Origin of the sequence: Streptomyces sp. NRRL F-5122 (assembly GCF_001507435.1) — a bacterium.
In the GTDB taxonomy this organism is placed as follows: Bacteria; Actinomycetota; Actinomycetes; order Streptomycetales; family Streptomycetaceae; genus Streptomyces; species Streptomyces lannensis.
In genome coordinates, this window is the sequence record NZ_LMWH01000150.1 from 1 (window position 1) to 115,343 (window position 115,343).

The window sequence follows — 115,343 nt, forward strand, 5'->3', positions numbered from 1 at the left end:
CTGGTAAGCGCAGGCGGTACGAGACGAAAGGCCGTGAAAAAATGAGCGGTTCGGGAACTGCGGACACTGCTGGGTCGTCGCCGACGGGAGACGCGGCCGCGCCCGGACCGCCGCCCGTGCACACCGCCGGGGTGCTTCCCTCGGACACCTCGCAGGACGTTCGGGCGCGGGCGGCCGGTCCGGGCCGCCAGGTCGCCGTTCTGCCCGTGGGCAGTTTCGAACAGCACGGCCCCTACCTTCCCCTGGCCACCGACACGCTGGTGGCCTGCGCGATCGCCCGCGAGATCGCCGCAGCGCATCCGGTTCACCTCCTTCCTCCGGTGACGATCTCCTGCTCCCACGAACACGCGGCCTGGCCGGGAACCGTGAGCATCTCCTCCGTCACTCTCCACGCGGTGGTGCGGGACATCGCCGAATCGCTCCGTCGCTCGGGCGTCGAGGCCCTGGTACTGGTCAACGGCCACGGCGGGAACTACGTCCTCGGCAATGTCGTCCAGGAATCCGTGGGCAGCGGTGCGCGGATGGCGCTTTTCCCGGCCCCGGAGGACTGGGACGAGGCCCGGGATCGGGCCGGTGTGCGCACTTCGCTGCTCAGCGACATGCATGCCGGGGAAATCGAGACCTCCATTCTTCTGCACTGCCATCCCGAATTGGTCAGACCCGGTTACGAGTCCACCGATTTCATCGCCGACGACCGTAGGCATCTGCTTACCCTCGGTATGTCGGCCTATACCGAGTCCGGCGTCATCGGGCGCCCTTCACTCGCCTCGGCGGACAAGGGAAAGCAGTTGCTCGCCGCCCTCACCGACTCCTTCGGGGCGTATTTCTCCCTGGTCGCCTCGGACGAGGCTGACGGCGGCGCTCCGGATCCGGCCGACTCCGCCCCGGGGCACGCCTCCTGACGCTCGATCAGCAGCTCCGCCCGCGACGCGGGAGGCGAACGAGGGTAGGGGAAGTACGGCACGGGGGCACGGAGCGCGTGGGGGGTACGCTCCGTGCCGCCCGTCCCCGTCCCCGCCGCGGGTGCCTCTTCCCCACCCGCGGCGGAAGCGTGCGAGCCGCCGTCTGCATGCTCACCACTCGTGGGGACGACGGGCTCGCCGGCCGGCGCCGCGGTCCGCCCGCTGCCGTCGGCGGGCTCCGGTGCCGTCCCGGTCCGGGGGCTCCGCAGGCCCGCGTACGACCGGGCGAGCAGCACCGGGACACCCGGCAGGCTCGCGACGAAGCTGAGGACGCCGTACACCACAGCGACCGTCAGACCCGTCTCCGCACCCAGCCCGGCCGCACCGAAGGCCCAGGCCGTGACACCCTCCCGAGGGCCCCAGCCACCGACGTTCAGCGGAAGCCCCATGGCGATGAGCGCGAGCAGGGCCAGGGGCAGCAGCGTGACCGGGGACGCCTGCGATCCGGCGACCCGCGCCGCCACCCAGAACATCAGCAGATGACCGGCCAGCACGACGACGGACGAGGTCAGGACGGCCGGCCAACTACCGCGCGCCAGCAGGGCGTTCCGTGCCTCGCCGAGGGCGGCGCCGAGCGCGCGGCGCCGCCGTGGGGGGCGGGGCGCCCGGCCCATCCGTACGGCCGCCACGACCGCAAGGGCGCCGACGGCGGCGAGTACGAGCAGGCCCGCGAGATGGCGGGCCTGGACGAGCACCGGCGAGGGCAGCGTCAGCAGGACCGGCACACCGACGGCAACAAGCGCCACCTGTCCCGCGGTCCGCTCCAGGACGACGGCGCGGACGCCGCGTCCGACGTCACCGGCACTCTGCCCGTGCCGCACGGCGCGGTGCACGTCCCCGAGCACACCGCCCGGGAGCGCCGCGTTGAGGAACAGCGCGCGGTAGTAGTCGGCGACGGCTGCGCCGAGCGGCAGCCGGATGTCGAGCGCCCGGGCGACACGGCACCAGCGCCAGGCGCTGAACACGGTTGTGAGCACGCCGATCCCGAGCCCGGCGAGCAGCGTGGGGCCGTCGATGCGCCGCAGCCCGTCGAGGAACACCCCGGTACCGAGCCGCCACAGCAGCACACCGAGGATGACGGCCCCGGCGACCGTGCCCAGCTGCGCGCGCAGAGCCCGGAGCACGCCACGGCGCGCGAGCGGCGCCACGTCCGTCGCCGGGTCCGCGACGGGTACGCGCGACGGGGTCGGGGCGAAGGCGGGCGTCGCGCCCCGCGCCTTTCCGGGCCCGGACGTCGCAGGGTGGACATCCGCGGGCAGAACCGCGGTGACCGCGGCCGGTTGTGCCCCCTCCGCCGCCTCCACCGGGGCGATGGTCCGCGGCGTCATCCCGCACCTCCCGTGGGCCGCGGCAGGACGAGCATGTCGCTGTGGTGCACCGTCACGCGCAGTTCGCCCGCCGCGGCCGCGGTCGACCGGTCCCGCAGATACGTATCGGCACGGGCCTCGAGGTCCGGCCGCTGCTCCACGGCGGCGCCGACCCAGCCGCGCAGCCACTCCTGCGTCAGTTCCGACTGCCCGGCACCGAGCCGCCAGGGGCTCGGCCGTGTCAGCACACTCGCGCCCAGCCGCTCGAAGACCTCACGGGCCACCTCGACCGCGTCGGGGCCGAGCAGGTCGCCGCGGCGCTGGTGCGCGTTGAACGCGTCGCCGATCTCCCGGTCCATCGGGTGCCCGGGGGTGAGTTCCACGCTGCCGACGACGGACAGGGTCAGCAGCGCCGGGCAGCCGGCACGCACGACGGCGGCGGCGAGTGTGTCGATCTCCTCGGCGGTGAGGACGTCGAGCAGCGCGGAGGCCGTCACCAGCGAGGCGCCGGTGAGGGCGTCGGGAGTGAGCCGCCCGATGTCACCGCGCTGCGTGGTGACGGTCACCCGGCTGCCGTCGGCGGCCGCCCGGGGTGCGCCCACCGTGGCGAAGTGGAGGAGGTAGGGGTCGCGGTCGTGCAGGACCCAGTGCTGGGCGCCGTCGATGCGCGGGGCCAGCCAGCGGCCCATCGATCCGGTACCGCAGCCCAGGTCGTGCACCACCAGAGCGGTGGAGCGCCCGGGCCGGTTCGCGAGCCGGATCCGCAGGGGATCCAGCAGATCATGGGCGCGCGCCGCGGCGTCGGCCGGCTCGCGCAACTGGAGCCACTGCGGGGCGTATCGGGGCACCGCGGACTCGTCCGGGCCGCCGGGCGCGGGGGCGGCGGGCACGGGTTCGGTCCGCGGGACGCCGAAGGACGCCGAGGGCATCTGGGGACCGCTGGGAGTCGTGCTCATGGTCATGCCGCCCTCCGGGGCTCGCGGGGCAGCCGCGCGAGCACGCCCGCGAGGCTGCGGGCGGTGGTGGCCCAGCCGTCCAGCGCCGCGCGGCGGCCGCGCGCCGCGGCCTTGAGCCGCCGCCGCACGTCCGCCTCGCCGAACCAGCCGCGCAGTTCCGCGGCGAGCGCCGCGGGGTCCTCCGGCGGTACGAGAATGCCGGGCACTCCCCCGTCGGGAGCGCGCCCGACCGCTTCGGGCAGGCCCCCGACGTCGGTCGCGAGGACCGGGATACCGCGGGCGAGCGCCTCGGTGACCGCCATGCCGTACGTCTCGGCGTACGAGGTGAGGACCATCAGGTCGGCGGCGGCGTAGCTGGCGTCGAGTTCGGCCCCGGCCTGAGGGCCCGCCAGGTGCAGCCGGTCACCGAGGCCGTGCTCGTCGATGAGGGCGCGCAGGCGTGCCACGTACTCGGGGTCGTGGCCGAGTCCGCCGACCAGGGAGCAGGTCCACGGCAGGTCGGTGACCGTGGCGAGCGCCTCGATCAGCCGGTGCTGCCCCTTGCGCGGGGTGACGGCGGCCACGCACAGCAGTCGGGAGACGCCGTCGGTGCCGGGTGCGAGGGGCGCGATGTCGGCGCCGGGGGCGGCGACATGGACGCGCTCGGGGGCGAGCCCGTGATGCGCGACGAGCCGGCGCACGGCCCAGTCGCTCGTGGCGACGACGGCGGGTACGGCACGCAGGGTGGCGCGTTCCTGGGCGTCCAGTTCGGCGGCGGTCCGCGGGTCGAGGCCCGTCTCGTCGCCGAGCGGCAGGTGCACCAGGACGGCCATGCGCAGGCGTTCGGTCTGCGGCACCACGATCTCGGGGACGCCGCAGGCGACCAGGCCGTCGAGCAGGACGACGGCACCGTCGGGCAGTTGCCGCAGCTTACGGGCCAGCTCCTCCCGGGCGGCCGCGTCCGGGCGGGGCCACGAGCCCTCGACGGCGTGCTGGGTGACCCGCCAGCCGAAGCCGGGCAGGTCGAGGCGGATCCGGCGGTCGTAGGCGTTGCCGCCGCTCGGAGCGGCCGGGTCGTCCACGCCGCCCGGCACGACGAAGTGCACACTGCGCAGTGACATGGGGATGATGTCCGCGTTCCTCAGGGCCGCGTTCTGCACGGGAACGTAGCTCAGCCGGGGCTGGGAGGCCGGGCCGGACGCGCCTGGGGACGTCTGGTCGAGGGTCGTGTCGGTCACAGGTCACGCTCGTAACTCGCCCAGGCGATGTGCGACTCGTGCAGGGTGACGGTGATGCGCGCGATGTCACGGGCGCTCTCGCCCAGCGCGCCCTTGTGGACGCGCTCGGCGAGGCGGTCGGCGATCACCTTGGCCAGGAACTCCGTCGAGGTGTTGGTGTGGGCGAAGTCCGGCTCGTTGTCGAGATTGCGGTAGTTGAGCTCGCTCACCACGGCACCGAGTTCCTGCGTGGCCAGTCCGATGTCGACGACGATGTTGTCGTCGTCCAGCTCGGCGCGACGGAAAGCGGCGTCCACGAGGAACGTCGCCCCGTGCAGGCGCTGCGCGGGGCCGAAGACCTCGCCGCGGAAGCTGTGGGCGATCATCAGGTGATCGCGGACGGTGATGCTGAACAACGGACGACCCTCCAGGTGCGGTGCGTCTGATCCCCTGCCGGGGCATGCCGTGTAATACGGCTGACCCCTGCACGTTGTTCAGGTGCTCGTTCTCCTTGTTTCGAAGTTCCTCGGGGCTTCGTCGGGTGTTTGCGCCGAGTCCGGGCAACTCGGACGACCGCGCTCAGGCTGCGGTGTACCGAACTCGATGGCACAACCCTTCGAGCTCACCACGTGTGAGGCGGGACAGCACCTCGGGGAGGTCGTCGAAGGCGGACTCACCGGTGATGAGCGCGTCAAACGCGGGTTCGGCAAGCAGCTCGAGGGCGAGGGCGAGCCGGTCGCCGTAACCGCGTCCGGCACGGGCCCGCGGTGAGACGGTGCCGACCTGGCTGCTGCGGACGGTGAGACGGCGCGAGTGGAAGGCCTCGCCCAGTGGCAGGGTGACACGCCGGTCGCCGTACCAGCTCAGCTCGATCACGGTGCCTTCGGGCGCGAGCAGTTCCAGGGAGCGTACGAGGCCCTGTTCGCTCGCGCTCGCGTGCACGACGAGGTCGCACTCCCCGAGGGCGTCCTCGGGCAGGGCGAAGTCGACGCCGAGCGCCCGGGCCGTGTCGGCGCGCCGGGGATCGGCGTCGACGAGCTGGACGCGGACGCCGGGGTGCCGGCTGAGCAGGGCGGCGACCGAGCACCCGACCATGCCACCGCCGACCACCGCGATGCGGTCCCCGATCTGGGGGCCGGCGTCCCACACGGCGTTGACCGCGGTCTCGACGGTGCCGGCGAGGATGGCACGGCCGGCCGGCACGGTGTCGGGCACGACGGTGACCGCCGAGGCCGGGACGACGTACCGGCTCTGATGCGGGTACAGGCAGAACACGGTGCGCCCGGCCAGCTCGGCCGGCCCGTGCTCCACCCGTCCGACACTCAGATACCCGTACTTCACGGGTGCGGGGAAGTCGCCCTCCTGGAAGGGCGCGCGCATCACGGCGTGCTGGCTCTCGGGGACGCCACCGCGGAAGACGAGGGTCTCGGTGCCGCGGCTGACACCCGAGTACAGCGCGCGCACGAGCACTTCGCCGTCACCGGGCTTCGGCAGCTCCACGTCCCGCACCTCCCCGAGCCCCGGCGAGCGCAGCCAGAAGGCGCGAGCTGTGAGGTCCATGTGCGTTCTCCTGAACGATCGGCCGATTCTCCACGTACGCAGCTACGAGAAGTCGCGCACAACGTACGCGCGAAGATCGAATCTGTCACATGGCCGGAGGGTGAGCGGTGGCCCTGAACCACACATACGACGCGAGGCTGTTGCAGCAGGAGACGACCGTGGGAGCGGGCGTGCAGGTGCTGTTGCTGGCCCTGCTGGGCACGGCGATCGGCCTGGGTCCGGCCGGATGGCTGACGGGCCTGGCCTTCGCGCTCGCCACCTGGGCCGTTCTCACGCGTGCCGTGCTGCGATCCCGGCTGCGCTCCTTCGGGCCTGCCAACCGGGTGACGCTCGGCAGGTCCATATTGGTCGGCGGCGTCACGGCGCTGGTCGCGGACTCGTTCGAGAGTTCGCCGCCGGTGACGGTCTTCGTGGGACTGACGGCGGTGGCGCTCATCCTGGACGGTGTGGACGGCAAGGTCGCCCGCCGTACGGGAACCTCCTCCGCGCTCGGCGCCCGCTTCGACATGGAGGTCGACGCGTTCCTGATCCTCGTGCTGAGCGTGTATGTGTCGATGTCGCTCGGGCCGTGGGTGCTGCTGATCGGCGGGATGCGGTACGCGTTCGTGGCGGCGGCCCGGGCGCTGCCGTGGCTGAACGGAGAGCTGCCGTCGAGCATGGCGCGCAAGACGGTCGCGGCGCTCCAGGGGATCGCCCTGCTGGTGGCCGCCTCGTCCCTGCTGCCCGACGTGGCGAACGTCGCCGTCGTCGCCGTCGCACTGGCGTCCCTGGTCTGGTCCTTCGGGCGTGACGTGCTGTGGCTGTGGAGCGTGCGGGACCTGGGGCTCGGCGCGGAGCCGCCCGCCCGTGAGGAGACGCTGAAGCCGGTCGCGGAGCTGGTCGGAAGCTGAGCGGCGCCGCACCCGGCCCGCACGGACCGCGGGCCGACCCGGTGCCGCCCTGTGGGTGCCCGGCGCTGAACGCGCTCCCCTACCGGGCCGGACGCCCGTGATCCAGCCGGCTCACTCGGGCCACGTTCTCGCGGTCGACGCCGTCCTGGCTCGGCTCGGCACCGAACCAGGCGTCGAGGATCTCCTTCAGCAGCGGCCCGGATGTCAGACGCAGGCTCAGCGCCAGCACATTGGCGTCGTTCCAGCGGCGCGCTCCGTCCGCCGTGTAGGCGTCGGTGCACAGGGCCGCGCGCACTCCCGGCACCTTGTTCGCGGCGATCGACGCTCCGGTGCCGGTCCAGCAGCACACGACCGCCTGGTCCGACCTGCCGTCGGCGACCTCGCGGGCAGCGGCCTGCGAGCACGCCGCCCACTGGGGGTCGTCGCCGGGGCGCAACGCGCCGTGGGTGAGCACCTCGTGCCCGCGCTCACGCAGTTCCGCGACGAGGCCGCGCGCCACGGGCTCGTCCATGTCCGAGGAAACCGAGATCCGCATGCTGCGGAGGTTACCCGCTCTTCATGAGCACGCCGCAGGGCCTTCGAGGACGGGCCCCGAGGGTGAAAGCCCCTGCGCCTCGAAGGCCCGACCGGGGCCTTCGCGGGAAGGACCTCATTGCCACCGGGCTGTGCGCCACCCCGATACCGAACGGCTGGAGGCAGGTCATCAGCGCCTTCCGGGGTTGCCGGACGGCTTGCCCTCGAGACCGGCGCTTCCGCGGCGGGGGCCTCGCGCCCTCAAACCGCGGCGAGCTCCCGCACCCCCGTGGATGCGGGAGCTCGCATGTCCGCCGGTACGGGACCGGCTGTGGGCGTCGCTCCGGGTGCCGGCGTCAGCTGGCGCGCAGCGGAGCCAGCGCCGAGCTCCAGGCGATGACCTGGTCGAGGGTCGTGACCAGGGTGTCGCGCTGGACGTCGAGCGGCTTGAAGGTGCTGAAGTTCTCGAAGTCGGTGAACATCGAGAGGGCGACCTGGCTGCGCACGTCGGCCATCTGCAGCTCACCGGCGATGCCACGCAGGTGCTCCACCGCGCGGGTGCCGCCGTTGCCGCCGTAGCTCACGAAGCCGACCGCCTTGTTGTTCCACTCGGCGTAGAGGAAGTCGAGGGCGTTCTTCAGCGCGCCGGGCACGGAGCGGTTGTACTCGGGGGTGACGATCACGAAGCCGTCGAGGGACGCGATCTTCTCGGCCCAGGCGTGGGTGTGCGGCTGGGCGTACTGGCCCATCGAGGGCGGGTAGGCCTCGTCGAGCAGGGGCAGCTTGTAGTCGACCAGGTCGACCAGCTCGAATTCGGCGTCGGCGCGCTGGGCGGCGATCTCGTGTACCCAGCGGGCGACGGCCTCTCCGTTGCGGCCCGGGCGAGTGCTGCCGAGGATGATGCCGATCTTGGTCATGGTCGTACCTCTGCGTTTCCTGAATGCGAACATTTCATTGCCTCGTCAAGTAAAAACTTGCAGAGTCAAGTAGATGCAGGACATTCTTGACTTGTCAAGGAGATAGAATCGGCGGTATGCCGTCCAAGGAACGCCGTCTGCCGCCCCTCAGCCCGACCGAGGAGGAGTTCGTGCGTGAGCTGGGCCGGGTGATGATGGCGCTGCCGCGGGTGGTCGACACCGACATGGCTCGCGACGCCGGGATCGCCCTGTCCGAGTACACGACCCTCATGCATCTGTCCGAGGCCCCGGGCAGGCACCTGCGGATGAGTGAACTCGCCGCGGCGTGCAACCTCTCGCTCAGCGGGATGACCCGAGTGGTGAACCGCCTCGAGAAGCAGGGCCTGATCCAGCGCGCCAGGTGCGACGAGGACGGGCGCGGCTGGAACGCGGTCCTGACCGACTCGGGACTGGAACGGCTCGAGAAGGCGTGGCCGACCCACCTGGCCAGCGTGCGACAGCACATCCTGGACCATCTCGGCGGCTACGACCTCGCCCACCTCACGTCCGCGCTGCGCCGCATCGCCACCGCCTCCGAACCGCCCTGCGACCCCGAGGCCTGATCCGCGCGGCACCGCACCCGCCGCCCGGCGCACCGGGTGTCATCACGGCCGAAGGGGTACTCGGGCCGCGGAAGGCGGGTGCGACCGCTTCGCGGCGGTCGGCGGAAGGGAGCCGGACGTGGGCGGCGGCGATCGGCTGCGGGAGTACCGCGGCAAACGGGACTTCGGCAGGACGGGCGAGCCGCGGGGCAAGGACTCCTCTCCCGGCGAGGAACCCCGCTTCGTGGTGCAGATCCACGACGCGAGCACCCTGCACTTCGACTTCCGGCTCCAGGTCGGCGACGTACTGAAGTCCTGGTCCGTGCCCAAGGGTCCGTCCGGCGACCCCGGCGACAAACGGCTCGCCGTACCCACCGAGGACCACCCGCTGGAGTACGAGGACTTCGAGGGCGTCATCCCGCGTGGCGAGTACGGCGGCGGCACCGTGATCGTCTGGGACCTGGGCACCTACCGGCCACTGAGCCATGACCGCCGCGGCCGGCCCGTCCCCTTCGAGGAGGCTCTCGGACACGGGCACGCGACGTTCCGGCTGAACGGGACCAAGCTCCACGGCGACTACGCCCTCACCCGCTTCCGCAGCGGACGGGGAAGTGACGGCGAGGAGGCCTGGCTGCTTGTGAAGACCGGGCACGCCCGGGCCGGGGGGCACGGTACGCCCGATCCCCACCGCGCCCGCTCGGTGCGCACCGGACGCACCCTCGCCCAGGTCGCCGGGCACGGCGGCGGGCGGTGAGCCGTCCCGCGCAGACTCTCCTGGACACGCTGCCCGCAGGGGAACGCCGCCTCCTGGACGCGGCGCGACCCGGGGTGGAACTCGCGGCGGGGCCCATGCTCGCCACACTGAGCGACCGGCGGGACTTCTCCGACGGCACCGAGTGGAACCCCGAGCGGAAGCTGGACGGCGTCCGTGCGCTGTTGGTGCGTGAGGCCGGCCGGGTCGTACTGCTGTCCCGATCGGGCGCCGTCTGAAGGACACCTGTCCGGAGATCGTCGAGGAACTCGCCGCCCAGGAGTGCGCGGACTTCACCGCCGACGGCGAGATCGTCGCGTTCTCGGGCGGCCGCACCGACTTCTCCCGGCTCCAGCAGCGCATGGGCTGACCCGGCGCCGGGACATCGAGGCGAGCGGGGCCGGCTCCGCTACGCGGGCAAGGTCGGCACCGGATTCGACCGGCACACCCTGCTCCGCCTCCGCGCTTCGCTCGACGCACCGGCCGCCACCGCCTCGCCCGTCGCCGATCCGGTGCGCGAGCGGAACACGCCGTGGGTGCGGCCCGAACTGGTCGCGCAGATCGGGTTCACGGAGTGGACCAAGGACGGCATGCTGCGCCATCCGCGCTACCTGGGACTGCGGGACGACAAGAGTGCGAGCGAGGTCGTCCGCGAACACCCCGTGCGGCACGTGCCCGCGTGACGGGCGGCGCCGCGCCGGGGGTCCGGACGGGCGCTCCACACGGTTGCGAGAGTATGGGCCCAACGCCACCGCCAAGGGTGCCGGCAGCGCGTGCCGAGAAAGGTCCGCCCCTCAGGGGCCCTCAAGAAATACCGGTGATCCATGCTCAACGACCGCATCGTCGAGGTCGGCTCCGATGTGTACCTGGTGCCGGGGAGCAGTACCAACTGGGTGATCGTCAAGGACGGCGACACCGCCACCCTCGTGGACACCGGCTACCCCAGGGACCGGGAACGTCTCCTCGCGTCGCTCGCCGCGGTGGGTGTCGCCCCGCAGGCCGTGACGGCGGTGCTCGTCACCCATGCGCACAACGACCACTTGGGCGCGGCCGAGTACCTGCGCCGCACGCACGGGACACCCGTCCTGATGGACCGGGCGGAACTGCCCCACGCCCGGCGGGAGTTCCTGCACCAGGTCTCGGTCGGCCAGGTCCTGGCCAACGGCTGGCGCCCGGGCGTCCTTCCCTGGGCCGTCCACGCCCTTCGCGCGGGCGGTACGGAGCACATCCCCGTCGTCGAGCCGCAGGCGTTCCCGACCGAGGGCAGGCTGGACCTGCCCGGCCGTCCGCTTCCGGTCCTCACCCCGGGGCACACCGACGGGCACTGCGCCTACCACCTGCCCGACGCCGGCATCCTGATCACGGGTGACGCCCTGGTCAGCGGTCATCCGACGTCCCGCCGGCGCGGCGCACAACTGCTCCCCCGGATGTTCCACCGCGACCGGACGCGTGCCCTCGACTCCCTGACCGTTCTCGAAGAACTCGAGGCCGACGTTCTCCTCCCCGGCCACGGCCCGGTGCTGCGCAGCACCGTCGCAGTCGCCGTGGAGCATGCGCGCGAACTGGCCGCCTAGGGCCTGTGCCGACCCTGCGCGTCGGATCGGGCCGCGGCGTCAGGTGCCGTGCGCCGCAAGGCGGAGGGTCGCCCTCGTACCGGGCGTGCCCGACAACGCGGCGAGGTGCGGTGCCAGACGTCGCGCGTCCGGCGGGAATCGTCACAAGGGTCCTGGCCGGAACCGCCGGCGTGGCGGGCCGGACGCGCCCCCGGGGCCGCGGGGCGGACGCCGCCCCTCGTCGTCCCTGCCCGGGCCCCCGGCCCCTCCCAGGGCCGGGGTCCTGCGGCCGGTGCGTCGTGGGACGCACCGGCCGGACGCGCTCCGCCGGCCCTCCATGACGGCGGGCATCTCAGCGCCGCGCACCTCGCACGGCGGCCTCGGGCCGCGCCCCGGCCTGGACACCCGACGCCCGAGGCGCTCCCGTCGCCCGCCCCGTTCGCCGGGCCGGGACGAGGAGTGCGGCCAGCGCGGCGGCGAGGCAGAGCAGGGCCAGCAGGCCGAAGCCGTGCGTGTAGCCGGAGGCGTAGGGCAGGCCCGAAGGCTGCAGCCGGCCCGTGACCAGGACGCTGGTGACCGCGGCGCCTATGGAGCCGCCGATCGTCCGGATGTTGGCGTTCATCCCGGTCGCCGCGCCGGTCTGCTCGGCCGGGACGCTGCCGACGATCAGGTTGGCCATCGAGGCGAAGGCCAGTCCGATCCCGAAGCCGAACACGCCCGAGACGAGGGCCACCTGCCACTGCTCGTCGTGCCAGAAGGTGAGTATGGCGCAGGCGACCGCCCCGAAGGCAGCACCGCCGGTGAGCAGCACCTTGGCTCCCACCACCGGCTCCAGACGGCCGGTGAGAACACCCGAGAGGAACATGGCGACCAGCATCGGCAGCATCAGCAGCCCGGAAGCGGTGACGGACGCGCCGAAGCCGTAACCCGCCGCGCGGGGCGTCTGCACGAAACCCGGCAGGAAGGACCAGATCGAGTACATTCCCGCGCCGAACAGCAGGGCGGCGGTGTTGGTGGTCCACACGGCCGGCAGCCGCATCACCTTCAGGTCGATCAGCGGGGAACGGGAGCGGGCCTCGGCCAGCAGCCACAGCGCGAAGAACACCACCCCGGCGACGAACAGACCGATCACCCGGGCCGAGCCCCAGCCCCACTGGGTCGCCTGGCTGAGCGGCAGCAGCAGGGCCACCAGCCACGCCGAGAGCAGCACGGCCCCCAGCCAGTTGACCCGGCCCTCGGCCCGGCGGGGCGACTCGGGGACGTAGCGGAACGCGATCAGCGTGGTGATCGCGACGACCAGGACCGGGATCCAGAACAGCCAGCGGTAGTCGAGTGCGGACACGATGGGACCGGCCGCCACGATGCCGACGCCGCCACCGGCGGCGATCACCGCGGACAGGTTGCTGATGCTGCCGCTCACCTGCGACGGGGCGAACTCGTCCCGGATGATGCCGAAGGAGAGCGGGAACAGCGCGCCACCGGCGCCCTGGATCGCGCGGGCGATGATCAGCACGCCGATGTTCGGTGCGAGCGCGGCGAGAACACAGCCGGCCAGCACGGTGAGCAGGACGGCGACGAGGGTGCGCTTCCTTCCGACGAGGTCGCCCACCCGGCCGAGGATCGGTGTGAAGACCGAGGCGGACAGCAGGTAGGCGGTCATCACCCAGGTCGCGGTGGACTGTGAGGTGTGCAGCGCGTGCTGGACGGTCGGCAGGGCCGGCGCGATCAGTGACTGCAGCATGGAGAACACGCCTGCACCGGTCGCTAGGACCGCGAAGGTGAGGCGGGTGGACTTGCGGGGCATCGAGAGCCTCTCCGAACAGGGTGCGGCCGACGTCGCCCGGCCGCGGTCGTACGGACGCGTGCGCGCTGCGGACAGCACGGAGCACGCCGACGGCCACGGAGGGACCGGTCGCGAAGCTGGCTGGTGGACGGGCGGCGCGGACCGCGGGCCCGTCTCGGGGGAAAGGGGGTACGAGGCCGTCGACGGCGCGTGTGGCCCCACGCGTCCATGACGGGCACACCCCGACTGCTAAAGTGGAGGTACGCCTCCACTGTAGCGGAGGCGAACCTCCGCTTCAACCTCAGTTCCGGCCAGGGAGGCAGCAGTGACGGTTCAGCCGTTCCCCGTCAGCCAGTTGGTCGCGTCCCAGCGCCCGCACCGGAAGGACGCCGCCCGCAATTACGACGCGCTGATCGCCGCCGCGCGCGAGATCTTCGCGGAGAACGGCGCGGACGCCTCTCTGGAGGACATCGCCCGCCGGGCCGGGGTCGGCATCGGCACCCTCTACCGGAACTTCCCGACCCGCCGCCATCTCTTCGAGAGCGTGTACGCGGACGAGGTGAACGACCTGTGCCGGGTGGCCCGGGACGTCGCGGAGCTGGATCCGTGGGAGGCACTCACCTCCTGGCTGCGCCGCTTCGTGGACTACACGGTGACCAAGCGGGCCATCCGGCAGGCGATGGACGACGAGTCGGAGATCTTCCTGGCCTGCCGGGAGTCCATGTACCAGGCGGGCGGCCCGCTGTTCGAGCGGGCGCAGAAGGCCGGCCGGGCCCGTACCGACATCAGCCTCGACGACCTGCTGCGCATGGTCGCCGGGATCACGGCGACCAACTTCCTGGACGACGCCCAGCGGGACCGGGTGCTGAACGTGGCCCTGGACGGGGTGCGGGCCGACGGCTGACCCGGGGCCGCACCCGGCCGCCGCACCCGCGGGCCGGCCTGCCCCCTATTGGTTCCAGCTCTCGTCGTAGGGGTCCTTCGGAGTCGGCACCGGCCGAGCGGCGGTGACGTCGATGAAGGGGATGATCCCCCCGTTGACCGGGTCCTCGGCGCGCTTGCCGGTGTAGGTGCCGGTGACCTCGAGCCAGGAGTCGGGCTGCAGCACGGGCGGCAGCTTTCCGGACAGTCCGATCTTCACCGGCTGGGCGTCGGCCGCACAGCAGTTGAGGGCCATGCGGACCAGGTAGGGCGTGCCGCCGCGGTCGAGGGCGACGAACCCCGTGACCTCGACGGTGCGTCCGCCCAGGGAACGCCCGTGCCCGTACGCCGCGCGGCCCGCGTAGTCCACCAGGCTGAGGCTCACGGGATCACCGGACGGCAGGGCCGGATAGGCGAGCGGCGGCTGGAGGGCCGTGCCGCTGCGCAGGGCGCTGTAGGAGCCGAGCGCGGGCGGCGCGACCAGGATGAGGGCGAACAGGGGCAGCACCAGAAGCCAGGAGATCCGGGGCTCGCGATGGCCGTGGCCCCGGTCGTCGTCGTGCCCGTCGTGCCCGTCCTGAACGTCGCCGTGCCCGGCGTCGGCCGACCCGGTCTCCGCACGTCGCCGGGTGTCCCGCGCCCTGCGCAGTTCGTACCAGGCGGTGGCCGCGGCCGCCACGATCAGGACGGCGCCGGCCGCGAGCAGCAGCGGCTGAAGCCCGGCCTTGACGTAACGCAGGTACAGGCTGGTGGTGCCGGCGTGCAGCATCGCCCCGCCGACCAGGAACAGGACGGCCGCCTGTGCCTGGCGGTTCACAGCAGCACCGCCCCGACCAGGACCGACATCAGGATCGCCAGCACGAAGGTGGCGGGGGCGAAGCGCAGCGCGAACGAGCGGCCGAAGGTGCCGGCCTGCATCGCGAACAGCTTCAGGTCGATCATCGGTCCGACCACCAGGAACGCCAGCCGTGCGGTGAGCGAGAACTGCGACAGCGACGCGGCGACGAACGCGTCCGCCTCCGAGCAGATCGACAGCAGCACGGCGAGCACCGAGAGCGCGAGGACGGCCACCGCCGGGTTGCCGGCCGCCGTACGCAGCCAGCTCTCCGGGGCGACGGCCTTGAGGGTGGCCGCGGCCATGGCGCCCACGACCAGGAAGCCTCCGGCGTGCATCACGTCATGGCGTACCGACCCCCAGAACGCCGCACCCTTGCCGTCGCCCTCGTAGGAGGCGCGCGCCGGCGGCCGCAGCCAGTCCGTGCGGCCGAGTCGCTGCCACAGCCATCCCATGGCACACGCGACGAGCAGGCTCGCCACGAAGCGGCCGAGCACCATCTCCGGGTTGCGCGGAAACGCGACGGCCGTGGCGGTCAGCACGATCGGGTTGATCGCGGGCGCGGACAGCAGGAAGGCGAGCGCCGCCGAGGGCGCCACACCCCGGCGCACCAGAGCCCCGGCGACCGGCACCGAGGCACATTCGCAGCCGGGCAGGACCGCCCCGGCGACCCCCGCGACGGGTACCGCGAGGCCGGGCCGCTCGGGCAGGGCCCGGGCGAAGAACGAGGGCGGGACGAACACCGCGAGGGCCGCCGACAACAGGACACCGAGCACGAGGAAGGGCAGTGCCTGTACCACCACCGCGAGGAACACGGTCATCCAGCTCTGCATCACCGGCGCGGACAGCGCCCGCCGGATCGGGCCCTGTCCGACGACCAGCAGGAGCAGCAGCAGTACCAGGCCGTGGGTGGAGGTGAACTGCCAACCCTGCTGCGGAGGCTCCTCGCCGCGGTGCCGGCCGACCGGCGCCGGGGGTGCTTTGACGATCGTCACGGGCGGGTACCTCCGGGAGGAGCGGGCGGCGCGGGGGCTTCCCCCTCCCCTGCTGTACGCGGTCCCGGGCGCCGCGTCTCACCGCGGGCCCGGGACTTTGCCGCTCGATGACCCTCCGCCTACCCGGTCAGGAACCCTTCCCGTGCGCCGCTCGCGGCTGCCCCTGGGCGTCACGCCGGTGGCGCCGCCCGAGAGGCGGCAGGCTCGGCACCGTCAGGAAGCCCTCGGCCCGGGCGCTGGCGATCCCGATGCGCGGGATGTCGCCGCTCTTCTCGAACAGCAGGAAGCGCGGCTCCCACACGGGGCGGTACTTGGCGTTCGCGCGGTAGAGGGACTCGATCTGCCACCAGCGGGAGAAGAAGGTCAGCACCGAGCGCCACAACCGCAGCACGGGACCCGCGCCCAGGCGGGAGCCGCGTTCGAACACCGCTCGGAACATGGCGAAGTTGAGCGAGACCCGCTCGAGGCCTAGTTCCCGGGCGCGCAGCAGAAGCTCGATGACCATGAACTCCATCAGGCCGTTCTCGCACTGGCGGTCGCGCCGCATCAGGTCGAGGGAGAGGCCGCGTTCCCCCCAGGGCACAAAGCTGAGCAGGGCCCGGGGCCGTCCCTCGCTGTCGCGGCACTCGAGCATCACGCAGCCCTCGTCGGCGGGGTCGCCGAGGCGGCCGAGCGCCATGGAGAAGCCGCGCTCGCCGCCTCCCTCCCGCCAGTGGTCGGCCTTCTCGATGAGCAGGGCCATCTCGGCCTCGGGGATGTCGCCGTGGCGGCGGATCCGCACCGTGTATCCGGCCCGGCCCACACGGTTGTGTGCCTGGCGCACGACCCGCATCGCGCGTCCCTCCAGGCTGAAGTCGGCGACCTCCACGATGGCCTCGTCACCGAGTTCGAGCGCGTCCAGGCCGTGCCGGGCGTAGATCGTCCCGGCCTCCTCCCCCGCGCCCATCACGGCGGGGGTCCATGCGTGCCGGCGGGCCTCCTCCAGCCACTCGTCGATGGCCCCGGGCCATGCCTCGGGGTCGCCGATCGGGTCACCGGAGGCCAGGGTGACGCCGCCGACGACACGGTAGGTGATGGCGGCCTTTCCGCTCGGGGACCAGATGACGGCCTTGTCACGGCGCAGCGCGAAGTACCCGAGGGAGTCGCGTTCGCCGTGCCGGGCGAGGAGGGCCCGCAGCCGCCGCTCGTCCTGCTCGCCGAGCAGTTCCCGGCCGCGGGGGGCGCGGAAGCAGGCGTACAGGACGAGGAGGAAGGTGGCTGCCATCAGGACGTTGATGATGATGTCCACCCAACGCGGCGCGTCCACGGCGTCGATGCGGTCGGCGAGCGGGCCGACGCTGACCCCGCGCAGCAGCGTGTACGCGATCTTGTCGGTCGGTGAGGCGCCGGGCACCTTGTTGGTGGCGTCCACCAACAAGGTGCCGATGCCTGCGCTGACCAGGACGCCGCAGGCGCCCACGACGAGGGCGAGCTTGGGATTGGAGCGGTCGCCCACGGCCCGGAACTCCTTGCGGCCGAGCAGCAGGGCCGCCACGAACACGCCGGTGAGCAACGTCGAGATCCAGTTGAAGACGTGCTGCCGATAGGCATCCTGGGTCAGGGCGAGGACGTAGAGCGCGAACAGCGGACCGGCCAGCAGCATGTTGAAGATCCATGCGGCGCGCTTGCGGCGCCGCATGACCACGGCGAGGAACAGCGCGAGGGCGGCGGACACCAGTCCGGCGGTGGCCAGGTACGGGGTGAAGAACCGGCCGACGTTGTGTTCGTGCACCTCTTCACGGAAGGGCAGTGAGAGAACCGCCACGATGTTCAGCACGGCCTGCAGCCTCAGGTACCAGACCGTGGCGGCGGCGGCCCCGGGGCGCAGCCGGGCGCGCAGGGGCGTTCGTTCCCCCTCCGAACCCCGGTGGTGCAGGGCCTGCTGCCGGGGGATCAGTGTCGATTGGTGTGCGGGCACCGCGATGACTCACCTTGACGGGGGCCGGTGCGACCGGCGGGGACGGAAGAGGACACATGTGCGGGGACGGTCTGCCCTCGGCCGGCCGTCTCGGACATCACTTCGACCCTACATGCCGTAGGGGTGGTCGTGACCCCGCCCACGGTAGGAGTCAGGCAAGAACGGCCGCTCCGGCCGGGACCGGCCCACGCAGCACCCCGGCACCGTCACTGGGCTCTCTCCTCCGCACCCACTGCGCGCTCCCGGTCCACGGGCCCGCCGTCCGCGTGCCGCGCCTCGACGCGATCGCCTCCCGCACCCCGGCCATCGGCGTGCCCGGGATCGAGCTGCCCCAGCAGGAACGGGACCACTCCCCGCTCCAGCACGGCATGCTCCCAGTCCGCGCGGGCCGCGCGCACCTCTGGATCGCCGTCCGAGCGACCGTCCCCGCCCTGTCCGCAGCGGCCCCGCGACCGGGTCGCCAGGATCCATGCGAGGTCCCCCAGAGCCGCACCCGCCGTCACGGCGGCGGCGATCACCCCGGCCATCACCAGGCCGTCGCCGATGTGAGGGCGTACGGCGAAGGCGCGCAGGCCGAACCCGCACAGCAGGAACACACCGGTGGCAGCGGCCCCGAGACTGGGCACCAGTACCGCCAGCACGGGGAGCAACCCACCTCTGGACCGGCCGCCCTCGCCCGGCCCCCGTCCGCCACGGGCGAGGACGGCGGCCCGCAGCGCGAGATAACGGGCGTACTCCTCGGGTGCGGCGGCGGCGAGCCGGTCGCACGCCTGAAGTGCCCGCACCCGCAGCGCCGCGCGTGACGGACCCGCGCCCCCGGCGTCGATCGCGTGCGCGACCAGCGGAAGGTCGAGGGCCCGATCCACCAGCCGTTCGTAGATCGGACCGTCGGTTGGTGACGGCTCGTCGGACTCCTGCACGGATCCCCCGATCGGTGACTGGGTGCCGGCCGATGCCGACCGGCGGACGGACGGGCCAAACCCTACAACATGTAGGACAACCGTCAGGGGGAATGCGGCGACACGGGGCACGGCGCGCACACACGTCCAGTGCGATCACCCGCTCATTGATCACCGCCGGACAGGGCACCGAGGCCGGTACAGGCCAGTTTGCCGTCCACCTCGGCACACGCCTCCACACCTTCGGGTGATGCAGCGGCCAACATGGGACTCGCCGTGCCGCCGGAGCCGTCGCCCGGGTACGCCGCGGACAGCACGTCGCGCCCCGAGCGCACGGAGATCACGCGGTCCGCCGACTTCCTGGCTACGACCTCGGCCCAGGCCGTTCCGCAGGACGGCGAGTACTCGAGCCGTACCGCGTAGGAGGCGGCCCGGACGGTGCTCTTGGTCTGAGCGTCCCGGTCACAGGCGGCGACATCGGGCAACTGGCCCTGGCAGGAGCTGCCCCGGCACCGATGGGAGGCCGCCACCGACCGTCCGCCCGGCGCCCCGGAGCGGTGGGAGGTCACCAGGGTGACGGCCACGGCGGCGATGGTGACGATCAGGGCGAGCGCCGACAGCGGCAGCCGCCGCAGGCGGACGCGGCGCGACGGGGCGGGCCCGGTGCGCAAGGGCGCGTCAACCGCCGGCGGAGCGTCGGACGCCTCCCACAGGCTCAGAACGGGCGCGGGGTCGACGCCCGCGAGCCGCGCCAGCGCCTCCACCGCCGAACGCGGGGGCCGCTGGGCACCGTTGAGATAACGGTGCCAGGCCGATTTGCTGTACGGGGTACGCGCGGCCAGGGCCGCGAGGCTGAGACCGGTGCTCTCCTTCAGATCGCGCAGCTCCGTCACGAACGGTCCGCCCATCGGTGCGAGCGGGGTGGCCGCGGGCCCATGGGGCGCCTCCGTCCGTGCTGCGCCTGCCTTCACGGTCTCGATCCTTGGGACTGTCGCATGACCTTTCCCTCAACGCCGATTCCACTTTGGGCGGTTCGCCCATGTTGTGGAGATGTGTTCCCTTGTTTGAGGGTCCGTCACACATCGGGAGCGGTATGAGGAGGGTGAGCCGACGGGACCGGGACGCACCGACGGCCCGCCCGGACACACGGAGGTGTCCGGGCAGGCCGCTGTTCTGGAGGGGGTGAGGGTAGGGCTTCAGCACCAGCGCACGGCACTCCGCGGGCGGACGTAGTGGGCGGAGACGTATCCCCTGTTGCCCGCGAGCCTGTACCAGCGCCGGTTCCCGAAGACGTAGGAGCCGTGCTTCTTGCAGACCAGCAACACCCGGCCCTGGGCCCGGCGGTGGCTGATCACGCGGTAGCCGAGTCCGGGGCCGGAGCGGACGTTCAGCGACCTGTGCTGTGTGGCGACCCGGCCCACGACCCGACGGGCACGGTGGTGGTACGCCGCCCCCGTGACGTGGTGGACGCGGCGCGTGTGCCGGACGTAGTGGTGGTGGTGCCGCGTGAACCGGTGCGCGCGGTGACGGACGGGAGTGTGCCGGGCGGGGACCGGGAGCAGCGTGTGCGGGCGGTGCGGGACCGTCGCGACGACCGATGCCGGGCCGGCGTGGTCGCCCTCGGCGGCAACGGCCGCCGTGGGCACGAGCGCGAACATCGCGACCGCGGCCACCAGGCCGCCCTGCAGTGTCCGACGAATCATGGAAACCTCCGTACTGACAGTGCCGATCACGAGGCGTGATCTCACGTCGCCCAGCGTTTCCGCGCCGACGCCCGGGAATTCCGTTCCATCGTTCCAGGGACGCGGGGAACGTCCCGTGGGACGGGACGGGCGCCGTGACCTGCGGACGCCCGTCCCGTGCGGCGCGGGACACCGGGGTGCCCGGACGGCTCCCGCCCGCTCGGGGCGGGGCCGTCGCCGGGGCCCTACCGAAGCGCCGTCCCGTCGGACGCCGCCCCCGGGGCCCGGACATGACCGGCCGGCCGGGCGGTGAAGGACCCGCGGCCCTGGGTTCGGCTGCGCAACCGGGTCGCGTAGCCGAACAGTTCGGCCAGCGGCACGGTGGCGGTGACCACCGTGCCGCCGGACCGCGCCGTGGAACCCGTGACCCGGCCACGGCGTGCCGCCAGATCGCCCAGCACCCCGCCGACGGCGTCGTCGGGCACGGTCACCGTGACCTCGGCCACGGGCTCCAGCAGGAGCATCGCGCACGCCCGCAGCGCCGCCCGCAGGCCGAGCCGCCCGGCCGTGCGGAACGCCGTCTCCGAGGAGTCCTTCGGATGGATCGCGCCGTCGGTCAGCACGACGCGCAGCCCGGTCACCTGATGACCGCCGAGCGGCCCCTCGGCCAGGGCGTCCCGGCAACCGGCCTCCACGGCCCGTACGTACTCCTGCGGCACCCGGCCGCCGACGACGGCCGAGCGGAACACGAAACCGGTCGCGGCGTCACCGTCGCCCTCGGGCGGCAACGGCTCCACGTCGAGGACGACATGGGCGAACTGACCCGCACCGCCGTCCTGTTTGACGTGCCGGTACACCAGCCCGGTGACGCCGCGGGCCACGGTCTCCCGGTACGTCACCCGCGGCCGGCCGACGGCGAGGTCGAGGCCGTGGTCGCGGCGGATCTTCTCCACCGCCACCTCCAGGTGAAGTTCACCCATGCCGGACAGCACCGTCTGACCGGTCTCCGGGTCGGCCCGCAGAGCCAGTGAGGGGTCCTCCTCGACCAGTCGCGCCAGTGCCGGACCCAGCCTGCCGGCGTCGGCGCTCCTGCGGGCCTCGAGTGCGACCGAGACCACCGGTTCGGCGACCGTGGGCGCTTCGAGGACGAGCGGTGCCCCCGGTGCGCACAGCGTCGATCCGGGACGGGCCGCCTTCGGCCCGACCACCGCGACGATGTCCCCGGCCACGGCCAGCTCCAGTTCCGTGTGGCGGTCGGCCCGCATCCGCAGGATCCGGGCGACGCGCTCGGTACGCCCGGCTCCCGCGTCCAGCACCGTCTCCCCCTTCCTCAACGTGCCCGAATAGACACGCAGATACGTCAGCCGGCCCGTCGCGCCCGCCTGCACCTTGAACGCCAGCGCCGCGAACGGCGCCGCCGGATCGGCCGCCCGCTCCTGCTCCGCACCGTCCGCGGTACCGCGCACCGCGGGCACGTCCAGGGGCGAGGGCAGATAGGCCACGACGGCGTCCAGCAGCGGCTCGACACCGCGGTTGCGGTAGGCGGAGCCGCACAGCACCACCAGGCCGTCGCCCGTGCGCGTGAGGTCGCGCAGCGCACGGGAGAGCGTCCGCTCGCCGAGCGCCGACGCGGCGCAGAACTCCTCCAGCGCCGAGGGGTGCAGTTCGGCCACGGCCTCCTCCAGCAGTCTGCGACGCCGCAGCGCCTCCTCACGCAGGGTGTTCGGTACCGGCCCCTCCTCGGCCGAGTCGATACCGTCCGCCCAGATCAGCGACCGCATGCGCAGCAGGTCCACCACACCGGTGAAGTCCCCCTCCGCGCCGATCGGCATCTGCACCACCAGCGGGGTGGGATGCAGCCGCCGTCGGATCGACTCCACCGCCGTGTCGAGATCGGCACCCGCACGATCCAGCTTGTTGACGAAGGCGATCCGCGGCACCCCGTGGTGGTCGGCCTGCCGCCACACCGACTCGCTCTGCGGCTCGACGCCCGCGACCGCGTCGAACACCGCGATCGCTCCGTCCAGGACGCGCAGCGAACGCTCGACCTCGTCGGCGAAGTCGACATGGCCCGGGGTGTCGATCAGGTTGATCCGGTGGCCGTCCCAGGCACAACTGGCCGCCGCGGCGAAGATGGTGATCCCACGATCGCGCTCCTGGGGGTCGAAGTCGGTGACGGTCGTGCCGTCATGGACCTCCCCGCGTTTGTGGGTGGTCCCGGTGACATACAGGATCCGCTCGGTGACGGTGGTCTTGCCGGCGTCGACGTGGGCCAGGATGCCCAGATTGCGAACGGCGGTGAGCGGACTGGTGAGATGACGGTGCAGGTCGGTACGCACGGCCCGTGGCCTTTCAGGGTAATTCCGAACAGGGCGGCGCGATTCCCGGGCGAACGGCCCCGCGCGGAAGCGGTTCGAGACGCGACGGCCCCGCCCGGCACGGCGTGCTCGGGCAGAGGGGCGTCGGACGTCAGCCGTTCGTCACGGGCATCCGGTGCCGGCCGCGCAGCCGGCACCGGACCTTCCGGGACACCAGAATCACCTCGGACCGCGACGGGGGGACGACGACGGTGGTGCGCTCACGCACGGCCGGCTCCCCTCACTCGTCACGAGACGCGCCGCACAGACATGGCGGCGCGCGATGTGTGACGAGTGTAGGAAGCGGGCCGGGAGGCAGGCACCGGATTTTCTTCCCGGCCCGAAGGCAGGAGACAGCCCGCGCGGTCCCCGAACTGCCCGCCTGCGGCCGGCCCGTGGTCCGTCACCGGGCCGCGGGCTGTGCGCGCAGGTCGAAGACGTGCCCCGGCGTGGCGATCCTCGTGACGGCTTCGCCGAACAGCGTGCTGGGCTCCTGACCGTCATGGTCGACATCGGTGTTGAGCAGGATCACGAGCGTCGCCCGCGCCGACGGGAGGTACACCGTCAGGGACTCGTAGCCCGGCAGGGATCCGTTGTGCCCGAGCCAGCCCCGTACGTTGAAGATGCCGAGTCCGTACCCCGCGCCGCGGATCGCGGTCGGGGGAGTGGTCAGACGCTGTTTCTGCAGGGCGGGGCTGATCAGCGGGCCGCCGTTCGGGAGCGTGCCCGTGGCCACCGTGCGCGCCCACACGCTCAGATCGTGCAGATCGGAGATCATCGCTCCGGCCGCCCAGCCCCAGGAGGGGTTCCAGTCGGTCGCGTCCTCGGTCTTCCCGCTCGCGGTCTGGTCCGTGTACCCCTGCGCATGCTGGGCCGGGAACGCCGCGTCGGACGGGAACGACGTGTGGTCCAGCCCGGCCGGGGCGAGGACGTTCTTCTCGATGAAGTCCCCGAGCCGCTCACCGCTGACCTTCTCGACGACCAGACCGAGCAGGACGAGGTTGGTGTTGCAGTAGTCGAACTTCTCCCCCGGCGAGAACTGCACGGGGTGCCCGAAGGAGTAGTCCAGCAGCTGCCGCGGTGTGAAGGAACGCCGCGGATCGGACGTCAGTGCCCGGTAGAAGCCGTCGTCCTCGGAGTAGTTGAACAGCCCGCTGCGCATCCCGGCCAGGTCGCGCAGGGTGATCCTGTCCCCGTTCGGCACGCCGTCGACGTACTTCCAGATGGGATCGTCCAGGCCGGCCCTGCCCAGGTCGACGAGCTGGAGCAGGGCCGTCACGGTGAACGTCTTGGTCTCACTGCCGATCCGCATGTCGAGGTTCCGGGACATCCGCTTCCCGTCGGCCTTGTCCGCGACCCCGAACGACCGCACGTATTTGCCCCTGTCGGCCATCCACAGCCCCACGGTCACCCCCGGCACATCCGCCTCCCGCATGACCCGGCGCACGGCCGCGTCGAGTTGCCGCCGCACGTCGGGGGTGAGTCCCCGTACGTCCTGAGTGGCCAACGGCGAGGCGTCGGGCGGTAGGTGCGGCAGGGCGACGGTGACGGCGTTGGTGTCCGGCTCCGGCATACCGAACGTGGCCGCGGCGACGAGCGGCAGCAGGAGCGTCCCTGCCGTGGCGACCGTCGCGGCCGCCCTGCGCAGCCGTCCACGCGAATGCGTCATGGGCTGACTCCAACCGGGCCGCGGAGCACGGCCTGCCGTAGGTCACGACCCCCGAGGTTCGAAGTCAGCATATGTCGGGTGGCGGCGTGGCCCGCGGCGAGTTCCGCCAGGTGGGGGACGCGGCGGAAAGCGGTCGTGAGGGCAGGACGGGCAGGGCGGGCCGCCTCGTGTGCCGAGCCGGGCGGATTCCGCGGTGCGACCGGCCTGGTGTGGCCGGGCGCTCCTGTCGCCCGGCATGATGGTGCCGCTCACGCCAGGCACCGCCGGGCATCCCGGTCCCGTGGACGCCGGTGCCGTCTACAGGAGGTTCACGCTTGTCACGCCAGGTACTGACGGTCGGCCACGAGCGGCCGGGCAGCTATCGGACGATCGGTGAGGCCCTGGCGAGGGCGCGCAGCGGAGCCGTCATCAGCGTTTTCCCCGGTACCTACGCGGAGAACCTGACGATCACCACCCCGGTCACCATCGTCGCCGAACAGTCTCGCGGCACGGTCGAGATAGCCCCCCGCAGGGGCAGCGCGGTGGTGCTGAAGGCGGACGCCGTGATGCTCACCGACCTCGTGATCCGGGGCCGGGACGACGAACTGCCGGTCATCGACGTCCCGCGCGGACAGGTCGCGATGGACGGCTGCGAGGTCAGCGGCACCGCCTGGGCCGCGCTGCTGGTCCGGGGCAGCGGCTCGCTGGCCCTGCGGGACTGCCGGATCAGCAATCCGGGGGGCGCCGGGGTCGTCGCGACCTCGGCCGTGGACAGCTCCATCGAATCCTGCACCATCGAACACCTCGGCACATCCGGCGTGGTGATCGGCGAGAACGGCCGGATCACCGTGCGCGGCTGCACCATCCGTGACGCCCGCGGCAACGGCGTGCTCGCCAATGGCGAGGCCCAGGGCTCCGTCGAGGAGTGCGACATCTCCTCCACCGACAAGCCGGCCATCGCGCTGGAGGACCGCAGCACCACCCGGGTGCTGCGCACGGTCGTCCACGACACGAGCACCGGCGTACACCTGACCAGCCAATCCCGTACGACGCTCGACGACGTGCGGGTCACCGGCACCTCCGGACCCGGCGTGGTGCTGGGCGGCGGTACCGACCCGCTGCTGCGCCGCTGCCGCACGGCCCGCACCAAGAGCCACGGGCTGCTGGTCACCGAGCGTTCGCGGGGCACCTTCGAGGACTGCTGGCTGGACGCGGCGCAGGCGCCGGCGCTGCGGGTGACGGGATCGGCCTCCCCCGTCCTGGTCGGGCTGACGATCCGCGACTGCGCGGAGACGGCCGTGCTGCTGGAGGAGGACTCGGCGGCCGAATTGGACCGGATGGAGATCCTCGACGCGGCCGGGGCGGGTGTCTCCATACGCACCGGAGCCAATCCGCTGCTGCGCCGCGCCCGCATCAGCGCGCCGGGCGGCCACGGCGTCGAGGTCGTGAAGGACGGCCGGGGCCGGCTCGAGGACTGCGAGATCGAACGGCCGGGCGGCGCGGGCATCAGGTCCGAGGACGACGGCAACGTCTACGTCGGTGGCGGCAGCGTCGATTCGCCGTCCGCGGGCGGTCTGTCGATCGGCCCCGGCGGCATCATGACCGTCCGGGACTGCGAGGTCCGTGCGCCCGCCGAGGCGGGGATCATCGTGCAGGAGGACGGGGAGGTCACCGCCACCCGGGTGAAGGTGAGCGGGAGCACCGGTCACGGCGTCCTCGTCGCCGACGGGGGGCGGGCCTCGTTCAACGCCTGCGAGGTGGCCGCGAGCGCCAAGGACGGTTACCGGATCGAGAGCACTTCACCGGTGTCCGTCGTCAACTGCACCGCCCGCGACAACGCCGGAGGCGGCCTGGTCCAGGCCAGGCCCGGAGACCGGCTCGCCGTCGAGGGGCTGACCAGCAGCGGGAACGGCAAGCGGGACGCCTGGGGGCTCGGTGACGCCGAGGGCACCGACCCGGCGTCCGGCGGCGACGGCGACGCGGGGCTCACCCGCGAGGACGGGCCGCTGGCGGCGCTCGACGGCCTCATCGGTCTGGAGAACGTCAAGCACCAGGTCCGCACGCTCGTCAATCTCACCCAGCTCGCCCAGCGCCGGGCCCGGCTCGGCATGTCCGCGCCGCCGATGAGCCGCCACCTCGTCTTCGCCGGCCCGCCCGGCACCGGTAAGACGACCGTCGCACGCCTGTACGGCACCATCCTCGCCGAACTGGGCGCACTGCGCTCGGGACATCTGGTCGAGGTCTCCCGTGCCGATCTGGTCGCCCAGATCGTGGGCGGCACCGCGATCAAGACCACCGAGACCTTCACCAAGGCGCTCGGCGGTGTGCTCTTCATCGACGAGGCCTACACCCTGTTGTCCGACGGACGCAGTTCGGGCGCCGACTTCGGCCGGGAGGCCGTGGACACGCTGCTGAAGCTGATGGAGGACCACCGCGAGGACATCGTCGTGGTGGCGGCGGGGTACTCCGCCGAGATGGAGGCGTTCCTCGCCTCCAACCCCGGTCTTGCGTCGCGTTTCTCGCGCACCGTCGAGTTCGAGAACTACGCGGTGCCGGAGCTGGTGGCGATCGTGGAGAGCATGTGCGCCCGCCACCAGTACGAGCTGGACGACACCGCGCGCAAGGCGCTCGCCCTGCACTTCGAGCGCATGCCGAAGGACGCCACGTTCGGCAACGGCCGGGCGGCCCGGCAGGTGTTCGAGGAGATGGTGGACCGGCAGGCGTTCCGGCTGGCGTCGCTGTCGGACGTCGGCGAACGGGACCTGACGCTGCTCGTGGCGGAGGACCTCGGTGAGGAGGTCGCCGCGGCCGTGTCGGGCGAGTCCGCGGCGGGGCAGGAGAGCGACCCGCTGGCCCGGCTGGGCGACCTCGTGGGCCTGGCCGCGGTCAAGCGGGACGTCACCGACCTGGTCAACCTGCTGTCCACCGCGCGCCAGCGCGAGGCCGCGGGGCTTCCGGTGCCGCGCATCAGCCACCACCTGGTCTTCACCGGGCCGCCCGGCACGGGCAAGACCACCGTCGCACGGCTCTACGGCGAACTCCTCGTCTCCCTCGGCGTACTGCCGCGCGGACAGCTGGTGGAGGTGTCCCGTGCGGACCTGGTGGGCCGGTACGTCGGTCACACCGCGCAGCTCACCCGCGAGGTCTTCGAACGCGCCCTGGGCGGTGTGCTGTTCGTCGACGAGGCCTACACCCTGACGCCCTCGGGGCCGTCCGCGGGCTCCGACTTCGGGCGGGAGGCGGTGGACACGCTGCTCAAGCTCATGGAGGACCACCGCGACGAGGTCGTGGTGATCGTCGCCGGCTACACGGAGGAGATGGAGCGCTTCCTGTCCTCCAACCCCGGTCTGTCGTCCCGCTTCTCGCGGCGGGTGGAGTTCCCGGACTACTCCTCGGACGAGCTGGTGACCATCGTGCGCCAGCACGCCACCTCGGCGGGATACGAATGCGGGCCGGGTGCGGGCCAGGTGCTGCGCAAGTACTTCGACTCGCTGCCGCGTGACCGCTCGTTCGGCAACGCGCGGCTCGCCCGCCAGGTCCTGGAGAGCATGATGACCCGTCAGGCCGGCAGGCTGAGCACGATGGCGGCGCCGGGCATCGAGGACCTGCGTCTGCTGGTGCCCGGTGACGTGCCCTGGCAGGAGCCCGTCGTGTGACGGACGGTGTCCGGCTGCGGTGCCGGGCCGTCGTGGGCCCGGCACCGTCGGCCCGGTACGTCCCGACCCGTCACCTCCGTCCGCCGAACTCCCATTCGTAGACCTCGATGCCGGCGTAGTGCTCCGGGGTGAGGACGGCACGTGCCGTGTCCGGGTCCGGGGCCCGGAGCAGCACCGCCGTGCCCAGCCAGGTGGCGGCGTCGTCGGACAGCAGAGGACCGTACGCGATCAGCCCGTCCCGGTCGGAGGGTACGTCGAGATCGGCGGCCGGACCCGAGCCAAGACCGAGCACCAGGTAGCGGTTGCCGCCGGTGCGCCCACCGGGGTAGTCCCACATGGTGCGCCCCAGCAGGTTGCGCCACCGGCGCAACAGCACGTCCCGGTACACACCGGCCTGGTGGTTGGGCTCGTCGAAGGCGAACGCACGCGCGGCCGCGGGATCGGGCAGGTCCACGATGTGCACGCTCCCGGTGGGCGTCTCACCGTCGTCGGCGAAGGTGGGGCCGCGAGCGATCAACTGGGCCGCGAACCGGTCCATGTAGGACCAGTGCTCTCCCAGCAGCTCGTCGCGCAGCGCGACGGAGCCGGGCCGGTCGCGGTGGTAGCAGAAGAACTCCATGCGCACAGCCTGTCCCGACCCGCCGAGCGGTCACAACCCGTTCCGCACGCGCCCTTCCCGGGCCTTCTCCCCGCGGGCAGGCACGTGACACGCCGGGCGGCGAAGGGCGGTTCAGCCCGTCCTGCGGCCCACGCCCCCGTAGAAGCCGATCGCCTCGGAACCTGCCGGCGGCGGGCTGTCCGGGCGCCAGAACGGGATCTGGGCCAGGCCCGGCTCGAGCAGGTCGAAACCGGCGAAGATCCGCTCGACCTCGACGCGGGACCTCAGGTTCAGGGTGGCGGTGGCCCTGTTGTAGACCGACTGCGCCTTGCTGCGATCGGCGAAGTCGCCCGTGGCGTGGGAAAGCACCAGGAAACTTCCGGCCGGGAGTGCGTCGCGCAGGGTGGCGACGATCTGCGCGGGGTTCTCGGCGTCTGTGATGAAGTGCAGTACGGCCCCGAGAAGCAGGGCGACGGGCTGGTCGAAGTCGATGACCCGGCGGACCTCGGGGTGGCCCACGAGGGCCAGGGGGGCGCGCAGGTCGGCGAGCACGATCCCGGTCGTCCCCGAGCGGCTGAGCAGCGCGTCTCCCTGTGCCTTCACGATGGGATCGTTGTCGACGTAGACGACGCGCACGTCCGGTGCCGGCCGCAGGGCGATCTCGTGGACATCGGGTGAGGTGGGCAGTCCGCACCCGATGTCGAGGATCTGGCGGACCCCTGTTCCGATCACATGGCGGACGGCGCGCTGCAGGAAGGAGCGGTTGGCCCGCAGGCCGGCCCGGACCTCGGGTGCGGCGGCGACGAGTGCCTCGCCTGCCTGCCGGTCCACTTCGAAGTGGTCCTTGCCTCCCAGCAGATAGTCGTAGATCCGCGCGGGGTGCGCCCTGCTCGTGTCGATCTCGTCCGTGCGCAAGCCGTCCTGTCCCACACCGCGCTCCTCTCGACGGCCCCACGGCCCCGCCCGTGTACGGCCGACGACAGTTTTCCACATCAACTCCCGCTTGCACGAGCGCAGTTGGGTCGTGGTGAATGAGGGAACGGCGCGGCGATCCGCCGGGTGCCGAGCAGCAGCGGCCTATGAGGGGTGCGCGAAGCCGGGGGCTTCCACGACACGCTCTAGTATGCGTGCCATGCGTCGCCTCCCCCGCTCCCTGCGAGCGCTGATACCGCTGGTCCTCACAACGGTGACGGCACTGGGGCCGACGTCCCCCGTGGCCTTCGCGGCGGGCACCACCGTACGGCTGCCGGTGCTGAAGTCACGGCTCGCCGACGGCGCCGCCTGCGCGGGTGCGTCGAGCGCGGTGGCCTCCGCGGTGCCGTGGGAACAGCACTCCCTGGGCCTGTCCGGCGTCCGGCAGTGGGGAAGCGGTGCGGGCGTGACGGTCGCGGTCGTCGACACCGGGGTCTCGCAGCAGGCGCCGACCCTGAAGGGCCGTGTCACGGCGGTCGGCGGCGCGGGCGTGGACTGCGTGGGGCACGGCAGTTTCGTCGCCGGGATCATCGCCTCCGCCCCGGCGAAGGGTGTGCGTTTCGCGGGGGTGGCCCAGGGGGCACGCGTCCTCGGGGTCCGGGGCACGGACGAGCACGGTGTCGCCACCGCCGCCGGTGTGGCGGCGGGCATCCGTGCCGCGGTGGACGCCGGGGCCCGGATCGTCGAGGTGTCCCCCGCCCTGGTGCAGGGCTCCGACGCCCTGACCTCGGCCGTGCGTCATGCCGCGGACCGGGACGTCCTGATCGTGGCCGCCGCGGTGCCCGACGCGCCCACGACCGCCACCTCGTCCTCCGCACCGCCGCCCCAGGACTACTGGCCGGCCGCTCAGCAGGGCGTGCTGTCCGTGCTCGACGTCGACGTCGCCGGCAAGCGCCCCGACGGGGCCTACACCCCTCGCTCCGCCGACCTCGCCGCGCCGGGCGACGGAGTCGTGGGCCCCGGCCCCAAGGGGACGGGACACTTCATCGGCTCCGGTGCGTCGCTCGCCGCGGCCTACGTCGCCGGTACGGCGGCGATCGTCCGTGCCGCTCATCCCGACCTCACGGCGGCACAGGTCGCCCGGCAGTTGACAACCACGGCCTATCCGGCGGACGTGCCGCGCCTCGACCCCTACGCGGCCCTCACCTCCGTGCGGGAGGCGGCCGCCGGGGCCGCACGGGCCCGGCCGGCCCCGCCGGTCCGTCTCCACTCCGATGGGGCCGGTGAGCGTGCTACCCGCCGTGCCGTCGTGCTCGCGGCGGCGGGCGCGGGAGTGGTCCTGCTGGTCGTCTGGGCCTCGGTCATCATTCCGCGCGGTCGGGCCCGCAACTGGCGCCCGGCCCGCCGCTGACCCCACCCCGACCCCGGACCGCGCGGCACGCCCACAACCGTGAGCGGCCCGGCGAACCGTGCGCTTCCGCCCCCGGCGGCTCGCGCAGGACTGGTTCCTACGGGCCGCACGGACCGTGGCGGCCATTCCCGCCGCCGAACCCCGACCGGCACCCGGCCCGCGACAGCCCGCCGCCCCGACGCAACCCCCGGCAAACCCACCGCCCCTGAGCAGCCCGGCCCACCGTGGAAGCGTCCCGCGGCAGGCCGCCCCGTGCGGCGGACAGCCGGTGTCCGCGGTCGAGGGCCCCGACGGCCGTGGCCGTTCGGGACCCTCGGGGTCACTCCCCCACGAGCGCCGTCTGGATCAGGGTCGGCTTGCGGCGGGTGATGTGCTGCGCTCGGCCCGGCGGCAGGTTGCGCGGCTTGATGGTGCCGAAGACATAGCCCTCCGACGGCGGGCAGGACATCAGCAGCCCGGGGGTGTTGACCTCGTCGAGCCGGCGCAGCAGCTGATCGTTGAGGCCTCGGCCCGCGCCCGTGGCCGAGCGGACGACCACCAGGTGGAGCCCCACCTCGTGGCCCAGGGCCAGATGGTCGAAGAGCGGCGCGAAGGGATGGTCGAAGGCGTTGCTGCCGCCGACCATGTCGTAGTCGTCGACGAGGACGAACAGTCGCGGGCCCGTCCACCAGTCCGCCTGCCGCATCCGGGCCGGGGTGATGTCGGGACCGGGCAGCCGCGTCTTGATGGCCCGCGCCGAACCGCCCACCAGCTCGCGCAGACCGTCGACCGAGACGGCATGGCCGAGGCGGTACTCCTCCGGCACCGCCTCGACCAGCTCGCGCCGGTAGTCCACGACCAGAATGCGGGCCTCGGCCGGGGTGTAGCGGGCCGTGATGGATTCGGCGACCACCCGCAGCAGGTTGGTCTTGCCGCTCTCGGTGTCACCGATGGCCATCAGGTGCGGGGTACGGCTGAAGTCGTGCCACACCGGGGACAGCGTCTCCTCGTCGAGGCCGAGCGGGATCCGCAGCCCCTCCACCACCTCCGGCGTCGGCAGTTCGGCGACCGGGAGCCGGTGCGGCAGCATCCGCACCGGCGGGGCGGCGGGCCCTTGCCACGCCTTGGCCACGCTCTCCACGAGCTGGGCCACCCCGTCGGTGAGGTCCTCGGCGCTGTCCTTGCCGTCGATGCGCGGCAGGGCGGACAGGAAGTGCAGCTTCGTGTCGGTCGTCAGACCGCGGCCCGGTGTGCGCGGCACGGTGGCGGCCTTGCGTACGTCGACCACCGAGTCCATCGTGTCGCCGAGCCGCAGTTCGAGCCGGGTGGCGATCTGGTCGCGCACCTGGGCGGACAGCTCCATCCAGCGGGCTGCGGCGACGACCAGGTGGATGCCGTAGTTCAGGCCGCGCGCGGCGATCTGGTTGAGGGTGGGGACGAGGGTGTCGAAGTCCTGGCGGACCGTGGACCAGCCGTCCACCACGAGGAAGACGTCACCGTGCGGTTCGTCGGGGAACTCGCCGGCCGCCCGGCGCCTGCGGTAGGTCGCCATCGAGTCGATGTTGTGGTCGAGGAAGAACTGCTCGCGATGGTTGAGCACCGCGGTGACCTCGGCCACCGTGCGGGTGATCCGTTCGCTGTCCAACCGGGCCGCGACCCCGCCGACATGCGGCAGTCCGCCGAGCGCGGAGAGCGTTCCGCCACCGAAGTCGAGGCAGTAGAACTGCACCTCGAGCGGGGTGTGGGTGAGCGCGAGAGCGGCGATCAGCGTACGCAGCACGGTCGACTTGCCGCTCTGCGAGCCACCTGCCACGCCGATGTGGCCGCCGCTGCCCGCGAGGTCCACGACGAGCGGGTCGCGTCGCTGCTCGAACGGCATGTCCACCAAGCCGACCGGTACCCGCAGCCGCCCGGTCCCCGGCCACCGCTGCGAGGTCAGTCCGCGATCGGCGTCCGGGGCGAGGCCGGGCAGCAGCGCGCCCAGGGTGGGCGGCAGGTCCAGCGGCGGCAGCCACACCTCATGGGCCGGAGGCCCGGAGGCACGCAGCCGGTCCAGTGCGACCGACAGCAGCGAGGGGCCGCTCTCGTCGGCCTCGTCAGCCGAGGGTTCCGGATCGGGCAGTTGGGCGGGGGTGCGCGGAACGACCCATCCCGCCGTCCACGGCACCACCTGACTGGCCACCCGCGCCTGCGCGGCGGCGCCCCGCCTGCGGCGATAGGCCCCGGAGACATAGGCGGCCCGGAAACGGGTGAGCGCCTCGACACCACTCTTCAGGAAGCCCGAGCCGGGCTGCGAGGGCAGCTGGTAGGCGTCCGGCACACCGAGCACACCACGGCTCTCCATGGCCGAGAAGGTGCGCAGGCCGATGCGGTACGACAGATGGCTCTCCAGCTGGTGCATGCGCCCTTCGTCCAGGCGCTGCGAGGCCAGCAGCAGATGCACTCCGAGGGACCGTCCGAGACGGCCGATCATGACGAACAGGTCCATGAACTCGCGGTGCGCGGCGAGTAGTTCGCTGAACTCGTCGACGACCACGAACAGGCTCGGCAGCGGGTCGAGAGCGGCCCCGGCCGCCCGCGCCTTCTCGTACTCCAGCGCCGAGGTGTAGTTGCCCGCCGCCCGCAGCAGCTCCTGACGGCGTATCAGCTCACCGTGCAGAGCGTCCTGCATGCGCTCCACGAGGGCGACCTCGTCCGCCAGGTTGGTGATCACCGCCGAGGTGTGCGGGAGTTCGTCCAGGCCGAGGAAGGTCGCACCGCCCTTGAAGTCGACCAGGACGAAGTTGAGGGTCTCGGAGGAGTTGGTGAGGGCGAGGCCGAGGACCAGGGTGCGCAGCAACTCGCTCTTGCCGGAGCCGGTCGCCCCGATCAGCATGCCGTGAGGGCCCATACCGCCCTGCGCGGACTCCTTGATGTCCAGTTCGACGGGCGCGCCGTCGGCACCGACGGCGACCGGCACACGCAGCCGGGCCGCGCCGGTGCTGCGCCGCCACAGCGTCTCCGGATCGTGGCGGTGCAGATCGGGGATGCCCAGCAGGGTGGTCAGTTCCACGTCCGTGGCCAGCGGCTCCGCGGTCTCGGCGGTCAGGCTCATCCGGTACGGCGCCAGCATCCTGGCAAGTGCCTCGGCACCCTTGGGTCCGACCCCGTCGGGCCGGCCCAGCGTCGTGGTCTGCTCCTTGCGGCTGCTGTCGGTGCGCACCAGGCGCAGCGAGTCGGACCGTACGTCGAGCCGCAGCGTGGTGCGGCCCGGACGCCAGCGCAGGGCGCCCGAGAGGTCGACGACGACGGTGTTGCGGAATCCGGGTCCGTCCAGTCGATGCCCCGCGGGCACGGTGACACCGTCCACCACGATCACGGTGAACGGCTCGTCACGGCCCGGCAGCGCGTCGGGGTCGAAGACGGGACGTTCGGTGAACTCCGCCCCGAGCAGGTCCTCCAGGTCGTTGAAGGCCGACGCCACCATACGGGCGGGTCCGGCACCGTCCTGCTCCTGCGGATGCAGATTGTGCGGCAGCCACTTGACCCACTCCCACTCCGCCCGCCGCTCGTCCGCGACACACAGCGCGATCCACAGTTCCTCCGGCGGATGGAAGAGCGCCAGTTGGCACAGCGCCGCGCGCACCGCGGACCGTACGGCCTTCTCGTCGCCGCGCAGCAGCACCCGTGCCCAGGACCGCAGGTAGAGCGCGATCGGCTGGTCCGGGACGGTGCTGTAGGCCCGTACGAACCGGCGCAGCGCATGCGCCGAGAGCGGGTCGAGGTCCTCCACCGGCTTGGTGGACAAGGGGGTCAGCCGCATCCCCAACTGCTGGTCGCCCACGGCGATACGGACCTCGGCGAAGTCGTCGTCCTTGGGCCGGCGCTCCCACAGCCGGGTGGTGCGCACCATCGAGCGCAGAGCCGTGGGCGCGGGGTGGCGCCAGGCCAACGCTTGTTGCTGTTCGATCACGGCCCGATGAACTTTGCGGCGGGTCTGGGACAAGTAGCGCAAATAGTCGCGCCGTTCGCCCCGCAGTCGCTGTTTGCGGTCGCTCCCCTTGCGCATCACCTGCCCGACCATCATGGCCCCTGCGGCCAGCACCATCATGCCGAGAGCCATGTAGGTGAAGACGCTGGCCGAGGCGCCGGGCCTGACGAAGATCAGCATCATGGAGACGGACATCATCGCCATGGGCAGATAGGTCCACACGGCAGCGTTGTCCGGCACCGTCTCCGGAAGCGTGGGTGGCTCCTGGAGGTTCAGCTCTCCCTGCGGCATCTGAGGCCCGCGGCGGCGGGCGGGACGGCGGAACAGGACAACGCTCAACGAACCGGCTCCTTAAACGGCGATGCCGTGTGCGGACGGTGTGCCCGATCGGGCAGGCGACCAGCGAATGACCCCCGGGCAGTTCACAGCCACCACGGCGGCCCCAGTAGTCTGCATGGGCAACACACGTACGTCCAAGTCGTCTCGGATGCCTCCCGGGAAGCGTGGCCCCCTTTCATGACTGACAGCTCGGTGGCCGGTCTGTGCCGCCTCACCGTCCGTGCCCCCGCCAAAGTGCTCGACCTCGCGGTGCCCGCCGACGTCCCCGTCGCCGATCTCCTTCCGATCCTGCTGCAGTACGCGGGCGAGGAACTGGAGGAGAGCGGCCTCGACCACGGCGGCTGGGTGCTCCAACGCCCCGGCGGCCGCCCGCTGGACGAGGAGGGCACGCTGGAGACCCTGGACCTCAAGGACGGCGAGGTCCTCCATCTGCGCCCGCACACCGAGGCACTGCCCGAGGTACGTCTGGACGATCTGGTCGACGGCATCGCCGGTGTCACCCGGGACACGCTGCACGGCTGGAGCACCGAGTCGAGCCGCCGTCTGCTGCGCGCCCTGGTCGTCGTCACCGTACTGACCGGCCTGGGAGTCCTCGCCTGGCCCGCCGGCCCGGCCGCGGCCCGGGCCGTCACCGCGGGCGTGGCCGGTCTGCTGCTGCTCGCCGGTGCCGCCTCCGCCGGGCGCGCGGTGGGCGACGCGGCGGGCGGGGCGACGCTCGGATTCCTGGCCGCGCCCAGCCTGGCGCTGGCCGGCTGGCTGCTGCCGGGCGGTGAGATAGCCGGCCCCGACGCCCACCATGTGCTCGGCGCCCGGCTGCTGGCCGCGGGAGCCGCGGGAGCCGGTGGCGCGGTGCTCGCCCTGGCGGCGGTGGCGGTGTACACCCCGTTCTTCCTCGCCGGTGCCGTGGTGGCGGTCGCCGCCGCGGTCGCGGGCGTCCTGATGAGCGTGCTGGATCTGTCCGTCGACGCGGCCGCGGCGGCGGTCGCGGCGGTCGTCGTGCTCTTCGGCGGTTTTGTGCCGGCCCTGTCCTTCCGGCTGTCGGGCATGCGGATGCCCGCGCTGCCGACGAGCCCCCAGCAGCTCCAGGAGGGCATCGAGCCCTACCGCGGCTCGGACGTCGCCACCCGCACGGAACTGGCGAGCGGCTGGATGACCGCGCTGTACGGGGCGACCGGTGTCGTCTGCGCGGGCTGCCTGGTCGCGCTCGCCCGGCGGCCCAGCCTGCCCGAGGCGCTCACCGCGCTCGCCCTGTCGCTGCTTCTGCTGCTGCACGGGCGGGGCATGGTCAACGCCGGGCAGCGGCTCACGCTGGTGGTGCCGGGCGCCTGGGGCGTGTTCCTGCTGGCCTTCCAGACCGCCGCCACACTGGACGCGGCCGAGCGGCCCACCCTCGTCGCGGGGCTGCTCGCCCTCGCCGCCGTACTGGCGATCGCGTCCTGGACGATCCCTGGCCGGCGCATGGCACCGTACTGGGGCCGCGCCGCCGAACTGTTCCATTCCCTGCTGGCGATCGGCCTGTTGCCGCTGACGCTGTGGGTGCTCGGCGTCTTCGGCGCCCTGCGCGCGATCAACGGCTGACCGGCGGACCAGAGGGGATCGAGAGGCACCATGCAGTCCAAGCGCGACCAGGTGCAGGCGCACGCATTCGTCATGAGCCGGCTGACCTCCGGCATGCTGCTGGCCGACCCGGACGCCCCGGAGAGCCCACTCGGGCGCACCACACGCGGCGTTGTCATCGGCACCGTCATCGCCGTGGTGATCTCGGCGGCCGCCGTGGTCTACGGGCTGATCAACCCCGGGGGCAACGACTCCTGGCGCACCTCGAACGGTCTCATCGTCAACAAGGAGACGGGGGGCCGGTTCCTGTACGTGGACGGCCGCCTCAGACCGGTCCGCAACTATGCCTCGGCGCTGCTGATCGGCGGCTCCGACCTCAAGACGACCGATGTGCGCACCGCGTCGCTGCGCGACACCCCGGTCGGCGCACCCGTCGGCATCCCGGGTGCCCCGGACTCCGTACCGGAAGCAGGCGACCTGGACGGCGGCCCCTGGCAGGTCTGTTCGGCCGTCGCCACCGTGGACAGCACGGCGGGCACGCGCACGGCCGCGCTGACCACTCTGGTCGCCGGCGCCCCCACGGACGGCACCGGGGTGGGCGCGGACCGGGGCATCGTGGCGACGGGGCCCGACAGGGCGACGTACCTGGTGTGGCGGGGCAGCCGGCTGCGGCTCGACAAGACGTCGGGCGCCGCCGTGTCCCTCGGCTACGGATCGGTGACCCCGCGCCCGGTGTCCGCGGCCTTCCTCGACGCCCTGGTCTCCGGACCCGACCTGGCAGCGCCCGCGGTGCCCGGCCGCGGCTCCTCGGGGCCGTCGCTGGGCGGCCGGGCGAGCAAGGTGGGCCAGGTGTTCCAGGTGCGGGTGCCCGGCTCCGACTCCCAGTACTACCTGCTGCGCAGCGAGGGCCTGGTGCCGCTGACCGACACCGGCGCCGCGCTCGTGCTCGGTGACCCGGCCACCCGCAAGGAGGCCTACGGCGGTGCGGCGCCCACGTCCGCCGTCATCGGTGCGGCGGCACTCAAGGAGCACGCCGCACCGGGCAGCGAGGGGCGCTCCCCTGCCTCGGCGGGCCTCCCGGACTCCCCGCCGCACGCGGTCGACGTGCCGGAGGGCTCGTCGGCCTGTGCCAGGGTGCAGCCCGGTGACGGCGGTACCCGGGTCACCACGGTGCTGGTGCCCGCGGGCTCGCTCGCCCCGGTCGTCCAGGCGGACTCCCAGCAGGCGACGGCGGCCTGTGTGCGGGTGGACGCCACCGTCGTACGTCCGGGCCACGGTGTGCTGGTACGGGCGCTCGGCGGGAACGGCGCGACGGTCGGCGACACGACGTACCTGGTCGCGGACAACGGGGTGAAGTACCGCGTGCCGACGGCGGCGGCGCTCCAGTCCCTCGGGTACACGCAGGGCGATGTGGAGGCGCTGCCCTCGCCCCTGCTGTCGATGCTGCCCTCGGGCCCGGACCTCAGTCAGCAGGCGGCCGTCGGCGGGACCGGCGCGGTGACCACACCGCCGGGCTGCGCGCCGGGCGGTGATCGCCTCGGCGCGGCGCTCGGTGGACTCGGCACGGCGGCCGGGGGTTCTCTGACCGCCACATTGCCGGGACGTTAAGGAAGTTGAACAACAACACGCGCAAGGAACACGTTTTCGCGGCGCGTTGCTCCACTACCTGAAGCAACTCTAATCTCACCAGAAGCAGATCATTCGTTCGACGGAAAGGCGAACCATGGCAGGCGATGGCCAGCAGTCAAGCGAACAGGCCACTCGGAACGGCATCCAGGCTCTGGAGTCGGCCTTCTCCGGAATCATGAAGTCGCGGCAGGACGTGGACGGCACCCGCGCCACCCTGTCCAGCGGTTACCAGGGCAGCGACGGCGGCCAGTACGGACAGCTCCTGCAGCAGTGGGACGAACAGGTCAACGTCATCCTGCGGAACCTGGAAGACATGGTCGACAAGCTCAACACGAGCCTGGTGGAGCACGGCAAGACGCAGGGCTCCTCCAACGACGCGATCAACCAGGCGTACAACTCCTCCGACGCGGTCTTCCACCAGCTCACCGGGTCCTGACCCGGCCCCGCACCACGTCCCTGCACCGACGACCGAGACGAGACCCCCCATGTCCGACAACCTGACCGACGGCTACATCTACGTCGACTACCGCCACATGGAGAACGCGGCCGACGACATGGTCCAGCAGACCAGGGCCATCGCGACCACGCTGTCCTCGCTCGAGGCGGAACTGAGCGAGCTGAAGAAGACCTGGTACGGCTCGGACGCCGAGGTCTACACGCAGAAGCAGGCGGCCTGGGACCAGGCGGTCAAGAACATGGAGCAGCTGCTGAACTCGCACGCGAGCCTCCTGACGGACATCTCCGGCAACTACAAGTACAGCGAGAACTCGCTGTCGCAGATGTGGTCCGAGGTCCAGATCGGCCGCTGAGCCACCACGCGTACCGACACCCCGCCGTTCGCCGTCCGGCCGCAGCGTCGCGACGGCGGACCCGGCACATCAGCAGCACGCAGAGCAGGAGGATGCCATGGCGGACCTGACACATCTGGATTCCCAGGGACTCCAGGCGTTCCTCGACGGGGACGTGGCCGATTTCATCACCGCGCTGGAGCAGATCCGCAAGGACGACCCCGCGGGCGCACAGGCGCTCAAGAGCCTCCTGGACGGCCGCAACACGCCCGACACCCTCCAGGAGAACCCCTTCCTGGCCATCGGGCTCATGGCCGGCACCGACGACGTGCACGGCGCCAGCCTGATCTCCAAGGTGAAGGACGAGGCCCAGTCCGTCGACGACATCTTCGCGGCGCAGCGGACCCTCTTCAAGGACATCGACTCCGACGTGCGGGAAACCATCAGGACGCTGCTGAAGACCCAGGGCAGCAGCCTGACGTCGATCGACGGGGAGAAACTGCTCGACATCTTCTCCGACGTCGACAGCGACCTGAGCGACACGGGTGGTTCGCAGAGCAACACCCACTAGCCACCCGGCCTCTGCCGGGCGGCGCCCGCCCACCGTCCCCCCCACCTCCGCGGAGCCTTGAGCGATGCCAGCCACCAACGACGCCGACGACTACTGGGGCAAGGCCGTCACCCTCTACACCGGCTTCCCCATGCCCAGCCGGAAGACGCTGTTCGACAAGCTCAAGAGCAAGGAGGGCATCCCGCTCTTCCGCATGGACATCCAGTCCATGGGCGTCAGGGCGGTGACCGCCGAGGACTACTCGGCCATCAGCGGCTGGATGAAGCACGACGGCGAGGACTACGACCTCGTCTTCTACACCGCCGGCGGTGACGGGGCGCACAGCGGCGTCGAGATGCACCGGGCGAGGATCGTCCTGATCGGCGTGCCGGTCGACTCCAACAGCAGGGCGCGGCTGCTGGACGCAGGTGAGATGACCTCGGGCGGCGCGTTCACCGGCCACTACGGCGACCAGTGGGACTCGGGGCCCATGTCGCAGTACGTCAGTGGCGCCAAGGCGGCGCTCGACAAGCTGCTCGCGGACCACACGACCCGCGGGTTCGCGTACTCCGGGCTGCCGGTGGCGGACGCCGAGGCGGTGGATCTCAACTCGTTCGAGCGGACCGCTCTCGCCTTCGACCGTGCGGCCAAGTTCTTCATCGACCACGCGAACATACTCGAGCAGTGGGAGACCTCGCTCGGCAGCGAGCAGGCGTCGTGGAAGGGCCAGGCGGCGGGCGTCTTCTGGCACCTGGTCCATCAGCTGCGCAAGAACTACGACAGTTATGTGGAACAGCTCGGCGGCGCCGACTACCACTCCGCCCACACCACGGTGAACGGCGTATCCCCCAAGTCGAAGTTCGGCGACACCCTGGCGATGGCCCAGCAGCAGCTGGTCACGGAGATCACCAACCTGCAGAACGCCTGGACCACATGGGCGAACTCCCGGGAGCACGATCCGCACCGGTCGGTGCTGGAACTCCTGGACGACCTGTCCTCGTGGGTGCTGACCAACAACGTGCCCTACATCGACGAGACCACCTCGTACGGCGGCGAGACGACGGTCACCAGCTACTCGACACGCGCGGGGTTCCTGGAGAACCACCCGGTCTACGGCAACCTCAACGACATCCAGTCCTGGAAGAAGCTCGGCGAGGCCGCGGTCACGCGCTGGAACAACTATGTCAACCAGCAGTTGGTGCCGGTCGCCACGCAGTCGCTGTCGACGCTCAACGGCAACTGGATCGATGCGGGGACCGAGTTCGAGGACCCGCTGAAGACCAAGGACACCACGTCCCTGTCGGAGTCCTACCAGCAGGAGCAGAACCAGCTCAACCAGGACCAGCTCAACCAGAATCAGCAGAATCTCAACGACATTCTGAACAACAACCAGCAGAACCTCAACGACGGTCTCAACAACCTCGGAGACAACCTCAACAACCTCGGCAACAATCTCAACAACGGGCTCGGGAACATAGGCGACGGGCTGAACAACGGCCTGGGCAACTTCACCAACGGGCTCAACAACAGCCTGGGTGACCTCGGGAACAACCTCGGCAACATCCACAGCCTGGCCTCCAACCTCAACGGCCCGCCCGGCTCGGGGCTGAACCTCAACGGCGATCCCGGGGGCCCGAACCCCCTGCTGAACAACCCGCTCAACCCCCTCGGTGGGAACCCCCTCACCAACCCGGGCGGCGCCACCACGCGACTCAATGCCGACGGCACGCTGACCACGGACTACCCGGACGGCAGCAGCACCACGTTCAACCCGGCGACCAGCACGATGACCACCACCTCTCCCGGCGGCAAGGTCACCACCTCACGGCTCAACGCGGGCGACAGTTTCACCAACCCGGACGGCTCGACGACGACGCTGAACGCCGACGGCACGCTCACCACGAAGTTCCCGGACGGGACGAGCACCACGGTCGACCCGGCCACCGGCTCGGCGACCACCACCCATCCCGACGGCTCGGTGACCACGACCGACCTCAACGCGGCCCTCGGCTCGGGCGCCGACAACCTCTCCCATCTCACGGACGGGCACTCCACAGACGGCCTCAACGGGCTCGACGGTCTCAACGCTCCGTCGTCCCTGCACTCCGGCGGCCTGAACCCGGGATCCCTCGACTCCGGGTCCCTGCACTCCGGGTCCCTGAACTCGAGCCTCGACGGTCTCCACGGTGACGACCTGGCCTTCGAGGACTACGACAGCACCCCCTTCACCGGCGGCGCCCTCGGCGCACCGGGCGGATCGGCCCTCAACGCGGGCAGCGCCGCCGCCCCGCCCACCGGCGGCACCCCGCTCAACCCCGGCGGTCTCGGCGGGATGGGCGGCGCCGGCAACCAGTCGAACAACGAGCGTGTCCGCAAGGTGCTGGACGAGACCGGTGGCGCCTCGCTGCGCCGCCCGACCGTCTCCCGGGCGGCGTCGGGCGGGGAAGAGGAGGAGCGGGAGATGGTCCTGACCCGCGGCTCGACCCCCACCACGAGTTCGCCGTACTACCCGATGGGCGGCGGTGGTTCCCCGGCAGGCCAGGGGGCCCAGACCACCGAGAGCGGTGACCGCGAGCGGTCCAGCTGGGTGCCCGAGGACGAGGACGTCTGGGGCACCGACGAGGGCGGCGCCCCGGCGGTGATCGGCCGATGACGGGGACGCGGGACGCGGGGGGCGCCGGCCGCAGGGAGCCGGCCGAGCCCCTGTCGGTGCAGCAGCGCCTGGCCGAGGCGATGGCCGAGCTGGAGACCGTGCAGGCCGGCGTGGCGCGCGCGGAGGAGGAACTGCGGAACGCGACGGTCACCGTGCGGTCCCGGGACCGTGCGGTGGAGGTCACCGTCGGCCCGCAGGGCGAGCTGACCGGACTGAAGTTCCTGGACGGCAAGTACCGCACCATGGCCGCGGCCGAACTCGCCGCCAGCGTGCTGGAGTCCGCCGGACAGGCCCGTACGCAGATGTCCCGCCGTGTGATGGAGACGTTCAAGCCCTTCACCGAACCCAGCACCACGGTGCCGGAGCTCACGGGGGTCGACGTCGACTGGGCGCGGATCTTCGGGCCCGGGGTGCTGGAGGAGCCGGAGACCGCCACGGGCCGCGGCGGCGACCGCCGGCTGCGGGACGAGATCGACGAGGACGCGGAGGACGAGGCGAACCATGGCTGACGAGAACTCCTACTTCGCCGACCCTGCCCGCATCCAGGGCGGGGTCCGGCAGATCGACCAGATCAGCTCCATCGCCCGGGAGATGATGAGGGACTTCGTGAACGAGGTGAATCTGACCCGGGACTGGCCGGGCACCAGTGACAGCTTCGCCAAGGAAGTCGTCCCGCAGGAGCACAAGGAGCGCGAGAGCACGAGCGACACCGGGCAGGCACTGGCCGATGCCGTCGTCTCCGTCGCCGACGGCACGACGGCCAACCTGAAGAACATCCTCACCACCCAGGGCGGGAACCTCGACGCCATCCACGAGTCGTCCGGCCGCGGGAACACCACGGGTGGAAGGCACTGAGCCTCCATGGCGATCGAGGCTTCGCCCCAGCTCAACAACCTGCTGTTCGTCCTGATCGGCGAACGCCTGCTCCAGGCGAACGAGGACCAGGCCTACGCCAGCCATCTGCCGTACAAGCGGCTCGGCAAGCGTGTCCTGGAACTGTCCGACATCATCGAGCAGTCCGTCGTCGGCACGGGCAGGGCGCTGCCGCCCCGGGTCGGGAACGACTACGTGCGGGCGATGAACCTGTTCGTCAACGACGGCGGAACGAACTACCTGAAGGAGTTCGCCGACCAGCTGGACGAGATCGCGCAGGGGCGCGTCCAGACGTCGATGAACATCACCGAGTCAAAGTGGCAGATCATCGCCGAGCTGATCCGGCTGCTCATCGAACTCGCCATCATCCTGGTGATGTCCATCTTCAGCGGCGGCTCCTCCGCCGGTGATGCGGCCGTCGCCAGGGCCCGCAGCCGCGTGGTGATCCTCACGGTCATGGACACGCTGCTCAAGCGGACGCATCTGATGCCCACCCTGAGCGAGGCGTTCGAAGAGGCGTTCATGACCTTCGCGGTCCGGCTCGCCATGATGGTCGCAGGACCGGAGGGGCGCCGTCCCAAGGGCTTCGACTGGGCCCAGATCGCGCAGGACGGCGCCTTCGGCGCCTTCGCCTCGATCTTCCACGGCGCGTTCTCGAACGTCGGGAATGTCATCAGCAAGTTCTTCAAGAACAACCCCTTCGGGAAGGGCTTCGACAAGGACTTCGCCAACGACGTGGTCTCGAAGGTCGGCAAGAACGACGTCCGTGACCTCGGCGGGAAGAACTCCCACTTCTCGCCGGACAAGGTGGCGCGGGACCTCGGCCGGGACGGTCGCGACTTCGTCGTGGAGGGGGGTTCGGAGGCCGCTGCCGAGTTCCTCGGCAGCGGCCTGTTCACGGGGAACTGGTCGACCAGTTGGGACACCTTCCTCGGCGCGGGCATCAGCGGCAAGGTCGAGAACACGCTCAGCGCGGGAGCCGCGGGCTCCGGGAACTGGATCAGGAACACCTTCGGCCCGAACACGCCCACGTCGAACGACGCTTCGGACGGCGGAGCCGACGGTACCCGTGGTGGTTCCCAAGACCATGCAGGAGGGACCCCGGGCACGTCCGGGAACGGCCCCGGCACCTCGGTGCCCCTGTCCACGGGTGGTGCCCCGGTCCCGGGATCCGGCTCCGGCACCCGTACGAGCTCCCTTTCCGGTACCCGCTCCGGCTCCGCCGAGGACTCCGCTTTCACACCGCCGCCCGTGCACACCAGCACGGTCGGCACGGGGAACACCCCCGGCACGGGCGGTCGTACCGGCCAGGCGGACCGCGGCGACGCGCACGGGGACGAGCGGACCGACGAGCACCAGCAGGCCCGTGCCGACCAGGGCGACGGTGCCGAAGGGACCGATCACAGCGGCGAGGAGAGCCCCACCACCGGCGTCCTCACCGAGAGCGGCGACACCACCGCCCCGCACAGCCCCACGACGCACGGCGACCAGCCGACCGTCGACCACGCACCCGGCACCACGGGCTCGGCGTCCCCGCACCCCTCAACCGCTTCGCACGGACCGCGTACGACGTCCTCCGACGGGGCCTCCACTCCCCCGGACACCACCGAGGCAGCGGACGACCGGGGGGACACGACGGTCACCCCGGCGCCCGCGGTCGACTCGGCGTCCCCGGTCACCCCGGCGTCCACCGTGGGCCCACCCCCGTCCGTCGCGGCTCCGCCCGCGCCGACCGCGCACCCGCCGGCAGCACCGGCCGTCGGCAACACCACCCCCGCCGAACACGACGCCTGGCGGCGGCTGATCACCACGCCCGACACCTCGCACGCGTCACAACAGCAGCTGCTCGACGAGATCGCGGCCCACCGCGGCGCAGACATGCCCTCGCCGGCGGAACTGGACCTGCGCAGGGCCGTGCACGAGCAGCTGGCCTCGCTGCCCGGGGTGACGGTGGTGGTGGACGACGCCGCGAACTTCGGCCACCAGGCCGCGGCCACCATGCTGATGGACTCGCTGCACGAGCTGGGCTACGAGGGGCGCATCACGGTCGTCGCCCCGGAAAGCGTCCAGGACCGGCTCCAGTTGCTGGTGCCGGACGCCATGAACCGGCGGATCGACTGGCAGACGGGCACGTTCGGGTCGGGCACGACGGGGTCCGGAGTCCAGGCCGGGAACATCAAGGACTCCCTGGTCCTGGTGGCCGCGAGCGACCGTCTCGACCCGGACTCGAAAACCGCCAAGGAGTTCCTCGACTTCGTCGGCGCGGACCGCGCGATCGTCCTCAAACCGTACGCCTGGGGCCAGTCGCACCGGCTGCTCTACACCCGCCCGGGCGCGGAGGGACCGGTCACGGTCCATGACCTGGAGGACGACGGAACCGGCACCCCGCCGATCCCCGGCGGCGCCCTGTACCGCTTCCATGTGCCGAAGCTGACCGGGCCCGAGCTGGACAACCTGATCACCGACCAGGTCGGCGGCGCGCGCGGTGAGGGTCTGCGGGCCGTGGTGGACGCCGTCCTGAAGAGCCGGGCCGATCTGATGCCCGTCTACGGCCTGCACAACGTGGCCGCCTCCGGCCGTGCCTCCGCCGTGAACACGCTGGCATCCGGAGCGCATGCGGCCGGGCTCGGCAGGCCTTCGGTGGTGATCACCTTCGGCGACGCCACCGTGCCGTTCGCTCCGCGCCACACCGCGGACTGGCTGGATCACGCCGACCTCGACGCCGAAGACCTGGCGGACCGTATCGCCGCCCTCGGCCCGGACCAGGTCCTGATCGTCAACGGCGGCAAGCTGCCGCAGGACGTGTTCCGGCAGGTGTACCAGCTCGGCACCCTGCCCGCCGTCCTGGAAGGTGCCAACACGAGCAACCTGGCACAGCTTCTCGGGCGCCCGTTCTTCTCCGTACTGACCCACCACACGCCGTACGACCGTCACGATCCCGACGCCGCCGACCGGCTCCAGGACGTCACCGAGGCGATCGTGCGCAAGAGCGAGTGGGGTACCCGCTTGGAGAGCGCCCCCGGCTGGGACGACCTCGAGAAGACTCATACCGCACGCTCGGTGCTGGGCGCGCTCCCCACGCTGGACGGGGGACGGCTGCTGACCCAGGACGAGATGCTGCGGCTGACCGACGCCCTGCCGAAGGAGCGGATCACCGGCATCCTCGGGAACGGCGACACCGTCCAGCGGATGGTGGACTTCGACTCGCACGATCTCGCGAAGGTCAAGCGGCAGATGCGGGATCCGGCCGAATTCGTCCTCACCACGGACCAGCACAAGCAACTGCAGAACGTGGTGGACGAGTTGCACGCCGGTCACGAGAGGACCGTGCGGGACGCCACCCACACGCTCTCGGTGGGTCCGACGCCGGAGCAGACGCGGGCCGTGGCCGACGCGATCAAGGACTCCGTGACCGAAGGCGCCCCGCTCCACACCTACTTCCGGAATCTGGCGGCGCAGGCCCGGGACCCGCGCAACGATCAGGTGCTCCAGGCGCTGAGGATCGCCTTCTCCGGGGCGCACACCGACGCCTCCTCCGGCCGGCCGCACCCCTTGCCGACGGTCTCCGCCCACGCTCCGGCACCGGCCCCGGAGCAGCAGAGCGCGCCGTCGAGCCCGGTCCGTACGGAATCGGCGATCCCGCCCGGCCCGGCCAGCGTCACCGTCGGCACCGTCGGCACCGTCGGCACCGGTCCGACGCGGACACAGGGGCCGTCCCCCGTGTCCACCGTGTCGGCGGCCTCGGGCGACCCCGGAGATTCCCACCTTTCCGACGATTCCGAAGATTCCGACGAGGACTTCGGTGACTTCACCGATCTGCTCGGCTCCTCCGACGACTCCGACGAGGACTTCGGCGACTTCACCGATCTGCTGGGCTCGTCCGAGCCCACCACGGGAGACCACACCGATCCGCTCGGCTCCTCCGAGCCCACCACGGGCGTCCTCGTCGAGAGCGGCAGCGGCAGCACCGCGCATCAGGACACGTCCGGCCACTCGGCTCCCTCCCTCGCCTCCCAGCCTGCCGCGACCGGCGGGGACCTCACCGCCGAGCAGTCGCTGACGGCGGCCCCGGCGGACTTCCTGGGGGCGAACGTCCTGTCCATGGACCTCGACGAGGGTCTGGCGCTGCACACCCCTGCGCTCGACCCGAACGCCCGTCGTGCGTTCGTCAGGGCCCTGGCCGATCCGGCCCTGGACCAGCACCGGTTCGTACTGGTCGAGGACAAGCGCCGGGACCCCGGCGGGCGACCCGTGTATGTGCTGGCACCGGCGGTCGAGTGGTACGCGCACCACTACGCGGACGTCAGGTCCTTCGGTCTGCCCGCGGACGCGCTGCCTCCGCTCCGTGAGGAACACGGCTATGTGGAGGCCGCCTTCGCTCCCTACCTCACGGGAGGCACATCCGACCCCGAGCGCAGCATCGGGCACACCTCGGTACCCCGCGATCCACGCGACGGCTCCGGTCCCGGGCTGGTGGTGACGCCGGCCATGAACGGCTGTGCGTTCGTGGTGTCGGGCCACTCGGCGCCCGACCGCTTCACCGTATGGCACTACCAGTCGCCGGAGTCGAACTTCCATCACACCGTCGACTTCCGGCGCGACATACGGCCGACCGACTGGTTCGGCCACGACGAGTACTACGGCGGCGACCACGCGGAGGGCGGCGACCGGCTCTTCGAGGTCGCGAACATGCTGTGGCACGGTCCGAACGGCTGGGAGGTCCTCAGCCAGGAGAACCACACCAGTGCCACGGCGAAGGACTCCATCTCCTTCGGGCAGTTCCGCAGACGTCCGCTGGTCCTCGACCCCGGCCGGGAGCTCGAGCACACCGTGCGGTTCTACCAGGCGATGGCGCGCAGCGAGCGCGAGCAGCACAACTGGCCACTGCAGCAGCTGCGCAGGAAGATCCTCGACGTGGGCCCGGCGGGCGGCGATCCGCAGCTGCTGGCCAACCTGTTCGACGCCGTGGACGCGCATGTCGACCGCGAGGTGGCGGCGCTCGGGCGTGTCACCGACTTCGAGTCCCTCCGTGACCTCGCGGACCAGTTCAAGGCACAGCGCGCCTCGCTGCGCGATCAGCTCGAGAGCCTGATCGGCCAGGCGAGCGTCATCGGCGGCAATGCCTCCAGGGAGCAGCGCGGGGCCGCCGTCAAGGTGCGTGATCTCGCTCAGCAGTTGGTGAACGAGTTCATCCACAACCCGGCGAAGAACTGGACGGAGCTGCTGCGGGACGAGGGCGCGGCACCGCACCCCCGGACGGTCGCCGGGCTTCATCTGGCCAGGGCCCGGGCCGAGCGGGACGATCCGAGTTCGCTCCTGAACGTACGCCGTGACGACCTCGCGCGCACAAGGCCCTCCGGTGCGGAGGCGACGGCGATGCAACAGGTCGTCGGCCGCGTCCAGAGCCATATCACCGACGAGATCAGGCAACTGGAGCAGGTCACCGATCTCGCGGCCCTGGAGCGACTCGCGACGAGCCTCGCCGAGGGGCGCCGAAATCTCCAGCGGGAGCTCGTGGCGAACTACGCCGGCATGATGGCCGCGGCCGCTCAGCAGCGCATGTCGACGGCCGCGATGCAGGCCATGACGGAGCGGCAGAGGCTGACGTCCCAGATGCTGGAAGTCTTCGTCAACAAGCCGTTCGACGACTGGATCACCGGCCTGAACCGTGCCGCGTCGGCCCTGGCGGGCCTGCGCCCGGCGGCCCCCACGGGAACGGCGGGGAGCAGCGCGCACCCCACGTCAGGCGTCCTCACCGAGGGCAGGAGCACAGGCGGCCGTTCCGCTCCGCCCGCCCGTCTGGTGCCCCGTCCCGTCACCCCCGCCGACTCCCCGGCCCCCGTCCCCGCCGTCCGTACGTCCTCCGTCCGCACCCTCGACGACCGCACCGTGGCCGACTCCTCGCTGCGCCGGATCACGCTCACGGGGAGCGACGGACGGCAGGTGGGCCAGGCCTCCTACACACCGGGGGACTGGGCCCGGCGCGATCAGCGCATGCCCACCGTGCTCGCGGGCGGCACCTACTCCGACCACCGCAGCGACCGTGCCGTCCTCGTGGGTTCACCGCACGCCGTGCCATGGCGGGAAGGCGGCGCCACCTTCTTCGCCGGGCACGGCACACCGACCCGGGTCACCCTCGCCCTTGCGGACGGGACCACCGTGCAGGTCACGGGCCGGGAACTGGCCCGCTATCTGGGACGCGGGGACCTCGGACCCAAGGACCGGCCGATCGTGCTGTACTCGTGCTCCACCGGCCGGCCGCCGGAGCACGGCGGGCTGTCCGTCGCCCAGCACGTGGCCAATCTGACCGGCCGCGTGGTCCACGCCCCCACCACCGAGGCCGGTACGGCCGTGGACAGCAAGGGGCAGATACGGCCGATCCTCTATCTGGACCCGGACGGAGCTCCGGGCGCCTGGACGGCCTTCACCCCCGAGCCGTCGGGTGACGCCCTGGACGACCTGGCGCGGCACGCGGGACTGCACGACGGCCCGGAGGCCGCTGACCCCTGGGCGCGCAACCGCACCCTCCAGCTGATCCGGACGCTGCGCGGCACGCTCGGCACCGGCATCGAGGGCTCCGCCGAGCACCATGCGCTGCTGCGCGACCTCGCGGCACTGGACGCGCTTCGCTGGAACCCGGGCGCGAACGGCTCCGCCGCCGGACACACCGACGGCCGGATGACACCCGGCCTGCTGCGCCGGATCACCCGCGACCTGCTCGGTCTGCCCGACACCGCGACACCGGACGCGGAGCAGTACAGGACCGTGCTGACCGAGGCGGGCAGGGCCCACGACACCGACCCCGCCGCGCCACTGCACCGGCTGTCCCTGTCCTCCGTCCCCGACGCCTCCCCGTCCCCGCCAGGTCCACCGGGCGAGAGCACACCGGCCACGGACGCCCTGCCCGACGGTGGCGCGAAGGGATCACCCGAGGCGACCGCGGTCCGCACGGTGGCCCGGCAGCTCCCCGCGGCCGGCGGCCGGCCCCGGCTCGACGTGCTGAACGTGGCGGGCGACGGCGACTGCTTCTTCACCTCGGTGCTGGCGAGTGCCGCCCGGCAGCAACCGGCCTCCGAGGTACGGAACATGACCGTGCGCCGGCTGCGCGACCATGCGGCGGACTGGTTCGCCGACTCCGAACTGCGGGACGAGGAGCCCATGCGGATGGATCCGCTGGACGTCCTCGTGGGCGACCTGGACACCGTCACGCTGCGGCACGTACTGGGCGGAGTACCGCTGCCCGCCCTCACCCCGGAACAGCAGGCCCGGGTGGACGGCGCGCCCCGGCAGGACCGGCGCCGGCTCGCCGACCAGCACCACGCCGACCTTCTGCGCACACGGCTCCTGGCCGGTCTGCGCGCCGGCGACGAGAGGGCGCAGGCCCATTGGCGGCGCCTGCTGCAGACCGCTTATCCGCGCTGGGCGCGGACGGCCCCGGACCTCGCCGAGATCACCGGCACCACGACCGCCGGCCTGGTGGAGCGGGCGATCCGTGACGTGCGGCTGTGGGCGACACCGTTCTTCGACCGCACGCTGCCCGCGGTCGCGCGGAGCATCGGGCTCGACGTGGTCGTGGTCCAGGACGGACGCCAGGACCACCACCTGGCCGAGGGCGCCACCGGCCCGGTGTACGTCCACTACAACGGCCGGGACCACTACTCGGCCGTCGCGCCCGCTGCGGCTCCCGGCGGGCCGTCCTCGTCACCGCCGAAGAAGAAGGTGCACTTCGCAATCGGCACCAAGGGCGGCAGTGCGGGGCAGCCCCCTACGTCCTCACCGGCGCAGAACCCGCCCGGGCCGAACGGGGCGAAGCGGGACGGAACCGGACCGCAGCAGCCCAAGCCGGGCGAGAACAAGCCGGACAAGCCCAAGCCCGCCTTCTTCCGTATCGACACCGAGCTCGACACCCACCGTCCGCCCCGGCTCGACCGCTCGCTGCTGCCACCGCCCCGGGACGGCCGCGCGGTGGTCTTCAGCGACGGCAGCCGGCTCCCCGCCCATCTGACGGGCGACGGCGAGGACGGCACGGCCTCGGGCAGTTACGGACAGGCCCGGGTCACCCTGCGCGGCACCGACCAGGTCGCACGCGAGATCGGCGCGCGGACGGGACTCGACGAGTCTGCCGATCCCGGCGCGGGCGAGGCCCTGGCCGATCTGGAGCGGGCACTGGGGGAGACCCCCTGGGCCTTCCACGGCGACGGCTACGAGTCCCCGCCGTTCCGGGACGCCCGGGGCCGGGTGCGGGTGCTGCGGGTCACCACCCGGCCGCACGGCAACTGGGAACGGTTCGCGGACGGTTACGGCGCTCCGTTCAAGTTCGACGGGGTCCAGCGCAGTCAGGTCACCACCGGCGCGGGCAAGAACCTCAGCACTTCGGTGCGGATCGCCCCGAGTTTCGCCATCGGACCGCCCACGGGCGGGGCGCTCGCCGCCTACGGCCGTGTCGGTGGCGCCCTGGGTTACCACCGCTCGTACGACTACGGCATGCAGGAGCAGACCCTCAGTCAGGTCGAGACGCGGATGGGTGACGGGTCCCATCTGCACCTGGACGACGTCCAGTACGAGGTGCAGGTGGTCGGCCCGCGCTCCGGTGTCGCGCGCAGCGGGCTGCCGCGGGCTTTCTTCACCGGCGAGAGCCACTTCACCTTCGGCGTGCGCAACGGGCTGTCCGTCCGGCTGTCGGACGGGGAGACCTCGCCGTCCCGGGCGGGGCGCGTGCCCCGCACCATGACACTCGGACCGTGGTCCGACTACCGCCTGGTGCACACCGAGGGCTACGGACCGGTCAAGAAGATGCGCGACTGGGCGCTGAGGCGGGCGGGTGCCGAACCGGGCACCGCCGCCTACGACGAGATCGCGGGGTTCTTCACGACGGAGAACTTCCACCGGATGGCCGACCGCCTCGCCCGGGACAAGGTGACCACACGCCAGTTGGTCGGCGACGACCCGCAACGCTCCCCCGTGGGCGCCTTCGTGGTCGAGCGGGTGGTGCCCGGCGAGGCGCGGCTGCTCACCGAGTCAGCCGCCGCGGAGATGCGCAACACCATCCAGCGGGCGGTCAGGAACGAACGCTCGCTGGGCAAGTCGTACAGCCAGGAAATCAACGCGGCCGTCGGTCCGAGCGCCACCTTCGCCGACTTCTTCGGCATGCGCGCCGGGCTGCGGGCCATGGCAGGCCTCGCCGGACGGTACGCGCGCACCACGACGCACACCGGAGTCTTCGGCGGCGCCGGCAGCCGCAAGATCGTCGGTCAGGCCAAGAAGGTCCCCACCGACCTGTATCTGGTCCGCAAGACGGTTTATGTCCGCATGACCGGGGACACGGAGCCCACGCCGTTCACCACCTGGAGCCTCGACCGGATGACGCGCACCGAGGCGCGCCGCCACGCGGGCTGGGACGACGGCACCACCCTGCGCAAGCGCCACCGCAACGCGCCGCACGCCCCGGTCTATCTGACCAAGGAGGACCCGGCGGTCCTCGGGATGAGCCGCCCCGAGGCGTTCACCCACGACGACGGTGCCCTGACCCGCAAGGACGGGACCGAGGGACCCGAGCGCACTCTGCTGGACACCTTCACCGATCAGGTCGTCCGGGCGGCGGCCCGCGCGTACCCCGGAATGGTCGCGCCGCTGGAGGAGTTCGGCGATCCGTCCGATCCCCGCTGGCGTGACGCCGAGCACTACCGGATGGCGCTCCAGAACACCCTGACCGTCATCAACACGCTGTCCCACCACAGCATGGCCGGCCATCTCGAGACGCTCGTCACCACCGGCCTGCGGATCGGGCTGGTCGTACCCGGCCGCTTCACCCGGTCCTACCGCTGGATCTGGATCGACGGCCGGCTGACCGACCGGCGCTACGAGGGAACCCAGAACGACCTGATCGTGCGCGGCAGTGCCCCGGGCACCGAGCGCCTGGACGGACAGCAGAACGTCGTGCGCGGTTACGAGGCCGGGGTGGACGTCTCCGTGTCGGTGCGGGACTCCGCCAAGGACGTCATCGGCCTGCCCCCCAACACCGGCTCGCTCCAGGCGGGTCCGCGCTGGGGCCGGCAGACGGGCCGCAGGACCGGCTACGGCGCCACCGTCTCGTACGAGTCGCTGAGCATCGGCGCCTCGCCGTCCCATCTGCACAGCTATCGACTGGAGTTGTCCGCGGTCAGCGGCGGCTACTGGCGCTTCCGCAACCTGTGGCGCGGCGTCGCCTCGCTCGGCGTGCTCGGCACACACCATTTTGTACGGCGTGAGCAGGAGAGCCCACTCGTCGGCGGCACCGCGGGCAACGCGGTGACCGGCCGGGTGCTCCTCGCCGTGCCCGCCGAGCACACCCCTGCCACCGATCCGCACGCGGGGGCACAAACCCCGGCGCCGGTCGAGGTCGAGCAGATGGACCCGGCCCGGGCCAAGGCCCTTGCGACGGGAGACGTGCGGGGCGCCGGCCGGGAGCACGGCCCGAACCCGTTCGGGGACCTTCCGCACTATCCGCTCAGCGTGGGCGCCCACGGCGAACTCACCAAGGCCGCGGAGGACGTCATGCGTGACGCCTCGGGCGGTTCCTGGCACTTCGGGGAGACCGGCGCCCCCGCCCATGACGCCATGCTGCGGCCGTTCCAGGCGCAGTACCTGACGGCCGACTTCGACCAGGCCTCGGGACCCGCCGGTTCGCGGATCACCGGTCTGTTCGGGAAGGGGCCCTACCTCAACCGGCTCGGCACACTCGTGCACCGTATGCGTGTGGTCCGTCCGCGGGTCGTCTCCAAGCCGGCCAAGATAGAGACGGAGCAGACGCTCGGCAGCGACCTCCAGGCCTCCGGCGCCGTCACCACCACCCAGAGCTTCACGGTCATCGGCAGCGCGGTTTTCCTCCACACCCATCCCACCGGGCCCTCGATCGCCGGTTCCTACGGGCTCGTCGGGCGCCGGGGACGGCTGCGCGCGGTGACGCACAGCGTGAACCGCACCGTCACCGCCGACATCAATCCCGTCGACGAGAGCCACAAGGTCCTCGTGGCGGGCGACACCGAGCACGACGTCGCCGGCTCGGTGCGGGCCGACGGGCTGCTGTCCCCGCTGCACTCCCTGGCCACCTGGACGCGGGCCCACTGGGCGGGACGCCGGCTGACCTTCTCCGGGGACTGGCTCGGCCATCTGTCGGAGAAGGCCGCCCACCGGCTGGGGCTGCTCAGGGACCGGCTGGGAGAGGTGCCCCGGTACGCCGCGAAGGCCTGGAGCCAGCCCAAGTGGCTGCGCGACCACCCCTTCGGCTCGTACCCGGTGAACTCCCTGGACACCACCGCGGTGCTCGCCGACTTCGACGGCAAGCTGCGCGAACTGGGCGTCGACGACGCGAGTCGCGACCGCGTGCACTCCCTCGTCACCCCGCGGGCCGTACGTGCCCTGCGGGAACAGCTGACCTCCACCGGCGCCGCGGCACGGACCCGTATCGGGGGGCCCGGGTGGCGCAGCGTCCGCGTCGGCGGGCGCACCGCCGCCCTCAAGGTGGAACTGGTCGCGGAGGAGCCGGAGTTCGACGGCCTCGGCCACAGTGCGGTCCTCAAGGACGGCCGGCACGCCACCGAGACCACCGAGGACGCCGTGAGCAGCAGCGGCACCAAGGCCGTGGGCATGAGCGTCGGCGAGGCGGTGCGCACCGGCGACCCCGTCGCCCGGGCCGCCGGACCGACCTACGGCGAGCTGGGGTCGAGCACCCAGCAGACCACGACCGCACGCTCCACGACCCGCTGGCGGTCCTCGATCTTCTACGCCAACGAGCCCTACGCCGAATACCTCACCCGCTACACCCTGCGGCTCACCCTGGATCTGGGCGGCGGCCGTACCGTCCATGCCGAGGGCGCGGTCGGCAGGATGCGCGAGCAGCTGCCGTTGAGCCTCAGCGTCCCGGCCACGGCACCGGCGGACGGAGCGGCACCGGATCCCCTGGCGCCACCGGAGCCGGCCGCACCGCCGAAGACGGTCACCGTCTCGGCACTGGGCGGCACCACCTCGCAGGGCTTGGGGAAGGCCGTCGAGGCGTGGCGGGCGACCCCCCATCCGGACGGCACCAGCCGCCCGTTCCGGAAGCCGCCGATCGGGTTCGATGTGCGCCGGATCGTGGGCCTGACCGGACTGCAGGCCGCGGGAGACCTCGCCATCGCCAGGGCGTACGGCGCCTCGGCCGGCCCCGGAGCCGGAAAGCGGCGCAAGCTGTCCGGCACCGATCTCGACCAGGCCGTCGACCGGGCCCGCCGCACCCCGCTGACCAGGCCGGGCACCGCATCGGCGCTGGCGCTGCACGACGGCACGAGCAACGCCTCCCTGGCCGCCTTCTTCGGCGACACCACCTCCGACGACGGATTCCAGGTGGCGGGGCTGACCGAGGACAGCTTCGTCGGGGGCGCCCAGGGTGAGTACCGGCTCTATTCGCGGCCGGACCTCGCCGGGGCCCGGCTGCTGGCGGTGGCTCCGGACGCCACGATGGAGAGCGCCGAACGGGACACCACAGGAAGCGACAGTTCCGTGGCCCGCAGCGGGGCGCACGATCCCGCGCTGGGCGGCGGACCGCTGCTGGCCACCGGTGTGGCGGGCACGGCGGTCCCGGCCGTCGCGGGTTCCGACGCCACGGCCGCCGAGGCCGACGCCGCCAGGCTCGGCAGCGCCGAGGCTGCGCAGATCACGCTCAAACCGAAGACCGGCCGCGCCTTCCTGTTCGCGATACCGACGAGTTGGCTCGGTGTCGCGGACGTGGAGCGCGGCTTCAAGGACAGCCGGCCCGGCGCCTGGCTCGGAGAGCACCTGGGCCCCTTCGGTTACGTCAAGCCCCGCCCTCAGGCGGTGGAGGCCGAGACCCAGGTGATCGCCTGGGTCCGCGAGGACGTCGCCCGTGAGCTGGGCCTCGTCTCGGACGAGACCTTCCCGCCCCAGGTCGCTGACGCCTGGTCCAAGGTCACCCGGGCGAGCGACACATGGGTGGGTGCGGACAAGAAGTACTGGCAGCACCGCAGGGCGATGTCCGAACTGCGCGAGCGTCTCGGCGCCGCAAGGCGTGAGCTGACCGCCGCCAAGCTCCGGCTCGCCGCGGCGCTCGAGGCGGACGGCGTCCGCGGGGAGGATCGGGGCTCCGGGCCACGCCCCGCCGAGGCGGAACGGCGGGAGGTACGCGAGACGGCCGCCGCGCTGAAGGCGATCAGACGCGAACTGCGCGCCACGCACCAGGCCATGAACACCGAGCTCGGCAAGGCGGAGTCGGCGGCCGAGGACTTCCACCGGGTCCGGGCCGCCACGGACCGGCTCACCCGCTGGCACCGGCTGCCCGCCGAGCCCCACGGTCCCGGCGAGCCGGAACGGCGCGCCGGTCTCACCGAACCGCCGGCCGTGGTGCTGGACAATCCGCCCGCGAAGTCCGCCCCGGCACACGAGCGTTACACCGAGGCCAAGGGCACCGGTGACGCCCCGGCGACGCTGACCTCGCCGACCGGTGCCGCGTACACGCTGCACGATGTGCCCGCCGACGGTGACGCCTTCCACCATGCGCTGGCGGAGGGACTCCACCAGGCCGACCCGGATCTGCTCGGTGACCTGGCAGCGGCGGCGGACCGGCAGCAGATCGTGACCGGACTCCGCGCCCGGCTGGCCGCAGGTCTCGACGACCCGGGCAACGCGGACCTGCTCGCCTTCGTCTCCCCGGACACCCGGGACACCTTCAGCACGGCCGAACTGGCCACCGCCGAGGTCGCGTTCGCACCGGTGGGACCCGAACAGCGGGAGTTCGACGACACCGGCCACATGCCCCTGCACGCGGAACTGCCCGAGGCGCAGCGCGGGGCACTCGCCGCGGCCCAGGTGCGGCGCGGCGGCGACAGCGCGGACGACGCCGGCTGGGACCACGGCGCCGCCGACCTGCTTCCGGCCCTGGCGGCCCGGGCCTTCGGGGTCCGGGTGACGGTGATCCGGGCAGACGGCGGCTTCCTTGACTTCACTCCAGCCGGGGCCGAGAAGCGCGAGCAACTCCCGCATGTCGTCCTGCATTTGAAGGACCGTCACTACCGGTACGCGGTTCCCGGCGGCGAGGCGGCACGGGAGCCCGCACTGCCCGCGGCCCTGCCCCGGGACCGGCAAAGAGCGACGGTCGACGACGGGCCGCGGCGGCCCGCCCACGCCAAGGCGCCCTGGACCACCGCGGAGACCGGCGCCTGGCAGCACGGCACCGGCCGCGACGGGGCCACACTGACGGCTCCGGACGGCACCGCCCACGACCTCATGGAACCGTCGGGCGACGGCAACGGCTTCTGGTCCGCGCTCACGGCGGCCGTCCATCCGAAGCGCGAGAGCGACCCGGTCGCCCTGGTCGGCGGCTCCCCGCTGCCGCCGTCGGCCGTACTGGATCGTGATGCGCCCTTCACCCACGACGAGTTGGAGCACGCCGGGGTCGCCCTGGACGCGGCGCGGACCGAGGAGTTCCGGCGCTCCGGCGGCAGACTGCCCGACGACCTGGAACTGTCATCACGTCAAGAACGTGCGCTGATCCGTACACAGCTCCACACGGGCCGCCGCTGGGACGACGCGACCGCCCGCACCGCGGTGGAGCTGGCGGCCGTCGCCCACCGGGCCCGCATCACCGTCGTCTCCGAGGACGGCCGCGCCGAGACCCATGTCCCGCCCCAGGCGCAGCCGGACCGCACGGTGACGCTGTACCGGCGCGGTACGGAGTATCTGGCGGCCCTCCCGAGAACCACGGTCGCGCCGGTGGTCGACGGGGCTCCGCGCGACGCAGACGTGCACGAGGAGCCGAGCAGCAGCCCCCTCACCGAGAACGGCGACATCACGGAGGCGGACCTCACCGACGCCTTCAGGGAACGGCTGAGCGCCCCCGCTCTCCTGGGCGCCGAGGTCACCCATGAGGACGTTGCGGATCTCGGGCACGACGGCGCCGCACGGGTCGCCTTCCAGCTCGCCCCCGCCATCCCGCTCCGGGAGGCCGGGCTCGGCGAACTGGACCGGGCCCGCCTGGTGCTTCGCAAACCGGAACTGGACCCCGAGTTGGCGGCGGCTCTGGGCAAACGGCTGGAGGACACCGGGACGGAGCCGAAGCGGCTGCTCTGGCAGCCCGGATACGCCACCGGCGACCAGTTCGGCATCGCGGCCGCACTCATCGCGGACGAGAACCTCCATGTCGCGGTGATCACCGGTATCGCCGACCGGGCGCAACAGGACAAGGGCCCGGACATCCACGACTTCTACCTGACCGGTGGCATCCCCGAGGAGCGGGTACACCTGGTGCGGCTCGCCGAGGGCGAGAAGCCGGCGAAGGCGGCCGAAGCCAAGGCCGCCGACGTCATCGGCCGCAGGCTCACCGGCGGTGAGAGGAAGAACCTCGTGATCCCGGTGGGCTCCGGGACGACCTGGATCGGCAGGCACTTCACCGTGGAGGTCAGGCGCAAGGTGCGCGCCGCATGGCGGCTGGACGACGCGGGCTTCCCGGCCAAGGACCGTGACGCGGCCCGGGAGTGGCTGGCCGAGCGGCACATCGAGCCGTCCCCGAAGCGGGACACCGTCATCCTGTGGTCGCGGTTCAGCGGCAAGAAGGGCGATGTCCACGTCGAGCACGACACCGGCTACTCGGGTGTCCGGCAGATCCTGACCCGGCTGCGGGAAGAGTCGCGCACGGCCGAGGGGGGTCCGCTCGTCATCATCGCCGGGGACGCCTACGCCGACCCGGCGCACGCGACGAAGTACCCCGCGATGGAGACGGAGTTCCGTGAGCAGGGGCTCGACGTGCACGACCTCACCGCGTTCTGGGCCAAGGGCGAGGCGAGCGAGCGGGCCGCGTGGGGCGGACACACCCGCATCGGTCAGATGCGGTTGTACGAGTACCTGCGCCGCAGCAGTCGCTCCACCCGCCATCTCGGCTTCCGCAGCGGCAATCTGGAGGCTCTGGCCCTGGCCGGCCACACCGTCCGGTACATGGAGGAACCCGGCAGCGAAGGCGGCGAACGGATGCAGAAGTGGCACGCCGCGCAGAACTCCCTGCTCACCGAGGCGGGCGGTATTGCCCCCGGCTATGAGCGGCTTCTCGTGCAGGCACCGCCGACCCGCTCGGGCAAGTACCTGGTCGGCCTCCGCCCGGCGTCCGGCGAGCGCAACGGCAAGCCCGATCTGAAGCGGCCGCCGTGGGTGTACGGGGCCCCGAACCGTATCGGGAAGCCCGATGACCTCCGGAACAAGTTCAAGGGATTCGAGCAGGAGGACCTCGACCGGATCGTGCGCTATCTGCTCGGCCGGGAGCCGGAGCCGCGGCAGACCGGAGAGGAGCCCGGGTGAGGCTTCAGTGGCCCGGTTCCTGGGTGACACCACTGGCCATATGGTGTTCACATCCACAACTTATGTATCAGGAGCACCACTTCGGAGGGGGACACCGCACGGCCGGTGCGACCGGCGACCGGCTCCGGCCCGAGCCCGGCCCCGTCCCTCCCGACCATGAAGGAGTCACGCAGTGAGCGACAGCCCAGCGCCGCGGCCCTCGTCCCCGGACGACGCGGCATCCGGGCGAGCGGCGGACGGCCGAACACCGGAGCCACCGGTCACGGCCTCGCCGTTGCCCGAGATACCCGCTGAGGTACGGGAGGCGGCCCGGCTCGCGCCCGATCACTGGCTCGGCATGGTCGATCCCGCCTGGCGCGGCGAAGGCCCCCCGCCCGGCTGGGCCTTGGTCGGGGAGTGGCGCTCCGGGATGAACGGCGAGATCGAGGAGTGGCGCGCCAACGAGGACTACCGTCCCTCGCCCACGGCGCTCGGCTGGCCGGAGCCGACCGACGATGTGGACGAGGCAGTGCAGCGGGCCTCCACCGGATACGGCCCGGTCGACGAGGTCCCCCGACTGCTGGCGGCCGCGGAGGTCTCGGTGCTGCTCGGGCCCGCAGGCGAACCGCTCGCCGCGCGCACACCGGACGGCGACGCGGTGATCCCGGTCTTCACCTCCCCCGGACATCTGCGGGCGGCGGGTCTGCTCGCCTCCGAGACCCTGCGGGTCGCCGATCTCGTCGGCCGGTTGCCGCAGGGACATCGGCTGTACCTCAATCCGACCGGCGCCGTCAGCATGGTGATCGAGACGGAGACGCTCCTCGCGGCGCTCGCATCGGGCGCCCCGCAAGCCCCTTCGAGGATCCCGGGGCCGACGCCGCAGCCGGCTGCGCGATGATCAGCACGCTCGACCCGCCGCACCCGCCCGTGGGTCACGTCGTACCGCCCACCACCTCCCACACCACCGTCTTCACCGGAAGGACGCCATGACGGCCTCCCAGCGCCCCAGTTCCCCGAACGAGCCGACGCAGGCCGAGACCGAGGAACCCCAGCAGACCGCCGCGGCCACCGCGACCGCCGAGGCCCGGACCGAGCCGGAGCCGGAGGCCCGGGCGGCGGAGGCGGAATCGGCGCAGAAGACGGCGCAGACGCCGGAGTCGGCACCGGCCGGGTCCGACGAGGGCGGCGAGCCGGAGCCCGGCAGCACGGAAACCGCTGCCGGCACCGCCGAGGCCGAGGAGACCAGGTCCGAGGAGGAGCAGGCCACCGCCACCGCCGAGGCCAGGGAGGAGGAGGCGTCCGGCGTCACGGCCGCCGAGACGGCGACCGCCGTCGCGCCCGGGCGGCCCCACAAGAGCCTGCTGGCGGCGGCCGCCATCGTCGGCACGCTGCTGGTGTCCGTTCCGTTCCTGGTGACGACCGGCGGCGACGGCGGCAAGGACCGGACCGCCCGGACCGGTGCCGCGCCCGGCACCGTCCTCGGAGGCGAACAACCGGGTGGCGGCGTTCCCGGCGCATTCGACTCGGCGTCCCCCTCTCCCGGCGGCTCGCTCAGCGGATCCCCCGCCACGAAGCCCGGAAAGCACATCAAGGGATCGGGTACGACCGGCGGTTCCGGTGGTGCCGGCGACTCGGCCGCCGGTACGGAACCCTCGTCCGGAACGTCGGAACACCATGCCTCGTCGTCCTCGTCCGGCGGCAAGAAGTCCACGACCAAGGGCACGACGTCGACCGGTCACAAGACGTCCACCGGATCCTCGGGTTCCTCCGGCTCCTCGGGAGGTTCCCCCGCCGTCGCCGGTGTCTCGATCTGGAGCCACGCCTCCGGCCGCTGTATCGACGTGTCCGGCGGCCGGGGCAACGACGGCACGCCCCTGGACATCTGGGACTGCAGTGGAACCGCCCGTATGAAGTGGCAGTTCATGTCGGACGGAACGGTGCGCGCCATGGGCAAGTGCATGGACGTGGCCTGGGGTTCCAGCGCCAACGGCGCGGTGATCCAGCTCGCGAACTGCAGCGGCAACCCCGCTCAGCAGTTCCGCCTCAATTCCGCCCACGACCTGGTGAACCCCCAGGCCGACAAGTGCGTGGACGTGAAGGACGAGGGCACGGGCAACGGCACCCGACTTCAGCTGTGGTCCTGCAACGGCCAGGACAACCAGAAGTGGAGCAACGGCTGACGGGCACGGGTCGCCGGGCCGGCACGCCCGGGACGGGGTCCGGCCGCCGCGCCTCGAAAAGCCGAAGGTTCCGCCCCGGTCATGAGGACCGGGGCGGAACCCCTCACACCGTCGGTCGAACGGTGTGCGACGCCCTACGGCGCGTCAGCCGCCGAAACCGACGGCGAAGACGTGGTTGGTGCCGTCGTCCGCCGCCGCGAGTCTGACCGAGGCGATCTGCTTCGCCGGGTCGACCGGGATCCTGGTGGCGAAGACGTACGTCGTCACCGAGTCCTGGCCTCCGGAACCGGTGACGCGGTACGGCATGGAGACCACCGTGGTGTCCTGGGAAACCGGCTTGCTGCCTCCCGCGTTGAGCGTCCAGTCGGAGAACACCGCGGTCCCGGTCGACGTGGTGCCGTCGTCGTAGGTCACGGTCACCTGGCTCGAGGAGCCGGTCGACGGGGCGTTGGTGGCCGCACCGAGCAGGCCGAGCCAGGAGGCTCCGCTCGGCCCGGCGAGCGGAATGCTCTGGCCGGCGAGCTCGATCTCGTCGTCCTTGCCGCTGCCGAAGGCGGGCCAGGTGTACGTGATCCCGTCCGCGGTGCTCTGCCCACCGCCGTCGACACCCGCGGCCGCCAGCGCGTCCTTCGAGTACGCCCATCCACCGCCGTCGAAGCCTCCGGTGAAACGGGTGCCGTCCGGATAGACCCCCTGCGTCGTGTAGTACGGCCACAGTTCGCCCGGTCCGGCCACCACCACGCGCAGCGCCACCGTGCCAAGACTCGTTCCGGTGCCGTCGGTGAGCGAGAAGAGCACCGGGTAGACCCCCTCGGTACCGCCCGCGGTCACCTTGATCTGCTGCTGCGCGGTGCCGTTGGCGCCGACGTCGAACGAGCCCGACGAGGCCGGAAGGCTCACGCCCGAGGGCGCCTGGGCCGTCCAGTGCACCGTCTGGGCACGGCTGCCGATGTTCGAGACGTCGAGCGTCCCCGTGCCGGTGCCGTCGGGCGACAGGACCAGGCCGACGCCGGAGGGGCCGGCCGAGGCGAGCACGTCCCGCTGGCCGGTGGAGTCCGACGGCGGGGCCGAGCCGTCGGCCGCGGCCCATCCGGTGTTGGCCTGCGTGCCCAGCGTGTAGTCGAGCGTGCCGCCGTTCTTCAGTGCGCCGAAGGTCGTCCAGGCCTTGTTCCACGCCTTTCCGTTCACCGTCAGCGACTGCACGTACGGCGCGTCGGACGCGGCCTGCGGCGCGTTGACGTTCAGTGTGCGCCCGCTCGGCAGCGTCACCTGGGCCCGGGTGAAGACCGGGCTGCCCAACGCGAGGACGTCCGTGCCCGGCGTCTGCGGGTACATGCCCAGCTCCGACCAGACGTACCAGGAGCTCATCGCCCCCAGGTCGTCGTTGCCGAACGAGCCGACGGGCGCGTTGAAGTACAGCTTCTGCTGTGCCTCGCGCACCGCCTGCTGGGTCTTCCAGGGCTGTCCGACGTAGTCGTACTCCCAGGGGATCTCCAGGCTCGGCTCGTTGCTCAGATTGGCGTCGGTCGCCGACGGGTCAGCGATGTCGCTCAGCAGGCTGTCGAGGTAGGAACTCCACGCCTGCGCGCCGCCGCGGGCCGCGATGAGCGCCTTGAGGTTGAACGGAACCATCGGCGTGTACTGCGCCGAGGTCCCCTCGACGAAGCCGTTGGACGTGCCCGGCGCGAAGCCGGTCGCCCACTCCCCGTCGGCCTTCTTCGCCTGGAGGTAGCCGGTCTGCGGGTTGAAGACGTTCTGCCAGTCCTGCGCACGGCTCGCGAACGTGGTGTAGACGTCGTTCCTGCCGAGCGACTTGGCGAGTGCCGCGATGGCGTAGTCCGCGCTGTCGTACTCCAGTTGTGTCGAGACCGGGCCGTAGAAGTTGCAGCAGCCCCAGTCGGCGCCGTCGATCGGCAGATAGCCCATGGTGTCCCGCAGGGACTGGCCCGGCCGGTCGTTGTTGGGCTTGGTCGCCTCGTGGACCATCGCGTCCAGGGCGTGCGACACGTCGAAGTTCTGCGCCCCGAAGGCACGGGCGCCCGCGATGATGCCGTCCGCCGGGTCGCCGACCATCACATAGCTCTCGCCGTTGTTCTGCGCCCACTTCGGCAGCAGCCCGGTCTGGTCGTAGCCGTTGAGCATCGAGGTGACGACGTCACCCGTTACCTTCGGCTCGACCATCGCCATCAGCTGGGTCTGCGACCGGTAGGTGTCCCAGCCGGAGTAGTTGGCGTACTGCGCCTGCTGCCCCTTGGCCACCGTGTGGACCTGGTCGTCCATCCCCATGTACTGGCCGTTGTCGTCGGAGAAGACGTTCGGGTGGAGCAGCGCGTGGTAGAGCGCGGTGTAGAACTGCGTCTGCTGGTCACGGGTGCCGCCCGCGATCCGCACCCGGTCGAACACCGCGTTCCACGCGGCGTGGTTGGCGGTGCGCATCCCGTCGAAGTCCCAGCCCTTGACCTCCTTGGTGAGGTTGGCCCGGGCGTTGGCGTCGGAGGTGTACGAGATGCCGACGGCGGCCGTCACGGTCCGCGCGCCGGTGGTGTCGAAGGTGAGGTACATGCCGTTGGCGCCGGTGACCGGCGGGCTGGACTGCGTGCCGCCCTGCTTGCCCGCTCCGCCGTGCACGCTCGGGGAGGGGGCGGCCGGCACGGTGAAGTGCCGCTCGGCCAGCTCGTCCGACGAACGCTTGCTCAGCGTCTGCTCGGGGCGCCCGAGTCGCAGCGCCTTGGCGTCGGGGTTGACGGTCGAGCCGGTCCAGGTCCCGCTGCCGGTGAAGGGGTGGTCGAACTTGATGTCGAAATGGATCGTGTAGGTGTTGGCGGCACCGCAGAAGTGGCCGCTCTGGACCGCACCGATGACCTCGTGGTCGTTCACCACCTGGGCACGGGTGCCGTCGATCTGCGTGGCTCCGCCACTCAGCTTGAGCAGCAGGTGCGAGTCGTCGCCACCGGGGAAGGTGAACCGGCCCAGACCGGCGCGGGTGGTGGTGGTCAGCTCCGTGGAGACGCCGTTGTCGTCCTTCACGTCGTAGTAGCCGAGGGCGGCGTGCTCGTTGTCGTGGCTGAATCCCACGCTCGTACCACCCAGGTCGCCCGAGAGGGAGCCGGTGAGAGGCAGCAAGGGCACGTCGCCACCCGCCGAACAGCCGGGCCCGGACATATGGGTGAGGCTGAAGCCGGAGATCTTGGAGTCGTTGTACTCGTAGCCTCCGCCCAGCGCGCGGTGCGGAGTGGTGTCCGGCCCCCACTGCATCATGCCGAAGGGCATGTCGGGTCCGGGGAAGGTGTCGACCTCGCCCGACGTACCGATGAGCGGGTTGACCAACGACGCCGGATCCCCCACGAAGGCGGGAGCGGCCGATGCGGACACGGCGCCGAGTGCCTGGAGCGGCAGGACGGCCATGGCCAGTACGGACACGGCGGCGAGACGTCTGCGGATGCGGCTACGGAATCTGGGCGGTCGCGGGGACCTGGGCTTTGCCATCACGTGCCTCCACGGCGGGGGTTGTGACCTCACGGATGACGTGCAGGTGCGTTTCCGCACCACATGGTTGACATCGTTGTCAGATCCGGTGGACGGACCACCCTGACAACGTTGCCAGCGCATGCGGACACTGATCCAACGCCTCGGGTGACCCTGTGTCAACCAAGTCAACACCCGGTTAAGGCAAACCGATTCGGCCACTCGTGCCACCTGGGGTGCGCTGCCGGACGTGAACCGAAATGACGGCCCGTCGGCCGCTACGGGTCCCCGCATCCTCCGCCGCACGCCGGTCCGCCCCGCTCACGGAAGGGTGGCGTGACGGTCCGGGCCGCGCCCGGCAACGCGCCGTACCGGCGCACTCGGACGAAGAAGGCGTTCACACCCGACCGGCTCGGGGTCACGAACCGCCAGAACGCCGGACGGGCAACTCACCGACGGCGTACCGGTGCCCCGCCCGGCGTGTCACCGTCCGTGGGCGTCCGGCGTCGTCGGGCCGGGATCACCCTCTCCGCGCGGTCCGCTACGCCGACTGCTTCGGCGTCCGGGTGCCGACCGCGACAAAGCCGCTACGGTCGGGACGTATGAGCACGTGCTTGCCGGTCTCGGCCATTCCTCGGCTCACCGGCGCCGTGGTCGTCGGAGTGGTGGCCGGTGCCGCCGTCGGTGTGCCGATCGACGCACCGCTGGGTGTCCTGACGGGCATCGCCGTGACGGAGGCGTTCTTCGTGGTGGCGGGCTGGATCGTCCTGTGGCCGATGGATGCCGCAGCGACTCGCCGCCATGCCCGGCGCGAGGATCTGCGGCCCGTCGCCGAGGAGCTTGCCGTGGTCGCGGCCGCCGTGTGCGGGCTGGTCGGCATCGTGGTGCTGCTCCTCGGCAGTTCGGACCCCGCCCATGCCGCGACGGCGCTCGGCGGTGTGTTCATGGCCTGGGCGGCCCTGCACCTGATGTACGCCACCCGCTACGCGTATCTCTACTACCCGGAGTCGGCGGGCGGGATCGACTTCAACTCCGAGCGGCCGCCCGCGTACCGGGACTTTCTCTACTTCAGCTACAACCTCGGCATGACGTACCAGGTCTCGGACACCGGTGTGTCGAGCTCGGCCATCCGCGCGATGGTGCTGCGCCACTGCCTCCTGTCCTACGTCTTCGGCACCAGCGTTCTCGCCACGGCCATCAACCTCGTCGCAGGAATCGTCACCCACTGACGCGGACGCCGCACGCCGTCGACAGCCTGTCCCGGCCGACCGATCGCCGCCGCTCACCCTCCGTCACCCGGTGCTCCCCGATCGAGTGGCGGGCCCTGATCATCCGGCATAGCCTGCCGAAAGGCCCCGGTTGCCCCCGTATACCCGAATGGCCGAGAGGGTGGAGCGCCTTGAGCATCAACAAGGACGAGCGGGAAGCGCCGGAGCCCTCAGCGGGGCCGGTCCCCACGGAAGGCCCGGAGTTCCACCCGTACCACCATCCGGCCGCGGGCTGGGGCGCTGCCAAGAGCGTGAGCCGTGTCCTCGTACGCGAGCACGCGCTGCTGGACGGGCCGCGGGCGATCATGCGGATGAACCACGAGAACACCGGCTTCGACTGCCCCGGATGCGCGTGGCCGGACGACGCCAAGGGCCTGAAGCTGGACATCTGCGAGAACGGGATCAAGCACGTCACCTGGGAGATGACACCCAAGCGTGTCGGGCGCGAGTTCTTCGCCGCGCACTCGGTGACCGAGCTGTCCCGGTGGAGCGACTATGCGCTGGAGGACCAGGGCCGGCTGACCGAGCCGATGATGTACGACCCGGAGACGGACCACTACGTCCCGACCCGGTGGAAGGACGCCTTCGAGCTGATCGGCAGTACCCTGCGCGGGCTGGACGACCCGGGCCGGGCGTCGTTCTACACCTCGGGCCGGCTCGGCAACGAGGCCACGTTCCTGTACCAGTTGATGGCCCGCGAGCTGGGCACGAACAACCTGCCCGACTGCTCCAACATGTGTCACGAGGCCAGTGGCCGCGCGCTGCAGGCATCCATGGGCACCGGCAAGGGAACCGTCGACCTCAAGGACTGGGAGAGCGCCGGCGCCCTGTTCATCCTGGGGGTCAACGCCGCCTCCAACGCGCCCCGGATGTTCACCGCCCTCGCCGAGGCCCACCACCGCGGCGCCCAGATCGTGCACATCAATCCACTGGTCGAGGCGGCCGCCACCCGCACCATCGTCCCCCACGACTTCCTGGACATGGCGCTCTTCAAAACGACCCGGACCAGCACGCTGAATCTCCAGCCGCGCATCGGTGGTGACATGGCGCTTCTGCGCGGCATGGCCAAGGCGGTCCTGGAGGAGTCCAAGGCCCTGGACCAGGAGTTCATCGACCGCCACACCTCCGGCTTCGACGAGTACCGGGCGCTGTGCGAGGAGACGCCCTGGGCGGAGCTCGAGCGTCAGTCCGGCATCAGCCGCACCGACATCCTGAAGGCGGCACGCATCTGCAACGACGCCGACCGCAGCATCTTCAACTGGTGTCTGGGTCTCACCCACCAGCAAGCACGGTGTCGACACCGTGCGGGAGATCGTCAATCTGCTTCTGCTGCGCGGCAACCTGGGACGGGAGGGGGCGGGCCCCTCCCCCGTGCGCGGGCACAGCAACGTCCAGGGCAACCGGACCTGCGGCATCGACCACCGGCCCACTGCGGAGTTCCTGGACCGGCTCGCCGAGGTCTGCCGGATCGATCCGCCCCGTGAGCACGGCCTGGACACCGTCGGCACCATCCAGGCGATGCTCCGCGGTGATGTGAAGGTGTTCGTGGGTATGGGCGGCAACTTCGCCCTGGCCGCACCCGACACTCCGGTCACCTGGACGGCGCTGCGCAACTGCGATCTGACCGTGCAGGTGAGCACCAAGCTGAACCGCAGTCATCTCGTGCACGGACGCCAGGCCCTCATCCTGCCGTGCCTCGCCCGCACGGAGAAGGACCATCAGCGCAACGGCATCCAGAACACGTCCGTCGAGGACTCGATGAGCATGGTGCACCTGTCCATCGGTATGAAGCGGCCCGCCTCGCCGCATCTGCTGTCCGAGCCGGCGATCGTCGCGGGCATGGCCCGTGCCGCCCTGCCCGCCAGTTCCACGCCGTGGGAGTGGTACGTCGAGGACTACGACCGGATCCGCGACACCATGGCCCAAGTCCTGGACGGCTTCGAGGACTTCAACCGCCGTGTGCGCCTGCCCCTCGGCTTCCGCATCAAGCAGCCCGCCCGTGAGCTGGTCTTCCTCACCGCCTCGGGCGCCGCCGAGTTCTCCGCGGCCCGTCTGCCCGACGTCGTCCCCGCCCCCGGCACCCTGGCGCTCGGCACCATGCGGTCCCGCGACCAGTGGAACACCACCATCTACTCCGACAACGACCGCTACCGCGGCATCAAGAACCTCCGCACGCTCGTCTTCATGAACCGGGGCGACATGCGCGAACGCGGAATCGCCGATCTCGGTCCCGTCGACATCACCAGCACCGCCAGGGACGGCAGCACCCGTTCCCTGAGCGGCTACCTCGCCATCCCCTACGACATCCCCCGGGGCTGCGCCGCCGGGTACATGCCCGAGATGAACGTGCTGTGCGCGCTCGCCGACCACAGCACCCAGAGCGACCAACCGATCATGAAGCACGTCAAGGTCACCATCACCCCCGCCACCTGAGCGAGGAGGCGGCCAGAGAGTCGAGCCGGGCGCGGGGACGGCCGGGGCGCACCGCGCCGTCACCGTCCCCGGGCGAGCCGTTCGAGCAAGAGATAGGCGCGCTGCTCCGCGGCGGCGAGTTCGGCGGGATCGATCTCCGCCGACCACAGCTCCCCCGCCGCGGCGTCGTCGGCCTCGCGCAGCTCCACGACCGCCACGGCCAGATGCGTCTGCACGACCGGGAACGCCTGCGCCGAGCGCTCGTCCAGCGCCCGCTCCGCATGCTCGGCGGCCTTGGTGCAGGCGGTCAGCGCACGCTCGGCCCGGACCGCGGCGCGGTCGTGGACCACCAGGAGTCCGCAGAGCAGCCCGATGACGATCCCCAGAACGCTGCCGACCGCCCTGTCCAGGACGAGGGTCCCGGGAGCTGCGGGTGCCGCCAGTTCGGTCAGGAGCAGCGCCAGCGGCGTGAGGAAGACGACGCCGAGACCGTAGTTGCGGGACACGACGTACTCCAGCAGGAACTCCAGAAGGACGATCACGAGGACGAGCGTTGCCGCATCCGGCCGCAGGGCCAGTACGGCCAGGGCGACGACCAGCCCGGCGACCGTGCCCACCGTGCGCTGAACGGCGCGTTGCGCCGCGGTGCGGACGTTGATGGAGTGCAGCACCGCCGCGGCCGAGATCGCCGCCCAGTAGCCGTGCCCGAGGTTGAGGGCCACGGCCAGTCCGCCCGCCAGCCCGGTCCCGAGGACGATCCGCAGTGCGGGTACCACCAGGACCGAGACATGGCTCGAACGACCCCGGCGCCGCCCCACCAGCAGTTCGGCGGCACGTGTCTCGGCGGCACGGCCGGCGGCGGGGTCGATCGGTTCCGGTGCGGTGCCCGTCGCGTCCTCGGCGGCTCCGGCCCGGGTGGCCGCGACGGGCGCCGACAGCTCCGGCAGGAGCGGGGGGACCCGGCGGCGCCGGTCCGTCAGGAGCCGGACCTGTCGGCGCAGGTGCCGCGCCAGGTCGGCGTGGTCGTCGGGCGACCGGCGCACGGAGCGGATCAGCAACGACCAGGAGAGGTCGGTCAGGCGCGCGCACACCCCGCCGCGGACACCTTGCCCGGCGCCGGTGGGCGGCAGAAGTCCGAGGGACACATACGCCTGGAGTACGGCGGCGGTCGCCCGGTTCCGGGCCGGTCCGCCCCCGTGCCGCACACCACCGGACTCCAGCAGCCCGGCGAGCTGCCGCAGGGCCGCGGCCACGGCGAGGCGTTGCGGGCGGTCCGGCTGTACGAGCCGGCCCGACATGGCCAGTGCCCAGGCCACGGCGGCTCCCACCGCGGCCAGCGCGGTCTGCGGGAGGACATCGTCGAAGGCGGGCGAGGCGTTGGCCGCCACGGCGAACGAGAAGAGCAGCAGCACCGCGCCGAGCCCGCTCTGTCGCGCGGCGTCACAGGCGAACTTCGCCGCACCGGCGACCACGGCCGTGGCCGCGACCACCACGACGGCGCCGCCTCCCCCCTCTTGTGGATGGGCCCACGCGGCGAGCATCGAACCACCGCCCACACACGCGGTCATGGCCACCCCGGCCAGTGCGAGGACCCTGGCGCGCCGCGGGTAGGGCAGGTTGTGCGCGAACGTGGTGGTGAAGGCGCCGAGCATGGCGTAGACGGCTTGCTCGGCCCGCCCGGTCAGCACCAACGGCAGCGTCGGCAGTGCCATGGCGAGTGCGGCGTGCAGGGCGCAGGCGAACGCCCCGTCCACTTTGTGCAGGGAGAGCGCGCCGCGCGGGGTCAGTACGCGCGCCAGGTCGGCCGCCGCACGCCGCCGAGCGCTCCCGGTCACAAGAAGGTGTGAAAGCTGCAAACGGGGCATGATCGGGGTATATCACTTGCTTCTTATGGTGGACCGTTCATCGTTGGCCGACTCAGCAGTCGGCCGGTGGTGCTGGGCGGTGACTCGGATCACATCGGGCGTGGGGCGTACTGCGGGGATCGCGCGTGCCGATGTCGTCGATATCCATGGCCGGGCTTCCGAAAAATGCGGGAACAGGGAATCGGCGCCGTTTCCCCCACCCGGACGGAATTGTTCGCCCCTCGACCATCGTCCGGGAATTTACCATGGCAGTCGAAAAGGAATTACCTGCCGTGCGATCGGCGGCGCCTGTCAGGACGTGTGTTCGTCCCGGCGACCCGTTCGTCGGCAGCCGCAGGACCGCCCGGCGAAATCCGTCCGGCCGCTCGCAAACAGGAACGCGCCGCGCATTCCCCTGCCACCCGGCCCCGGTCCGTTCCGTCGCCGTCCCGGTGGAGAAGACCGCCACCGTGATAAGCGGCGCCGATCGGATCATCGAAGAGCCCTCTTTGACTTCCGGCCGGGTACCGGCGGAAGCTGCTCTCGCAGTGGGAGTCGGATATGTGCAGACGGCGCATGTGAATACGCACGTCCATGGCCCGTACGTCCGGCGCGCTTTCCCGGTTCGGTGAAGAGGGAAAAACGGCCGCCGCGGCACGGTGGTGGTCTCGGACGCGCACGCACACGCGCCGGATTCGCACGGCCCGGCCGGTGGCCCAGCGTGGAAAGAGGCAGCCCGGATCATGAGCAGCATCGAGGACCCCAGCGACGATCTGTCGGTCACCCCGCCCAAGACCTGGGCGACGGGTCTGCCCGCGGTGACGCACGCCCTGGAGTACTCCCTCGGCCAGACGTCCGTGCGGCGCACCGCGCTGACGCTGCTGAACGTCAATCAGGCCAAGGGCATCGACTGCCCCGGCTGCGCCTGGCCCGAGCCCGCACCGGGCAAGCGCCATACGAACGAGTACTGCGAGAACGGCGCCAAGCACATCAACGACGAGGCCACCTCACGGCGCGTGACCCGCGACTTCTTCCGCGAGCACTCGATCGCAGAGCTGGGCGGCATGTCCGACTACTGGCTCAACCAGCAGGGCCGGCTGACCGAGCCGATGGTGAAGCGGCCCGGCGCGACCCACTACGAGCCGATCGGCTGGGACGAGGCGATCGGTCTGCTCGCCCGGGAGCTGAGCGGTCTGGACTCCCCCGACGAGGCCCTTTTCTACGTGTCCGGCCGGCTGAACAACGAGGCCGCCTTCCTCCTCCAGCTCTTCGCCCGCGCGTTCGGGACCAACAATCTGCCGGACTGCTCCAACATGTGCCACGAGTCGAGCGGGTCCGCGCTGCAGGAGACACTGGGCATCGGCAAGGGCAGTGTCTCGCTGGACGACATCCACGATGCCGACCTGGTCTTCGTCGTGGGACAGAACCCGGGAACCAACCACCCGCGGATGCTGTCGGCGCTGGAGGAGACCAAACGCAACGGCGGCCGGGTGGTGGCGGTGAACACGCTGCCCGAGGCCGGGCTGATGCGCTTCAAGCACCCGCAGCGGGTACGCGGCGTGATCGGCCGCGGCACGCCCATCGCCGACCAGTTCCTGCACATCCGCGCCGGCGGCGACCTCGCCCTGTTCCAAGCCCTCAACCGGCTGCTGCTGGACGCCGAGGAGGCCGCGCCGGGCACCGTGCTCGACCACTCCTTCATCAGGAGCAGCACCACCGGCTTCGAGGACTTCGCCGCACAGGCCGAGAAGACCTCCTGGGACGATGTGCTGACGGCGACCGGGCTGTCCCGCGAGGAGATCGAGCGTGTGCACGCGAGCGTCCTGCGGAGCAAGAAGATCATCGTGTGCTGGGCGATGGGGCTGACCCAGCACAAGCACGGGGTTCCCACCATCCGTGAAATCGTCAACTTCCTGATGCTGCGCGGCAATATCGGCAGGCCCGGCGCCGGAGTGTGCCCGGTGCGCGGCCACAGCAACGTCCAGGGTGACCGCACCATGGGGGTGTGGGAGCGGATGCCGCAGGGGTTCCTGGACGCGCTGGAGCGCGAGTTCGGCTTCACCCCGCCCACCCGGCACGGCCTCGACTCGGTGAACGGCATCCGTGCGATGCGCGACGGCAGCGCCAAGGTCTTCGTCGGCGTCGCGGGGAACTTCGTACGGGCCACTCCCGACAGTGCGGTCACCGAGGCGGCGATGCGCAGGTGCCGGCTGACCGCGCATGTCTCCACCAAGCTCAACCGCTCGCACACGGTCTGCGGCGACACCGCCCTGATCCTCCCCACGCTGGGCCGCAGCGACCGGGACGTCCAGGTCACGGGTGAGCAGTTCGTCACCGTCGAGGACTCCATGAGCGAGGTGCACGCCTCCCGGGGGAAACTGCCACCTGCCTCACCGAACCTGCTGAGCGAGGTGGCGATCGTCAGCCGGCTGGCGCGCCGCACGCTGGGGGACGAACCCTCCATCCCCTGGGAGGACTTCGAGGCAGACTACGGCACGATCCGCGACCGGATCTCCCGTGTCGTACCGGGCTTCGAGGACTTCAACACCCGGGTGGCGCGGCCCGGTGGCTTCAAGCTGCCCAACCCGGTGAACGAGCACGTCTTCCGCACTCCGAGCGGCAAGGCGGTCTTCACCTGCAACGAGTTCACCATGCCGCACGTCCCCGAGGGACACCTGCTGCTGCAGACCCTGCGCTCGCACGACCAGTGGAACACCGTGCCGTACGCCCCGAACGACCGGTACCGCGGCATCCACAACGCCCGCCGGGTCGTGCTCGTCAACCCCGGTGACCTCGAGGCCCTCGGCATCGCCGACCGCGACGAGGTGGACCTGGTGAGCGTCTGGCACGACGGGACGGAACGCCGAGCGGAGAACTTCCGGGTCGTCGGCTACCCCACCAGCCGCGGCTCCGCCGCGTCCTACTACCCCGAGACCAACGTGCTGGTCCCGCTGGACAGCGTCGCCGACATCAGCAACTGCCCCACGTCCAAGGGCGTGGTGGTTCGTCTGGAAGCGGCACGCACACCCGCCTGACCCGGACGCCGGCCACGGCACCGTCCCGTGCTCGCCCGGGCCTCGTCGGCCGTCGCCGACGAAGCGCGGCACGACGGGACGCGGGCCGCGTTTGGCGTTCGGCCCTGCCGTCGGGTACATCCATGAGGTGCTGTTCCGCCAACTCGAGTACCTGGTCGCCCTCTCGCGCGAGCGTCACTTCGCCCGCGCCGCGCAGGCCTGTTTCGTCTCCCAGCCCGCTCTCTCCGAGGCCGTCAGAAAGCTGGAGGAAGAACTGGACGTACCGCTGGTCCGCCGCGGCCGGAAGTACGAGGGCCTCACGCCCGAGGGCGAACGCATCGTGGTGTGGGCGCAGCGGATCCTCGCCGATCGCGACGCCCTCAAGAACGAGGTCGGCGCCCTGCGTACCGGGCTGAGCGGCCGGATGCGGATCGGCTCGGTGCCCACCGCGTCCGGCGCCGTCTCACTGCTGACCGGCCCGTTCTGCGCGGCACACCCACTGGTGACCGTGGAGGTGATAGCGGACCTGCAGTCGGAGGAAATTCTCCGGCAGTTGCAGAACTTCGAGATCGACGCCGGGATCACCTATCTGCACAACGGCCTCTCGGAGCATTTCCAGGCGGTGCCGATGTACGAGGAGCGGTATGTGCTGCTGACCACCGCCGCCGACGGCGGCGCCCGTTCGACGGCCACCTGGGCGGACGCCTCGACGCTCCCGCTGTGCCTGCTGACCGAGGCCATGCAGGGGCGCAAGGTCCTGGACGGGGTGTTCGCGGAGGCCGGGCTGCGGCCCTCGCCCCGGCTGGAGACCGATTCGGTGGCCACGCTGTTCGCCCATGTCAGGACGGGCCTGTGGGCAAGCATCGTGCCGCACACATGGCTGCATGTCTTCGGCGTCCCGCAGGGCATGCGCGCGGTGCCGATGGTCGAACCGGCCCGTTCCGTGCCGGTCGGTCTGGTGGTCACCACCCGGGAGCCGGGATCGGTCATGGCCCGCGCCCTGGCGGACGTCGCCCGGCACACCGACGTCGCCGCCGCGCTTGAGCGCCTTCCCGGGGAGTCCGGAGCCCGGTAGCGCCGGCCGGCTCGCACAGCGACACGTTCCCGCGGGGACCGCGTCAACCGCGTACGGGCGGCCGTCGGTACGGGCGTATGCCCCCGGCCTGCCGCCATGACCGACGGCGCCGGGGCGCCGGCCGGCGTCCCGGACACCGATCACCTCGTGCCGGCCGTCCGGAGCACGGCGAGCACGACGGTCCGTGCCACATCGACGATGTCCGGGATCCGTACCTGCTCCTCGGCACTGTGGGCCAGACGTACGTCGCCGGGGCCGAACTGCAGGGTCGGAACGCCCGCCGCCGTGTACAGCCTCAGATCGCTTCCGTACGGCGCTCCGCGCTCGCGCGGTCCCGGGCGGCCGGTGGCGTCGGCGAAGGCGTCCCGGACGATGTCGCGCAGCGGGTGGCCGATCGGGAGCCGTCCGGGGGCGAACTGGCCGCCGGGCCAGCTCACCTCCACCGGATGGTCGCGCAGCCACGGGTCGGACGCGCACACCTTCGCGATGTGCTCCTCCAGATGGGCACGTGCGGCATCGGGATGCTCGTCCAGACGAACCCCCAACCGCCCCTCGGCGACCAGGCGGTCGGGCACGCTGCTCGCCCAGTCGCCCGAGCGCAGGGTGCCCACCGACAGTGCGTAGGGGATGCGGTACTCGGCCATCAGCGGGTCCGGGTACGTGTTGCGCTCGGCCTCCAGCCGGGCCAGGGCCCGGTGGACCGGAAGGTAGGCGTCGATGGCGCTGACACCCGCGTCGCGCGAGCCGGCGTGGGCAGAGACACCGGGTACGGCGAGACGGAAGGTCAGCGCCCCGGCATTGGCGGTCACGAGGGTGCTGCCGGTGGGTTCGGTGATGAGGCACGCGTCTGCGGTGTGGCCGCGCTGGAGCGTACCGAAAGCGCCGAGCCCGCCGTCCTCCTCGCCGACCACGAAGTGGGCCGCCACCCGCCCGCGCAGCCGGATCCCGCTAGCCCGGATCGCGGTCATCGCGGCGAGATGGGCCACCAGCCCGGCCTTCATGTCGCAGGCGCCCCGGCCGTACACCGTGTCCCCCGCGACCCTCGGCACGAACGGGTCGCCTTCCCACCGCCCCAGGTCCCCCGGCGGTACGACGTCCACATGCCCCTGGAGGATCACGGTCGGTCCGTCACCGCCGTCGTCCGTGGCGGCCACCAGCCCCCAGGCCTCCTCCCGGGGCGCCTCGGCTCCCGGGAATCCGGGATGGGCGCGCAGTCCTGGCAGATCCATGGACCACAGATCCACGTCGAGCCCGAGTCGTCCCAGCCGCCCGGCCAGGTCGTGCTGGATCTCGGCCTCGGCCGCGGTCCCGGTCACGCTCGGGATCGCGATCAGTTCCAGCAGCGTCCGGACGATGGCGGCCTCGTCGACCTGCGCCAGCGCGGAGGCCTCTTCGGCGGTGAACCCTGCTGTGGCCATGGGGGGTTGCTCCCGTCACTTGTGTGCTGTCCACTGCGGAAGGCTCGGCATCTCCGGATGCTAAGGGCCGGGCGACGGCGCCTTCAATGTCCATGTCCGGCCGTCGACGCCGGCTCCCGCGTGCCGCCGCGAGAGCGGGGTTCGCCGCATCGCCACTTTGCGGTCACCTTCCCGACGTGTGCGCCTGTGACCGTCGCAGAAGTTGGCTATACAACTTTTCCCCGAGGAGTGAACGTGTCCGCCCTGCCCACCTTCCCGATCGGCGATCTGCCGGCGATGTGGCTCCGCGACAACTGCCCCTGTGCCGAGTGCCGCGATCCCCGCTCCGGACAGAAGCTGTTCCAGATCACCGCCCTGCCCACCGGGCTGCGGGTGGGCAGGGCGGGCACCGCCGCGGGTACCCCCGACCCCGCCGTCGAGGTCGTCTGGCAGCCCGACGGGCACCGCTCCGTGTACCCGGTGGCCTGGCTGGCCGCCAACCGCCCCGGCCGCACCGACCACGGTGATCTGCGCACCGAGCACGGCAAGGAGCTGTGGACGGCCCGTGACATCGCTGGACGGCTGCCCGCGGCCGACTGGGCGGACTACCTCGACAAGCCCGGTGTGCGGGCGCGGATGCTCGAGTCCGTGCTGCGGCTGGGCTTCATGCTGCTGCGTGAGGTGCCGCAGCGCGAGGAGCAGGTGCTCGAGGTCGCGGAGACCTTCGGCTACGTCCGCGAGACCAACTACGGGAAGCTCTTCGACGTGCGCGTCGAACCCGACCCGAACAACCTCGCCTTCACCTCGGTCGCCATCACCCCGCACACCGACAACCCGTACCGCGACCCGGTGCCGACGCTTCAGCTGCTGCACTGCCTGGTCAACGACGCGGACGGCGGCGACTCCGGTCTCGTCGACGGCTTCGCGGCGGCCGCGATGCTGCGCCGCGAGGACCCCGAGGCGTTCGAGGTGCTCACCCGCACGCCCGTCCCCTTCGTCTTCCGCGACGCGGGGACGGAACTGCGCGCCGACCGCCCGCTGATCGGCACCGACTCGCTGGGCCGGGTGCGCGAGGTGCGCTTCAACAACCGTTCGATCAGCACCCTGAGGCTGCCCGCCGAAGAGCTGGAGCACTTCTACGCGGCCTACCGCACCTTCGCCGAACTGCTGCTCCGCCCCGAGCTCCAGCTCGACCTGCGACTCACCCCGGGCGACTGCCTGGTCTTCGACAACACCCGGCTGCTGCACGCCCGCACGGCGTTCGCCCAGGACGGTGCACGCCACCTCCAGGGCTGCTACGCCGACCTGGACGGGCTGGCGGGCGCGCTGGCGGTACTGCGCCGCGCGGACACCCTGGAGCCTGTGGTCGAGATGTTCGCCGGGGCGGGGACGGCGGAGTACCTGGGCGAGCCCGTCACCATGGCCCAGCACATGCTGCAGGCGGGTGCCAGGGCGGAGGCCGCCGGTGCCCCGCCGCACCTGGTGGCCGCAGCCCTGCTGCACGACCTCGGACACGTCGACGGCGAGGTCGTCACCGGTCTGGAGCTGATGGCCGGCACGGACAACCGGCACAGCCACACCGGCGCCGACCTGCTGGGCCGCTGGTTCGGGCCCGAGGTCACCGAGCCGGTGCGGCTGCACGTGGCCGCCAAGCGCTATCTGTGCGCGGTGGAGCCGGACTACTACGACCAGCTGTCCGAGGCTTCCAAGTACACGCTGAAGGTCCAGGGCGGTGTAATGACTCCTGAGCAGGCGGCCGAGTTCGCCGCGCTGCCCGGCGCCGCCGACGCCGTCGCCGTCCGCCGCTGGGACGAGCAGGCGAAGGACCCGAACGCCGACACACCCCCGTTCGCGCACTTCCTTCCGCTGCTTGCGGCGCTGGTGCGCGGCTAGCGGTACGCGACGGCGCGTCCCGGGGGTTGCGCCCCTCGCCCCGCCTTCACCGGGGGGCGGCCGGAAACGCTGCGATCCCGGTGCGGAGCTCAGGACGTGCCGGGACCGCGGTGTTCGATCGTGCGGATCCGTTCGGACGCAAGCCGGCGGATGCGCTTCGTGCGTCCCTCGGTGGCGAGGCGATGGAGCACCGCGCGTTCGTCCGAGGAGCCCGCGAGGCCCAACTGGAGCCAGTCCGACCAGGAGTCCTGGACGGACGGGTCGTCGAGCAGCGCGGTCACCGAGTCGCCCTGGAGCACGGCGAGTTCCCGCGCGCGGCATGTGGCGTAGGCCCGGCTGCGGTCGTTACCCAGCCGGTCGATCCAGGACGGACGCTCGGAGGGCGGGAGACCGCCGAGAAGGTGCAGGACGATGCCGAGGGAGATGCTGTCGAGGGGCTCCAGGGCCACGACGTCGAACAGATCCGGCAGATGCGCGGGGTCGTCCAGGGCGTCGCGGTACACGGCCCATCGGTCGTGCTCGTCCGAGGGGTCACCGGGGTCGACACCGAGGCGACCGGCCAGGACGGCCAGGACGGCTTCGAGATCCGCGGGCATCAGGCCGTTCCCGTACCCGGCCTGTGGCGCCGGCCCAAGGTGGAGGTGGCGACGGAGTTGTGGACCGTGAAGGAGATGGTGCCGGGCAGATAGCGGTCCTCGGACCACTCCACCGGGACTCCCTCCGGATCCGTGGTGCGGCGGCGCTCGCGCAACAGGACCTGACCCGGCGGGCAGTCCAGCAGCCGGGCGTCGTCGGCGTCGGCCCACGCGAGGTCGATCGTGTGGTCGGCGTCGGTGAAGAGCACGCCGTGCGCGACCAGGGCCTCCGTGTGCGAGACGGTGTCCGGCGGCAGTTCGGCCACCAATGCGCCGACCCGGGCCGGATAGAGCGACCGCTCGACCATGACCGGCTCTCCGGACAGCGTCCGCAGCCGCAGCACCAGATACACCTCCGCCCCTTCCTCCAGGCCCAGTTGGTCGGCCTCGACGGGCTCGGCGGGTCGGCGCACCACACGGTCCACCCGTCCCCCCGGCGTCTGGCCGGTGGAGCGCGCCCAGTTGGTGAAGCTCAGCAGTTCCGAGAAGCTCTGCGCCCGGGGCCCACCGAGCACCGTGCGCCGTGTGCCGCGCCGCGAGGTGACCAGTCCGTCGGAACGCAGCACGGCCAGCGCGTGCCGGATCGTGCCCCGGGAGACGCCGTAGCGCTCGGCGAGCGTCCCCTCCGGGGGAAGCTTCGCGCCGATGGCGTACTCACCCGCGATGATGGCCTCGCGGAGTTCGGCGGCGACCTTGCGGTAACGAAGGTCGCTGTCCGGGGTGCCCTGCTCCTGCCCCACCGTCTCTCCTGGACTGCTCGTGTCGTGCGGGCCGTCCGTGCGGCCGGCTCCCGACCCTACCCGGCGGGGGTTCGGGCCGGGGCGCGGCCCGGCCCGAACCCCCGCCGGCGCGCCTCACAGGGAGTGGACGGTTCCCGCGTACCGCTGGAGGAAGCGGGTCCCGGTGCCCGCCGTCACGGTGACGTCGTAGCGTCCCTCATCGGTGCGCCACGTCACCCGGGTGCGGTCGCCCGCCTTCACCCGGACGGTCTGCTCCTTGCCGGCGAAGTCGTTCGGCGTGAGCGTGAAGGCCACGTCGGTACCGCCGTCGTTGCGGAGGTCGAACTCCACCGTCGCGTCCGATGGCCGCCCGGAGCGCCGAAGGGCCGCCGTGACCGTCGGCACCGCGACATCGTCCTGGCCCTCGCGGACCAGGGTGCCGGAGAACCGGCGGACGAACCCGTCGGCGCCGTACACGGAGAAGTCGTAGCGGCCGTCGGTGGCCGCCGCGTCCCAGATGTACGTGCGCGACGAACGCGCCGGGACCGTGAAGGGCGTACCGGTGAAGGGCAGGGCGACGTTCGGCAGCACGGTGAAGTGGTAGCCGACGCTGCCGTCGTTGGTGAGCGTGCAGGTGACCTTGCCGGTGGCGCGGTCGGCCTTCACGTCCGCCCAGGGCAGGTAGGGCAGCGGGCGGTGCGGGCGCAGGCCCTCCTCCTGCCCAGGCATGGACTGCTCCGTGGGGAGCTTCACGCCCGGCAGGGAGTTGCCGGCGTCCGCCTTCGCCATGAGCGCGACCGTGTCCGGGAGCACCGGGATGCTGTAGTCGGGCTTGGTGAAGTCGAAGCAGCTGGTCAGGTCACCGCAGACGGTGCGCCGCCAGTCGGAGATGTTGGGCTCCTTCACGCCGGTCACCTGCTCGAGGAACCGCAGCACCGACGTGTGGTCGAAGACCTGGGAGTTGACCCAGCCGCCGCGGGACCACGGCGACACGACCCACAGCGGCACCCGGCTGCCCAGGCCGATGGCCTTGCCGTTGGCGAACTCGTCCTTGGTGCCCGGCTCGGGGAACGGCGGGATGACGTGGTCGAAGTAGCCGTCGTTCTCGTCGTACATGAGGAGGAAGACGGTGTGCTTCCACACGTCGGGGTTGGAGAACAGAGACTGCAGCGCGGTGTTGACCCAGTGGGCGCCGTAGTCGGGGCTGGCCGCGGGGTGTTCGCAGAACAGGTAGGGCGCCACCAGCCAGGAGACAGTCGGCAGGGTGCCGTCCTTGCAGTGCTGGTCGAACGCCGTGAGGTCGAACTTCGTCATGGCGTTGATGTAGCGGGGGTCGTCCTTGGGGAACTCGTGGAACTGCTTGAAGTACGACAGCGCGTTGTCGTCGTAGTCGCCGTTGCGGTCGTCCGAGCCATCAGGGTTGTGGTAGACGCGCCAGCTGATTCCGGCCTGCTCCAGGCGTTCGGCGTAGGTCGTCCAGTCCGCGACCGGGTTGCCGGTCACCGGTGTGTTGTCGGTCCAGGGGCCGGTGGTGCCGTCGACGCCGGGGCCGGCGGTGCCGGTCCACAGGTAGAGGCGGTTGGGATCGGTGGGGCCGTTCAGCGAGCAGAAGTAGCCGTCGCAGAGGGTGAAGGAGTCGGCCAGGGCGTACTGGTAGGGGATGTCCTCGCGGGTGAAGTACCCCATGGTGCGCTCGCCCTTGGCGGAGACCCACTTGTCCATGGCGCCGCCGTTGACGGCGCTGTGGCCGCTGTCCCAGTCGTGCGGGAGGCCGCCCGCGTTCTGCGCGTTGTACTTCGTGGTGTCCATGCGGAAGGGCAGCAGGTAGCCCTCCTTGCGTCCGCGGTCGGGCTGGCGGAACACCGTGTCGCCGCCTGCGAGCGCGGTCGCCTGGCGGTCGCCGAAGCCGCGTACACCGCTGAGGGTGCCGAAGTAGTGGTCGAAGCTGCGGTTCTCCTGCATCAGGATGACGACGTGCTTGACGTCGGTGATGCTGCCGTGCCGGGGGTCGCGACCCGCGGCCTCCGCCGTGCCGGGGAGTCCGGCCGCGACGGCGGCTCCGGCTGCGGTGGTGCCTATGAAGGTGCGGCGGCTGATCTCGGTCATGGGTGCAAGGTCCTTCAGGTCGTTCGGGGGTCAGCCGCGGGCGGACAGGGAGAAGGTGGCGACGGCGGCCGCGTGGTCCGAGGGCCAGCCGTTGGCGGAGGTGTCCGGCACCGGACGGGGCCAGCCGGTGAACAGGCTGTGCGCCTCCAGCACCTTCAGCCGCCCCGCGTACTGGATCTGGTCGATTCGGTCCTGGGGCTCCTTGCCGCCGCCCTCGCGCTGGGGTCTGACGGGGGACCAGGTGATGCCCGGCGCCTTCACGGGGTTGGACCGGGTGTCGCGGAACGCGTCGACGAGACCGGCCTGTTCCAGCGCCTCGGTGACGGGCCAGCGGACGCGCCCCACGCCTCCGTGCGCGGATGCCGTCCGGTTCGTCCAGTCGTGGTGCGACGGCGAGGCGAGGCCGGCTGCCAGCACAACGGGGTTGCGGGAGGCGACGTCCGCCCGCATCGCGGCCACCAGGGCCTGCGTCTGCCGGTAGCGCGTCGTCCCCCGCTCCGCGGCCTCCACCTGCGCGGCCGTCCGGCCCGCCAGCAGCGCGTACGGGCCGTAGTCGGCCTCGTCCAGCTGGGCGGTCCACAGGCGCACCGTGGTGTCGCCGGGCAGGTGCAGCGTCGCGGCGGCGGCCGGGAGCGCCGCGGTGGGCGCGACGAGGCCGGAGAGCGGGTAGCGGCTGACGATGCCGAGGCCACCGGCCTGGTGCACCTGCCAACCGAGCGCGCCGGCGAGCTTCGTGGCACCGTCGGCACCGCATTCCTGGACCGCGACGACGTCCAGGCCCTGGGTGAGCACGAGCCTGAGCTGCTTCTCCAGGAAGCCGTCGACATGGGTGCCCGCGTCCCAGAGGTTCAGCGTGGCGACCTTGAGCCGGAGCCGGTCCCGGGAGGCGCGCACCGGCACCTGGACGGTGACGGTGTCGCTGCCCACGGCGCTGTCGGTGACGGCGGCCACCACCCGGCCGGGCGTCCGCGGTGCGAGGGCCGGGGCCTTGCCGCTGACCGTGCCGTCCGCTGCCACCGACAACCACGGATCGCCCGCGACACGTTTGAAGGTCGCGCTGCCGGCGGCATTGCCGTCGGGCCTGATCCACAGGCCGCCCAGCCGCACGGAGAAGGTCGCGCCCGCGGTCTGCGGGTCGGTGGTGAGGGCGTCCACCACCGCGTGCGGACGCGGGATCACGGGGCGGACCGCGAAGCTGAACGGGGTGGTGCGGGCCAGGATGCCGTAGCCGTCCTTGGCCAACAGATAGGCGGTGTACGGCCCGCCGCTCAGCCCCGAGGTGTCGATCGTGATGTCGCCGGAGGCTCCGGGGGTGTACTCCCAGGCGAGGGAGGCGCCGTTCCCGGGCACCCGGCTGCCGTCGTAGACGCCGACCCAGTTCTTCGCGTCGGGTTCGTCGGTCGTCCAGTGGAAGGAGAGCTTGTCGCCCTCGAACGGTGTGGTGGTCTTCAGCTCGAGCGAGTCGCCCGTGGGGGCGCCATCGAAGGTGAACGGCTCGGTCTTGGCGAGGACGCCGTAACCGTCCTTGGCCAGCAGATAGGCGGTATAGGGGCCGCCGCTCAGTCCTGAGGTGTCGAGGGTCGTCTGCCCCGAAGTGCCGGAGACGTACGTCCAGACAAGGGAACCGCCGCCGCTGCCGGGCAGCCGGTCACCGTCGTAGACGCCGATCCAGTTCGTCGGGTCGGGGGCGTCCGTCGACCATGTGAAGGTCAGCTTGTCGCCGCGTTGCGGGGACGTCGTGGAGCCGATCGTGATGCTGCTCCCGGACGCGGCGACCTGTGAGAGGGGTGGCATGGTGTTGGGTCCTCTCCGCCCCGGGTACCGTCGCGGCGGCACCCGGGCGAGCAAAGTTGTCTATATAACTTCGCTCCCAGCAAGCCGTCCCACGGCGACGGGCCCGTGAACGACGGGTTGCCGCCGACCGGGAAACAGACGGAAATCTGAAGATCCTGTGTCCGGGCGAACAGCCCCTGCTCACCCCTGGCACCCCATCTGAACAGCGATGTCCGGGGGCAACTCACCCTGAAGCGCCCTCGGAGCACAACATGGGCGGCTTCTCCCCGACCGGGCACTCGGGCGAGCGCACCCCGCCACGCGCCCTGGAAGGACTCGCGCGGCGCTGTGCACAGCAGCACGCCCGCGAATGCGTCGAGCACGGCCATCGGAACCGGCCATGTCGCCCTGACCGGAGGAGACGGCGGAGCGCCGCCCACCGCCACGTCGGTCGAGCGGCACGCGAGTTGCGCGCTCGCCATCCGCTCGACACGTTCACGACCGCGCCGGCTCACCACCAAAAAACGGGATAGACCTCACGCCGCAGACGGGCGGAGACCATCTGTACCGCGACGAGCAGCGCGGCTCCGGCGGCCAGCAGGGGTACGAAGCGGGTGGCGCGCGGTTCGGTGAGCATGATCATGACGGCGGTCGCCATGGCCGGCGGATGGGCCGCTCTGAGGACCAGCACAAGTCCGCAGGCGACACCGCAGGCCACCACGGCGGCCCAAGGGCCGCGCCATCCAAGGGTGAGCACGACGAAGCAGACGAGGCACGACAGCATGTGGCCGCCGATGATGTGGCGGGGCTGCGCGAGAGGCGATTCGGGGGTCGCGGTCACGATCGCCATCGTGGCCGCGAGCGGCGGCACGAGCACCGTCTGATGCATGAGCGCCCCCAGGGCCACCAGCACGGCCAGTCCGGCCGATGTGGTGAGGGCGGCGGCGACGGTGCGCGGAGGCAGTCGCGATGTGGCGGGGATCCACCGGCTGACCGGAGAGCGCTTTGTCGGGCGGAGCGGGGCATCCACGGCTTCCGGCGTCCGGGGCACGTCATATGCCTTGAATGCGACGTTCCGGTCCGGGCGTAAAGACGACGACCTCGGAGCAGTGCGGTCCCTCCGGACTGCCGGGCGAGGACTGGACCTGGGCGTTCGGCATCAGCACGGGAACTCCTCGGAACGGTCCCCGCTGCCGGCCACGGCGGCTCGTCGTCCGTGAAGACGGGGATCACGCCCAGCATCGTGACCTCGCGAGCCGACACCTGTCCAAGACCGCCCGCTTATCGCCCGATTGAGCGCCTTTATCGAATGGGGCCGACAATGACGTCCGGCACTGCCAGGCGTCGGCGGCCGACGCGTGCCGCTGCCCTCGGCGGACGCCGCAGGGCCGCCCCACATCCTTGAAAGCCGCTGGCGAGCGGCTGAACCTCGACGCGGTACCGCTCGCGGAACCGCGTCGGCCGCGTCCGGGTCGATCACCAATATGAAGCACGTGGTCGTCCTGATACTGGAGAAGGCCCCTGGACCTACCAGGTGACCGCCGGGATCTTCGTGGACGACTCATTCAACGCCCTTGCCTACAACGGCGGTTGGCACGACTTCACGGTCACGGCCAGTTCCGGCACCACCGTCTCCCGCCGCTTCGTCGGCCACCTCGAGACGGGCGCCCCGAGCGTCACCGGCTGAGCCGGCGGTCCGCACCCCGAGGAGGGGTGCGGACCGCAGCACCGCGCCGCGGGACGCGGAGTCACCGCTTCCAAAGCCGTTCGAGTTCTCTGTCGAGCCAACCGGCGCCAACCCGATGTGACTCGACCAGCCGATGCCAGGAGGGGTCGTCGAACACGACGGAACGTGCGTCCTGCACGCTGTGGCGATCGGAACCGAGGAGTTCCCGCGTGATGACGACGGCCGTGAGCAACGGGAGACGGGCCGCGTGCATCTTCTCCTGCACGGCGCGCATGCTCGTCCGCTTCAGCAGTTCCCGGTTCTCCCGGATGCGGGGCTCCAACCACCACACGTGGCGGGCGTACTCGTCTTCCCCAAGCCCCACCGCCTCGACGCTTTGGAACGTCGGTGCGAGCGCGGCGACCAGGCGGTCGACGAAGTCGCCCACGCTCCCGGTGACATCGGGGTATTCGGCGATGAAATGTTCCCACTCTACGTAGGCCTTGAGCCCGGCGATCTCACGCCGCCCCACCGGGTGGCACCCGTCGGACGGCTCCGCGTCCAGGAAGACGTCCCGCAGCAGTTCGTAACGCAACGACGTGTGTTCGGCCAGCAGAACGGCGTCATAGAGGTCCTTGCCCTGCGGATGCATGTCGCTCACGAGCCACATGAGTTTCCAGGCCAGTGACAACTCGGCCGTGGCCGCGCTCAGCACCGCTTGCGGGTCACCCGACGCCGAGGGGAGCAGGACCGGTTCGGGGTCGACGGGAAGATGCTCGTTGAAGACGAAGTCGAGTTGTACGACGCCGCCGGGCAACCCGTCGCATCTCCACGGCAGCACCAGGCGCCGTCCGGGGACCCGGTCATACGTCCAGATGTCGTCGCTGACCGCTTCCGCCGCGTCGAACCGGACCACTCCGTCACCGTGATGCGCCGCCCTCTCGGCGGCCCGAGCCACGCCCTCGAGCATGGCATCGGTCCGCTCCTCTTCGATCCGCCACGACGCGGGTGCGATGACGAAGTCGAGATCGCCCGGTTCTCGTGCGGCATCCCCGAACCAGGCACGGAGCAGCACGCTGCCGCGCAGCACGAGCGAGGCCGCCCATGGGGAGCTGGAGATCGCCGAGAGCACCAACCCGATCGCGGCGCGGCGAGCCGCTTGCCAGGCCTGTTCGACGTCAGGGTCGGCGAACCGGGGGTCCGAGGCCCGGTAGGCGTTGGAGTACTGCTTGAGCGCCGGGTCGAAGACCGGCCGCTGCACGACGCGCTCGTCCTTGACGGGACGCAGCGTCGTAGGCAGGTCGAAGCGCGCCCGGTCCTCGTCGTCCGGCGGGACTCGAGGCATCGCGCGCCCCTGCCATACGAACCCCTCCCAGGAATCAGTCATCACACACGCCTCTCCCGCGCGACCGTCTTCGATCGCGGCATCGCCGTTGCACACCGCGCACCTGAGCAGTGCCACCGGTGCGTCCGGTGGCCGGCGCGAGCCGGTGCTCCGTGAATATCGTTCCCAACGCTCGTCCCAGTCGGTGGAGCCAGTCCTCCCCGGTTCCCGTCACCCACGGGTGCCTCTCCTGGAACTCGGCCCAGTCCACCTCCCAACGGGCCACCGTGGCCGGGTCGAAGCCGTCGGCTTCCGCGTCGGAAGCGCGACCGAAGACCTTGCGGAGCAGACGCGGCGAGAGACACGCTCCCTCCGCCTCGGCGAGGAGCACCGCGTCGTACAGATCCTTGCCCCGTGCCGTACGGCCGTCACGGCTGTCGGAGTACAGCCACAGCACCTTCCAGGCGAGCGACAGATCGCGGCTCGCCGTTCGTACCGCCGTGGGCCTGCCCCCGTCACCGCGCGGTACCAGTGTCCACACCGGGGACTCGGGAAGCCACTCGTCCCGGGCGAAGTCGAGCCGCACTTCGCCGGGCGGCAGGCCTTCGGTGTGCCATGGGATGACCAGTCGCACCCCTGGCGTGTCGTATTCCGTGTACGTCCAAGTTCCGTCCACCCGCGCGCTCTTCGCGGCGAGGAGCAACCCCGGTGCCGCCTCGGGACACTGCTCCACGCGGTCGAGCAGGTCCAGGTACGGAGGGCCGGCATCGGCGGGCTCCTGTTCGTGCAGCCAGTGCAGGCCCTCCGGAGGCAGCACCGGCCGCTGCCCACCTGTGTCGAACTCCTCGTAGGTCCACATCTCGTAGCGTGCCGCGCCGTCGGCGGCCTCAGGCCACTGCTGCACGGTGTCGGCGCCGTCGATGTACGGATACGGGTCCAGCGGATCGATCCCGACGGCGTTCTCCAGGACGACCCAGTCGAGGTCCGCCGGTTCACGCGCCGCGTTCCCCAGCCACGCCTGCATGACCATGCTTCCCCGCAGCACGAGAGTTCCGCTCCAGGGAGCGTCGGCGACAAGGGCGAGTACGTGGTCCAGGGCAGCACGATGGGCTGCTCGGCGGTCGATGCCGTTGCGTCCCCGGACCTCGGCGGACCCCGGCTCGCGCTCCGCCGCATCGTGCGCGTCCACACCGCCCCGGCCCGGTTCCACAGCCGCCGGGGGGTCACCGTCACCGCCCGGCGGAGGGACAGGTGCAGCGGGTGGTTCCGGTGCCGTCATACGAGTCTCGGCTCGCCCTTGATCCAGCCGGCGTCCACGGCGGGGTTGTCGTCGTACACGACGAACTCCTTCTCCACCTCCACGGCCTCGTACCCGGCCGCCGTCAGCACACGAAGGAGTACGTCGAGGCGTCGGCCCGCCTCCGCGCGGCCGACGCCCCGGCACCGCTGGGTGACGAAGCGCTCGTGCCCGCCGTCGGCCGACGTCCGGCGGGCGTTGCGGGAGACGTGTGCCGAGTGCGGCGCGGCCAGCGCCCGCACCGCCGCCACCTGAGGCTCGCTGGACAGGACCAGTTTGGCGTGGTGCTCGAAGTAGCAGTGGCCGGGGAGGTCCGCGGCCTCGTCGTCCGTCTCCGGGACGTCGGCGTTCCACGGCGCGGCCTCGATCTTCAGCCGTACGACTCGGAACCCGTCGTCCTGCAGCCGTTGCGACCATTGCCGTGCCGTCGCCAGCTGCCCGGCCAGGTGCCCTCGCCCCGGACAGGTCAGCATGGGCTGGTCCGGTGTTCGACCCCGGTCGAGAACGATGCGCGTGTACTTGATTCCGTGGTGTTCCGCCCAGATACGTATCGGGTCGTCGCCTTCCCCGCGGTTCTCCGCCCGGACCGTCAGATGGGTCTCGAACTCCCCCGCGAACTGTCTCACCGCGCCGTCGCCGCCCCGCTGTTCGTTCACGAGCGCCGACCGTACCGCTCCCCTCGGACAACGGCGTACGCAGGCCGCCGCAGCGTGCCGGGGGTGCGGGTGATCGTGTGCCGCGGTGCGCGGGACCCGCGGCATCAGCTTCAACGCCGCGGGTCGGCATCCCACCGGGATCCGGCTGTCAGCGCAGTGATCTGAACGCCGCCCGCAGTTCGTCGGAGAAGATCTCCGGGACTTCCCAGGCCGCGAAGTGGCCGCCTCTGGGTGCCTTGTTGAAGTAGATCAGCTTGTGATAGCTGCGCTCGGTCCAGCTCCGCGGCGCCTGGTAGATCTCGCCCGGGAAGACCGAGACCGCGGCCGGGACGGACACCGACACGGCGTTGAAGTTGTTGGCGTTGTTCTCCCAGTAGAGGCGGGCGGAGGAAACCGCGGTGTTCGTGACCCAGTAGAGCGTGATGTCGTCGAGCATCTCGTCCTTGGTGAGCACCCGGTCCGGATGGCCGCCGCTGTCGGTCCACGCTGCGAACTTGTCGTATATCCAGGCGGCCAGTCCGGCCGGTGAGTCCGTCAGTCCGTAGCCGACGGTCTGCGGGCGGGTGACCATCATGGCCGAATAGCCCGAACCCGTTTTGTAGAAGTCGGCAAGCTTGTCGTACGCCGCTTTCTCGTCGGTGGTCAGGCCTGCCGGAGCCGGGTAGCCGCATTCGAGTTTCTGGGCGATGTCCGGGGGGACGGTTGCGGGGAAGTTGACGTGGATGCCGAGCAGTCCCGGGGGTTTCTGGACCGCCATCTTGTCCGAGACCACCGCGCCCCAGTCACCGCCCTGGGAGACAAAGTGCTTGTATCCCAGCCGCTCCATCAGTACGGCCCAGGCGCGCGCGATGCGTGCGGGGTTCCAGCCCGTGGCCGTCGGCCTTTCCGAGAAGCCGTAGCCCGGCATCGAGGGTATGACGAGATGGAAGGCGTCCTGCGCGCGCCCGCCGTGGGCCGTGGGGTTGGTGAGCGGGTCGATCACCTTCAGGAATTCGAGGATCGAGCCCGGCCAGCCGTGGGTCAGGATCATCGGCAGAGCGTTCGCGTGGCGGGAGCGGATGTGGAGGAAGTGAATGTCCAGCCCGTCGATCCTGGTCATGAACTGCGGCAGGGAATTCAGCTTCGCCTCGATCGTGCGCCAGTTGTAGGACGTTCCCCAGTAGCCTGCCAGTTCTTGCATCGTCGCCAACTGCACGCCCTGGGACCGATCGTGGACGGTCTCACGGTCGGGCCAGCGTGTCGCGCCGATGCGCCGGCGGAGTTCGGCCAGTTCCCGTTCCTCGACATGGATACGGAAGGGTCGAATGCGTGCGCTTTCACGGGCGCTTCCGCTTGTCGCTGCCGGTGTTGCGGAGGGCGGGCCGAAGACCCCGGTGGTTGCCACGGTCATCGCGGCGGCCGAGAGGGAAATGAACTCTCGGCGAGAGCGCCGCTGGGATGTCTCGGACATGGCAGATCTCCTCGAGCTGTTCCAAGATCTTTTCGAGAAGGAGCTCTCGACGAGCTCGATTCCTCATCGGCGACAGCAGAAATCCGGCAGAGAACTCCTCCGGCCCGGGGGCCACCACCCGGATCCGAGCCGGGACCGGCGGCAATGAGACGCCGACGCCCACATCGGGGATCACCGTTACTGTACGTTACGATATGTAGCCTTCCGTGAACCTGCAACTCGAACGCAGCCGCGAATCCGGAAGCCGCGTACGCCGTCACCGAGCCGGTCCCGTCCGACACACCCTCGGAGGCAGAAGCCAACCTCGGACGTTCGGGCGCACATCGAGACACCGCGGCCGACCCCGCGACACACACCAGCGCGCCATTTCGGCCACCTCGGGATGCGAGCAATCGCCGTCGCCCCCTCCAGTCGCCGACGCGTGGGGCGAGACTCCGGGATGGATCGTTGCACACATCTCCCATAAGGGGCATTACCTGACAAATAGTGGCCAATTGGGTTTATAAATATGGGCTCTTGACTTAACGGGGGGTGGAGCCGAAGCTATGACCGCCTTTTAAACCGGTTCAAGTCCCGGTCGCACTCGCCTGCAACGGTGGAGTGGCCAGGGGCGTGTCCTCCCCTGCTCTGTAGGCGGCGCCGTCCAGGCGTGGTCCCGCATGCCCTTGCGGCGATACGAACCGGCCATATGTCGTCGCTTGCCCAGCTGGCAAAAACCGGAGGTCACCCATGGCCCGTCGTCCCACGATCGCGGATGTCGCCGAGCTGGCCGGGGTGTCCCGAGCGACCGTCTCCTTCGTCCTCAACAACCGTCCCGGTGTGGCACTCGCCACCCAGGAGCGGGTCCGGTCCGCGGCCGAGAAGCTGGGATGGACCCCGAGTCGCAGCGCGAGAGCACTGTCCACGGGCCGTGCACGTGCCGTCGGTCTGGTCCTGGCCCGCGAGCCGGAGCTCATCGGCACCGACCCGTTCTACCCGGCGTTCATGGCCGGTATCGAGTCGGTGATCTCCGAGACGGGTGACGGGCTGATGCTGCAGATGAGCCGCCCCGGCGACGAAGTGGAGACCTACCGCAGACTCGCCGCCGACCGAAGGGTCGACGGAGTCTTCCTGACCGACCTGCGCCTCGACGATCCGCGGCCCGGCCTGGTGGCGGAACTCGGCCTGCCCGCGATCGCGGTCGGCGGCATCGAGTCGGACAGGGACCTGCCGACGGTGAACCTCGACGACCGTCCCGTGGTCCGCAACGCCGTACGCCACCTCGTGGAGCTGGGGCATCGCAACATCGCCTACGTGGCCGGTCCCGAGGAGTTCGTGCACGCACGGCGCCGCCGCGAGGCATGGGCGGACGCACTCGCCGAAGCGGGCCTGCCCCGCGGGACGTCTCTGCCCGGAGGGTTCACGGCCGAGGGCGGGGCGCGCGCGACCCGGGCACTGCTGGACCTCCCAACCCCCCCGACCGCGATCGTCTACGGGAACGACCTGTCGGCCACCGCCGGTATGGCGGTCGCCCAGGACGCCGGCCTGCGACTGCCCGACGACCTCTCGGTGGTGGGCTTCGACGACGTGCCGCTGGCCTCCTGGACCAGTCCGACGCTGACGACCTGCCGCGCCAACCCGGTCCTGTGGGGCCGGGCCGCGGCCCAGGCACTGGTCGAAATGATCGAGCACGGCACCACGGCCGACGTCGAGTTGGACCCGGCCACGCTGGTCATACGCGGCTCGACCGGCCCCGTTCCCGTCCGTGGAAGCCGATGACGGCCCGTGACGGCGGCCCCCAGACCCCTCCCCCCTCCCGGAAGGCGGCCGGCGACGCTCAGCGACGCCGTACCGCCGGCTGACCACCTCCAGTGAGAAACGGAACCTCCAATGAAGAAGGCCCTCCTCGCCCTGCTGCCGGCAGCGGCGCTCGCCCTGACCGCGTGCGGCGGCGGATCGGACTCCGGTGCCGCGGCGAACGACTCCCGTGGCCCCATCACCATCTGGTACTCCAACAACGCGCAGGAAGTCGCGTGGGGCAAGAGCATGGTGGCGGCCTGGAACGCCGCCCACCCCAAGGAGAAGGTGAGCGCCCAGGAGATCCCCGCCGGCAAGAGCTCCGAGGAGGTCATCGGCGCGGCGATCACCGCCGGTAACGCGCCGTGCCTGGTGCTCAACACCGCCCCGGCGGCTGTGCCCGGCTTCCAGAAGCAGGGCGGCCTGGTCGCGCTGGACGACTTCCCCGACGGCAAGCAGTACCTGCAGTCCCGTGTCGGCGACCGGCTCGCGCAGTACGCCTCGCCGGACGGCAAGTACTACCAGCTGCCGTGGAAGAGCAACCCGGTGATGATCTTCTACAACAAGGAGCTCTTCAAGAAGGCCGGACTGGACCCGGAGCACCCCGAGCTGACGTCCTACCAGGACTTCCTGGACACCTCGCGCAAGCTCGTGCACAGCGGGGTGGCCAAGGCCGCCATCTGGCCCGCGCCGACCTCGGAGTTCTACCAGTCCTGGTTCGACTTCTACCCGCTGTTCGCGGCAGGGACCGGCAAGCAGCTCGTCGAGGACGGCAAGGCGCAGTTCGCCTCGCCCGAGGGCATCAAGTCCGCCCAGATGTGGAAGACCATGTACTCCGAGGGCCTCGCCCCCAAGGAGACCTTCAACGGCGACGCCTTCGCCGAGGGCAAGGCCGCGATGGCCACCGTCGGTCCCTGGGCGGTCTCCGTCTACGGCGACAAGGTCAAGTGGGGTGCCGTGCCGGTGCCGACCGCCGACGGCGCGGCCGGCAAGGGGACCTTCAGCGACGAGAAGTCCATCGGCATGTACTCCTCCTGCAAGAACCGGGCGACCGCCTGGGACGTCATGAAGTTCGCCACCGGCAAGGAGCAGGACGGCAAGCTCCTGGAGGCGACCGGCCAGATGCCGATGCGCCAGGCGCTGGCGTCGGCCTACCCGTCGTACTTCGCGTCCCACAAGGAATACGAGGCCTTCGCGCAGCAGGCGGAGCACACCATCGAGGCGCCGAACGTGCCGAACTCGGTCGAGATCTGGCAGACCTTCCGCGACGCGTACACCAAGTCCGTCATCTTCGGCAAGGGCGACCTCACGAGCACCTTCAAGGATGCCGCGGGCAAGGTCGACAAGCTGGCAGAGAACCAGTGACGCGCTGCCATGACCTCAACCACTCATGACACCCACGGCCCCGGGCGCACCGCGCCCGGGCGCGGGAGGACGACCGCGGGCCGATCGTGGCGACTGTGGCTCGGCGGGCACCAGCCCATCGGGATGCTGTTCGTCTCCCCGTACGTGCTGTACCTGGCCGCGATCTTCATCTATCCGCTCGGCTTCGCCGTGTGGATGTCCTTCCACGACTACTTCTTCGCCGCCCCGGGCGTGTCGGTCGACCGGCCCTTCGTCGGGCTGGAGAACTACACCACGGTCCTGACGGACCCCGCCGTCTGGCGCTCCTTCCTCAACATCGCCGTCTTCCTCGTCATCAACGTGCCGCTGACGGTGGTGGGTTCGCTGGTTCTCGCCAGTGCACTGAACAAGAAGCTGCCGTTCCGTTCCTTCTTCCGGACGGCGTACTACATCCCCTACATCACGGCCAGTGTGGCGGTCGTAGGTGTGTGGATCTTCCTGTTCAACTCCAACGGCCTGGTCAACCAGGCTCTCGGCCCACTGGCTCCGGACCCCTCGTGGCTGGTGAACTCCCATCTGGCGATGCCGGTCGTCGCGGTCTTCGTCGCCTGGAAGCAGTTGGGCTTCTTCGTGGTGCTGTATCTCTCGGCGCTGCAGAACGTACCGAACGAGTTGTACGAGTCGGCGGCCCTGGACGGCGCGGGCCGGTTCCGGACGTTCCGGTCGATCACGGTGCCCGCCGTGCGTCCCGCCACGCTGCTGGTCCTGGTCCTGGCCACGATCACCGGAGCCAACCTGTTCACCGAGCCCTATCTGCTCACCAGCGGTGGCGGACCGGACGGAGCGACCACCTCACCCGTGCTGCTCATGTACCAGCGGGGTCTGCAGCAGGGGCACCCCGATGAGGCAGCCGCCATCGGTGTGATCCTCGTCGTACTGATCACGGCCATTTCGCTCGTCTACCGCCGATTCCTGGAGAGGGACTGAGATGGCCGCAGACGTCACACCCTCGGACACGAGGAAGCACCGGCGCACGGCGCGCGCCACGGGATCCGCGTCCAGGTCGCTGTGGTCGAGGCTGGCACTGCTCGTCGGGGCGTTCGCCTTCCTCTTCCCCTTCTACTACATGGTCATCGGCTCCTTGCAGAAGGAGCCCGACTCGAGCCCGAGCGGAGCGTTCCCCGATCCGGGGAACCTGAGCCTGCACAACTACGCCGCGATCAACTCGGCCATCTCGCTGGGGCGTTCGCTGGTGAACTCCGGGATCTTCACCGGCGGTGTGATCGTCTGCACTACGGTCTTCGGACTCCTCGCCGGATACGCGCTGGCGCGGCTGCAGTTCCGGGGCCGGGGCACCACCTTCGCCCTGGTGCTGCTGGTGCAGGTCATCCCCTTCCAGCTGCTGATGATCCCCCTGTATGTGCTGATCGTTCGCGACTACGGCCTGGCCGACTCATATCTGGGCATGATCCTGCCCTTCGCGATCAACACCACCGCCGTCTTCATCTTCCGGCAGTTCTTCCTGCAGCTGCCGCCTGCGATGTTCGAGGCGGCGCGCATGGACGGGGCCGGCGAACTGCAGATCCTCTTCCGCATCGCGCTGCCGCTGTGCAAGCCGGCCCTGCTCTCGGTGGTGCTGCTCAGCTTCACCGGGCCCTGGAACGAATTCCTCTGGCCGTTCCTCGTCACCAAGCGGCAGGACATGCAGCCGCTGGCCGTGTCCCTGGCCAACTACATCAGCACCGTCGCCTCGGCCGCCGCCAATCCGTTCGGCGCCATCCTCGCCGGGGCGTGCGTGCTCGCGGCCCCCGCGGTGGCGCTCTACATCGTCTTCCAGCGCCGCTTCACCTCCACCGACATCGACTCAGCAACGAAGGGCTGAACACCCGTGTCCCACAGCACCACCACCCCCATCCCCTACCGTCTCACCCGGGTCGGCGTCGTGATGTCCCCACTGCCCGGCAACTCCGACGAGGTGGAGGGTGTGCTCAACCCCGCCTCCGGCCGCACCCCCGACGGCAGGCTCCACCTGCTGCCGCGGCTGGTCTCGGCAGGCAACGTGTCCCGGGTCGGCCTCGCGGAGGTGACCGTCGAGGACGGTGTGCCCACCGGGGTCGAGCGCCGCGGTGTGGTCCTGGCCCCGGACGAGGGCTGGGAGCGCGGCAAGAACAACGCCGGTGTGGAGGACCCCCGCACCACCTGGATCGAGGACCTCGGATGGCATGTGATGTCGTACGTGGCGTACGGCCCGCTCGGCCCCAAGCCGGCGCTCGCCGTCTCCGAGGACCTGGTGCACTGGGAGCGTCTGGGCCCCATCCAGTTCGAGTACCAGCCCGACCTGGACACCGACCTCAACCTCTTCCCGAACAAGGACGTCGTGCACTTCCCCGAGCCCGTGCCGGGCCCGGACGGTGAGATGTACTTCGCGATGCTGCACCGCCCGATGTGGGACCTCGGCTGGTTCCGGCCCGGTGAGGGTGTGCACCTGCCCGCCGGTGTGACCGACGAGCGCCCCGGCATCTGGATCTCCTACGTCCCCGTCGCCGAGGTCAAGCAGGACATCCGCGCACTGACCCGGCCGCGCCACCACCGCCTGGTCGCGCTGTCCGAGCACCCTTGGGAGGAGCTCAAGATCGGTGCCGGCCCGGCTCCGATCCGTGTCGAGGAGGGCTGGCTGCTCATCCACCACGGTGTCTCCGGCACCATCGAGGATCCGTTCGCCCAGGTGCAGACGGTCCACTACGCGGCCGGTGCGATGATCCTCGACCCCGCCGACCCGGCCCGGGTGCTCTCGCGTACCACCGAGCCGCTGATGGCCCCGGAGACCGAGGAGGAGCGTTCCGGCACCGTGCCGAACGTGGTCTTCCCGACCGCCATCGAGGAGATCGACGGCGTGCGGTACGTCTTCTACGGCATGGCCGACGCGCACATCGGCGTGGCCCGGCTGGACCGGTCCGAATGACCGTCGTCCCCGACGTGGGTCTTGCGCTCGTCGGCTGCGGCGGCTTCGGCGCGTATGTGCTGGACGCGGTGCGCGACATCGCCGGTCTGCGGGTCGTTGCGTGTGCCGACCCCGACGGGGAGCGCGCCCGCGTGCTGGCTGAGCGGCACGGCGCGCAGGTCGCCGCGTCCGTCGAGGAGGTGGTGGGGATCCCGGAGGTCGACGTGGTGGTCCTCGCCACCCCGCCGGCCGCCCACGCGGACGGTGCCGTGACCGCTCTGCGCGCGGGCAGGCACGTGTTCTGCGAGAAGCCGGTCGCCGTCACCCTCGAGGCCGCCGCACGTGTCGCCGAGGAGGCGAGCCGTGCGCCCGGTGTGTTCGCGGTCGACCATGTGCTGCGCTACAACCCGATCCTGCGGCTGCTCCAACGGCTGGGCGAGGAGGGGTTGCTGGACCCGTTGCGCCGGTTCCTCTTCGAGAACGACGCCTCCGACGAGGATCTCGGCCCGGACCACTGGTTCTGGGACCCGGCGCTCAGTGGTGGCATCCATATCGAGCACGGTGTGCACTTCTTCGACGCCGCGGCCGCCCTGATGGGCACGGACCCGGTTGCGGTCCACGGCACCGAGGTGCGACGGGACGGCGGTCCGGTGGACATCGTGGTGGCCACCGCGACCCATCCCGGCGGGAGCGTGGCGACACACACCCACTCCTTCACCCACGCCCATCGCGCCGAGCGGCAGTTGATGCGTCTGGACTACGGCTTCGCCGAGGCCCGGGTCACCGGCTGGATCCCCACCTTCGCGACGGTCACTGCCTGGACCGATGAGGCGGGCGCCGCTCGTTGGGCGCAACTGCCGGAGCGGGCCGACGAGTTGCTCGCGGTCCCCGGGCTGCGTCCGCACGGGGGCGAGCGGATCACGGTGTCCGTGCGGCGTGACGCCGGCTCGGACCGCCCGGCCCTCGGCCGGGGCGTGCGGCGCGTCGTCCCGCACCGGGTCGACGTCGTGATCGACCTGGGCGGCGAGGAGCGCAAGCCGCACGTCTACGCCGAGAGCGTACGGGCGGCCATGACCGACCTGCTGCACTGCGCGGCGCACGGCGGCACTCCGGTGGCCGACGCCCGCGCCGGTCTCACGGCAGTCGCCGTGGCCGAGGCCGCGACCCGGTCGGCGGAGAGCGGCCGCACCCTGCCGGTGACCGTGCCCTCCCGCAGCTCCGTGGGTGCATCGGCATGACCGCGGTCCCGACCGCCGGTGCGGGTGGCCCCGTGGCGGGCCCGGGCCCCACCCGGCCCGCCATCGGCGGGTCGGGTGGGCCGGACCGCGCCGCCCCGTGGTGGCGCGATGCCGTCTGCTATCAGATCTATCCGCGATCCTTCGCCGACAGCGACGGGGACGGCATCGGCGACCTGGCCGGTGCCGCGGCGCGACTCGGGCATCTGCGCCGACTCGGGGTCGACGCCGTGTGGATCACCCCGTTCTATCCGTCGCCGCTCGCGGACGGCGGCTACGACATCGCGGACCACACCGGGGTGGCGCCCGACCTCGGAACACCGGCGGACTTCGACGCCCTGGTGGAGCGGGCCCATGAACTGGGCATCAAGGTTCTGGTGGACCTGGTCCCCAACCACACCTCCGACCGGCACCCATGGTTCCGCGAGGCGGTCGCCGCCGGGGCGGGCTCGCGCGCCAGGGAGCGATACGTCTTCCGGCCCGGTCTCGGCGTGGACGGTCAACTGCCCCCGAACGACTGGCAGTCCGCGTTCGGTGGTCCCGCATGGACCAGGATCCGCGAACCCGACGGGTCTCCCGGCGAGTGGTACCTGCATCTGCACGCGCCCGAGCAGCCGGACCTGAACTGGCGTGACGGCGAGGTCGTCGCGGACTTCGAACGGATCCTGAAGCACTGGCTGGACCGCGGCGTGGACGGCTTCCGGGTCGATGTCGCCCACACCCTGTTCAAGGCGGAGGGCCTGCCCGACGCAGGTCCGGGCCAGCACCAGGACGTCCATCGCAACCATCTGATGCCCTACTACGACCAGGAGGAGCTGCACCCGCTCTTCAGGACGTGGCGCACCCTGCTGGACACCCACCCCGCGCCCGCCGGCGCCGTACCGCCCGGCGAACGCGTGATGGTGGCGGAGGCCGGCATCTTCGAACCCGACCGGCTGGCTCGCTACGTCAGCCCCGGCGAGATGCAGCAGACCTTCAACTTCGCCTTCCTGGAGTGCCCGTGGGACGGTACGGCGATGCGGGACGTGATCGAGCGGTCCGCCGCCGCCATGCAGGCGGTGGGGGCGCCGGTCACCTGGGTGCTCTCAAGCCATGACGCGGTCCGTCCGGTCTCGCGCTACGGCGGCGGCCCGGTCGGCGAGCGCCGGGCGCGCGCCGCGGCGCTGCTGATGCTCGCACTGCCCGGCGCGGCGTACGTCTACCAGGGGGAGGAACTCGGGCTGCCGCAGGCCGAACTCCCCGACGACCGGCTGCGTGACCCGCTGTGGGAGCGCTCCGGCCACCGGGAACGCGGCCGGGACGGGGCCCGGGTACCCCTGCCCTGGGAGGGTGGGGCCCCGCCGTACGGCTTCAGCACCGCCGCTCCCGGGGACTGCTGGTTCCCCCAGCCCGAGGACTGGGCGGAACTGACCGCTGCGGCACAGGAGAACGACGGCGGTTCCATGCTGGCGCTGTACCGCAGGGCGCTGCGGCTGCGGCGCGACCACCCGGCCTCGGACGCGGCACTGAAGCCCGAGGGTCCCGACAGCGGCGCGTGGTTCGCCTTCGAGCGCGGCGCAGGGCTGCGGTGCGTGGTGAACTTCGGCGCACAGCCGCTGAGGCTGGACGACCGCGCCGAGGTGCTGCTCTCCAGCGCACCGCTCGTAGGCCGCTGCATCCCACAGGACACGGCCGTATGGCTGAAGCACAAGGAGCACGACCAGTGAGTGACACAACCGGTGTCGACCTCTCGGGCCTGGTGAAGGCCTACGACATCCGCGGAATCGTTCCCGATCAGCTCGACGAGGACCTCGCCCGGCTGTTCGGGGCGGCCTTCGTCGAGACGACCGGCGCGGACGCGATCGTCACCGGGCACGACATGCGCCCCAGTTCCCCCGGCCTGGCACGCGCCTTCGCCGAGGGAGCGGCCGGGCGCGGCGCCGACGTGACCGAAATCGGCCTGTGCTCGACCGACGGGCTGTACTTCGCCAGCGGCGCACTGCAGCGCCCCGGCGCGATGTTCACCGCGAGCCACAACCCTGCCCGCTACAACGGCATCAAGCTGTGCCGGGCGGGCGCGGCACCGGTCGGCCAGGACACCGGTCTGCGGGAGATCCGCGCCCTTGTGGAGCGCTGGTCGGCCGAAGGAGGGCTGCCCGGGAGCGGGCGCGCGCAGGGCTCCATCACCTCCCGGGACATGCTCGGCGACTACGCCGCCCATCTCCTGGGACTGGTGGACCTGTCCGCCGTCCGCCCGTTGAAGATCGTGGTGGACGCGGGCAACGGCATGGCCGGCCTCACCACTCCCGCCGTCTTCCGCGACCTGCCGGTGGAGGTCGTCCCGATGTACTTCGAACTGGACGGCACCTTCCCCCACCACGAGGCCAACCCGCTGGACCCGAAGAACATCGTCGACCTCCGGCACCGGGTGCGCGAGACCGGGGCCGACATGGGCCTGGCCTTCGACGGTGACGCCGACCGCTGTTTTGTCGTGGACGAACGCGGCGAGGCCGTCCCGCCGTCCACGGTGACCGCCCTGATCGCGGCCCGGCTGCTGACCGACCGCCCGGGAAGCACCGTCATCCACAATCTGATCACCTCACGGGCGGTGCCCGACGTGGTGCGCGAACACGGGGGCACTCCGGTGCGCACCCGTGTCGGGCACTCCTTCATCAAGGCCGAAATGGCCCGCACCGGAGCGTTGTTCGGCGGCGAGCACTCCGCGCACTACTACTTCCGCGACTTCTGGTCCGCCGACACGGGCATGCTGGCGGCCCTGCACGTCGTCGCCGCCCTCGGCGCAGCGCCCGGTCCGCTGTCCGCGCTGGTCGCCCAGTACCAGCGCTATGCGGCGTCCGGCGAGATCAACAGCGTGGTCGACGATCAGCAGCACACCGTCACCGCGGTCCGCGAGGCCTTCGCCGACCGGGACGGAGCGACCGCCGACGAACTCGACGGCCTGACGATCAGTGCCGCCGACTGGTGGTTCAACCTGCGGCCCTCCAACACCGAGCCCTTGCTGCGGCTCAATGTGGAGGCCCGCGACGCGGACACCGTGGCCCGGCTGCGGGACGAGGTGCTGGCGATCGTCCGGGCCTGAGCGCGGACGGGGCCCTACGGCCCTGTCGAGGAGGGAGGGAGCCGGTACGGACACAGGCTCCCGCCCTCGTCGCCGGCTCTCAGGCGGGGCGTGTCCCCTTGAGCGCCTCGACGATCAGGCCGGTCACCAGGTCCGGCGCGGTGACCAGCGGCATGTGGTCGGTGGGCGCCGACCTCACCGTCGCGTTGATTCGTTCCGCCATGTAACGCTGGGTGTCCGCCGTGATCATGCGGTCCTCCTCCGCGAGGAAGTACCAGGCCGGACGGTCCTTCCACGCGGGCCTTCCCACGGCGGTGCCGATGGCCGCCGCGGCGATGGGCCTCTGCACGGAACGCAGCACATACTGCTCCTCGCCGGAGGCGTTCTGCGCGAACGCCTCGGCGAACGCGTCGTCCGGAAGCCAGACGAACCCGTCGGAGTCCGGTGTGAGGTGCGGGGCTTTCGGATGGGGCGTCCCACGATAGAACACATCGGCCACGGTCTCGCCCTCGTCGGGAGCCAGTGCGGCGACGTAGACCAGTCCCCTCACCAGGTCGGCCGGCAGCGAGCCGATCACGGCTCCCGCGTAGGCGTGCCCTACCACGAGAGCCGGTCCGTCGGCTCTGCGCACGGACCGCTCGAGGGCGGCGATGTCGTCGCCGAGGGACGTCAGCGGCAGCGGAGCGGCGCAGGCGTCCACGCCCTCGTCCCACAGCCGCCGGATCACCGGACCCCAGCTCGACCCGTCGGCCCACGCCCCGTGGACCAGCACGACGGGGGTTCTGCGCGCAGTAGGCGAATCACCGTTCATGTCCGTCCTTTCCGTCCGCGCTTGTTTTCAGGCCTTGAGGTTCCGGGCCAGGAAGTCGGTGATGAGCGCGGCTGCCTCGTCGAGTGCGCTCTCCAGGAGGAAGTGGCCTCCCTCCAGGAGGTGGATCTCGGCGTCCGGCACGTCCTGGGCGAAGGCCTCGGCTCCCGCGGGCCCGAAGATGGGGTCGTTCTTCCCCCATACCGCGAGCAGCGGCGGCCGGTGCTCCCGCAGATAGGCGTGGAGGTCCGGATACAACGGCGGGTTCGTGGCGTAGTCGCGGAACAGCTTGAGCTGGATCGCGTCGTTGCCGGGGCGTGAGAGCAGCTGGTAGTCGTGGTGCCATGTGTCGGGGCTGACGACGCTCTCGTCGGCGACGCCCGTCAGGTACTGCCACTTGGTGACGTCGAGGGTGAGCGCGCTGCGGATCGCCGCCTCCGTCTGCGGGGTCTGCTCGCGCTGGTAGTCCCGGACCGTCTTCCAGAACCCCTCGACGAACCCCTCGTCGTAGCCGTTGCCGTTCTGGGTGACGACGGCTGTGACCGCATCCGGGTCGTTCATCGCCAGACGCCAGCCGATGGGCGCGCCGTAGTCCTGGACGTACATGGCGTAGCGGCGGATGCCGAGGTGGTCGAGCAGTCCCTTGGTCAGGTCGGTCAGAGCGTCGAAGGTGTAGTCGAATTCATCGGCGCTCGGCGCGTCGGACAGGCCGAAGCCCAGGTGGTCCGGCGCGATCACGTGGTACCGCTCGCCCAGGATCGGGATGAGGTTGCGGAACATGAACGAGCTGGTCGGGAAGCCGTGCAGCAGCACGACGGCGGGCGCATCGTGCGGCCCTGCCTCACGGTAGAAGATCTGCCGGCCTCGCACGGTCGCGTACCGGTGGTGAACAGTAGCCATGAGTAACCCCTTTAGTCGCTTTTGATGGTTAGATTCAAGCGGACGAGCTGTAACCTGTCAACATGACTATGATGGTTAGAGAGGTATCGGGGTCGCAGGCCGGCGCTTCCACGAGGCGGCCCCAACGCCGCACTCGGGGGCGACACGGATTCGTGCCGGGTCCACAGCGGATCGATCCGTCCCAGGCCACCGCCCTCTTCGAGCGGGACCAAAACCCGGACCCATGCGGTGCCTTCGTTCGCCGACGGATCACCAGGGGGGCGGCAAACCCTCGCCCCGTGCCCGAATATCGGCGACCGGGCCATGGGCCCCAAGGCACCATTGGGGTGAGAAGACCCGGGCCCTGCCACTGCCGGACTCGCCGGCGACGCCGTACCCGCGACGACTCGCAGACGGTCACCGGGCGGGCTGCCGGTTCCGCGAGTCCGAGGGCGGTTGACGCTTTCCGCGCCCTTCCGTAGTGGTGCGGGCGGTCGTCACCAGCAGGATCTCGACGTCGAAACGGCTGACGAGGTTCCTGCGGTCCTCGAAGTGCTCGGCGACCTCGTGACGTTCCCGTGCGCGGACGAACTCGGCGCTTGGTTCATGCAGTTCGGCGACGACCCGCGCCGCTCGGGCCCGGCTGCGGTCGGCACGGGCGGCAGGGCGGCCGTCCGATTCCGGCTCCGGCGCGGCCGGTCCTCTTCGGAACCACGCGCCCACTCGGCCGGGGCGGGCACCGGCGGCTGAAGGCGCTGCGCGCCGGACCGGTGTGGCGGGTCCGACGGCACCGGAAACAGCGCCCCGGCCGTGCCGAGCGGCCGCTGAACCGTCCATCGGTCGCCGGAAGAGGCCATGTCGACGCCGACATGGGCGGCCCGGCCACGATGCTCCCGCATCGTGGCCGAGCCGCCCTCAACTCCGTGTCGTGCTGCCCCCCGGTCAGCACGACACGCTCTTTCAGTGTCGCGTCACAGCACCCTGCGGGTCGCGGGCTGCGATCGCCCCGAGCCGGCGCAGGTCTTCGGTGAGCGCGCCGCTGCGGTCGACATGGGTCCTGACGAGCCGCCCCACGACCCAACGGAACCAGCGCGGTGTGCTTCTCATCCGGTAGGTCTGCACCAGCCGTGTCCCGGTGCCGACCGGCTCCAGAGCGATGGTCCAGTCCGTACTGTCGGGGAACAGCGGGGTCGGTAGGGTGCGCCACGTGATGAGGTGCGGGGCCTCGAGCGCGATGATCTCGCAGGACCGACTCCACCGCAGCCGGCCGGCCCGGTTGTAGCCGCGGAACCGCACTCCGGGCGCCGCCGCGGTCGCCCCGCGCAGCCAGACGACCCGGAGGCATTCATGACTCCACTCACTGGTCCGGGTGACGTCCTCGACGACACGCCAGACGGCCTCGACCGACGCGTCGACGATCACCTCCGTCCGGCATGTCCGGGCCACGCTCCGACTCACTTCGATACCGCCCACCCTGTACTCCCCCTCGAGCCCGCGTCCATCGCTGTCATGTGTCGAGCAGCCGGTCGATGACACCGGCCGCCCACTCCTCGTACTGCTGCGGCGTCCAGCCCGAGATGCCGGTGAGCAGGTGGTAGACCTCGACGCCGAGGACCGCCCACGCCCCGTCGCGCTCCTCACGGGTCACCTCGCGCCCCGCGACCCGGGTCATGCCCTGCTCGATGCTGATCCGCCTGCGCTGCTGGTTCTCACGCAGCCTCTGGGCCAGATCGCCGTTCGAGGCAGCCGCCTCACGGAGTGCGAGATGCACACCCGCGGTCCGCTCGTGGATGGCGGTGACCAGCCGGGCGGCCGCCGCGATCCGCTCCTGCCGGGTCCCGGAGCCGAGCAGGGCGAACTCGGGCCGATCCGCCAGCGCCTCGGGCTCCGCGTCGCCGACCACGGCGACGTCCAGGGCCGCCATCAGCAGATCGCTCTTCGACCGGAATCCCGTGTACACCGTCTCGACCGAGACACCCGCCTCGCGGGCGACGTCCCGCATCCCGGTCGCCGCCCAGCCGCGCTCCGCGAACAGCCGCACGGCCGCGGCGAGCACCGCCGCCCGTGTCTCCCCGGCCTGCTGTTCACGGCGCGGGGAGCGGTACTGACGTCGCGCCCGGGGCGCCTGCTCCGCCGCCATCAGCGCCCCACGACACTCTGCGCCGGGACCTGCGGTCGCCACCAGGCCGCCACCCGGCGGCGGTAGGCCCGGGCGAAGCCGTGCAGCAGGACGAACCGCGGCAGCGGCGGCACGAGGTGGACCACGATCCGGTATCCCTCGGGGTCCAGGCCGTCGAGCAGCCAGTGCCCCTCCATCCCCAACTGCCCGAAGGACTTGGGCTTCACGTTGTACTTCTGGTCCCAGGCATGCCAGTCGGCCTGGGAGAGGTTCGCCGCCACGACCGGCATGCCCTGCTCCACCTCGCGCTCCAGGTGCGGTACGAGCACGGTCGTCAACGCGTCGAGTGCCGCGAGGAGTTCGATACGCGACTCGTCGGTGGCCGATCCCGCGTACCGCCGGGCGGCGACCGTCAGCGCCTCGGCCGCCGGCTCGATCCGGCGGTGGTCGGCGTCCAGCGAGTCCAGGAGCGGCACCGCCGCCGGGTCGCGCTCACGGACCAGCGGCCACAGACCCTCGTCCTCGCCGGTGTGGTGCGCATGCAGAACCTCCATCAGCCACACGACGTGCTCGCCCAGTGCGCGCGCCCGCCGGTGCTCCGGACACGGCTCGGCGGTCAGCACCGTACGGGCACGGTCCAGGTCGCGGCACAGCGCACCGTGCACGATCCCCATCATCCGCGTGTCCGCCCGGCTCGAATCCGTTCCCATCTCGCCCTCCCCCTGGTTGCCTCGAGATCGAGACTAGAACGCACCTGCTTTCTCTACAAGCCCGTTCCAGTGAAATCTGCGACCGTGGACACCGTCGATCCGCGCAGAGCTCGCGAGGCGGGCCCGGAGGCAGACCCGGAAGGGCGCCGGCCGGCCACGGTTCAGGACCACGGATGGTCGGGCGCACCGTCGACGCGACGGACACCGTCGTGGTCGTCCATCCAGCTCGGGCGTGTGGTCAGGAAGGACAGATCCTCGTTCCGACCCTCCGTCATGATCCGTAGCCTCGCCCCCTCTTCGTCGGTCAGCGCGGTGAACCAGGACGTCAGGTCGTCGTCGCCGCTCGTCCAGTCGATGCGCTCGTGGAAGCGGTGGAACCAGTACGTTCCGCAGGAGGTGCACTGCTGCAGCGACTCCATGTCGTGGTGCGACGCGTACAAGGTGCGCACGACGCCCAGTTCGGGGGTGCGACAGCAGTCGATGAAGTCAGGTGTGTTCACGGAGTCCCTGGTCCTTCGCTTCGCCGATGGTTTCCGTCGGCGATCAGTCGACCAGATCCGGGCGGACGCCGGGAGATCCTGAATGTTCCGGGTACGGGCCGGCCGCCATGACCGACGACCGGGGGCGAGCGACCCGCTGGGCACACGGAGGACGACTGCCATCGTCGAACAGGCGTGTGGTGGAAGGGACCGCCCGGGGCTCGCCTTGCGAACCCGTTCCGGAGGGGGCGATGCTGAAGAGGAGGCATGCCGGTTGATCGTATGGACCGGGCGCAGTGGGCTCGGAGCCCGCCGCCACCGCGGTGTACGCGGGCAGCGGGCTCTCGGTGAGGCCCGGCCGATCTCAGCCCGAGCGGACGGCGTGTCGCGTTCGTTGCGCCATGCCTGATCACCGGCCCTGTGCCGCCGGAGCCCAGAGGAGACGCCATGACGTCCGGCACCATCTCCGCGCAGATCACCGACTACGCCAATCGAGCCGATCCGTACCCGCTCTACGCGGAACTGCGCAAGACACCGGTCAGGCGGGAGGACGACGGCACCTACCTGGTCAGCACCTACCACGAGGTGCGGAGCCTCGCCAACGACCCGCGGCTGAGCAACGACACCCGCAACCGTCCGCCGGGCCACGCCCGCGCCGCGGAAGCGGAGGACACGGGCCTGCCGCCGAGCTTCATCTTCACCGACCCGCCGGTCCACGACCGGCTGCGCAACACCATCAACCGGCCGTTCGGCCCCCCGCACAGCCCCAGATTCCTCGACGACCTGCGCGGAGAACTGGCCGAGGTCGTCACCGAACTGCTCGACTCCTTCGAGGGCAAGGACCAGGTCGACATCGTCGACGACTTCGCCTACCCCCTTCCCGTCACCGCCATCTGCAAGGTCCTCGGCGTGCCGCGCGAGGACGAACCGCGCTTCCACGGCTGGGCCGATGCCCTGGCATCGTCACTGGATCCGCAGGCCGGCGAGGAGGGCCGGAAAAAGGGGCAGCAGGCGCGCCAGGACCTTGGCGCCTATCTGTCCGACCTGATCGAGACCAAACGCCGCCACCCCGGCCCCGGGATACTCAGCGCGCTCGCCCCCGACATGACACCGGAAGACCTGGAGGCCACCGCGGTACTGCTGCTGGTCGCCGGCCACGAGACCACCGTCAACGCCATCACCAACACGACCCTCACCCTGCTGCGCCACCCCGACGTCCTCGACCGGTTCCGGAAGGACCCGGACCTGGCCGTCCCGCTCATCGAGGAAGTGCTGCGGTACGAGCCCCCCGTCCAGTTCGTCCCGTGGACCACCACCCTGGCGGACATCGACGTCGCCGACACGACGATCCCCAAGGGCTCGCCGGTCTGGCTCATGCTCGCCGCGGCCAATCGCGACCCCAAACGCTTCAGGGACCCCGACCGGTTCGTTCCCGACCGCGAGGACAACGAGCACCTGGGCTTCTACACCGGCATCCACTACTGCTTCGGCGCCCCCCTCGCCCGTATCGAACTGTATCTGGCGGTGCCCGAGCTCTTCCGCCGGGTCAAGATGTCCCGGCTGCTCGAGGACCCCCCGCCGTACCGTGCCAACGCTGTGCTGCGCGGCCCCCGCCACCTTCCCGTGGCGATCGAGGGGCTCACGGACTGAATCACCGCCGCACTGCGCCGACCTGAGCGGCCCCACGGGGACGCCTCGAGCCACGGCCCCGCGCCCTGGGTCAGCGCAACCGGACCGGCAGCCGCTCCGGTCCCCTGATGAGCATGCCGCCCCGCCAGGTGATGGTGTCGGGATCGGTGTCGAGCGCGAGGCCGGGACAGCGCCGCAGCAGGGTGCCGATCGCGATCCGCCCCTCCAGTCGTGCCAGTGGCGCACCCAGGCAGTAGTGGACGCCGTGTCCGAAGGCCAGGTGCCCTCGCGCGTCACGCCGTATGTCGAAGCGCTCGCCGCCGGGGAAGCGCGCCGGATCACGGTCGGCGTCGGCCAGAGCCACAAGCACCAGTTCCCCGCCGCCCGGTATCACCGTGCCGCCGATCTCGACCGCAGTGGTGGTGAAACGGTAGGTCGGGGTCTCCACCGGCCCGTCGTAGCGCAGCATCTCCTCGACCGCGTTCTCCAGCAGTGCGGGCTCGGCGCGCAGGGCCGCGAGTTGCCCGGGGTGGGTCAGCAGGGCCAGGACACCGTTGGAGACGAGATTGACGGTCGTCTCGTGCCCGGCGACCAGGAGCAGCCAGACGGTGCCCAGCAGTTCACCGGCCGACAGCCGGTCGCCGTCCTCGTCCGTGACCCGGATCAGCGCGCTGAGCAGGTCGTCCTGCGGGTCCTGCTGTTTGCGGGCGATCAAGCCGGCGAGGTACTCGCTCGCCGCGGCCGCCATGGCCATCCGTTCATCCGCGTCCCGGGACGTCAGGGCAGTGTTGGACCAGCGACGGAACGCCTCGCGGTCCAGCGACGGAACGCCGATGAGCTCGCAGATGACGGCGATGGGCAGCGGGAACGACAGCGCTTCGACCAGATCGGCCCGACCGCCGGGGCGGGCGAGCGCGGCGTCCAGAAGCCCGTCGGTGATGTTCTGCACCCGTGGCTCGAGGGCCCGCACCCGGGCAGGCGTGAACTCCTTGGCGACCAGTTTGCGCAGTCGGGTGTGGTGCGGCGGATCGGAGTTCAGCATGTGCCGGCCGGCGGCGATGTTCGACACACCGAGGTCCGGGGAGGCCTGGGACCACTCCTTGGACAGGCTCGGATCCGTCAGCGCGGCGCGCCCCGCCTCGTGCCCCACGACGAGCCATGCGTCCGCGCCCTCGGGTATCCGCACCCGATGCACCGGCCCCTTGGCGCGCAGTGCCGCGTAGACCGGGTAAGGATCGCGGGTGAAGTCATGGCCGAGTCCGGCGAGGTCCACCAGATCACCGGCACCCCATAAGTCCTTCGCATATGCCACGTGCAGTCCGTCCTTCTGGTGGGCGAAACGCCGATCCGGTCTGCGGGTGCAAACGTATCCCCCGAGGCACCTCGATGCAGCGGCCGATCCGGCCAAACAGGGCCCCGGGGGCGGTCGGGCGACGGCGGCCACCGAAGGAGCCGGCCAACACGGTGCCCACCGGCCGGGGCGGTGCTCGTGTCGCGGTACTCCCCGGGGAGTAGCCGCAGCCGCACACCGCCCCACGCAGTACCCCTCGACTCGCCCTCAGGCGCGACGACTTGCCGTCCGGCCACCGGAAGTCTGGGAACACACCCGGAAACCACGGCGGAGGGAGCCCGAGACATGGGGGCGGCAGCGATCACGAAGCGGGGCGGACGACGGCCACGAGCCGTGCCATGGGTGGTGCTCGGGCTGTGGGTGGTCCTCTTCCTGCTGGCCGGGCCGTCCGCGGGGAAGTTCTCCGGAGCCCAGCAGAACGGGGCCGTCGACTATCTGCCCGACAGGGCGGACTCGACCCGGGTGGCCCGTGTCCAGAACGCGTTGCCGGGCGGCGAGTCGACCGATCTCGTCCTCGTCTACCACCGCGACGGCGGGCTCACCGCGGCCGACCGGCAACGGGCCGCCGACCAGGTGTCCGAGATCGGGACGACGTACGAACTGACGGGCCGGCCGAAGCCGATCGGGTCCCAGGACGGTGGCACCGTGATGTACGCGGTGTCCAGCACTCGGCCCGGGCAGGACGAGGACGCGCGCAACGCCTTCGTGGACGGCGTCCGCGACGTAGCGCGCGACGCCGACGGACTCAGCGTCGAGGTCGGCGGGCCTGGGGCCCTCACCACCGACATGAGCAAGGTGTTCGGCTCGCTCGACGGCACCCTGCTGTACGCGACGCTCGGTGTTGTCACCGTGCTGCTGATCCTCATCTACCGCAGCCCGTTCCTGTGGCTGGTGCCGCTGGGCGTCGCCGGGGCCGCCGCGGGCATGGCGATGGCCGGAGCGTATGGGCTCCACGAGGCTTTCGACATCACCATCAGCGGCCAGAGCGGCGGGGTGATGACCGTCCTCGTGCTGGGTGCGGGTACCGACTACGCGCTGCTGCTCATCTCCCGCTACCGCGAGGAACTGCGCCGCCACGAGCGGCCGTACGACGCCATGCGTGCGGCGCTGCGCGGCTGCGGCCCGGCGATCCTCGCCTCCTCCGGCACCGTGGCGGCGGGGCTGCTGTGTCTGCTCGCCGCCGACCTCAACAGCAGCAGCGGCATGGGGCCCGTCGCCATGGTGGGTGTCCTGTCGGCACTCGTCGCGATGACCACGTTGCTGCCCGCGCTGCTCGTCCTGCTCGGGCGCCGTGTCTTCTGGCCCCTGATCCCCGCCTTCGGCAGCGAGCCGCAGTCCCGCCGTTCGTTGTTCACCGCTGTGGGCTCCCTGACCGCACGCCGCCCCCTCATCGTGCTGGTCGCAGGGGCCGTGCTGCTCGGCGCCCTCGCCCTAGGCACGCTCAACCTGCCCGGAAGCCTCAGGCAGGCGGACTCCTTCACCGAGAAGCCCGAGTCCATCTCCGCCATGCAGACGCTGGCCCGTGCCTACCCCCGGCGCAGCAGTCAGCCGATCACCGTCGTCGCCCCGGCCGACCGCGCCTCGGCCGTGCTGGACAAGGTCCGTTCGACGGACGGGATCGCCGACGCCACGGCGGGTCGCAGCGGCGGTGGCTGGACCGAGATCTCCGTCCACGCCGACGCCGCCCCCGAGACACCCGGTGAGACCCGCACGATCGAGGCGCTGCGCGCCGGCCTCGACCGGTCCTACGGCGCCTATGTCGGCGGCCCCAGCGCGCAGCAGCTCGACCTCGCCGACAGCCAGGCCCGGGACCGCCGGGTCGTCGTACCGCTTGTCCTCGCCGCCGTGTTCGTCATCCTCGTGGGGCTGTTGCGCAGCCTCGTGGCACCGCTGATGCTGCTCGTCGCGGTGGTCGCGGTGTGGGGCGCGGCGCTCGGCATCGGCGGGCTGGTCTTCCACCCCCTGCTCGGCTTCGAGGGGACGGATCCGGGGCTGGGTCTGCTCTCCTTCGTCTTCCTGGTCGCCCTCGGCGTCGACTACGGCATCTTCCTGATGCACCGCATGCGCGAGGAGTCCCTGGCGGGCGCCGCGCCGCAGACGGCGGCGCTCACGGCCCTGCGCACCACCGGAGGGGTCATCGCCTCCGCGGGCGTCGTCCTCGCGGCGACGTTCGCCGTCCTCACCACGCTGCCGCTGGTGGGACTGGTCGAACTGGGCTTCGTGATCGCGGTCGGCGTACTCCTCGACACTTTCCTTGTCCGTACGTTCCTGGTGACGACGGCGAGCATGCTGCTGCGGCGGAGGGTGTGGTGGCCTGGCCGGCTCTCGCGCGAGCCCGAGCGGCCGGCTCCGCCGAAGGAGCCGCAACCCGTGACCGCCTCCTCGCACTGACCGACCGGTGCCCCTCCCTCCCGGAGGGGCACCCCCGTGGCGGAGGATGAGCCCGTGCAGGCAATCACGACATCGGTACGGCCCCGCCGGGGCGAGCGCATCGTCGCCGCACTCAACCGGGACCCGAGGACCGCACCGCACGGCGTGCGCAACGACGCGCTGCTCGCCGTGGCACTCGCCGTCTCGGCCGTGTGCCTCGGTCTGCTCACCGACCAGACCCGCCGCCCCGACGCGCTCGGCTGGACGCTGCTGCTCGCCGCCCACGTGCCGATCGTGTGGCGGCGGCGCCGTCCGCTGCTGGTGCTGGCGGCGGTGGTGGCGCTGGTCGCGCCGTACCACGCCCTGGACAACAACCACGGGGCGCCGCTCCCCGCCTCGTTCGTCGCCCTGTACACGGTCGCGGTCACCGGTCGTCCCCTGCGCACGATCCTGACGGGCACCGCCGTCCTCGGGATCGTGGTGAGCGTGATGCTCACGGTGAACGCCCATCAGGCGCTCGGGCTCCTGCGCGTCTCCGGCTGGGTGATCGCGGTGCTCTTCTTCGGCGTCGACGTCCGCTACTACCGTCACTACGTCGCCTCCATCGTCGAACGCGCGGAGCGCGCCGAACGCACCCGTGAGGAGGAGGCGCGCCGGCGTGTCGCCGAGGAGCGGGTTCGGATCGCGCGTGATCTGCACGACCTGCTGGCGCACAGCATCACCCTGATCGGGGTGCAGACCTCCGTGGCCGTCCATGTGCTGGCCGCCGATCCCGAGCGACTCGACCGCGCGGCGATCGCCCGGGCACTGGAGGACATCGCCGAGACCTGCCGCACGGCGCGCGGGGAACTGCGCACCACCCTCGATGTGCTGCGTGAGCAGGGCGCGGAGGGCGAGGCGCGCGGGCCGCTGCCCGGCGTCGACGGCGTCACCGACCTCGTGGGCGCGGCTCGGCTCGCCGGCGCCCGCGTCCGGCAGACCGTCCGGATCCGCCAGGTCCCGCCCGCCGTGGGTGCCGCCGCGTACCGCATCGTGCAGGAGGCGCTGACCAATGTCGTTCGGCACGCCGGACCGGAACCTCTCGTACGTGTCGAGCTCCACGAGAGGGACGGCGCCCTGCACGTGTCCGTGACCGACGACGGCACCGGGCCCACCCCCGGTCGAGTCCCCGGCTACGGGCTCGTCGGTATGCGGGAGCGGGCCCGCAGCGTGGGCGGCACCATCGACGCCGGGCCACGGACGCAGGGCGGTTTCGAGGTGGCCGCCGTCCTGCCGCTCATGACCACCGCCACCACCGGGGAAGGAGCCGGATGAGCATCCGCGTGCTGCTCGCGGACGATCAGACCCTGGTCCGCGCCGCGTTCGCCATGCTGGTCGAGTCGGCCCGCGACATGGAGGTCGTCGGACAGGCGGGCACGGGCAGGCAGGCGGTGCAGCTGGCCCGCGAGGCACGCGCCGACGTGGTCGTGATGGACATCCGCATGCCCGACCTGGACGGCATCGAGGCGACCCGGCTGATCGCCGCCGACGAGGATCTGGCCGGAGTGAAGGTGCTCGTCCTGACCACCTACGACACCGACGAGAACATCGTGGAGGCGCTGCGCGCCGGTGCCTCCGGCTTCCTCGTGAAGGACACCAGGCCCGCCGAACTCCTCGACGCCATCCGCACCGTGGTGGCCGGTGAGGCACTGCTGTCGCCGGGGCCGACGGCCCGGCTGATCGCACGCTTCCGCCGCAGTCCCGTCGCGCCCACGACGGGTGGACCCCAATGCCTGTCCGACCGTGAACGCGAGGTGCTCACTCTTGTCGCACGCGGCCTGAACAACACCGGGATCGCCGAGTCCCTGGGTCTGAGCCCGCTGACGGCCAAGACCCACGTCAGCCGGATCATGGGAAAGCTGAGGGCGCGGGACCGGGCGCAGCTGGTCATCGTGGCGTACGAATCGGGGCTGGTGACGCCGGGGGCCGGTAAGTGAGTCGGCCTGCTTCACAGGGCGTGACCGGCGCGGACGTGATCCAGGGCGCCTGCGCGTCACGCCCGGGACGTCACCCGCCCGGCCCATCGCAGAGAGCCTTCCGCGCCGTCGAGCACTTAGTGTCGCGGCAGGGGCCGATGTGAATCCCGGCCGCCGAATGCGCTACGACGCCTGCCGATCCCGGCGCATGCTCGCTCGGGTGCGCCGAGGTGGAGCAGAAGACCTGAGGAGACCCGCTGCCCATGTATGTCTTCGGATCACGACGACGCCTGCGACGCATCGCACTGTGCGCATCCACGGCCGCTTTCGCGGGCACGGCCCTGACGATCGGCGGCGGCACCGGGGCCGCCGCGCAGCTCACCGCTGCACCGGCGGCGAAGAGCAGCAAGCCCACCGTGGTGCTGGTGCACGGCGCCTGGGCGGACACATCGAGCTGGAGCGGCGAGGTCCGGATTCTCCGGCGCAAGGGATACGCCGTCCGCTCCATCGCCAACCCGCTGCTGGGCCTGACCAGTGACGCGCGCACGGTCGCCGGATTTCTGCGGAGCATTCCCGGGCCTGTCGTCCTGGTGGGCCATTCCTACGGCGGCTCGGTGATCACCAATGCCGCGGCCCAGAGCGGGAATGTGAAGGCACTCGTCTACGTCGACGCCGCCGCTCCCGCCGTCGGGGAGACCACCGGGTCGCTGAGCGGTTCCACATCCGCCCTGAACGCACCGGCGAGCAAGCTGTTCGACTCGGTGCCCTACGCCGACGCCCCGGCCGGAGCCGCCAATCTCTATCTCAAGAGGGACGTCTTCCTCAAGAGCTTCGCCAACAGCCTGCCGGTGCAACAGGCCACGGATCTCTGGGCCTCGCAACGAGCCGCCTCGACCGCCGCGTTCAGCACCACCTCCAAGTACGCGGCATGGAAGACCATCCCCTCCTGGTACTTCATCAGCAGCGGGGACCGGATCATCACGCCCGAATCGGAGATGAGGATGGCCCGGCGGGCCGGCTCGAAGGTCACCACGTTCCAGGGCGGCTCGCACCTCACTCTCATCTCCAATCCGGAGCCGGTCGCCAAGGTCATCGAATCGGCCATCAGCGCCGTGAAGTGAGGCCGTCCGTACCACCGCGCGCCGCCGGCCGAGGAGGTACGGCCGGTCGAGGCGATACGCGTGCGGGTGCCGCGACTCCCGCTCGGGGCACTTGACCGACATGATGCACGAGATGACGACGCACCCGTTTCACAACGTCACGCACGCGGCGGAACCCGCCGCCCTCCTCGACCGGTTGGGCACCGTGTTCCGGACGTTCGACGAACAGGACTCGGGCTGTGTGTCGTACGGGCTACTGGCGGACGGGCGGCGTTGGTTCGTGAAGACCGCCACGACCCCCGAGGGTCTTTCGTCCCTGCGACGGGCGGTGTCGCTGCACCGCAGCGTCTCGCACCCGGCCGTCGTCCCGCTGGTGCACTCCTTCACCACCGACGACGGCCTTGCGCTCGTCCACCCGTGGACGAGCGGGGAGGTCCTCTACCATCCGACCCGCTCGCGCCATGGGGGTCGCGCGGCTCCCGGAAGCCCGATGGCGCGCTTCAGAGCGCTGCCGCTCCCCGTTGTTCATGCCGCTCTCGACGCCGTCCTCGACGCCCATCTCGCCGTGGAGGCGGCCGGATTCGTCGCGGTCGACTTCTACGACGGCTGCATGCTGTACGACTTCGACGAGCATCGCATGGTGCTGTGCGACCTGGACGAGTACCGGGAGGGGCCGTTCGTCCTGGACGCGGACCGACTGCCGGGGTCGACACGCTACATGGCGCCGGAGGAGTCCGTGCGCGGAGCGCGGATCGACCTCCGTACCACCGTGTTCACCCTGGGCCGGGCACTGCGCCTCCTGCTGGACGCCGGGGACGACGAAGAGCACTGGCGCGGGACGCCCGAGCAGTTGGAGGTGGTCAGGACGGCCACCGCACGCGTTCCCCAGGACCGGTTCCCGTCCGTCCGCTCCCTCGCCGACGCCTGGCGGTCGGTTGTCTGAGCCAGGGGCCTGAGCCGGGGGCGGGAGTCGCTGCTTCGGTGCGGGTACCCGCGTTGCCGGGCCCGGGGAGGGCCGCGCCTCCCGCCGTGGTTAGCGTGGCCCCTGCATGTACTGGACCGACTCCGGAGGACCCCGTGCCCGTAGCCCTCGGCGAGGACGTGGTGGCGCTGCTGCGCCGCCCCATCACCTGCTACATCGCCACGACCATGCCCGACGGCTCGCCCCAGCTCACTCAGACATGGGTCGACACAGATGGCGAACACGTCCTGATCAACAGTGTCGAGACGCATCAGAAGACCCGGAACATCGCGCGCGATCCGCGGGTCGCCATCGCTGTCGCGGACCCCGCCGAGCCGGCCTCCTACATCCAGATCCGCGGCCGTGTGGTGCGTGTGACGACCGAGGGGGCATCCGAACACATCGAGTCGCTGGCGCAGAAGTACCTCGGCGAGCCCTACCCCTGGTTCGGCGGCCGCGACCAGGTCCGGGTGATCTATGTGATCCGGCCCGAGCGGATCAGCAACCCTCGCGGCTGACCGTGCCGTCATCGGCGACGCCCACGCGCCATGCGCGGTCGCCCGGGTGATGTGTGGGCCGTCCGTCCGGTGGGACGGTCCCACGTCTCTCGCCGACCGGTCCCCCTTCGGCCGGCGGACGGCCCGGGAGCGACCTTCTCCGGTCCGCGTACGGGCCGTACCCGGTAGAGTCCCGCACCCGATCACAGCAGCAGGAGCGAGCGTGACCAGCCGATTGTTCTTCATCTCCCCCGCCATGAGCGCATCGCTGCGGCAGGCCCGCTTCGACGACGGCTGCTCGATCGACGACGGCGGGGCGGAACAGGCGCGCTCGGCGGCGGGCTCGCTGCCCTCGGCGGTCCGTGCGCTCGTCTCGCCCCGCGTGCGCTGCCGGGAGACGGCCGCCGCGCTGGGCCTGGACGGCGTGGAGATACCGGAGTTGGCCGGTCTCGATGCGGGTCGCTGGCGAGGCCGCACCCTCGA

At 71.4% G+C, this 115,343-nt stretch carries 78 protein-coding genes and 4 pseudogenes (1 of these 82 running past the window's edge); 43 read left to right on the forward strand and 39 right to left on the reverse strand.

The window, feature by feature from the left end:
* Nucleotides 1–41: 41 nt before the first annotated feature.
* Entirely contained in the window at nucleotides 42–902 is an 861-nt protein-coding gene (locus tag ADL25_RS46210) for a creatininase family protein (protein ID WP_079050410.1), read from the forward strand.
* A gap of 362 nt (nucleotides 903–1,264) precedes the next feature.
* On the opposite strand, the pseudogene ADL25_RS16825 reads toward ADL25_RS46210, so the two are convergent.
* From ADL25_RS16825 to ADL25_RS16845, 5 genes and pseudogenes are all read right to left on the reverse strand, one after another.
* Nucleotides 1,265–2,290, reverse strand: a pseudogene (locus tag ADL25_RS16825) (lysylphosphatidylglycerol synthase transmembrane domain-containing protein); the annotation flags it as partial.
* Nucleotides 2,287–3,231: a class I SAM-dependent methyltransferase gene (locus ADL25_RS16830; RefSeq protein WP_059128561.1), complete on the reverse strand. Its 945-nt coding sequence runs from the start codon at nucleotides 3,229–3,231 to the stop codon at nucleotides 2,287–2,289. The pseudogene ADL25_RS16825 and the gene ADL25_RS16830, both read right to left, overlap by 4 nt.
* Entirely contained in the window at nucleotides 3,228–4,442 is a 1,215-nt protein-coding gene (locus ADL25_RS16835) for a glycosyltransferase (RefSeq protein ID WP_059128562.1), read from the reverse strand. Before ADL25_RS16835 ends, ADL25_RS16830 begins: the two co-directional genes overlap by 4 nt.
* Entirely contained in the window at nucleotides 4,439–4,837 is a 399-nt protein-coding gene (locus tag ADL25_RS16840) for a 6-pyruvoyl trahydropterin synthase family protein (protein WP_059128563.1), read from the reverse strand. The genes ADL25_RS16835 and ADL25_RS16840 overlap by 4 nt, the downstream gene beginning before the upstream one ends.
* A gap of 163 nt (nucleotides 4,838–5,000) precedes the next feature.
* Nucleotides 5,001–5,981 carry a zinc-dependent alcohol dehydrogenase gene (locus ADL25_RS16845; RefSeq protein WP_059128564.1) on the reverse strand — a complete coding sequence of 327 codons (981 nt, stop codon included), beginning with the start codon at nucleotides 5,979–5,981 and terminating at the stop codon, nucleotides 5,001–5,003.
* A gap of 107 nt (nucleotides 5,982–6,088) precedes the next feature.
* Here ADL25_RS16845 and ADL25_RS16850 point away from each other — a divergent pair, with 107 nt between their 5' ends.
* The gene (locus ADL25_RS16850; RefSeq protein WP_059128565.1) at nucleotides 6,089–6,871 is read left to right on the forward strand and encodes a CDP-alcohol phosphatidyltransferase family protein; all 783 of its coding nucleotides are present in this window, start codon (nucleotides 6,089–6,091) and stop codon (nucleotides 6,869–6,871) included.
* A gap of 79 nt (nucleotides 6,872–6,950) precedes the next feature.
* On the opposite strand, the gene ADL25_RS16855 is transcribed toward ADL25_RS16850, so the two are convergent.
* Together ADL25_RS16855 and ADL25_RS16860 are read right to left on the reverse strand one after the other, a co-directional pair.
* Nucleotides 6,951–7,406 (reverse strand): RpiB/LacA/LacB family sugar-phosphate isomerase, encoded by a 456-nt coding sequence (locus ADL25_RS16855; RefSeq protein ID WP_059128566.1) that lies wholly within the window; start codon nucleotides 7,404–7,406, stop codon nucleotides 6,951–6,953.
* Nucleotides 7,407–7,740: 334 nt separating this feature from the next.
* Nucleotides 7,741–8,301, reverse strand: a complete 561-nt coding sequence (locus ADL25_RS16860) for an NADPH-dependent FMN reductase (RefSeq protein ID WP_059128567.1) — start codon at nucleotides 8,299–8,301, stop codon at nucleotides 7,741–7,743.
* Nucleotides 8,302–8,417: 116 nt separating this feature from the next.
* Here ADL25_RS16860 and ADL25_RS16865 point away from each other — a divergent pair, with 116 nt between their 5' ends.
* From ADL25_RS16865 to ADL25_RS16880, 5 genes and pseudogenes are all read left to right on the forward strand, one after another.
* On the forward strand, nucleotides 8,418–8,903 hold the full coding sequence (locus tag ADL25_RS16865; protein WP_059128568.1) for a MarR family winged helix-turn-helix transcriptional regulator: 486 nt from the start codon (nucleotides 8,418–8,420) through the stop codon (nucleotides 8,901–8,903).
* A 118-nt stretch (nucleotides 8,904–9,021) separates the two neighbouring features.
* Nucleotides 9,022–9,636 (forward strand): DNA polymerase ligase N-terminal domain-containing protein, encoded by a 615-nt coding sequence (locus tag ADL25_RS16870; protein ID WP_059128569.1) that lies wholly within the window; start codon nucleotides 9,022–9,024, stop codon nucleotides 9,634–9,636.
* Nucleotides 9,633–9,872: a hypothetical protein gene (locus ADL25_RS52185; protein ID WP_059128570.1), complete on the forward strand. Its 240-nt coding sequence runs from the start codon at nucleotides 9,633–9,635 to the stop codon at nucleotides 9,870–9,872. The genes ADL25_RS16870 and ADL25_RS52185 overlap by 4 nt, the downstream gene beginning before the upstream one ends.
* A 168-nt stretch (nucleotides 9,873–10,040) precedes the next feature.
* Nucleotides 10,041–10,316: pseudogene (locus ADL25_RS52190) on the forward strand (ATP-dependent DNA ligase); the annotation flags it as partial.
* Nucleotides 10,317–10,457: 141 nt separating this feature from the next.
* Complete coding sequence (locus ADL25_RS16880) at nucleotides 10,458–11,207, forward strand: MBL fold metallo-hydrolase (RefSeq protein ID WP_059128571.1); 750 nt, start codon at nucleotides 10,458–10,460, stop codon at nucleotides 11,205–11,207.
* 331 nt (nucleotides 11,208–11,538) lie between these two features.
* On the opposite strand, the gene ADL25_RS16885 is transcribed toward ADL25_RS16880, so the two are convergent.
* Entirely contained in the window at nucleotides 11,539–12,990 is a 1,452-nt protein-coding gene (locus ADL25_RS16885) for an MFS transporter (protein ID WP_059128572.1), read from the reverse strand.
* A gap of 304 nt (nucleotides 12,991–13,294) precedes the next feature.
* On the opposite strand from ADL25_RS16885, the gene ADL25_RS16895 reads away from it, so the two are divergent.
* Complete coding sequence (locus tag ADL25_RS16895) at nucleotides 13,295–13,873, forward strand: TetR/AcrR family transcriptional regulator (RefSeq protein WP_059128574.1); 579 nt, start codon at nucleotides 13,295–13,297, stop codon at nucleotides 13,871–13,873.
* A gap of 45 nt (nucleotides 13,874–13,918) precedes the next feature.
* Here ADL25_RS16895 and ADL25_RS16900 read toward each other — a convergent pair whose 3' ends face one another.
* The 8 genes from ADL25_RS16900 to ADL25_RS16935 form a co-directional block, all read right to left on the reverse strand.
* The gene (locus tag ADL25_RS16900; RefSeq protein ID WP_059128575.1) at nucleotides 13,919–14,707 is read right to left on the reverse strand and encodes a TIGR03943 family putative permease subunit; all 789 of its coding nucleotides are present in this window, start codon (nucleotides 14,705–14,707) and stop codon (nucleotides 13,919–13,921) included.
* Nucleotides 14,704–15,720: a permease gene (locus tag ADL25_RS16905; protein WP_079050412.1), complete on the reverse strand. Its 1,017-nt coding sequence runs from the start codon at nucleotides 15,718–15,720 to the stop codon at nucleotides 14,704–14,706. The genes ADL25_RS16900 and ADL25_RS16905 overlap by 4 nt, the downstream gene beginning before the upstream one ends.
* 127 nt (nucleotides 15,721–15,847) lie before the next feature.
* Nucleotides 15,848–17,677 carry a phosphatidylglycerol lysyltransferase domain-containing protein gene (locus ADL25_RS16910; protein ID WP_079050413.1) on the reverse strand — a complete coding sequence of 610 codons (1,830 nt, stop codon included), beginning with the start codon at nucleotides 17,675–17,677 and terminating at the stop codon, nucleotides 15,848–15,850.
* A gap of 206 nt (nucleotides 17,678–17,883) precedes the next feature.
* Nucleotides 17,884–18,597 (reverse strand): hypothetical protein, encoded by a 714-nt coding sequence (locus ADL25_RS16915; RefSeq protein ID WP_059128576.1) that lies wholly within the window; start codon nucleotides 18,595–18,597, stop codon nucleotides 17,884–17,886.
* 143 nt (nucleotides 18,598–18,740) lie between these two features.
* Complete coding sequence (locus tag ADL25_RS16920) at nucleotides 18,741–19,547, reverse strand: helix-turn-helix domain-containing protein (RefSeq protein ID WP_059128577.1); 807 nt, start codon at nucleotides 19,545–19,547, stop codon at nucleotides 18,741–18,743.
* A 225-nt stretch (nucleotides 19,548–19,772) separates the two neighbouring features.
* The gene (locus tag ADL25_RS49770) at nucleotides 19,773–20,279 is read right to left on the reverse strand and encodes an SH3 domain-containing protein (protein WP_059128578.1); all 507 of its coding nucleotides are present in this window, start codon (nucleotides 20,277–20,279) and stop codon (nucleotides 19,773–19,775) included.
* A gap of 224 nt (nucleotides 20,280–20,503) precedes the next feature.
* Complete coding sequence (gene fusA / locus ADL25_RS16930; protein WP_059128579.1) at nucleotides 20,504–22,597, reverse strand: elongation factor G; 2,094 nt, start codon at nucleotides 22,595–22,597, stop codon at nucleotides 20,504–20,506.
* Between the two features lie 421 nt (nucleotides 22,598–23,018).
* On the reverse strand, nucleotides 23,019–24,284 hold the full coding sequence (locus tag ADL25_RS16935; protein ID WP_059128580.1) for a serine hydrolase domain-containing protein: 1,266 nt from the start codon (nucleotides 24,282–24,284) through the stop codon (nucleotides 23,019–23,021).
* A gap of 314 nt (nucleotides 24,285–24,598) precedes the next feature.
* On the opposite strand from ADL25_RS16935, the gene ADL25_RS16940 reads away from it, so the two are divergent.
* Nucleotides 24,599–27,919 carry a right-handed parallel beta-helix repeat-containing protein gene (locus tag ADL25_RS16940; RefSeq protein WP_059128581.1) on the forward strand — a complete coding sequence of 1,107 codons (3,321 nt, stop codon included), beginning with the start codon at nucleotides 24,599–24,601 and terminating at the stop codon, nucleotides 27,917–27,919.
* A 70-nt stretch (nucleotides 27,920–27,989) separates the two neighbouring features.
* On the opposite strand, the gene ADL25_RS16945 is transcribed toward ADL25_RS16940, so the two are convergent.
* Together ADL25_RS16945 and ADL25_RS16950 are read right to left on the reverse strand one after the other, a co-directional pair.
* A complete protein-coding gene (locus ADL25_RS16945; protein ID WP_059128582.1) occupies nucleotides 27,990–28,538 on the reverse strand; it encodes a YciI family protein in 549 nt (182 codons plus the stop codon).
* 111 nt (nucleotides 28,539–28,649) lie between these two features.
* A complete protein-coding gene (locus ADL25_RS16950; protein ID WP_059128583.1) occupies nucleotides 28,650–29,447 on the reverse strand; it encodes an SAM-dependent methyltransferase in 798 nt (265 codons plus the stop codon).
* A 193-nt stretch (nucleotides 29,448–29,640) separates the two neighbouring features.
* Between ADL25_RS16950 and ADL25_RS16955 the strand changes: the two genes are divergently transcribed.
* Complete coding sequence (locus tag ADL25_RS16955; RefSeq protein ID WP_059128584.1) at nucleotides 29,641–30,840, forward strand: S8 family serine peptidase; 1,200 nt, start codon at nucleotides 29,641–29,643, stop codon at nucleotides 30,838–30,840.
* A 319-nt stretch (nucleotides 30,841–31,159) separates the two neighbouring features.
* Here ADL25_RS16955 and eccCa read toward each other — a convergent pair whose 3' ends face one another.
* Entirely contained in the window at nucleotides 31,160–35,080 is a 3,921-nt protein-coding gene (gene eccCa, locus ADL25_RS16960) for a type VII secretion protein EccCa (RefSeq protein WP_059128641.1), read from the reverse strand.
* A gap of 225 nt (nucleotides 35,081–35,305) precedes the next feature.
* Here eccCa and eccD point away from each other — a divergent pair, with 225 nt between their 5' ends.
* The 11 genes from eccD (at nucleotide 35,306) to ADL25_RS17015 (ending at nucleotide 61,654) form a co-directional block, all read left to right on the forward strand.
* Nucleotides 35,306–36,706, forward strand: coding sequence for a type VII secretion integral membrane protein EccD (gene eccD, locus ADL25_RS16965; RefSeq protein ID WP_059128585.1), 1,401 nt, complete (start codon nucleotides 35,306–35,308; stop codon nucleotides 36,704–36,706).
* 30 nt (nucleotides 36,707–36,736) lie between these two features.
* Entirely contained in the window at nucleotides 36,737–38,293 is a 1,557-nt protein-coding gene (gene eccB, locus ADL25_RS16970; protein ID WP_063805660.1) for a type VII secretion protein EccB, read from the forward strand.
* Between the two features lie 115 nt (nucleotides 38,294–38,408).
* Nucleotides 38,409–38,750 (forward strand): hypothetical protein, encoded by a 342-nt coding sequence (locus tag ADL25_RS16975; RefSeq protein WP_059128586.1) that lies wholly within the window; start codon nucleotides 38,409–38,411, stop codon nucleotides 38,748–38,750.
* A 49-nt stretch (nucleotides 38,751–38,799) separates the two neighbouring features.
* Nucleotides 38,800–39,123 (forward strand): WXG100 family type VII secretion target, encoded by a 324-nt coding sequence (locus ADL25_RS16980; protein ID WP_059128587.1) that lies wholly within the window; start codon nucleotides 38,800–38,802, stop codon nucleotides 39,121–39,123.
* 97 nt (nucleotides 39,124–39,220) lie between these two features.
* Entirely contained in the window at nucleotides 39,221–39,673 is a 453-nt protein-coding gene (locus tag ADL25_RS16985; protein WP_059128588.1) for a type VII secretion system-associated protein, read from the forward strand.
* A 64-nt stretch (nucleotides 39,674–39,737) separates the two neighbouring features.
* A complete protein-coding gene (locus ADL25_RS16990) occupies nucleotides 39,738–42,305 on the forward strand; it encodes an AAWKG family protein (protein WP_059128589.1) in 2,568 nt (855 codons plus the stop codon).
* Nucleotides 42,302–42,814 carry a YbaB/EbfC family nucleoid-associated protein gene (locus ADL25_RS16995; protein ID WP_059128590.1) on the forward strand — a complete coding sequence of 171 codons (513 nt, stop codon included), beginning with the start codon at nucleotides 42,302–42,304 and terminating at the stop codon, nucleotides 42,812–42,814. Before ADL25_RS16990 ends, ADL25_RS16995 begins: the two co-directional genes overlap by 4 nt.
* Entirely contained in the window at nucleotides 42,807–43,160 is a 354-nt protein-coding gene (locus ADL25_RS17000; RefSeq protein WP_059128591.1) for a hypothetical protein, read from the forward strand. The genes ADL25_RS16995 and ADL25_RS17000 overlap by 8 nt, the downstream gene beginning before the upstream one ends.
* Nucleotides 43,161–43,166: 6 nt before the next feature.
* Entirely contained in the window at nucleotides 43,167–59,495 is a 16,329-nt protein-coding gene (locus ADL25_RS17005; protein WP_059128592.1) for a hypothetical protein, read from the forward strand.
* Between the two features lie 172 nt (nucleotides 59,496–59,667).
* Entirely contained in the window at nucleotides 59,668–60,372 is a 705-nt protein-coding gene (locus tag ADL25_RS17010) for a type VII secretion system-associated protein (RefSeq protein WP_324614052.1), read from the forward strand.
* A gap of 88 nt (nucleotides 60,373–60,460) precedes the next feature.
* The gene (locus tag ADL25_RS17015; protein ID WP_059128594.1) at nucleotides 60,461–61,654 is read left to right on the forward strand and encodes an RICIN domain-containing protein; all 1,194 of its coding nucleotides are present in this window, start codon (nucleotides 60,461–60,463) and stop codon (nucleotides 61,652–61,654) included.
* A gap of 144 nt (nucleotides 61,655–61,798) precedes the next feature.
* Here the strand turns inward: ADL25_RS17015 and ADL25_RS17020 are convergent, their stop codons facing one another.
* The gene (locus tag ADL25_RS17020) at nucleotides 61,799–65,140 is read right to left on the reverse strand and encodes a lectin (protein ID WP_059128595.1); all 3,342 of its coding nucleotides are present in this window, start codon (nucleotides 65,138–65,140) and stop codon (nucleotides 61,799–61,801) included.
* 581 nt (nucleotides 65,141–65,721) lie between these two features.
* Between ADL25_RS17020 and ADL25_RS17025 the strand changes: the two genes are divergently transcribed.
* Entirely contained in the window at nucleotides 65,722–66,348 is a 627-nt protein-coding gene (locus ADL25_RS17025) for a DUF1345 domain-containing protein (RefSeq protein ID WP_059128596.1), read from the forward strand.
* A gap of 344 nt (nucleotides 66,349–66,692) precedes the next feature.
* A pseudogene (locus ADL25_RS17030) lies at nucleotides 66,693–68,820 on the forward strand (FdhF/YdeP family oxidoreductase).
* Between the two features lie 59 nt (nucleotides 68,821–68,879).
* Here ADL25_RS17030 and ADL25_RS17035 read toward each other — a convergent pair.
* The gene (locus ADL25_RS17035; RefSeq protein ID WP_059128597.1) at nucleotides 68,880–70,664 is read right to left on the reverse strand and encodes an FUSC family protein; all 1,785 of its coding nucleotides are present in this window, start codon (nucleotides 70,662–70,664) and stop codon (nucleotides 68,880–68,882) included.
* 722 nt (nucleotides 70,665–71,386) lie between these two features.
* On the opposite strand from ADL25_RS17035, the gene ADL25_RS17040 reads away from it, so the two are divergent.
* Together ADL25_RS17040 and ADL25_RS17045 are read left to right on the forward strand one after the other, a co-directional pair.
* Nucleotides 71,387–73,678 carry an FdhF/YdeP family oxidoreductase gene (locus tag ADL25_RS17040; protein WP_059128598.1) on the forward strand — a complete coding sequence of 764 codons (2,292 nt, stop codon included), beginning with the start codon at nucleotides 71,387–71,389 and terminating at the stop codon, nucleotides 73,676–73,678.
* Between the two features lie 127 nt (nucleotides 73,679–73,805).
* Entirely contained in the window at nucleotides 73,806–74,732 is a 927-nt protein-coding gene (locus tag ADL25_RS17045; protein WP_059128642.1) for a LysR family transcriptional regulator, read from the forward strand.
* Nucleotides 74,733–74,872: 140 nt separating this feature from the next.
* Here ADL25_RS17045 and ADL25_RS17050 read toward each other — a convergent pair whose 3' ends face one another.
* The gene (locus ADL25_RS17050; RefSeq protein WP_059128599.1) at nucleotides 74,873–76,150 is read right to left on the reverse strand and encodes an ArgE/DapE family deacylase; all 1,278 of its coding nucleotides are present in this window, start codon (nucleotides 76,148–76,150) and stop codon (nucleotides 74,873–74,875) included.
* Nucleotides 76,151–76,384: 234 nt separating this feature from the next.
* Here ADL25_RS17050 and tmpA point away from each other — a divergent pair, with 234 nt between their 5' ends.
* Nucleotides 76,385–78,022 carry a TauD/TfdA family dioxygenase gene (tmpA, locus tag ADL25_RS17055; protein WP_059128600.1) on the forward strand — a complete coding sequence of 546 codons (1,638 nt, stop codon included), beginning with the start codon at nucleotides 76,385–76,387 and terminating at the stop codon, nucleotides 78,020–78,022.
* A gap of 89 nt (nucleotides 78,023–78,111) precedes the next feature.
* On the opposite strand, the gene ADL25_RS17060 is transcribed toward tmpA, so the two are convergent.
* From ADL25_RS17060 to ADL25_RS17080, 5 genes are all read right to left on the reverse strand, one after another.
* Entirely contained in the window at nucleotides 78,112–78,618 is a 507-nt protein-coding gene (locus ADL25_RS17060) for a hypothetical protein (protein WP_059128601.1), read from the reverse strand.
* Nucleotides 78,618–79,397 carry a GntR family transcriptional regulator gene (locus ADL25_RS17065; protein ID WP_059128602.1) on the reverse strand — a complete coding sequence of 260 codons (780 nt, stop codon included), beginning with the start codon at nucleotides 79,395–79,397 and terminating at the stop codon, nucleotides 78,618–78,620. Before ADL25_RS17065 ends, ADL25_RS17060 begins: the two co-directional genes overlap by 1 nt.
* Before the next feature lie 114 nt (nucleotides 79,398–79,511).
* Nucleotides 79,512–81,482, reverse strand: a complete 1,971-nt coding sequence (locus ADL25_RS17070) for a phosphocholine-specific phospholipase C (RefSeq protein WP_059128603.1) — start codon at nucleotides 81,480–81,482, stop codon at nucleotides 79,512–79,514.
* Nucleotides 81,483–81,512: 30 nt separating this feature from the next.
* Nucleotides 81,513–83,276 (reverse strand): hypothetical protein, encoded by a 1,764-nt coding sequence (locus ADL25_RS17075; protein ID WP_059128604.1) that lies wholly within the window; start codon nucleotides 83,274–83,276, stop codon nucleotides 81,513–81,515.
* A gap of 490 nt (nucleotides 83,277–83,766) precedes the next feature.
* Complete coding sequence (locus ADL25_RS17080; protein ID WP_059128605.1) at nucleotides 83,767–84,285, reverse strand: HPP family protein; 519 nt, start codon at nucleotides 84,283–84,285, stop codon at nucleotides 83,767–83,769.
* Between the two features lie 468 nt (nucleotides 84,286–84,753).
* Between ADL25_RS17080 and ADL25_RS46215 the strand changes: the two are divergent.
* Nucleotides 84,754–84,942: pseudogene (locus ADL25_RS46215) on the forward strand (phospholipase domain-containing protein); the annotation flags it as partial.
* 61 nt (nucleotides 84,943–85,003) lie between these two features.
* Here ADL25_RS46215 and ADL25_RS17085 read toward each other — a convergent pair.
* The 4 genes from ADL25_RS17085 to ADL25_RS17100 form a co-directional block, all read right to left on the reverse strand.
* Nucleotides 85,004–86,308, reverse strand: coding sequence for a nucleotidyl transferase AbiEii/AbiGii toxin family protein (locus tag ADL25_RS17085; protein ID WP_059128606.1), 1,305 nt, complete (start codon nucleotides 86,306–86,308; stop codon nucleotides 85,004–85,006).
* Nucleotides 86,301–87,434 carry a nucleotidyl transferase AbiEii/AbiGii toxin family protein gene (locus ADL25_RS17090; protein ID WP_063805662.1) on the reverse strand — a complete coding sequence of 378 codons (1,134 nt, stop codon included), beginning with the start codon at nucleotides 87,432–87,434 and terminating at the stop codon, nucleotides 86,301–86,303. The genes ADL25_RS17085 and ADL25_RS17090 overlap by 8 nt, the downstream gene beginning before the upstream one ends.
* Nucleotides 87,435–87,520: 86 nt before the next feature.
* On the reverse strand, nucleotides 87,521–88,198 hold the full coding sequence (locus ADL25_RS17095) for a hypothetical protein (RefSeq protein WP_234380946.1): 678 nt from the start codon (nucleotides 88,196–88,198) through the stop codon (nucleotides 87,521–87,523).
* 148 nt (nucleotides 88,199–88,346) lie between these two features.
* Nucleotides 88,347–89,648, reverse strand: coding sequence for an epoxide hydrolase family protein (locus tag ADL25_RS17100; RefSeq protein WP_059128607.1), 1,302 nt, complete (start codon nucleotides 89,646–89,648; stop codon nucleotides 88,347–88,349).
* A gap of 729 nt (nucleotides 89,649–90,377) precedes the next feature.
* On the opposite strand from ADL25_RS17100, the gene ADL25_RS17105 reads away from it, so the two are divergent.
* The 8 genes from ADL25_RS17105 to ADL25_RS17140 all read left to right on the forward strand — a co-directional run bounded on the left by ADL25_RS17105 (nucleotide 90,378) and on the right by ADL25_RS17140 (nucleotide 100,023).
* Entirely contained in the window at nucleotides 90,378–91,406 is a 1,029-nt protein-coding gene (locus ADL25_RS17105; protein WP_059128608.1) for a LacI family DNA-binding transcriptional regulator, read from the forward strand.
* 111 nt (nucleotides 91,407–91,517) lie between these two features.
* The gene (locus tag ADL25_RS17110) at nucleotides 91,518–92,789 is read left to right on the forward strand and encodes an extracellular solute-binding protein (RefSeq protein ID WP_059128609.1); all 1,272 of its coding nucleotides are present in this window, start codon (nucleotides 91,518–91,520) and stop codon (nucleotides 92,787–92,789) included.
* Nucleotides 92,790–92,798: 9 nt separating this feature from the next.
* On the forward strand, nucleotides 92,799–93,755 hold the full coding sequence (locus ADL25_RS17115; RefSeq protein ID WP_059128610.1) for a carbohydrate ABC transporter permease: 957 nt from the start codon (nucleotides 92,799–92,801) through the stop codon (nucleotides 93,753–93,755).
* Between the two features lies 1 nt (nucleotide 93,756).
* Nucleotides 93,757–94,650, forward strand: a complete 894-nt coding sequence (locus ADL25_RS17120) for a carbohydrate ABC transporter permease (RefSeq protein WP_079050416.1) — start codon at nucleotides 93,757–93,759, stop codon at nucleotides 94,648–94,650.
* Nucleotides 94,651–94,656: 6 nt separating this feature from the next.
* Nucleotides 94,657–95,730, forward strand: coding sequence for a glycosidase (locus tag ADL25_RS17125; RefSeq protein ID WP_059128611.1), 1,074 nt, complete (start codon nucleotides 94,657–94,659; stop codon nucleotides 95,728–95,730).
* Nucleotides 95,727–96,947 carry a Gfo/Idh/MocA family protein gene (locus tag ADL25_RS17130; protein WP_059128612.1) on the forward strand — a complete coding sequence of 407 codons (1,221 nt, stop codon included), beginning with the start codon at nucleotides 95,727–95,729 and terminating at the stop codon, nucleotides 96,945–96,947. Before ADL25_RS17125 ends, ADL25_RS17130 begins: the two co-directional genes overlap by 4 nt.
* Nucleotides 96,944–98,650 carry a glycoside hydrolase family 13 protein gene (locus ADL25_RS17135; RefSeq protein WP_079050417.1) on the forward strand — a complete coding sequence of 569 codons (1,707 nt, stop codon included), beginning with the start codon at nucleotides 96,944–96,946 and terminating at the stop codon, nucleotides 98,648–98,650. Before ADL25_RS17130 ends, ADL25_RS17135 begins: the two co-directional genes overlap by 4 nt.
* Nucleotides 98,647–100,023, forward strand: coding sequence for a phosphomannomutase/phosphoglucomutase (locus ADL25_RS17140; protein WP_234380947.1), 1,377 nt, complete (start codon nucleotides 98,647–98,649; stop codon nucleotides 100,021–100,023). Before ADL25_RS17135 ends, ADL25_RS17140 begins: the two co-directional genes overlap by 4 nt.
* 79 nt (nucleotides 100,024–100,102) lie before the next feature.
* On the opposite strand, the gene ADL25_RS17145 is transcribed toward ADL25_RS17140, so the two are convergent.
* The 7 genes from ADL25_RS17145 to ADL25_RS17175 form a co-directional block, all read right to left on the reverse strand.
* The gene (locus tag ADL25_RS17145) at nucleotides 100,103–100,813 is read right to left on the reverse strand and encodes an alpha/beta fold hydrolase (protein ID WP_059128614.1); all 711 of its coding nucleotides are present in this window, start codon (nucleotides 100,811–100,813) and stop codon (nucleotides 100,103–100,105) included.
* A 27-nt stretch (nucleotides 100,814–100,840) separates the two neighbouring features.
* Nucleotides 100,841–101,710, reverse strand: a complete 870-nt coding sequence (locus tag ADL25_RS17150) for an alpha/beta fold hydrolase (protein ID WP_059128615.1) — start codon at nucleotides 101,708–101,710, stop codon at nucleotides 100,841–100,843.
* A 396-nt stretch (nucleotides 101,711–102,106) separates the two neighbouring features.
* Nucleotides 102,107–102,412 (reverse strand): hypothetical protein, encoded by a 306-nt coding sequence (locus ADL25_RS17155; RefSeq protein WP_059128616.1) that lies wholly within the window; start codon nucleotides 102,410–102,412, stop codon nucleotides 102,107–102,109.
* A 237-nt stretch (nucleotides 102,413–102,649) separates the two neighbouring features.
* A complete protein-coding gene (locus ADL25_RS17160; protein WP_059128617.1) occupies nucleotides 102,650–103,135 on the reverse strand; it encodes an SRPBCC family protein in 486 nt (161 codons plus the stop codon).
* 61 nt (nucleotides 103,136–103,196) lie between these two features.
* Nucleotides 103,197–103,829: a TetR/AcrR family transcriptional regulator gene (locus tag ADL25_RS17165; protein ID WP_063805664.1), complete on the reverse strand. Its 633-nt coding sequence runs from the start codon at nucleotides 103,827–103,829 to the stop codon at nucleotides 103,197–103,199.
* Entirely contained in the window at nucleotides 103,829–104,518 is a 690-nt protein-coding gene (locus ADL25_RS17170; protein WP_234380948.1) for a hemerythrin domain-containing protein, read from the reverse strand. Before ADL25_RS17170 ends, ADL25_RS17165 begins: the two co-directional genes overlap by 1 nt.
* Before the next feature lie 161 nt (nucleotides 104,519–104,679).
* On the reverse strand, nucleotides 104,680–105,018 hold the full coding sequence (locus ADL25_RS17175; RefSeq protein ID WP_059128618.1) for a hypothetical protein: 339 nt from the start codon (nucleotides 105,016–105,018) through the stop codon (nucleotides 104,680–104,682).
* Nucleotides 105,019–105,444: 426 nt separating this feature from the next.
* Here ADL25_RS17175 and ADL25_RS17180 point away from each other — a divergent pair, with 426 nt between their 5' ends.
* Complete coding sequence (locus ADL25_RS17180) at nucleotides 105,445–106,647, forward strand: cytochrome P450 (protein WP_059128619.1); 1,203 nt, start codon at nucleotides 105,445–105,447, stop codon at nucleotides 106,645–106,647.
* Between the two features lie 70 nt (nucleotides 106,648–106,717).
* Here the strand turns inward: ADL25_RS17180 and ADL25_RS17185 are convergent, their stop codons facing one another.
* Nucleotides 106,718–107,938, reverse strand: coding sequence for a cytochrome P450 family protein (locus ADL25_RS17185; protein WP_181923202.1), 1,221 nt, complete (start codon nucleotides 107,936–107,938; stop codon nucleotides 106,718–106,720).
* A gap of 324 nt (nucleotides 107,939–108,262) precedes the next feature.
* On the opposite strand from ADL25_RS17185, the gene ADL25_RS17190 reads away from it, so the two are divergent.
* From ADL25_RS17190 to ADL25_RS17220, 7 genes are all read left to right on the forward strand, one after another.
* Entirely contained in the window at nucleotides 108,263–110,368 is a 2,106-nt protein-coding gene (locus ADL25_RS17190; protein ID WP_079050419.1) for an MMPL family transporter, read from the forward strand.
* A 54-nt stretch (nucleotides 110,369–110,422) separates the two neighbouring features.
* Complete coding sequence (locus ADL25_RS17195) at nucleotides 110,423–111,661, forward strand: sensor histidine kinase (RefSeq protein WP_079050426.1); 1,239 nt, start codon at nucleotides 110,423–110,425, stop codon at nucleotides 111,659–111,661.
* Nucleotides 111,658–112,323 carry a response regulator transcription factor gene (locus ADL25_RS17200; protein ID WP_059128622.1) on the forward strand — a complete coding sequence of 222 codons (666 nt, stop codon included), beginning with the start codon at nucleotides 111,658–111,660 and terminating at the stop codon, nucleotides 112,321–112,323. Before ADL25_RS17195 ends, ADL25_RS17200 begins: the two co-directional genes overlap by 4 nt.
* A gap of 242 nt (nucleotides 112,324–112,565) precedes the next feature.
* On the forward strand, nucleotides 112,566–113,423 hold the full coding sequence (locus tag ADL25_RS17205) for an alpha/beta hydrolase (RefSeq protein ID WP_079050420.1): 858 nt from the start codon (nucleotides 112,566–112,568) through the stop codon (nucleotides 113,421–113,423).
* A 112-nt stretch (nucleotides 113,424–113,535) separates the two neighbouring features.
* Complete coding sequence (locus ADL25_RS17210; RefSeq protein ID WP_059128650.1) at nucleotides 113,536–114,345, forward strand: hypothetical protein; 810 nt, start codon at nucleotides 113,536–113,538, stop codon at nucleotides 114,343–114,345.
* A gap of 134 nt (nucleotides 114,346–114,479) precedes the next feature.
* A complete protein-coding gene (locus tag ADL25_RS17215; RefSeq protein WP_059128623.1) occupies nucleotides 114,480–114,881 on the forward strand; it encodes a PPOX class F420-dependent oxidoreductase in 402 nt (133 codons plus the stop codon).
* A 202-nt stretch (nucleotides 114,882–115,083) separates the two neighbouring features.
* Nucleotides 115,084–115,343, forward strand: partial view of a histidine phosphatase family protein gene (locus ADL25_RS17220; protein WP_059128624.1) — the 5' portion only. Its footprint extends 322 nt past the window's final position; 260 of the gene's 582 nt are visible here — the first part of the coding sequence; its start codon is at nucleotides 115,084–115,086; its stop codon lies off the right edge, out of view.

Excerpts from the sequence above, each read along its gene's own strand:
- ADL25_RS46210 (WP_079050410.1), top strand. The coding sequence starts at position 42 with ATGAGCGGTTCGGGAACTGCGGACACTGCTGGGTCGTCGCCGACGGGA.
- ADL25_RS16830 (WP_059128561.1), bottom strand. The coding sequence starts at position 3,231 with ATGACCATGAGCACGACTCCCAGCGGTCCCCAGATGCCCTCGGCGTCC.
- ADL25_RS16845 (WP_059128564.1), bottom strand. The coding sequence starts at position 5,981 with ATGGACCTCACAGCTCGCGCCTTCTGGCTGCGCTCGCCGGGGCTCGGG.
- ADL25_RS16855 (WP_059128566.1), bottom strand. The coding sequence starts at position 7,406 with ATGCGGATCTCGGTTTCCTCGGACATGGACGAGCCCGTGGCGCGCGGC.
- ADL25_RS16860 (WP_059128567.1), bottom strand. The coding sequence starts at position 8,301 with ATGACCAAGATCGGCATCATCCTCGGCAGCACTCGCCCGGGCCGCAAC.
- ADL25_RS16865 (WP_059128568.1), top strand. The coding sequence starts at position 8,418 with ATGCCGTCCAAGGAACGCCGTCTGCCGCCCCTCAGCCCGACCGAGGAG.
- ADL25_RS16880 (WP_059128571.1), top strand. The coding sequence starts at position 10,458 with ATGCTCAACGACCGCATCGTCGAGGTCGGCTCCGATGTGTACCTGGTG.
- ADL25_RS16885 (WP_059128572.1), bottom strand. The coding sequence starts at position 12,990 with ATGCCCCGCAAGTCCACCCGCCTCACCTTCGCGGTCCTAGCGACCGGT.
- ADL25_RS49770 (WP_059128578.1), bottom strand. The coding sequence starts at position 20,279 with ATGATTCGTCGGACACTGCAGGGCGGCCTGGTGGCCGCGGTCGCGATG.
- ADL25_RS16935 (WP_059128580.1), bottom strand. The coding sequence starts at position 24,284 with ATGACGCATTCGCGTGGACGGCTGCGCAGGGCGGCCGCGACGGTCGCC.
- ADL25_RS16945 (WP_059128582.1), bottom strand. The coding sequence starts at position 28,538 with ATGGAGTTCTTCTGCTACCACCGCGACCGGCCCGGCTCCGTCGCGCTG.
- ADL25_RS16955 (WP_059128584.1), top strand. The coding sequence starts at position 29,641 with ATGCGTGCCATGCGTCGCCTCCCCCGCTCCCTGCGAGCGCTGATACCG.
- eccCa (WP_059128641.1), bottom strand. The coding sequence starts at position 35,080 with ATGCCGCAGGGAGAGCTGAACCTCCAGGAGCCACCCACGCTTCCGGAG.
- eccD (WP_059128585.1), top strand. The coding sequence starts at position 35,306 with ATGACTGACAGCTCGGTGGCCGGTCTGTGCCGCCTCACCGTCCGTGCC.
- eccB (WP_063805660.1), top strand. The coding sequence starts at position 36,737 with ATGCAGTCCAAGCGCGACCAGGTGCAGGCGCACGCATTCGTCATGAGC.
- ADL25_RS16975 (WP_059128586.1), top strand. The coding sequence starts at position 38,409 with ATGGCAGGCGATGGCCAGCAGTCAAGCGAACAGGCCACTCGGAACGGC.
- ADL25_RS16980 (WP_059128587.1), top strand. The coding sequence starts at position 38,800 with ATGTCCGACAACCTGACCGACGGCTACATCTACGTCGACTACCGCCAC.
- ADL25_RS16985 (WP_059128588.1), top strand. The coding sequence starts at position 39,221 with ATGGCGGACCTGACACATCTGGATTCCCAGGGACTCCAGGCGTTCCTC.
- ADL25_RS16990 (WP_059128589.1), top strand. The coding sequence starts at position 39,738 with ATGCCAGCCACCAACGACGCCGACGACTACTGGGGCAAGGCCGTCACC.
- ADL25_RS16995 (WP_059128590.1), top strand. The coding sequence starts at position 42,302 with ATGACGGGGACGCGGGACGCGGGGGGCGCCGGCCGCAGGGAGCCGGCC.
- ADL25_RS17000 (WP_059128591.1), top strand. The coding sequence starts at position 42,807 with ATGGCTGACGAGAACTCCTACTTCGCCGACCCTGCCCGCATCCAGGGC.
- ADL25_RS17005 (WP_059128592.1), top strand. The coding sequence starts at position 43,167 with ATGGCGATCGAGGCTTCGCCCCAGCTCAACAACCTGCTGTTCGTCCTG.
- ADL25_RS17015 (WP_059128594.1), top strand. The coding sequence starts at position 60,461 with ATGACGGCCTCCCAGCGCCCCAGTTCCCCGAACGAGCCGACGCAGGCC.
- ADL25_RS17020 (WP_059128595.1), bottom strand. The coding sequence starts at position 65,140 with ATGGCAAAGCCCAGGTCCCCGCGACCGCCCAGATTCCGTAGCCGCATC.
- ADL25_RS17025 (WP_059128596.1), top strand. The coding sequence starts at position 65,722 with ATGAGCACGTGCTTGCCGGTCTCGGCCATTCCTCGGCTCACCGGCGCC.
- ADL25_RS17035 (WP_059128597.1), bottom strand. The coding sequence starts at position 70,664 with ATGCCCCGTTTGCAGCTTTCACACCTTCTTGTGACCGGGAGCGCTCGG.
- ADL25_RS17040 (WP_059128598.1), top strand. The coding sequence starts at position 71,387 with ATGAGCAGCATCGAGGACCCCAGCGACGATCTGTCGGTCACCCCGCCC.
- ADL25_RS17050 (WP_059128599.1), bottom strand. The coding sequence starts at position 76,150 with ATGGCCACAGCAGGGTTCACCGCCGAAGAGGCCTCCGCGCTGGCGCAG.
- ADL25_RS17060 (WP_059128601.1), bottom strand. The coding sequence starts at position 78,618 with ATGCCCGCGGATCTCGAAGCCGTCCTGGCCGTCCTGGCCGGTCGCCTC.
- ADL25_RS17070 (WP_059128603.1), bottom strand. The coding sequence starts at position 81,482 with ATGACCGAGATCAGCCGCCGCACCTTCATAGGCACCACCGCAGCCGGA.
- ADL25_RS17075 (WP_059128604.1), bottom strand. The coding sequence starts at position 83,276 with ATGCCACCCCTCTCACAGGTCGCCGCGTCCGGGAGCAGCATCACGATC.
- ADL25_RS17085 (WP_059128606.1), bottom strand. The coding sequence starts at position 86,308 with ATGACTGATTCCTGGGAGGGGTTCGTATGGCAGGGGCGCGCGATGCCT.
- ADL25_RS17100 (WP_059128607.1), bottom strand. The coding sequence starts at position 89,648 with ATGTCCGAGACATCCCAGCGGCGCTCTCGCCGAGAGTTCATTTCCCTC.
- ADL25_RS17105 (WP_059128608.1), top strand. The coding sequence starts at position 90,378 with ATGGCCCGTCGTCCCACGATCGCGGATGTCGCCGAGCTGGCCGGGGTG.
- ADL25_RS17110 (WP_059128609.1), top strand. The coding sequence starts at position 91,518 with ATGAAGAAGGCCCTCCTCGCCCTGCTGCCGGCAGCGGCGCTCGCCCTG.
- ADL25_RS17115 (WP_059128610.1), top strand. The coding sequence starts at position 92,799 with ATGACCTCAACCACTCATGACACCCACGGCCCCGGGCGCACCGCGCCC.
- ADL25_RS17120 (WP_079050416.1), top strand. The coding sequence starts at position 93,757 with ATGGCCGCAGACGTCACACCCTCGGACACGAGGAAGCACCGGCGCACG.
- ADL25_RS17130 (WP_059128612.1), top strand. The coding sequence starts at position 95,727 with ATGACCGTCGTCCCCGACGTGGGTCTTGCGCTCGTCGGCTGCGGCGGC.
- ADL25_RS17135 (WP_079050417.1), top strand. The coding sequence starts at position 96,944 with ATGACCGCGGTCCCGACCGCCGGTGCGGGTGGCCCCGTGGCGGGCCCG.
- ADL25_RS17145 (WP_059128614.1), bottom strand. The coding sequence starts at position 100,813 with ATGAACGGTGATTCGCCTACTGCGCGCAGAACCCCCGTCGTGCTGGTC.
- ADL25_RS17150 (WP_059128615.1), bottom strand. The coding sequence starts at position 101,710 with ATGGCTACTGTTCACCACCGGTACGCGACCGTGCGAGGCCGGCAGATC.
- ADL25_RS17165 (WP_063805664.1), bottom strand. The coding sequence starts at position 103,829 with ATGGCGGCGGAGCAGGCGCCCCGGGCGCGACGTCAGTACCGCTCCCCG.
- ADL25_RS17170 (WP_234380948.1), bottom strand. The coding sequence starts at position 104,518 with ATGGGAACGGATTCGAGCCGGGCGGACACGCGGATGATGGGGATCGTG.
- ADL25_RS17180 (WP_059128619.1), top strand. The coding sequence starts at position 105,445 with ATGACGTCCGGCACCATCTCCGCGCAGATCACCGACTACGCCAATCGA.
- ADL25_RS17190 (WP_079050419.1), top strand. The coding sequence starts at position 108,263 with ATGGGGGCGGCAGCGATCACGAAGCGGGGCGGACGACGGCCACGAGCC.
- ADL25_RS17200 (WP_059128622.1), top strand. The coding sequence starts at position 111,658 with ATGAGCATCCGCGTGCTGCTCGCGGACGATCAGACCCTGGTCCGCGCC.
- ADL25_RS17205 (WP_079050420.1), top strand. The coding sequence starts at position 112,566 with ATGTATGTCTTCGGATCACGACGACGCCTGCGACGCATCGCACTGTGC.
- ADL25_RS17210 (WP_059128650.1), top strand. The coding sequence starts at position 113,536 with ATGACGACGCACCCGTTTCACAACGTCACGCACGCGGCGGAACCCGCC.